General features: G+C 41.4%; 75 protein-coding genes. 23 read left to right on the top strand and 52 right to left on the bottom strand.

Going from position 1 to position 92,642, the window contains the following annotated elements:
- Positions 1 to 384: 384 nt before the first annotated feature.
- The 5 genes from I8752_RS02725 to I8752_RS02705 form a co-directional block, all read right to left on the bottom strand.
- On the bottom strand, positions 385 to 585 hold the full coding sequence (locus tag I8752_RS02725) for a hypothetical protein (RefSeq protein ID WP_214430798.1): 201 nt from the start codon (positions 583 to 585) through the stop codon (positions 385 to 387).
- Between the two features lie 9 nt (positions 586 to 594).
- Complete coding sequence (locus I8752_RS02720) at positions 595 to 780, bottom strand: hypothetical protein (protein WP_214430797.1); 186 nt, start codon at positions 778 to 780, stop codon at positions 595 to 597.
- 608 nt (positions 781 to 1,388) lie between these two features.
- On the bottom strand, positions 1,389 to 1,784 hold the full coding sequence (locus tag I8752_RS02715) for a type II toxin-antitoxin system death-on-curing family toxin (protein WP_214430796.1): 396 nt from the start codon (positions 1,782 to 1,784) through the stop codon (positions 1,389 to 1,391).
- Complete coding sequence (locus I8752_RS02710) at positions 1,777 to 2,292, bottom strand: hypothetical protein (protein WP_214430795.1); 516 nt, start codon at positions 2,290 to 2,292, stop codon at positions 1,777 to 1,779. The genes I8752_RS02715 and I8752_RS02710 overlap by 8 nt, the downstream gene beginning before the upstream one ends.
- Positions 2,293 to 2,485: 193 nt before the next feature.
- Positions 2,486 to 3,757 (bottom strand): tRNA nucleotidyltransferase/poly(A) polymerase family protein, encoded by a 1,272-nt coding sequence (locus I8752_RS02705; protein ID WP_214430794.1) that lies wholly within the window; start codon positions 3,755 to 3,757, stop codon positions 2,486 to 2,488.
- Positions 3,758 to 3,842: 85 nt separating this feature from the next.
- Between I8752_RS02705 and I8752_RS02700 the strand changes: the two genes are divergently transcribed.
- On the top strand, positions 3,843 to 4,091 hold the full coding sequence (locus tag I8752_RS02700) for a Ycf34 family protein (RefSeq protein WP_214430793.1): 249 nt from the start codon (positions 3,843 to 3,845) through the stop codon (positions 4,089 to 4,091).
- 136 nt (positions 4,092 to 4,227) lie between these two features.
- Entirely contained in the window at positions 4,228 to 4,884 is a 657-nt protein-coding gene (gene tsaB / locus I8752_RS02695; protein WP_214430792.1) for a tRNA (adenosine(37)-N6)-threonylcarbamoyltransferase complex dimerization subunit type 1 TsaB, read from the top strand.
- Positions 4,885 to 5,012: 128 nt separating this feature from the next.
- On the opposite strand, the gene I8752_RS02690 is transcribed toward tsaB, so the two are convergent.
- The gene (locus tag I8752_RS02690) at positions 5,013 to 5,225 is read right to left on the bottom strand and encodes a hypothetical protein (RefSeq protein WP_214430791.1); all 213 of its coding nucleotides are present in this window, start codon (positions 5,223 to 5,225) and stop codon (positions 5,013 to 5,015) included.
- 67 nt (positions 5,226 to 5,292) lie between these two features.
- A complete protein-coding gene (locus I8752_RS02685; protein ID WP_214430790.1) occupies positions 5,293 to 6,639 on the bottom strand; it encodes an NF038130 family PEP-CTERM protein in 1,347 nt (448 codons plus the stop codon).
- Positions 6,640 to 8,506: 1,867 nt separating this feature from the next.
- Between I8752_RS02685 and I8752_RS02680 the strand changes: the two genes are divergently transcribed.
- Positions 8,507 to 10,240 (top strand): fasciclin domain-containing protein, encoded by a 1,734-nt coding sequence (locus I8752_RS02680; protein WP_214430789.1) that lies wholly within the window; start codon positions 8,507 to 8,509, stop codon positions 10,238 to 10,240.
- A 256-nt stretch (positions 10,241 to 10,496) separates the two neighbouring features.
- Here the strand turns inward: I8752_RS02680 and I8752_RS02675 are convergent, their stop codons facing one another.
- From I8752_RS02675 to I8752_RS02560, 24 genes are all read right to left on the bottom strand, one after another.
- Complete coding sequence (locus I8752_RS02675) at positions 10,497 to 11,936, bottom strand: O-antigen ligase domain-containing protein (RefSeq protein WP_214430788.1); 1,440 nt, start codon at positions 11,934 to 11,936, stop codon at positions 10,497 to 10,499.
- 45 nt (positions 11,937 to 11,981) lie between these two features.
- Positions 11,982 to 12,947 (bottom strand): glycosyltransferase, encoded by a 966-nt coding sequence (locus I8752_RS02670; RefSeq protein WP_214430787.1) that lies wholly within the window; start codon positions 12,945 to 12,947, stop codon positions 11,982 to 11,984.
- Entirely contained in the window at positions 12,865 to 14,067 is a 1,203-nt protein-coding gene (locus I8752_RS02665; RefSeq protein ID WP_214430786.1) for a glycosyltransferase family 4 protein, read from the bottom strand. The genes I8752_RS02670 and I8752_RS02665 overlap by 83 nt, the downstream gene beginning before the upstream one ends.
- 140 nt (positions 14,068 to 14,207) lie before the next feature.
- Positions 14,208 to 15,200, bottom strand: a complete 993-nt coding sequence (locus I8752_RS02660; protein ID WP_214430785.1) for a glycosyltransferase family 2 protein — start codon at positions 15,198 to 15,200, stop codon at positions 14,208 to 14,210.
- Positions 15,201 to 15,261: 61 nt separating this feature from the next.
- Positions 15,262 to 16,263 (bottom strand): glycosyltransferase family 2 protein, encoded by a 1,002-nt coding sequence (locus I8752_RS02655; RefSeq protein ID WP_214430784.1) that lies wholly within the window; start codon positions 16,261 to 16,263, stop codon positions 15,262 to 15,264.
- Between the two features lie 166 nt (positions 16,264 to 16,429).
- A complete protein-coding gene (locus tag I8752_RS02650; RefSeq protein ID WP_214430783.1) occupies positions 16,430 to 17,566 on the bottom strand; it encodes a glycosyltransferase family 4 protein in 1,137 nt (378 codons plus the stop codon).
- 20 nt (positions 17,567 to 17,586) lie between these two features.
- Positions 17,587 to 18,426, bottom strand: coding sequence for a hypothetical protein (locus tag I8752_RS02645; protein WP_214430782.1), 840 nt, complete (start codon positions 18,424 to 18,426; stop codon positions 17,587 to 17,589).
- 110 nt (positions 18,427 to 18,536) lie between these two features.
- Positions 18,537 to 20,387 carry a heterocyst formation ABC transporter subunit HepA gene (gene hepA, locus I8752_RS02640; RefSeq protein WP_214430781.1) on the bottom strand — a complete coding sequence of 617 codons (1,851 nt, stop codon included), beginning with the start codon at positions 20,385 to 20,387 and terminating at the stop codon, positions 18,537 to 18,539.
- Positions 20,388 to 20,542: 155 nt separating this feature from the next.
- Positions 20,543 to 21,307, bottom strand: a complete 765-nt coding sequence (gene hepC, locus I8752_RS02635; protein ID WP_214430780.1) for a heterocyst development glycosyltransferase HepC — start codon at positions 21,305 to 21,307, stop codon at positions 20,543 to 20,545.
- Between the two features lie 979 nt (positions 21,308 to 22,286).
- A complete protein-coding gene (locus I8752_RS02630; protein WP_214430779.1) occupies positions 22,287 to 24,512 on the bottom strand; it encodes a GumC family protein in 2,226 nt (741 codons plus the stop codon).
- Between the two features lie 155 nt (positions 24,513 to 24,667).
- Positions 24,668 to 25,750 carry a glycosyltransferase gene (locus tag I8752_RS02625; RefSeq protein WP_214430778.1) on the bottom strand — a complete coding sequence of 361 codons (1,083 nt, stop codon included), beginning with the start codon at positions 25,748 to 25,750 and terminating at the stop codon, positions 24,668 to 24,670.
- Positions 25,751 to 26,003: 253 nt separating this feature from the next.
- Positions 26,004 to 27,317 carry an NAD(P)H-dependent oxidoreductase gene (locus tag I8752_RS02620; RefSeq protein ID WP_214430777.1) on the bottom strand — a complete coding sequence of 438 codons (1,314 nt, stop codon included), beginning with the start codon at positions 27,315 to 27,317 and terminating at the stop codon, positions 26,004 to 26,006.
- A gap of 126 nt (positions 27,318 to 27,443) precedes the next feature.
- Positions 27,444 to 28,013 carry a dTDP-4-dehydrorhamnose 3,5-epimerase gene (gene rfbC, locus I8752_RS02615; RefSeq protein WP_214430776.1) on the bottom strand — a complete coding sequence of 190 codons (570 nt, stop codon included), beginning with the start codon at positions 28,011 to 28,013 and terminating at the stop codon, positions 27,444 to 27,446.
- A gap of 72 nt (positions 28,014 to 28,085) precedes the next feature.
- Positions 28,086 to 28,907 (bottom strand): phytanoyl-CoA dioxygenase family protein, encoded by an 822-nt coding sequence (locus I8752_RS02610; RefSeq protein WP_214430775.1) that lies wholly within the window; start codon positions 28,905 to 28,907, stop codon positions 28,086 to 28,088.
- A gap of 21 nt (positions 28,908 to 28,928) precedes the next feature.
- On the bottom strand, positions 28,929 to 29,792 hold the full coding sequence (locus I8752_RS02605) for a phytanoyl-CoA dioxygenase family protein (protein WP_214430774.1): 864 nt from the start codon (positions 29,790 to 29,792) through the stop codon (positions 28,929 to 28,931).
- A gap of 21 nt (positions 29,793 to 29,813) precedes the next feature.
- Positions 29,814 to 30,842 carry a glycosyltransferase family 2 protein gene (locus I8752_RS02600; RefSeq protein WP_214430773.1) on the bottom strand — a complete coding sequence of 343 codons (1,029 nt, stop codon included), beginning with the start codon at positions 30,840 to 30,842 and terminating at the stop codon, positions 29,814 to 29,816.
- A 97-nt stretch (positions 30,843 to 30,939) separates the two neighbouring features.
- Positions 30,940 to 31,968, bottom strand: coding sequence for an NAD-dependent epimerase/dehydratase family protein (locus tag I8752_RS02595; RefSeq protein WP_214430772.1), 1,029 nt, complete (start codon positions 31,966 to 31,968; stop codon positions 30,940 to 30,942).
- A 100-nt stretch (positions 31,969 to 32,068) separates the two neighbouring features.
- Positions 32,069 to 32,770, bottom strand: a complete 702-nt coding sequence (locus tag I8752_RS02590; protein WP_214430771.1) for an acyltransferase — start codon at positions 32,768 to 32,770, stop codon at positions 32,069 to 32,071.
- 24 nt (positions 32,771 to 32,794) lie between these two features.
- Positions 32,795 to 34,009, bottom strand: coding sequence for an L-2-hydroxyglutarate oxidase (gene lhgO, locus I8752_RS02585; RefSeq protein WP_214430770.1), 1,215 nt, complete (start codon positions 34,007 to 34,009; stop codon positions 32,795 to 32,797).
- 168 nt (positions 34,010 to 34,177) lie between these two features.
- Entirely contained in the window at positions 34,178 to 34,951 is a 774-nt protein-coding gene (rfbF, locus tag I8752_RS02580; RefSeq protein WP_214430769.1) for a glucose-1-phosphate cytidylyltransferase, read from the bottom strand.
- Between the two features lie 724 nt (positions 34,952 to 35,675).
- Positions 35,676 to 35,912, bottom strand: a complete 237-nt coding sequence (locus I8752_RS02575; RefSeq protein ID WP_214430768.1) for a hypothetical protein — start codon at positions 35,910 to 35,912, stop codon at positions 35,676 to 35,678.
- Between the two features lie 74 nt (positions 35,913 to 35,986).
- Positions 35,987 to 38,182, bottom strand: coding sequence for a tetratricopeptide repeat protein (locus I8752_RS02570; RefSeq protein ID WP_214430767.1), 2,196 nt, complete (start codon positions 38,180 to 38,182; stop codon positions 35,987 to 35,989).
- 152 nt (positions 38,183 to 38,334) lie between these two features.
- A complete protein-coding gene (locus tag I8752_RS02565) occupies positions 38,335 to 39,117 on the bottom strand; it encodes a PP2C family serine/threonine-protein phosphatase (protein ID WP_214430766.1) in 783 nt (260 codons plus the stop codon).
- 49 nt (positions 39,118 to 39,166) lie between these two features.
- Entirely contained in the window at positions 39,167 to 39,841 is a 675-nt protein-coding gene (locus I8752_RS02560) for a vWA domain-containing protein (RefSeq protein WP_214430799.1), read from the bottom strand.
- A 571-nt stretch (positions 39,842 to 40,412) separates the two neighbouring features.
- Here I8752_RS02560 and I8752_RS02555 point away from each other — a divergent pair.
- The 4 genes from I8752_RS02555 to I8752_RS02545 all read left to right on the top strand — a co-directional run bounded on the left by I8752_RS02555 (position 40,413) and on the right by I8752_RS02545 (position 42,806).
- Positions 40,413 to 41,819, top strand: a complete 1,407-nt coding sequence (locus I8752_RS02555; protein WP_214430765.1) for a response regulator — start codon at positions 40,413 to 40,415, stop codon at positions 41,817 to 41,819.
- 123 nt (positions 41,820 to 41,942) lie between these two features.
- A complete protein-coding gene (locus I8752_RS37915; RefSeq protein ID WP_263985279.1) occupies positions 41,943 to 42,068 on the top strand; it encodes a hypothetical protein in 126 nt (41 codons plus the stop codon).
- Between the two features lie 136 nt (positions 42,069 to 42,204).
- Positions 42,205 to 42,405: a type II toxin-antitoxin system VapB family antitoxin gene (locus I8752_RS02550; protein ID WP_214430764.1), complete on the top strand. Its 201-nt coding sequence runs from the start codon at positions 42,205 to 42,207 to the stop codon at positions 42,403 to 42,405.
- Complete coding sequence (locus tag I8752_RS02545) at positions 42,402 to 42,806, top strand: PIN domain-containing protein (protein WP_214430763.1); 405 nt, start codon at positions 42,402 to 42,404, stop codon at positions 42,804 to 42,806. The genes I8752_RS02550 and I8752_RS02545 overlap by 4 nt, the downstream gene beginning before the upstream one ends.
- A 148-nt stretch (positions 42,807 to 42,954) precedes the next feature.
- Here I8752_RS02545 and I8752_RS02540 read toward each other — a convergent pair whose 3' ends face one another.
- From I8752_RS02540 to acnB, 4 genes are all read right to left on the bottom strand, one after another.
- Entirely contained in the window at positions 42,955 to 43,374 is a 420-nt protein-coding gene (locus tag I8752_RS02540) for an endonuclease domain-containing protein (RefSeq protein ID WP_214430762.1), read from the bottom strand.
- A gap of 338 nt (positions 43,375 to 43,712) precedes the next feature.
- Positions 43,713 to 44,426, bottom strand: coding sequence for an MAE_28990/MAE_18760 family HEPN-like nuclease (locus tag I8752_RS02535; protein WP_214430761.1), 714 nt, complete (start codon positions 44,424 to 44,426; stop codon positions 43,713 to 43,715).
- Positions 44,423 to 45,517: a DUF262 domain-containing protein gene (locus I8752_RS02530; RefSeq protein ID WP_214430760.1), complete on the bottom strand. Its 1,095-nt coding sequence runs from the start codon at positions 45,515 to 45,517 to the stop codon at positions 44,423 to 44,425. The genes I8752_RS02535 and I8752_RS02530 overlap by 4 nt, the downstream gene beginning before the upstream one ends.
- Positions 45,518 to 45,728: 211 nt before the next feature.
- On the bottom strand, positions 45,729 to 48,359 hold the full coding sequence (acnB, locus tag I8752_RS02525; RefSeq protein ID WP_214430759.1) for a bifunctional aconitate hydratase 2/2-methylisocitrate dehydratase: 2,631 nt from the start codon (positions 48,357 to 48,359) through the stop codon (positions 45,729 to 45,731).
- A gap of 477 nt (positions 48,360 to 48,836) precedes the next feature.
- Between acnB and I8752_RS02520 the strand changes: the two genes are divergently transcribed.
- The 6 genes from I8752_RS02520 (at position 48,837) to I8752_RS02495 (ending at position 53,655) form a co-directional block, all read left to right on the top strand.
- A complete protein-coding gene (locus tag I8752_RS02520) occupies positions 48,837 to 49,157 on the top strand; it encodes a 2Fe-2S iron-sulfur cluster-binding protein (RefSeq protein WP_214430758.1) in 321 nt (106 codons plus the stop codon).
- 94 nt (positions 49,158 to 49,251) lie between these two features.
- Positions 49,252 to 49,428 carry a hypothetical protein gene (locus I8752_RS02515; RefSeq protein ID WP_214430757.1) on the top strand — a complete coding sequence of 59 codons (177 nt, stop codon included), beginning with the start codon at positions 49,252 to 49,254 and terminating at the stop codon, positions 49,426 to 49,428.
- A gap of 185 nt (positions 49,429 to 49,613) precedes the next feature.
- Positions 49,614 to 50,681, top strand: coding sequence for a DUF3326 domain-containing protein (locus I8752_RS02510; protein WP_214430756.1), 1,068 nt, complete (start codon positions 49,614 to 49,616; stop codon positions 50,679 to 50,681).
- An 86-nt stretch (positions 50,682 to 50,767) separates the two neighbouring features.
- Positions 50,768 to 51,364 carry a CPBP family intramembrane glutamic endopeptidase gene (locus tag I8752_RS02505; protein ID WP_214430755.1) on the top strand — a complete coding sequence of 199 codons (597 nt, stop codon included), beginning with the start codon at positions 50,768 to 50,770 and terminating at the stop codon, positions 51,362 to 51,364.
- A gap of 159 nt (positions 51,365 to 51,523) precedes the next feature.
- Positions 51,524 to 52,477 (top strand): hormogonium polysaccharide biosynthesis glycosyltransferase HpsE, encoded by a 954-nt coding sequence (gene hpsE / locus I8752_RS02500; protein ID WP_214430754.1) that lies wholly within the window; start codon positions 51,524 to 51,526, stop codon positions 52,475 to 52,477.
- A 74-nt stretch (positions 52,478 to 52,551) separates the two neighbouring features.
- Positions 52,552 to 53,655, top strand: coding sequence for a glycosyltransferase (locus tag I8752_RS02495; RefSeq protein ID WP_214430753.1), 1,104 nt, complete (start codon positions 52,552 to 52,554; stop codon positions 53,653 to 53,655).
- 48 nt (positions 53,656 to 53,703) lie between these two features.
- Here the strand turns inward: I8752_RS02495 and I8752_RS02490 are convergent, their stop codons facing one another.
- The 5 genes from I8752_RS02490 to I8752_RS02470 form a co-directional block, all read right to left on the bottom strand.
- A complete protein-coding gene (locus I8752_RS02490; RefSeq protein ID WP_214430752.1) occupies positions 53,704 to 55,902 on the bottom strand; it encodes a tetratricopeptide repeat protein in 2,199 nt (732 codons plus the stop codon).
- A gap of 390 nt (positions 55,903 to 56,292) precedes the next feature.
- Positions 56,293 to 56,472: a photosystem II assembly protein Psb34 gene (psb34, locus tag I8752_RS02485; protein WP_214430751.1), complete on the bottom strand. Its 180-nt coding sequence runs from the start codon at positions 56,470 to 56,472 to the stop codon at positions 56,293 to 56,295.
- A gap of 136 nt (positions 56,473 to 56,608) precedes the next feature.
- Positions 56,609 to 58,681, bottom strand: coding sequence for a thiazole synthase (locus I8752_RS02480; RefSeq protein WP_214430750.1), 2,073 nt, complete (start codon positions 58,679 to 58,681; stop codon positions 56,609 to 56,611).
- An 83-nt stretch (positions 58,682 to 58,764) separates the two neighbouring features.
- On the bottom strand, positions 58,765 to 59,205 hold the full coding sequence (locus tag I8752_RS02475) for a hypothetical protein (RefSeq protein ID WP_214430749.1): 441 nt from the start codon (positions 59,203 to 59,205) through the stop codon (positions 58,765 to 58,767).
- A 36-nt stretch (positions 59,206 to 59,241) separates the two neighbouring features.
- Positions 59,242 to 59,565 (bottom strand): 2Fe-2S iron-sulfur cluster-binding protein, encoded by a 324-nt coding sequence (locus I8752_RS02470; protein WP_214430748.1) that lies wholly within the window; start codon positions 59,563 to 59,565, stop codon positions 59,242 to 59,244.
- A gap of 75 nt (positions 59,566 to 59,640) precedes the next feature.
- Between I8752_RS02470 and cimA the strand changes: the two genes are divergently transcribed.
- Positions 59,641 to 61,302 (top strand): citramalate synthase, encoded by a 1,662-nt coding sequence (cimA, locus tag I8752_RS02465; protein ID WP_214430747.1) that lies wholly within the window; start codon positions 59,641 to 59,643, stop codon positions 61,300 to 61,302.
- Between the two features lie 499 nt (positions 61,303 to 61,801).
- On the opposite strand, the gene I8752_RS02460 is transcribed toward cimA, so the two are convergent.
- Positions 61,802 to 62,035: a hypothetical protein gene (locus tag I8752_RS02460; RefSeq protein WP_214430746.1), complete on the bottom strand. Its 234-nt coding sequence runs from the start codon at positions 62,033 to 62,035 to the stop codon at positions 61,802 to 61,804.
- A gap of 160 nt (positions 62,036 to 62,195) precedes the next feature.
- Here I8752_RS02460 and I8752_RS02455 point away from each other — a divergent pair, with 160 nt between their 5' ends.
- A complete protein-coding gene (locus I8752_RS02455; protein WP_214430745.1) occupies positions 62,196 to 64,310 on the top strand; it encodes an NAD(P)/FAD-dependent oxidoreductase in 2,115 nt (704 codons plus the stop codon).
- Positions 64,311 to 64,332: 22 nt separating this feature from the next.
- On the opposite strand, the gene I8752_RS02450 is transcribed toward I8752_RS02455, so the two are convergent.
- From I8752_RS02450 to I8752_RS02440, 3 genes are all read right to left on the bottom strand, one after another.
- Positions 64,333 to 64,518 (bottom strand): hypothetical protein, encoded by a 186-nt coding sequence (locus tag I8752_RS02450; RefSeq protein WP_214430744.1) that lies wholly within the window; start codon positions 64,516 to 64,518, stop codon positions 64,333 to 64,335.
- A 13-nt stretch (positions 64,519 to 64,531) separates the two neighbouring features.
- Complete coding sequence (locus tag I8752_RS02445) at positions 64,532 to 65,512, bottom strand: aldo/keto reductase (RefSeq protein ID WP_214430743.1); 981 nt, start codon at positions 65,510 to 65,512, stop codon at positions 64,532 to 64,534.
- 224 nt (positions 65,513 to 65,736) lie between these two features.
- The gene (locus tag I8752_RS02440; protein ID WP_214430742.1) at positions 65,737 to 67,767 is read right to left on the bottom strand and encodes a tetratricopeptide repeat protein; all 2,031 of its coding nucleotides are present in this window, start codon (positions 67,765 to 67,767) and stop codon (positions 65,737 to 65,739) included.
- Between the two features lie 598 nt (positions 67,768 to 68,365).
- Between I8752_RS02440 and I8752_RS02435 the strand changes: the two genes are divergently transcribed.
- Positions 68,366 to 71,560, top strand: coding sequence for a GAF domain-containing sensor histidine kinase (locus tag I8752_RS02435; RefSeq protein ID WP_214430741.1), 3,195 nt, complete (start codon positions 68,366 to 68,368; stop codon positions 71,558 to 71,560).
- A 186-nt stretch (positions 71,561 to 71,746) separates the two neighbouring features.
- Here I8752_RS02435 and I8752_RS02430 read toward each other — a convergent pair whose 3' ends face one another.
- Together I8752_RS02430 and I8752_RS02425 are read right to left on the bottom strand one after the other, a co-directional pair.
- A complete protein-coding gene (locus I8752_RS02430) occupies positions 71,747 to 72,889 on the bottom strand; it encodes an AI-2E family transporter (RefSeq protein ID WP_214430740.1) in 1,143 nt (380 codons plus the stop codon).
- A 90-nt stretch (positions 72,890 to 72,979) separates the two neighbouring features.
- Complete coding sequence (locus I8752_RS02425; RefSeq protein ID WP_214430739.1) at positions 72,980 to 73,171, bottom strand: hypothetical protein; 192 nt, start codon at positions 73,169 to 73,171, stop codon at positions 72,980 to 72,982.
- A 193-nt stretch (positions 73,172 to 73,364) separates the two neighbouring features.
- Between I8752_RS02425 and ftsH the strand changes: the two genes are divergently transcribed.
- The 4 genes from ftsH to I8752_RS02405 all read left to right on the top strand — a co-directional run bounded on the left by ftsH (position 73,365) and on the right by I8752_RS02405 (position 79,262).
- Positions 73,365 to 75,299 (top strand): ATP-dependent zinc metalloprotease FtsH, encoded by a 1,935-nt coding sequence (gene ftsH, locus I8752_RS02420; protein ID WP_214430738.1) that lies wholly within the window; start codon positions 73,365 to 73,367, stop codon positions 75,297 to 75,299.
- A 455-nt stretch (positions 75,300 to 75,754) separates the two neighbouring features.
- Positions 75,755 to 78,190 carry a phenylalanine--tRNA ligase subunit beta gene (gene pheT / locus I8752_RS02415; protein WP_214430737.1) on the top strand — a complete coding sequence of 812 codons (2,436 nt, stop codon included), beginning with the start codon at positions 75,755 to 75,757 and terminating at the stop codon, positions 78,188 to 78,190.
- Positions 78,191 to 78,299: 109 nt separating this feature from the next.
- Positions 78,300 to 78,569, top strand: a complete 270-nt coding sequence (locus tag I8752_RS02410; protein ID WP_214430736.1) for a YciI family protein — start codon at positions 78,300 to 78,302, stop codon at positions 78,567 to 78,569.
- A 294-nt stretch (positions 78,570 to 78,863) separates the two neighbouring features.
- Positions 78,864 to 79,262 carry a hypothetical protein gene (locus I8752_RS02405; RefSeq protein WP_214430735.1) on the top strand — a complete coding sequence of 133 codons (399 nt, stop codon included), beginning with the start codon at positions 78,864 to 78,866 and terminating at the stop codon, positions 79,260 to 79,262.
- A 177-nt stretch (positions 79,263 to 79,439) separates the two neighbouring features.
- Here I8752_RS02405 and I8752_RS02400 read toward each other — a convergent pair whose 3' ends face one another.
- Positions 79,440 to 79,631, bottom strand: a complete 192-nt coding sequence (locus I8752_RS02400) for a hypothetical protein (protein ID WP_214430734.1) — start codon at positions 79,629 to 79,631, stop codon at positions 79,440 to 79,442.
- Between the two features lie 523 nt (positions 79,632 to 80,154).
- On the opposite strand from I8752_RS02400, the gene I8752_RS02395 reads away from it, so the two are divergent.
- Positions 80,155 to 82,683, top strand: a complete 2,529-nt coding sequence (locus I8752_RS02395; RefSeq protein WP_214430733.1) for a mannose-1-phosphate guanyltransferase — start codon at positions 80,155 to 80,157, stop codon at positions 82,681 to 82,683.
- A 214-nt stretch (positions 82,684 to 82,897) separates the two neighbouring features.
- Here the strand turns inward: I8752_RS02395 and I8752_RS02390 are convergent, their stop codons facing one another.
- The 5 genes from I8752_RS02390 to I8752_RS02370 all read right to left on the bottom strand — a co-directional run bounded on the left by I8752_RS02390 (position 82,898) and on the right by I8752_RS02370 (position 88,733).
- A complete protein-coding gene (locus I8752_RS02390) occupies positions 82,898 to 83,650 on the bottom strand; it encodes a DevA family ABC transporter ATP-binding protein (RefSeq protein ID WP_214430732.1) in 753 nt (250 codons plus the stop codon).
- Between the two features lie 211 nt (positions 83,651 to 83,861).
- Positions 83,862 to 85,022 carry an ABC transporter permease DevC gene (gene devC, locus I8752_RS02385; protein WP_214430731.1) on the bottom strand — a complete coding sequence of 387 codons (1,161 nt, stop codon included), beginning with the start codon at positions 85,020 to 85,022 and terminating at the stop codon, positions 83,862 to 83,864.
- A gap of 95 nt (positions 85,023 to 85,117) precedes the next feature.
- Positions 85,118 to 86,407 carry an ABC exporter membrane fusion protein gene (locus I8752_RS02380; protein ID WP_214430730.1) on the bottom strand — a complete coding sequence of 430 codons (1,290 nt, stop codon included), beginning with the start codon at positions 86,405 to 86,407 and terminating at the stop codon, positions 85,118 to 85,120.
- A 56-nt stretch (positions 86,408 to 86,463) separates the two neighbouring features.
- Positions 86,464 to 87,075, bottom strand: a complete 612-nt coding sequence (locus tag I8752_RS02375; RefSeq protein WP_214430729.1) for a TetR/AcrR family transcriptional regulator — start codon at positions 87,073 to 87,075, stop codon at positions 86,464 to 86,466.
- A 407-nt stretch (positions 87,076 to 87,482) separates the two neighbouring features.
- Positions 87,483 to 88,733 (bottom strand): bifunctional sterol desaturase/short chain dehydrogenase, encoded by a 1,251-nt coding sequence (locus I8752_RS02370; RefSeq protein ID WP_214430728.1) that lies wholly within the window; start codon positions 88,731 to 88,733, stop codon positions 87,483 to 87,485.
- A gap of 304 nt (positions 88,734 to 89,037) precedes the next feature.
- Between I8752_RS02370 and I8752_RS02365 the strand changes: the two genes are divergently transcribed.
- Together I8752_RS02365 and I8752_RS02360 are read left to right on the top strand one after the other, a co-directional pair.
- Positions 89,038 to 89,688 (top strand): sigma-70 family RNA polymerase sigma factor, encoded by a 651-nt coding sequence (locus tag I8752_RS02365; protein ID WP_214430727.1) that lies wholly within the window; start codon positions 89,038 to 89,040, stop codon positions 89,686 to 89,688.
- 151 nt (positions 89,689 to 89,839) lie between these two features.
- Positions 89,840 to 92,551, top strand: coding sequence for a CHAT domain-containing protein (locus I8752_RS02360; RefSeq protein WP_214430726.1), 2,712 nt, complete (start codon positions 89,840 to 89,842; stop codon positions 92,549 to 92,551).
- Positions 92,552 to 92,642: the final 91 nt, after the last annotated feature.

The following is a 92,642-nucleotide window of genomic DNA, read 5'->3' as shown; positions in this document are numbered from 1 at the left end:
CTGTTTCACCGTGGAAGCTCCCTATTAACGCCAGTGTCAATCCATAGCGATTGTCTGATTGCGTCCTGTTCCCAGCTTCACTCTGCAAGAATCGAGCTTGCTCGGTGTGGGCAGGTAAGGAGTCACGCCTGAACCTGGCGGGTAGGACTTTCACCTACATCTGGTTGAGAGTTCAACTCGTAAGAGTTGGTAAGTTTATTTACGGACTGGATACCGGGATTCACTTACAACGAATCGCACGGGGATTCACTTTACACAGGTTGCTGGGGACTGGGGACTGGGGATTGGCAATACCAGGTACAGCCAAACTCTGGGAATCTAGTCCTTGTAGATTAAGCATTTCAGACTTTTACTGCTAGTCTTTGTATAATTGGCGGTGAGTAACTAGTAACCTAACTCAGTTAGCCGCTGATACTCCTCATCAGTGAGTATCCCCAAATCTTGCTTGCTCCAAAGACACCTCAATTCTTCGGTGGCTTCTTCAAGTTCAACCCAGCCATCTCCGCCGCAAAGGTCGCACTTCTTGCGTTTGTGTAGACCTGTACCCTCACATTTGGGGCAATTAGTTATTTTTGGTTGATTCATTCTAGTAAGTTACTGGGGATTGGGGTATACCCGGATACTTTCAACCTCGTAAAAGCTTTCGCCAGGCGAGCGATCTACAATTCCTGTACCGCCGCACGAATGACATAACCCATAATCACGCTCTCCTTCGCCGTTGCACTCTGGGCAGTCTTCAACATCTTCTTCATGTGCATAAACCGTGTAATCTTCAGTCATTGGTCAAAATTCCCTTTTTGTCTCATCTCTGCAATGAGTAGTATTTGAGTAGTGCGATCGCCTCTCAAAGTGGCTGAAAATCTGTTCAAAAATAGTGCTTTTGAGTAGTAAGTGAGTAGTAAAGAAGGTTAAAAGGTTGAAAACCCTTGTTTTAATTAGAATCTTTAGACTTCCCAATAGTTATTCGGGTACTGTTCGCCAATGCCAAAGGGCTTCCAACTCGCCCAATGCTCAGGTGTCCAATTTTTTTTGGGTTTCGGCAACATGACTAAATAAACACAAATAAATTATTGTTTAGTAAAACTAATTTGCCATCTGGATGTACATAATATAGTTTTGTCTAGAAAATCTTTATTTTTTTTACTTCTCTCACTAAAAAGTATAGATGAAAACTAGTTTAATTTGGCTATATTAAAGTTAGAATTTGTGTCTTTCGCTATCTGTCCTAGAGTAGTGGGCAAAATCCAGATTTACTGGAAAATGAGAGAATCATGCGACTGCTTACTCAAAGAAAGAAGTGTGAATATTAGGTGTTTAATCGCTGAATTAATGCTAAAAGATGCTGAAACTTCAACTTTCGACTAATAATTTTTATATTTAGTGAGACTCTAAAAGAGTTCTACAATGTAGTTTTTCAGTATTGCAGTCAATTCTTCCTTTCTAACTTTGTGTTCGGCAACTTGTATTATTAATTCATAAGCTTCTGGTTGTGCCATAGCAAGGTCGTAATCATTCATATTCAAAAATGTTACCATGACATCAAAAGCAGTTCGCTTATTACCATCTACAAAAGCATGGTTGTTAGTGAGATGAAATAGGTATGCTGCTGCTTGTTCAAAGATTGTAGGATGTAAAAGCTGTCCCCCAAAAGTTGCTTTAGGTTGGGAAATAGCAGATTCTAGCAAGCCTTCGTCGCGTATACCTAATGAACCACCATATAGGTTAATCTGCTTCTTATGTATACTTAAAACATCTTGTTTTTCAATGAATTTAGGACTAAGCAAGATTTTTGTAAACCCAATCCCATTTTTGTGTAGATGCTAAAGAAGTCAGCATAGTTTCCGATTCTTGAGGAGTGATATCTCCTAAATTCAGTGCATTAACCTCTTGTTCAGATAATGCTTTAACTCGTAAACTAGCTTTGATAAGTGATAGTATTACATGTTTCAATGTTTCTAAAACAATGTAGCTATCATCTTTTTGAAAATTTTTTAGGTCAGTATTTTTTTTTATTTCCATGTAAAAATTTGTAGAAGTTACTGTTAGTCCTTTAAGGACTTCTTTACTATCTTCATCGAGAAAGAACTCCCAGTACTGGTCTACAATTTCCTTTAGGAGAAAATTTAATCTGACAAAAAGCAGAACTACTATTTCACCCTGTTCTACTTTTAGATTAAACTTATCAGCTAGCTCAGTAAGCTTATTAAACTTTTGCAAAAACTGTCTAAACTCTTCCCTAAGCTGACCGAGAGATATTTGCCTACTATTAGCCAACTCAAGTATCTTAGCCATTGCTTCATCTTGTATGTTAGCGTTATTCAGGCATTTCTCAAGTATTTCTAACCGCTCTTGAATACTTGAGATTGTTTGTTGTGGGAGTATGAAGCTGTGTAGCATCTTTTATCTACTTAACTTATTAAGTTATGTGTATCTCCTCAAATCACTTTAACCAAGAAATGCAAACTTTTATGTTATTAGCAGGAACTTAACCATCAAGTAGCTGATGTGCAAACTCTGTCGCCTCCGCTGGTGTCGAGACTTTTCCCTCAGCTTGTGCTACAGCAATCTCTGTCAGCAGTTCTCCTACCAGTGGCGAAGCCGGAATATTCAATGCTATCATTAATTCTTTACCACTCACTAATTGAGTGGGATGAGCGACCAGATCATCAGGGTTCAGGTAGCGGCGTATCAAAGGTGCGTAGACGCGTAGCGACTTGTTGCCAGACATCGCCTCTACCAGAGTATCATCTACCAAGGCTAACACTACTGTAGCCGCAAATACAATACCCACTTCTCGGAACAAAAAATACTGTTCTCGCAAAGACATATTGGTTAATTTTAGCTGCGAGAACAGTTTCAAAGCAGTGGTGACAGCACGAATTTCTGCACGGCTATAAGTAAGTTCTTGCAGTTCAATTTCTGCCACTTCTGGGTTTGAATGAACAAGACAAGCAAGTTTTGCAATACCTAACCAAGTAGTTTTGACTGTATCGCGTACATATTGTTCCAATTCCAACCCTAATTGCGGCCAATTTTCTGTAAGTAAGGTGGCTGCTGTGTCAACTAATGCCAATTTATTGAAGCTTTCGCATGTAGCGTTTTTGAAGTAAGGCGCAATTAAAGCATCTTCTCCAGCCTTTACTATCCAAGGAGTACCTTGAGGACTTGCTAGCAAATAGCCAATTTCTACCCGCACTCGTTCTGCGGCTACGTGAGTGATGTGTGATGCTAAAGAACGAATTGCACTTTGGGTAGCTGGCTCAATGGTAAAACCAAGTTGGGCGGCTTGGCGATAAGCTCGCATTAACCGTAAAGGGTCGTCTTTTAGGTTAGTTAACGATACCATTCGCAACAGACGCTGTTCTAAATCTGCATAGCCTTGTAGAGGATCGATAATTTCTTGGGTGTGAGGATTGTAAGCGATCGCATTTACTGTAAAATCTCGTCTGTGCAAGTCAGTTTCTAAGTTATTTCCTTCTTGTTGGGCAAAGTCCGCTGTAGCGTGGGGAAATACTACACGGGCGATTTTCCGTTCGGGATCGAGCAATACAAAACCAGCTTGGTAATGACGGGCGATCGCTCTTGCTACCTTGACAGCATCAGATGGTATCACAAAATCTAGATCCAGATATTCACGAGTTCTGCCAAGGAGCGCATCCCGCACCGCACCACCTACCATATAAGCTGGTTGCGGCAACCATTCTAAGCTAAAAGGCCAATTTTCGGGAGCTAAGGTAGAAGGAACTGAGCCATGCATTGTAATAAAAATCAACCTGTAGCTAGTGAATAAAGCTTGTGCTTAAGCTAGATTAACAATAAAGGTTCCTGGAGTTGGTTCTATTATGTGTATTTGCGTGAACTGCCACTATGTAGACCGCTGTGTAACCTATCACGCCGTAGAAACGCAGCATCAACAGCCCCATTTAACTGAAACCCCTAATTTCGATCCTAATGAACCTTCGATTAATGTTAACATCCGTACCCAAGAGGATGTCATTGAAATGGAATGGGATGTTGTTGGTTGTCTTAGCTTTAAGCGGGAAATGGGCAAGTGGTCGAACTTACGTCCTGGTGAATTAGTGCCGACCTGATAGCTTGTGGGTGCATTTTCAAGGCGACTACTGCCGTTTGATGTAGTAGTCGTAAATATTTTTGCGATTATAAGTTAAGTATTATGTGGTTAAATAAATCAACTCAACTCTAGAAAAATAAATATTTTAACTGACTTTGACAACTGAATTGGAATCTCTGGCAACTAAAAAATACGCTTTGTCACTACACACTACTACACCCGAATTAGGTTTAGCAATTAGTAATTTTGCAGGCGACACTCGCTCTGATGTTTGGAATTTAGGACGCGATTTATCTAGTTATGTACATCAATATTTAGTTGACTTCATCCAACCACAAACTTGGGCAGATTTAAGGTTTATTGCAGTAGCTAAAGGCCCTGGTGGTTTTACTGGAACTCGTATTGGTGTTGTCATCGCCCGTACTTTAGGGCAACAGTTAGATATTCCTGTATTTGCTATTTCCACTTTGGCAGCAGTAGCATGGGCGGAAGAAAGTAAAAGTAAAAAAGGACAAGCAATTGCCGTGGAAATGCCAGCACAAAGAGGTAAAGTTTTTGCTGCTATTTATCAGCCTCAGCCAGATGCCTCTAAAATTACAGTCTTATTACCGGATACTGTATTGACACCAGAAGTATGGCAAGAAACTTTAGCTAATTGGAATACCGATTATCAACTAGTTGAAGCAAAATCAAGTTTAGCAGCAACAGTGACAAGGATCTTAGAACTGGCTTATTTAGAATGGCAACAAGGTAAGCGTCCCAATTGGTCAGAGGCTTTGCCATACTATGGGCAACATCCAGTAGAAGTTTAATTATCTTCTGTCACTGTAGGAAGATAAAAATCCTATAAAGCATCTTAAATATATCACAATACTTGGCACGAATTATTAGACAGTATTTTTTCGGAAATTTCTATATATGTACTAAATATTGACAGTATTTAGAGATATAGCAAAGTGCTGAGTGCTGTAGACGCTTCTGCGGCTTCCCGCAGGGTGGAGCCACTGCGTTGGGCGGGTTCCCCGACAGTCACGCAAGTGGCGTTGCTGAGTAAAAACCTAGTTGCTGTAAGGCTTTGAGCAATCGCAATTGTTCTAAAGGGTGTGACTACGGCTATAACTAAGTTAAAAACATTAATCTTACAGAATAACAATCAAAATTTTGTCAAAAAAAAGGAGCATTACGCTCCTTTAGTTATTTTTTGGATGGAAACCGTAGTCTCAATTGGATACTTTTTTTAACTTGCGTTGTGTAACAACAATTCCAGCAACACCCAAAATTCCAAGTACTACAGAGGGTTCTGGTACTCTAGTTGAATATCCAGGTGTTTTCCAAGTGTAAATCGCACTGTAGGATACGCCGTCATCAGAAGCTGTAATACCAGATGCAGTGGGGTTAAAGCTGTAAGCGTAGTAAGTTTTACCGCCAGTAACTACCTTAGCAATTTCACTAGCACCTATTTCACCTTGGTATCCGTTTAATGTAGCTTGTAGGGTTAGTATGTCTTTAAAAGATGTAAGTTGAGTGATTTGGCCTGGCAGTTGAGTTTTAAGAGTGTTCGCTTGAGCAATTTGGTTTGTCAGTTGAGTTTTGAGAGCGGTCGCTTGAGTGATTTGGCCTGGCAGTTGAGTTTTAAGAGTGTTCGCTTGAGTAATTTGGCCTGTCAGTTGAGTTTTGAGAGCGGTCGCTTGATCGATTTGAGTTTGCAGTGTTTTCTTGTCTGCTGCGTTTGTAGTTATTGCTAGCTTTGCTTGCAGTGTTGTAATCTGTAAAGAAGTTGCTGTTAGCTGTGTTTGCAGTGTTGCAATCTGTCCAGGAATTGCTGCTAGTTGTGTTTGCAGTGTTACAATCTGTCCAGAAACTGTGTCCTGTTGTGTTTGCAGTGTTGTAATCTGTCCTGGTAGTGCTGCTAGTTGTGTTTGCATTTGTGGAATCAGAGTTTCCACTTGTGAAAGAGTTGGTGGAGTTGTCTGTGTGGGAAACAGTGATTTCATTCCATTCCAGGTGTCCGAAATCTGAGTAGAAATAGTACTGGACAGTTTGGCTTTTACATCCAAGTGACCGACTAATTGCAGTTCTACGCCTCCATTTTGACCGAATTGGAAGCCACCAATGTTAGGATCTCCCATTCCTAGTAAAGGAAAATAACTGGTTACTTGTGCTTTGGTGTTGTCGGAAAATCCGTTCCACACAGACTGAAATGGTGTGTAACTACTTAATAAATCACCTAGCCATTGCGAACCAAAACTATTCCAGTCGCTAGCCGTAACACTACTAACAGTTGCGCTGTCTTTTCCTTGTTTAGCAGTGAAGCCAACGTTAGAAGTAGGATTTTCGGTACTGTACCAAAGTTCGACGTTGGAACTAGCATTTTTATCCTTGAGGGCTTTGGCAGCAGCTGTTGCATCTCCACGAATAAATGTACCGTTTGAGCCACCTGTATAGGTATTGATTTCGTTGAGATTGTTAAAAGTAAAGTCTACTGCGCGTGCTGGGGCATTGGCGATCGCACTTACGCCAACAGCCATTGAAGCACCAATTACAAGTGTCTGGAAAGTTTTTTTCATTTAAAGTCTCCGCTATGGTTGAGGTAATTTCCTATACTGTGTTTGCTTCTAGAATTGGGTCGATCTGACTACAGGCTTGGGCTTGTTGAGAATGCAAGTGCTGAAAAGTGCAACCGACATTTTTAGCCATGTTTGGTATTTGCACATTACAAACCCAGTTTAAGAAAGGCGAAGCCGTAATTAGGTAAAGCTGCCGTAGATTATCAATGAAAAGATGACAAATATTTTGCTGTTTTTTCTAAGTATAATTACATGATTGGTTTTTAGCGTTTAGTAATTTAAATAACTTAAATTAAGATAGAAACACTGTATAAAAGACAAAGCTCATACAGCACACAGACAAAATACTATTTAAAACTTTTTAGCTTGAGGGTAAGATTGACTATGCCTTTAGTTTTGCAGCAGTAGATTTAAGCGATCGCAATAATACTATTGACAAAACATTTCACACTGGCACTGACTCCTAGACTCAGAGTTATACAACTGCGTTTGTACCAAAACCTTCTGCATTACTCGGTTTTACGGTTATCGGTGCTCTAGTTGTATGCAAGCTTATGAAAAACGTCACTTCTCAAGAATCACTGAAACGGCTGAAAGCATTACTCTGTTAGAGCTTTAGAAAATATCAAGACATCAAATTAACCTGCAAAATGATTAGTGTCTTTAATTTTCCGTATCAATGCCCATAGGTAAAGACTCAAGGCACTAAGCTAAAGCGCATTTAATTTTCAGAAATACTCATAGTGGTTGTTGAGAGTTGACTGTTAACTGTCAACAGTCAACTTTGGTCAATGTAGGCTTTAAAAACGTAGCAGCTTAACTGTTTTTTATAGCAAATCCAATTTCATTTGTGAAAAACATGGATGGTAACAGCTAATACGCAAATTTTCACAAATTATTTAATAACGCTATAGTTAGTGTTACTATATTACACCTTCGACAGTAATTTCTCAACTAAGAGCGACTTCAAGTCTTACGGTGACAACTACTTTCATTTATATTCGGATAACAAGCTTTTTAATAATATAAACTTTATTCTCTGTCGGGAGAATAAATAATATGTATTTCAATGAAAGTCTATCTTAAGTAAGATTGAAAAAATATTGCTATTTTACTGTAAAATAAATTTTGTTTTAGCGAATTCAACTGATATTTTAACCACTACTAGAAAATAGTAAACAAGGAGACTTATATTAATTAATAATGAATCAGACGAAGAGCAGAAAGAAGAGCTAATAGCAGGCGGTTTGCAACTAATCATGACCGCAGAAGTAAAGTCAGATTAATTGATTGCAAGGGTCGCTATTATAGCTGAGAAATTGGAAAACTTTGATTGAATATACTGGAAAAATTTAAGCGCGATCGCCAACTTATTGTATACTGATTTCAAAATTGTCATTACGGTCTTCTATCTAAAGGTTGAAAGTTTTTTTTGAAAACTTAACCTCTAGCTAGTTGCGCGACTGAGATGATAACCCGAAAATCTTAGCTAGTATATGACCGATCGATTCTTCTCTCAAGTACTACTAGATGTCATGCCGACCCAACTTGACGGTATCTGCCTTTTTCCACAGTTATGAAGAGAAGAATATCCAATACATATTTTTCTGCTAATGGCGCAAGTAGTGGAACCGCTCAACTTGTGTTGTATGCATTTTCCAGCTGTTGCACAGGACTATGCGATCGCAAGTGTTGATTTATAAGAAAAGGTCAACGTCTCACATGTATGCTTTTGATGTCAAGATGAAACAAAAAATATTTCTAAATTTTTTTCCTATTCAGCCTTGCATCATGCAGAGTTTGCCAATAGCTAATCAATCTACTCGTACTTGCTTAAATTGCTCTAACTTTTCAGGAGAATATTTTCATGCTTAATTTCTTTCGTTGGTCTTCAACAAGCACAACTTTATTAGTTTTAGGAATGGCAGCAGCTACAATTGCTCCCCTAACAGTTGCTACTATTGCCTCAGCGCAAACCACAGAACCAAGTACAACACCTACAGAACCAAGTACGACTCCAACTACAGAACCAAGCACAACTCCAACTACAGAACCAAGCACAACTCCATCGACAACTTCAACTTCTAATTTTACTGATGTTAGCTCAGATTACTGGGCGCTTCCGTTTATCCAAGCCTTAGCCCAAAGAGGTGTAATTACTGGCTTTCCTGATGGTACGTTTAAACCCGATCAATCTGTAACTCGCGCAGAATTTGCCGCATTAATTCAAAAAGCTTTTAACCAAAACCCAGTTCGGCAATTAAGTTCTAGTGGATTTAGAGATGTTCCTGCCAACTATTGGGCAGCAAGTGCAATTAAACAAGCCTATGAAACTGGATTTTTGACAGGTTATCCAGGAGATTTATTTCAGCCCAATCAGCAAATTCCTAAGGTTCAGGCGCTAGTTGCTTTGACTAGTGGTTTGGGTTTGAGTTCTAACGACAATGCATCAACTATTAACAGTACTTATTACACAGACGCATCAGCGATCCCGAACTACGCCGTTAATAATGTTGCAGCAGCCACACAAGCCCGGATTGTTGTCAACTACCCCAACGTAAATCAACTTAATCCACAAGTTTCGCTGACTCGTGCTGAAGCAGCAGCGATTTTGTATCAAGCTTTGGTTAAGCAAGGACAGTTACAGGCTCTTGGTAGCAATGTACCTGCTGCTACTTATATAGCAGGTGGAAATACTGGCGGTAACCAAACTTCCAGTGACATTGTTTCTCTTGCATCATCTAGCAATTCCTTTTCAACCCTGACTTCTTTATTAGAGACAGCAGGTCTAACAGATGTTCTCAAACAACCAGGGCCTTACACAGTTTTTGCTCCCACCAATGAAGCATTTGCTGCTTTGCCTGCTGCAACTTTACAGCAGTTACAACAGCCAGAGAATAGAGAAACTTTGATTAAGATTTTGAGATATCACGTAGTTCCTGCTGAACTAACTGCCAGTCAACTCTCCACAGGAGAAGTGAAGACGGCTGAAGACGCATCTGTGAACATTAAAGTTGATAGCGCCACTAATCAAGTTTCGGTAAACAATGCTCAAGTTCTACAACCTGGTGTGCAAGCCAGCAATGGTGTTATCTATCCAATCAACGCAGTCCTGATACCACCGAACCTTAACGTCAGTCAGCAGCCACAACCGGGAACTGGTAATGAGGTTACGCCAGGTAGAGCGACCCGTGGTGGCTCAAGCTATATTGGGGTTGCAGGCAACATTGGTTTGAGTGGTGGTGACACAGCTCTCGGTGACACTAACTTTTCAGTAATTAGCAAAATTGGATTGACACGCTCTATATCAGCGCGACCTTCGGCAGTTTTTGGTGACGGCACAGTAGTTCTGGTTCCCCTGACTTTCGATTTTAACCCACGCTCGGTAAATCCCACAGGTAACAGAACATTCCCGATATCTCCTTACTTAGGTGCTGGCGTAGCTATTAAAACTGATGACGGTGCTGATGTTGGATTCCTAGCAACTGGTGGTATAGATATTCCTTTAGGTTCTCGTTTTACAGCCACAGGTGCTGTAAACGCAGCTTTTTTGGATGATACTGATATCGGGCTGCAACTCGGAGTTGGCTTCAACTTCTAGTAAAGAATTCAAGCCTTAACCAGCATATATCTTGGTTAAGGGGAAATAGCACACTTGTAATTGATACAGAATCCCACCCATTCAACGGGTGGGATTCTTTATACAATTGAGTGAGATTAGATTCTATCGGCTGTTATACATTGCAGTTGAGAGTCTGGAGAGTGGAAAAGTTGTAGAGAAAAGCGATCGCCCATTATCATAATCTATAAATTAGGCATATCGAAACTAAATAGCGATCGCCTCTAGCCCTATCCAGTTATTTAGTAGTAATTCCTTGATGCTGATAATACTTATGCGCTGCCATAGCCATAGCTAAAAATCCCCAAAGAATCATACCCATCACACTCAGCATCCCACTACTAATAATTAATTGTGCACAAGAACTTATACCAATAGCGCGGGCTGCACTGACAAAACTATCAAAACGAGCTTCTGTATACTTGCATACGCTAAATACTATCAAGATTAATCCACCCATATAAGGAAGAGCTCCAAACCAGCCCAAGGTGAAAAACATATCTAAAATGCCGCTGTCAACTACAAAAACCTCGATTTTCCCAGTTTTTTCGTTGACCTTCCAAATGTTTCCTAAACCGTTACCAAGACCATTAGTTAAAGCTAAACTGAGGTTTCTGTCATAGTTTCCCGACCTATCTCTAAAACTACTATCCTCTTGCAGATTAGAAAAACTTTCCATTCGATCTGCTACAACCTCAGAAATAGGCTCGATAGTTGTTAATGGCACAACGCACATTGCCATTACCAAAATTATGCCTATCAAACGCATTTGAATACGTGCCTTGGCTGACACGAAAATCATAATCACTCCGAGTAACCAGCCTCCCCAGTTACTACGTGCTTGGGTAAGTAAAAATGACAAATAGCCAAACGCGGAAGCGGGAAAAGATAAAAATCCTTGGCGATCGGTGAACATTAACAATAGACCAGTTTGCAGCACAGTTGCATACGGCCCGACTGAGTGCATTGTACTCCACACGCGCATCCCAAAGGGTACGGGATTTCCAGAACTTGTAAATAGTTTTGATTCTATCAGCCAGTAACGATCCCACTCAGGAGCTACTACAAATTGATAGACACCATAAACTCCTGTAATCAACACGCACCAAAAAAATGTGCGCTGCATGTTTTGGCGATAGCTAGGATAATCTCGCCAGTTCATATATAAGTGAAAAGCAAAAACAATCGGACTCAGCCAATCCAATAAACCACGTGCAACAGGAAGCGGTTGATTAGAAATTATACCGACTAGAAAGCCATAGAATACTCCTAAAGCAGCCAAAATAAAAGGTAAGCCTCCCTGACGAGACGCACTAGGAAGGTATCGTAAAAAGGTGGCTATGCTTACAAAAGACACTAAATAAGGCGCTATAAGCATCTGACGGGTGGGGTCCCAGCCAACTCGATAGTCAACTAAACGCGCAACTAAAGGTGTGAGAAACCATACCCACCAATTAAAGCCAATGTAGAGGATAGGATGCCGCAAGTATAAAAACACGGCGACAATCAGGGCTGCTGCTGGATAAAGCAGGCGCAGCATGGCAGCAGCACCAGCGAAATAGCAAGCTACTGACAGGAATACTAAGCCGAGGATGACTATCCAACCTTGTTGCGATCGCTCTTTAGGAGAAAAATTTGCTTTTAAAAAACTATTAAAAAGTACTTGGTTAGAAATCATATAAATTCGTAATTAAGAAGGTTAGATTTAATAGTCTTATTTTGGTTATTGCGATCGCGATGCCAGCTTAAATTTGGAATTTTTAATTTTGGATTGTTGATATGTCTGCCATCCTTGCCAACGTCCGCGCCATGATGCCAAACACTTTTTAGTTGCTAGTTGGCCTTGACTGGGTAAAAATCTCACCCATTGTATGAAACCGAAACTATCTCTTGTGCCGACTAATATGGCCCAGAGCAAAAATACAACCCGACGTAGAGGTGGTAAATGCTCTAATAAAACGAGAGTTTCATTATGAACTAAATTAATAAAAGCAATTTCATTAAAATTATGACGCTGGTCTTCATCAAAACGTTGTGCTGGATAGTGATCTACCGCAACGCTAGGGTCGTAAATCATCTTCCAAGCAGCTCGTTTTAAAGCTAGAGTGAATGCCATTTCAAAGTGTACTTGTGCTCCTGTGCCGCGCATCCGCTCATCAAAGCGTAGTTGCTCAATTGCTTGGGTACGAAAACTCATGTTTACGCCCTTGAGAACATCAACTTCGCGGGGTTTTCCTATTCCTAAGTGATGATTGCCAATTACTCGTCCGAACCACTGCAACTTCCCAACTACTTGGCGGGAATCATCTTCAATTTTGGTATCGCGGTGTATGCGATCGCGTCCACCCACGCCAGCAATGCAACTATCAAAAATAAAGTGAGCGTTAATTCGTTCTAACCAATCAGGATGGGGTGCAGCATCATCATCAGTAATTGAAAGAATATCTCCTTCTACTGCTGCCAGTCCAGCGTTCAAGGCTGCTACTACTCCCGGTTGTGTCACCTTGACAGTATGCAATGGTAGATTTTGCGCTTTGAATTCTGAGAGGAATTGCCAAGTTTCATTATCCGTATCGCGAACAACTACTATGACGCGATCGACTGGTTTAGTTTGCATTTGTAGCGCCGAAAGGCAGCGTGATAGATCCAGAGGACGGCGATAAGTTGGTATGAGAACGGTGTTCCTCATTCTTGATTAACTCCTCAAATAAATCTACATAGGTTTGTGCCATAGTCGTCCAACTGTGTTGTTCTGCTACTGTACGCGCTGCTTTACCCATACGTTGCATTAGTGAAGGAGCGCTTGTTAAAGACAACAACGCCGCTGCTAAAGCATCAATGTTGTCTGTGTCGGGCAAAACGATGCCACACTCTGGTGTGACGATTTCAGCACCGCCGGTTGCCGTGGCAGTAATTACGGGCAATCCAGAAGCGAGGGCTTCTAACAATACCAACGTGCAAGCTTCGTATCGGGAAGGGAAAACAAATAAATCCACTACCCGCATAATTTCGGCGATGTCACGACGGTATCCGAGAAAATGCACTCGTTGAGTTAACCCTAGAGAGGCTGCTAGCTGTGGAAAGGGGCTACCTTTAATTGCACCCACGACCGCTAAATGTAAATCCGGAACTTTGGTTAAGGCGTGTAGCACTGTATCTAAGTTCTTCCTAGGTGTGCGGATATCTCCGGCAAATAGGGCTAAAGTTACGTCTTTGGGTAGACCTAATTGTTGTCTAGAAGCTGTGCCAGGGATAAACTCTTGTAAATCAACACCATTGACAATGACGCGAATGCGAGAACGAGGTACGCCAATGTTAACTAATTCCTGGGCGACTTTTTCAGAGACTGCGACAACAACTTTGGCTTTTTGGAATGCTTGTTTTTCCCAATGGGCATTCAAAGCTGTATATAACCACTGGTAAAAGCCGTAAAAATCGCGGCGGATGCGGGAAATGTGAGCAGGCGAGTTCAACCAAGAACTGTGGACAAAATGCACAGCGTTCACATCGGCAGCAGTTGTAGTAATTGCTCCGTTGACTTTTACTAAATCAAGTTCAGAGCGATGTCGATCTAACCAATCGCTACTTTTTTTTGCAAAGATGAAATTACGAATAAATTCTGTGGGGTAGCTTTCGACTGGGATAGAAATCCAGTTTACTTGAGGATTTTGTTCTAGTTCTGGTGCTATTTCGCTGGCTACTAATGTTAGTTGATGACCGCGACGAATGGCTTCTTGAGCAACTTCGTAGTTAACTCGTCCTTGACCATCGCCTTTTTTAAGTTTGTGGGTAACAATGCAAAGTTTCATTTATTTATAAAATTGTAGTGATATATCAGTCAGATATTTTTTGTGAAAAATACTTTGGATAAACGAACCGCAAAGGACACAAAGTAATAATTTTAGAAATAAACTCTCTGCGTCTGTGCATGAAGAATTTTTATTTCTTCTTATTTAGACACACCAAGTAATTGATTAGCTAAAGGTTGGGGAGTAAAACTAAGAGTAAGTGCTGCTAGAGTTCGCAAGTTAAACTTTTGCTGACTAAGTGCTTGCCAAAGATAGGGACGTGCTGCTGCTGTTTGTTGATTTCGTAGTAAGCCAATACCTAAAGTTGTATGAGCTTCTAACCATTTTTGTTGAAAGTATGGTTGAAATTCTTTTAGACGCTGGTCTTGACTAAATATTTTGTAGCAAAACATTTCGCTTTTAGCTTTGCGAATTTTGGCTTGAGCATCCTTCCCACCACTGAGAATAGTATCAGTTTGCTCGTGGGTGCGATATCGCGTCAATTTTTCAGGATAATAGTAGGCACTATAACCAGATATACAGCAAAGATAGGTTAAATATAAATCCCACATTCCACCAACTTCTGAAGGAATACTCTCCCAATCAATAATATTATTGCGAATCACACAAGCTGCGGCGGTGGGTATACTTTTATCTACTAAGCCAATTTTATAAAAAGATTGGTAAACTCCTGGTGCTAATTTGTCTCGCTTGTAAGCTTTTGTATTTTCTTCAGTTAAAGCGCGATCGATTTTGCCTTGGGCATCGATGATATATTGATCGCAAAAAGCAATAATTAATTCGGAATTTGCTTCGAGATGTGGTACTAGCTTTATTAAAAAGTCTTCGTTCCACATATCATCATCGTGGAGGCTAGCAAGGTATTTGCCTCGCGCTATTTTGCAGGCGTACACCTGATTAGCAAGCATCCCAATGTTTCGTTCTTGTCGCCAAAATTTGATCCGCGGATCGCCAAAAGATTCAACGATCGCTCTTGGATTTTCAGAGCTACAATTATCGGAAACAATTATTTCAATATTTTGATAAGTCTGTTGAACAGCGCTGGCGATGGCCTGCTGCAAATACTCTGGTCTATTATAGGTAGGAATAATAACGCTAACCAGCGGTTCGTTTAATTTACTACTCTCAAACATATTTTATTAATTATCACTGATATTCACTATATTTGCCAATGTTCTACTTAAAATTCAACTTCTAAATCAGTTTAAAATAGCTTAAAATTGCTCTGGTTTGAGCATATGATTTAGCACTAATATCCGCAATTAAATTCAATAATTTAGATTGTTTGGGAATTTTACAATTTGGGATATCAAGCATCACTTGTGATTTAGCATATTGACGACAAGCTTCCCAATCAAATTTCCAAATATCTTCCATCCAAAAGCGATGCAATCCGTATTTATGGAAGTAATGAAGAACTTCAAAATCGTAATAGTAATATTTTTGCTTGAGAATTGTATGCATATCAATTCCCTGTTCTTCCCAGCTTGTAAACCATTCATTGGGAGCAGTTTCGACATTACCAAGCTTCAAGTAATCCTGTTTTGAGGTATAACGAGACCTTCTACCAATGGTATTACCAACTTCCAATACATTCTCGATAACACTATACATGCGAATTTTTGAAGCATGTGCATCCAAACGAGTTAGAGCATAGTGCAGAATTTTAATATCATGAATATGCAACCTTGTAGCATATTCCGGCATGGGAATTCTGACGCTATGAATAGATTGTGGTTGATGTTCGGCTCCATCATCAACATAACCAAGAGGTGTCAGAATACCAGTTCTGATACATTGATGGGTTGTGATAAATAAATCTGGTTTTTCAAAAAATAATACTGTTCCTGGCTTGGCTTCAAGAATTTTTTGCCAGCTTTGGGTTTTGATGGCATTAGCAGCTAATATTTCATCAGCATCCAAAGCCAAGATTATTTTATGTTCTAATATTAACTCTCTTGCTGTCCGAATTAACAATAGCTGTCGTTCGGCTTCGTTGAATTTTTCTGATTTATTTTCTATTAAGATAACTTTTGGATATTTTTTACAAATAGCTTGACTGCCATCTGTGGAATTTTGGTCAGCGATAATGATGTAATCAGCAAATTGACTAGTAACAGATAAGAAGCGGTCTAAAATCCATGCTTCATTTTTGACAGGTGTAATAACTACAATTTTTGGTGTTTGGCTGTGCATTATTGATTTTTGTGTTTTAATAATTGACAAAAATAAAAGCTTGTATCTTCTCTTTATTTTCCTCTCTTCGCGCTCTTTACGGTTCGTTGAAAAAATATAGAGTAAGGAACCGCGAACTACACAAAGTACACAAAGAAAAGAATGATTAAGAAAAATTTTGTATCAGTTATTTCCTTGATTGAGCATGGAATTCAGCGATAGTTCTTTCGTAAATTTTTTCTAGCTGTTGAACGTGAACATCGATAGTAAATTCCTTTTGGAACCAAGCTTGACCTTCTTCACCCATATGTCGGCTTTTTTGATAGTTTGATGCTAGTTCGTTGATGGCAGCAGCTAATTGTTGAATATCATTTGGTGTTACAAGAATACCCGTTTCGCCATCTCGCATATGTTCTGGTATTCCACCAACTGCACTGGCAATTACAGCACGATAACGAGCGTAGCCTTCTAGAGTTACAAGACCGGCTGGTTCGGGCCAAACGCTAGGAAAAACCACGGCAAAGCACTGTTGATAAAGTGCTTCTAACTTGTCGCCATTACACCAGCCATGCCAAGTAATGCGATCGCTTAACCCCATCTGATGTGCTAATTTTTCCATAGCTGGCTTACCCCAACCATCACCAGCTATATCGAGATGAATTTGCGAATCGGTTTTTGCTAAAGCTTTAATTAGCCATTCAATGCCTTTGTAAGGAACGATGCGACCAGCAAACAAAATTCGCTGATTTTGATGAGTTTCCCAACTTAAAGGTGCAGTAGCACTCTTAGGTGACTGAACACCACAGCGGAGTGTGAACACTCGCTCAGGCGATAAACCACTCATAATGACTTGCTGTCGCACATAATCACTATTAGCAATTACAGGAATTTTGAGTTTTTTCAGTATTTCCAAAGGATGGTAAGCATTCCACCAGTCTTGAAGAATATTTTGCGGTCGGCGGCTACCACAAGCATCGATTAAATGTCCCCAAGTACATCCTAAAAAGTTCATAGGGCGATCGCAAAGTCTGCCGCGATCTGCTAAATATTTTGTACCGCTAGGACAGTAACTAGAGTGATTGTGCAGAGTAAATATTGCCGGACATTCCAGGCGCAAATCCATTAACATATCTGGATCGTGAACGTGCAGCAACTCAAACTGACTTTGATCGACATTTTTCAAGTCAGCGATTGTACGATGACTGATTCCAGGAATTTGAGAAAATACTAAAGAAGCTATATAAGTCTCAATACCACCGCCTCCTCTAATATCAGCTTGAGAGCAGTGACAAATCATTTTTCGGTCGAGTAGTTGATAATTCATATAAAATTTGTTTACTTAACTTAAAGACCTACATTCATCCAAAATTTATGTCTGACATCATTAACGTAATGTCTTAAAGCAATATTTTTACCAGCAAATCTATCTGGATAAATGAACTGATCTTCTACATTCAGTACATATTGCTCTGAACACAGAGGCTTACCCTGATTGTGATGCATTGTTAAATGCACTATTGTTTGTTCGGTAAAATAACTAGGTATTTCTTGAAGTTTTACTAAACGTTTAATAGCAAAACTCCAATCTAATTGATGCCTAAATATAATAAATCCTCCATTAACAGGATTTAATTTTTCGGTATCATCGTAAATAATTCGCTCGTCTACTGATAAAGAGCAATCAGGTAGATAAAAAGAGTATTTAGTATTGGAATTAGCTAACTTAATTAAGTCACTTCCGCCTGGGAAAAATAAAATATCTGAGTCTGTATAGATAGTTGTACCATTTACAGGAATCGACATTAAAGCCGCTAACTTTTTACCCATAGGATGAACTCTGGCATAATCAGAAACACATTGAGGCAAATCTGTTTTCAACAGTTTCTTTAAGGGAATTACTTCAACACAAGGATGGATGCGGCACAGTAAATTGCAGCTAGAGGCTGTGTAACTTCCATCAGAAATTACAGTGAATGTATCTGGAATACCAACATGGCGGATGAATGAGCGAATACTTGCTACTTGTTCTGGTAAATCTCGCTCGCATGAAAAAGTGTAAACATTAATTGGCACATTGCGAGTTGTTTGGATGGGGAAACTAGCTATCTGAGCTAGTGCTGCTTTATATAGTTGACGATTAACTCTTCCTTGAACTCTAGCAGAGTGGTAACTTACATTTACCATTGATTTTTACCTTGTAAAACTATTAGGAGGATGAGTAGACGCTCCCGACGCAGAGAATAACAACTGACCAATCTAGAGACGCGATTAATCGCGTCTCTACCTACTAATGATTAACTCGCTTGTCCCATTTCGTATTGCATTTTGTGATATTCCCAGAGCTTTCCTTGACAGTCGAGTAACTCTTGATATTTGCCCTGTTCTACTATGCGTCCTTGTTCTAGGACGACAACTTTATCTGCTTTGGCGATGGTAGAAAGACGGTGAGCGATCGCAATTACTGTTCGACCGACGGAAAGCTGTTCTAATGATTCCTGAATTAAGCGCTCGGTTACGGAATCTAAGGCGCTGGTAGCTTCATCCAAAATCAGAATTTCTGGGTCGCGTAGCAAAGCTCGTGCGATCGCAATTCGCTGGCGTTGACCTCCAGATAACCGCACGCCCCGATCCCCTAATTGGGTATTAAAACCTTCGGGCATTTCTTCAATAAATTGAAGTGCGTTTGCTAGTCGCGCAGCTTCTCGAATTTCTACTTCACGCGCTCCCCGCGTTCCATAAGCAATATTATTCGTGACGGAAGTGTTAAAAATAAATGTATCTTGACTGACAACGGCTATTCTGCGTCGCAGCGAATTGATGTCAAATTCTCGCACATCAACTCCATCAATCAACACACTACCTTCTGTGGGATCGTAAAATCGGGGAATTAAATCAATTAATGTACTTTTACCTGCACCAGTCGCCCCAACTAGCGCCGTTGTTTTGCCATTTTCAATGCTCAAGGTAACATTATTTAGCACTAAACTCTGAGGCTCGTAGCCGAAATCCACAGATACTATATCAATGGAATGCTTGAACCCATTAAATTTTAGTTTGCCATTTGCTAAATACGTTTTATTGTCAGTTCTTACCAGTTCTTTAATATTATCTGCTGATCCTTGTAGTGTACTTAAATGCGCTCTAGTACCGTTAATATCTTGGACGATTGGCACAACCCGAAAAAGTACAAAAAAGAATGTCAGCAAAGAAGCAACTTGTAAAGTTCCATTGACAACAAAAACAGTAAACGCAAAAATAATCATGCCAATGAGAATTGTACTAGCTATACTTTCAGCTAAAGGTCTGACAAGTGCCCAGGTTAATACAACTTTAGTTGAAGTATTGACTACTCCATCGCTAGCACTATAAAAACGTTGCCGCTCAAAATCTTGAGTGGCAAATGCTTTCACTGTGCGAATTCCGTTAATGAATTCTATTGCTATTGAGGTAAAGTGACCGTTAGCTATTGAAGTGCTAAAACTCGTTTCTCTGGCTCGTTTATTTAGTGTTGATAAGCCCACTCCCACAAGTGTAAATAGAAAGAAAGAAGTAATTGAAAGCTGCCACGATAGCCAAAACATAGAAATAAAGTAGACAAAGGCTGTCATGACTCTAGTCATCAAAAAGGCAGAACCACTGAATAACTGTTTTACTCTCTCAATTTCAGTTGTAATAGTATTAATTAACTCGCCAGAACGAGTTTTAGCAAAGTAACTTAATGGTAATCCTTGCAACTGTTCAAAAATTTGTTTACGCAAGCGATCGGCTAGGTGTAGTTGAGCCATTTCAGTGTACACCTGTGCTAAGTAATTGAAAGCAGCTCGCATCCAAGTACTCAACAAAATTAGAAAAGATATTCGATAAAGTCTATTAATAGCCGAAGTATTAGCAGCTAATATCCAGATATCAAACCAAGTAAACCCTGTGCGAATTGGTTCGGCGTTGGGAGTAGTTAAACTTTGTAAAAAGGAAAGTAAAAATCCAATACTAAACCCTTCAAATGTTGCCGCTAACAATGAAAATACTAAAGCAAGAATCGTAATTTTTTTGAAGTGTTGAAATTCTTGCAATATCAAGTAGTTTTTTTGCCAAAAGCGAGTAGCTTTGATTAAATTACTTAGTGGTTGAGGAAGTTGAACAATCATGAGTAATTTTGAACAAGATTTTAGCTAGCAATTCAGATAGGCAATACTAATTCGTAATTAATAAATTTAGATTCTATCTGTGGTTTTTGGGTTGAATTTGTAGGAACGCAATACCTTACGTCCCTACTAGTTAAATTAAATTGGTAGGCGGGAGATTATAATGTTTGGCTATCCAAATGCAACAATTCTGAATCTGTTTGTACTTCCCAAGAATTCTGAATTATGGGTAGTTTATTGAGCTGATGTTGTCCTTCTAAACTTAGCTGTATTGCATCTTCCAAAGTCCAACAACGAGAACTTGTCAAACTCATTTCACCTCGCAGCACATTCAATAACTGCGGTAGACCATCCAAACCATATTTACACATCCAATGTCCCAAGGGTGTAATGTTATGATTTGCGGTTGTGTGAAACTTGATAGCCTTAAAAAATTTACCCTGCTCTCCCACATACCATTCATAAGAAAACAGCGATTTTGGCGAGTAAACCTGCGTTAGTACAACTAATCCCAGCATTAACGGACTAACTAAGAGCAACAACACCAAAGCTATAATCCAGTCAATTGTGTGCTGCAACCACCCCAAAGGTTGGTTACTTTGTTTGAATAGTTGATTGGCTGAAGATGTACGGAGAAATGTTGGCTTATGAGCTTGTTCGCACGCCCTAGCCCAAAACCGCAGCGAAGCTTCACCAAGTTTTGGATCTATGCTTACCAATTTAACTGGAGAATGTTTTAAGCATTCAACTAATAATTCTTCGTTATATAGAGAAGGAAGATATGGTTGTTTTTCTTCAGCGCTAGACTTCACCCACAGTTGATTTTGTCGCCACTGGAGCATACAGTATGGAGAGCGATTATTGTGGTGTTGAGCGGTTGCGGTATAGTAATTCTGTAGAGGAGGAATTATTGCAATTGTCATATGTCTTTGGATTTACACAATAGTGAATTGCTGGGCTGACATCAAAGGTTATTAATGCCAAAGACTCGGAATTTAATTCTGTTTTGCTGACACAAGCTGTAGATAATTGCGTGCAAAAATATACAATTTTTAGTTGCTCTCTAGGTAAGTAGTCATCTTTGAAAATTATTTTGCCCAAAGATGTACAAACGACAAATATACGAAGTATATAGTTAGTAAAAAACCTAATATTTCAAGTTTTTTAAGATGGGGATTAGTGCTGGTAGGGAGATGCAGAGGAAAGTGGAAGTCATCCCGTTAATCTATTGCCCCATAACTCCGTACATACGTTTGATTGTGTTTACCTACCTATTGTTTGGATAAACCTGACAGAACTGGGTCACTCTTACCTTTTAGTTATTTGTAAGAAGTTTCAATATAAGAATTCAGGAGCCAGAATGCAGGAGTCAGAACAGTGGAAGAATCAGGAGTTAACTTTACTCATCAATGTGTTGTAATATCAAACCTTCTATCAATTCTGACTTCTGATTGCTGAATTCTTACGTTTCAATATTAAGGATATAAGACTCTGTAGAAATAACGATCCGATTGGACGATTCTTTATTTACTCTTTAAATAGCCAAGGCTTTTCTTAAAGATTATAAAGCTCTCATAAATATACTTACGTTATAGATGATAATAGCATGACTAAATTTTACTTTAAAATAGTTTAATAATTACAAATAATCGGAACTAGCTAATTAAAGCAAAGCGAGAAATTAAGTGTGAATATATATTTTATTGAACTCCAATTAATCAACTGTATAAACATAATTTTTTGTAGAATTGTTGTTTGGAAATATCCCAAAAAGGAGATGTGCGCTCGCCTCTTGAATACGTGCGATCGCACCATCCCCAAACTAACAAAAGCATGAAGTAACTAAAAAGGTTGCAAAACTTTCCTTTTGCCTTCTGCCTTCTGCCTCCTGCCTCCTGCTAATTATTTCTCCACTGCTTGCGGTAGGGCAAATCGATATTGTTTGGGATACTGTACATAGGTACTGCCAGACTTAGATACGCCATTTGCCACAACCCCAATGAGATTTAACTTACTGAGCATACTTGTAGCTTGAACAACCTGAGTGCGAGTCACTCTGCCAATGCTTGCTGCTAGTACCACGCTACGACAAGATGATGCTGTGAGCATGGCATCCACCAGCCCAAGAACTGGCGAAGCATCTATAAGTACCAAATCATAGTTCTCCTCAAATGCTGCCATCAATTGCGTCATTCGTGGCGAACTCAAAAGATTTGCTGGGTCAGCAGGCCTCGGCCCGGCAGTCAAAATATCAATATAAGCTGAACCTGAAGATTGAATACTAATCTGATTGGGCAGAGTAATATCACTAGCTAGTAGAGTTGAAAGTCCTTGTTCGTTAGGAAGATTCAGCTGTTCGTGCAGGCTAGGGTCGCGTAAGTTGGCATCAATCAGTAGTACTCGTTTGTGTAAACGAGCAGCACTCATTGCTAAACCCAATGCTAAAGCTGACTTACTCTCATCAGCCAACGCCGAAGTAATCATCAAAGATTTCAAGCTGGGAACAGAATTCATCAGCTCGATATTTTTATAAATCAGATCCAGCGATTCCCAACGTGGAGGAGATTGCAACACTTCAACTGTCCAAGGAGCCAAGACTTCTGGCTTCCCAAAAGGCAACTTGATGACTGATTCTCTGCTTCTGGCTGGGGGTAGCTTGGGAGTCGTGCCCAACAAAGGTAAAGGAACCTGCTTCTCTAACTCGGCAGTGGTATGAACAGAATCATCAGCAGCTTCCCGAATGAAGGCGGCAATGCCTCCCAACATCAACCCAACTACCGCACCCAACAAGAGGTTTTGCTTGAGATTAGGCCCTAACTGCGTACCTTTTTGAGGTTCTTCCACAACTTCCCAATTAAATCCACCTTTGGCAAGTTCTTGGCGCAATTGTTGTTCTGCGCGCAAAAGCTGCTCTAACCTTTCCCGGCTAAATTGTAACTGCGGTAGTATCCGATTGTAATAAGCCAACAAAGGCGGAAAGCGTTTGATTTCAGCACGCAGTTGATTTTCTTTTTGTGCCAAAGTTTGATCGCGGGCACTTAAAGCAACAAGAGATGTCTGCGTTTCTACTAACTGACTGGCAAGAGTGAGATCGATTTGACCGAACTGTCCTTGTTCGAGGAGAGGCTGTTTGGAACCGAATACATCAACAGATTCTACACCTAAAGTTCTGCCTACCTCTTGTTGTAATAATTCTTTTTGGCTTTGAAGTTGGTCTTTGAGCTTTTGCACGCTCGGAGTTGCATCCGTAAAGCGCAAGCGTTCTTGAGCTAGGGCTAGTTCTGTTTTTTGAATTTCGTTGAGTAAACCTTGGTAGCGAGTAGACTGACTCAGCCGCGAAGCTACTAAGGCATTTCGTGGAGAACGATTAAGTTGTTCTTCCAAAGATTTTTGGCGCGCCACACCTTCTTCATATTCAGAACGAGTTGCACGGCGATCCTGCTGAATTTTATTCAAAGCGTCTTCCAGCGCTTTTGCCTGTAACTCCGGATCGATTAAATTTTGGTTGCGGCGAAATCGTTGGAGGTTTGTTTCAGCTGCATTGACTTCATCACTGGCTTTGCTTAACTGTTCCCTAATAATTTGCAGACCTTTTTGTAAACGCGAATCTTGCTGTTGTTTGTTATATTCCACATAAACTTGCCGAATGGCGCTCAGAACTTTCTGTGTCTTGTCTGGGTCTGTATCGGTATAGTCTACATGGAAAATCTTCGTGGCAACATTATCTTCTTTTGTCCTTAATTGATCTAAGGCTAAAGCGTTTTTAATTTCGTCTACAGTGATGTTGGGATATTCAGAATGAAGTTTATCAACAGCTTTTTGGATGAGTCCCGAACTTTGCATCAGATTCAACTGAGTTGCAGTATCTATCTCAACATCGGGCTCTGTAAACTGGCTTTCTATCCCAGTTCCTTCTTTTTTACCTTGATAATTAGGTTCTACGAGCAACTGCATTGAGCTTTTATATGTAGGTTGCGTTCTAGCAGTTACGAAAGCTGCGATCGCTATTGAAGCAATAAATGCTGCTAAGAACCAAGGAAATCTGCGAATAAATACTGCAAATATTTGTCCATAACCAGCTTCTGGCTCAGAAACTGTATTTGGACTGGGATTTAGACTTTGAACCACGTTTATTATCCTTCTGGGCGAGACGCTGCGCGAACAGCAAAAGTTAAGTAGCTGACAAGTCTTATGTACATCAGCACTGATGAGGGGGCAGGGGAGCAGAGGGGCAGAGAGAGGGGAAAAATTACAATTGACAACTGACCACTGACAACTGACTCCTAATTACAAGTTTGATTAATAATTTTCTCAACCTTGGTAAAAAATACTTGCTCCGAAAAATTGTTCACTGCATGATTACGAATATTTTCATAATTCCAAGCTATTTGTCCGGACTCTAATAGTGCAGCTTGCAAAGATTCGGGTGTTTGTCTTTTAAAAAATACTCCTGTTTGGCCGTGTATTTGTGTATCTAATACGCCACCTGCTCCATAGGCAATAACTGGTGTTCCACTCGCATTTGCTTCTACCGGAACTAATCCATAGTCTTCTAAGGCTGCGACTATGACGGATTTAGCTTTAGAAAATAAGTCTTTGCGCGCTTTATCGCTAACATGTCCTAAGAATTCAATATTATTTAATGCTTTGGATTTTAAGCGTTCTTTTTCTGGCCCATCACCTGATATTAATAATCGCCAACCCAGCCAATTAAAAGCTTCGACTATTATATCCAGACGCTTATAGCTAATCATTCTGGCCGAGGCCAGATAATATTCGTCTTTTGTCTGGGAAAAAACAAAGTTACTGGTATCAATTGGATAGTTAACTACAATTGCTGGTTTACCATAAATACTTTGAATGCGACGAGCAACAACGCTGGAATTAGCAATGTAAAGGTCGGGTTCCTGTGCGTATTTCAGGTCTACCTTCCTCATCAGTTGAAAAATCTTTTCTATCAAAGGTGCAAAATATCTATAGTCTCCATACTCCCGTAAATATGTTGCTGTATCCCACAAAAAACGGGTAACGTTATGACAAAAACAAATGTGTTGTGCATCTGGGCGTTTTCGTACTGCTTTAGCAAAGCTGGTGCTACTGCTAACAATCAAATCGTAGTCTTGCAAATCCAAGGCGCGAAAGGCAGGAAAATAAAAAGGAGCCATTAATCTAAAATACTTAGCTGCACCAGGAATTTTTTGTAAGCAAGTCGTTTTGATTATCCGCTCGCCCATATCAATAGTTTTTTGCGGATCGTATAGAGAAGTAAAAATATCCGCTTGGGGGTAGCGCTTACAAAGCAATTCAAATACGCGCTCTGCTCCACCGCGCTGGGTCAAGTAATCATGGACTAGAGCAATTTTCATAGGCTCGATTTAATGTGCATCTGAATTTAGTTTGAACACTTCCCAGCAAGTTCCGATGAGAAACTTCAGTGTTTTGGAGTATAAATATTCTTTTTATAGAGATTATTTGAGCGCAATAATCCCTAGAAATATCTGTTGAGGGATGACGGATGGCTGAGTGGTTTGTTGTTTGTAGGGTAGGCATCATCAATGCCCACCCTATTTTTTCCCAAATCGAGAGAGTTATTAGTGCTGATTGAAAAAGTATTGGATACTACCCAACAGTTGCGAGAATTTTCTCTGGAGCAAAATAAGCATTTTGTTCGGCTCTCAGTTGGTCGCACAATCTGCCTTCAGGCAACTCTACATCATCGTAAGTGAGGACGCGATCGCGCTTAATATCTCTTTTCAGACGGCATCCTTCGGCTAAACCCATTGGTAAAAGTTTTTGCTCTTGGACAATGTTGGAATTTTCACACTGTCCATAGGTCATGTAGTAGCCGATGCCATCGAGAGTTTCTCCGGCTTTCAAGTCGATTTTGGCTGTGGTGACTACATCTACTAACGGGCCTGCTAGTGGAGACATAACTGCATCACCAAACAGTACAGCACGAGCAACAGATAGTGGGACTTCAAAATGACACAGATGATAGGGAGTATAGAAGCTGTAGAGGGGGCCTTCACCTAACTTGTATAAGTTGAGGTAATGGCGCTGTTTGGGGTCGTCGTGAGTGGCAAATACGAACACACCAGGGCCGGGTTTTGCACCAACTACATAATCGACAATACCACCTAGTTGCTTGAGTTGTTCCACGTCATACATTTGGGTCATCTCATCGACATGATCGGTGAAGTCATATCCCAACATTCCCCGCTTGGCAACTTTCATTCCTGTGGCATTGGCAACGATCGCTTGCTCGAAAGAAATTTTCGTTCCGTCAGCAAAGCTTGTCACCATGTGGGCCTTTTGACCCCAGCGTTTCGCAAATCCTTCCTGGGTAGTCGGATTGCGATAGGGGTCTTGGAGTCCTTTAATGTTACCGCACAATAGCGGAATCAGACCAATACTTTTGACAAATCGGTAAAGATTCATCTGTACCCCTGGCTGGTCGCCATCACAAGCGCTGAGAATCACTCCGGCTTTGTCGGCATAGACTTTGAGGATGGGGCCGATAGTGCCGTCGAGTTCGGCATTCATCATAATGACATGCTTGCCATGAGCGATCGCTTCCATGACAATATGAGCGCCAAATTCCACTGCGCCTGTAACTTCAATAATGGCTTCGATGCCTTCGGCGTTGCACAGCAATTTAGCATCTTCGGTGACTGCATACTTGCCTTGAGCGATCGCATCTTCTAGTTTGCTAGCAGTCGCTACAACTTGAATATCTTCAATTCCAGCTTCTATATAAGCTTGTTTAGCAGCATCAATTTGACGGTTAGAGATAGCAACCAACTCCATTCCTGGAACTGAATTAATAATCTGATTGGCAATACCTCGACCCATAAAACCAGCACCGATCATCCCCACTTTGATCGGATTTCCTGCTGCCGCACGTGCTTGTAAAGCCTTATCAACAATAATCATTATGTCTAAATTCCTCTGTTATTTATTTAATTCAATAGTCAGTTGTCAGTTGTCAGTTGTCAGTGGTTAGTTGTCATTTTCTCTCACTCCCGCACTTTCCCCATCTCCCTCTGCCCCTCTGCCTTCTTATATCGTTACTTCTATAGGATCTGGAGTGCCAATAGGAATAGTTTCTAACAACGGCCAATTTAAATCTTTCTCAGAAATTTCAGTTACTTCTATAGGCCATTCAATATTAAAGAAGGGGTCATCATAGCGAAGTCCCTGCTCATATCCTGGTGTGTAAAATTCACCAACTTGATAGACAACTTCAGTGTCATCTGTGAGTGCTTGATAACCGTGAGCAAACATTTCTGGCACATACAAAGCGCGACGATTTGCTGCTGTTAATTCCACACCAATATGTGATAAAAAGGTCGGAGATTCGGGGCGCATATCAATAATTACATCATAAATAGCGCCCTTAATGCAGCGAACTAATTTTGTTTCTGCCGCTGGACTTAGCTGATAATGCATTCCCCGCAATGTGCCTTTGATGTAGTTAAAAGACAGGTTACATTGAGCAACTACAGGCTTTAAACCATGTGCTTCAAATTCTTGAGCGCAGAAAGCACGAGCAAAAAAACCACGGCGATCGCGTTTTTCTTCTAAATCAATGATGAATGCATCTTGGAGTTCTGTGGAGGTAAAAATCATGGATACCTTTAATATGAATGTTGAGTAGAGAAAATACTTGATAACTGTTTAGCTTTTACAGTAGAAAACTTACTAAACAGGAACTTTAACTGCTTTTGGTCTGGCGAAAGTATCATCCCAATATTGCGTACAAAGTTCTGGTCGCTTGGGAGGGTTGGCGGTGTATACAAAAAATAGCGCCGACCGTTCTTGCGAACGTAGAGTGCCATGATGTAAAGCAGTTCTGGGGTCTGTAATAATCACTGTACCTGCTTTTCCCGGACAAGATTTCCAAGCTGATGCTGGAATAATTTCTTTTAGTTGTGCATCATTGATGCCTAAATATCCTGATTGCCATAGCTTGTAATCAATTCGATAAGAATTCAAAGCCGGGAAAGAAGTTAAAGATAGCGGAATGTATTCAAAAGGGCCGTGCTTTTCTTCAACATCAGTCAAATAAATGATGACTTTAACCATCTTGCGGTCTTCAGAATCTTTATGCCATAACAGCGTGCCAAACTGATGTTGATTGGAAAAATCTTTGCGGAGATGTACGCCTTGAAAAGCGACGGGAAGACCGATGTAATTTTCAACGATATCTAATAGCCTTTTTTCATTTCCCCAAGTAGCAAATTCTGGTAAATCTGTAACTGTATAAATTTGCGGCAGTTTTTGGGTTTGGTTGCTATCATTTGCTAACATTTCAGACATTTGCTTGTTAGCAGAATTGAGCAAGTTGGAGGTAGATGAAAATCCTAGTTCAGCGAGTGTTGTAACGTAAACTCCCTCCGTTTTGAGAGTATCAACAATTAGGCGATCGCCTTTTGTTAATGCAGGTAAATTTTTCCGATGCTGCCGCAGTGCTAATCTATAACCTAACTCAGATTTCAATGTCAATATTTTATCTTGTAACATCTTTCACACAGGATGACTGACTTATTTGGTTAAGGTAGTTAATGTACTTAATCTAGTTTCTTCAGATTTTAGATAAAACTCTGGTTTAGGATAAGAATCGTCCCAGAAATGAGTACAAAGTTGTGGTTGTTTAGGGGGGTTAGCAGTGTAAGCAAAAAATAGTGTTGACCGCTCTTGAGTGCGAAGAGTCCCATGATGTAAAAGTCGTCTTGTATCAGCAATAATGACTGTACCTGCTTTTCCAGGACAAGATTTCCAAGCTGATTTGGGAACAATTTGGTTTAGTGTTTCATCGTTGATTCCTCCAGAATTCTTAATCTTATTTTTAATTCGATAATAGTTAAGTGTATATTTGGAGGTCAGATGTGAGGGCACGTATTCAAAAGGCCCGTGCTTTTCTTCTACATCATTTAAGTAAACCATTATTTTGATAACTCGGCGGTCTTCTATATCTCTATGCCATAGCAATGTGGCAAACTGATTTTTGTTAGCAAAATCTTTGCGGAGATGTACGCCATGATAGGCAACAGGAAGACCAATATAATTTTCAATGATATTGAACAGCCTTTGTTCTTTTCCCCAGTTATAAAATTCTGGTAAATCTGTGACTATGCAAATTTCAGGCGGATTTTCGCCCGAATCATCATAGTTAGCTTTTCCCATGCTTGGTAATAAACTATGAGCAGCATCAAGCAATTCGGAGGTAGAAGTAAATCCTAATTCGGCAAGGTTTGTAATGTAAATACTTTTGCTTTTGAGAGAATCAAGAATTATGCGATCGCGTTCTTCTATTGGTGGTAAATTTTTCGTATGTTGCCACAGATTGACTCGATAATTCAACTCATAATTAAAGTATGAAACCTTATCTTTAATATTCATAATCATGCTATAACTACCTATTTTTGATTATAAATTGATTGAGCGATCGCTACCCTGACGAGAACGTATTTCTTGACTAGCTGGTTCGTTAACTTCAGCAATTTTCAACTCTTTGAAAGCCATAACATCAAAAGCAGAAATACTGACTAAAGCTAAAAAAGGAACTACTGTCTTGATAGCAGATACAGGCCATCTTCTCAAAGCACCTAAGAAAACTTTCCAGCTAACATCTTTGGAGTTTTGTAAAAGCATTCGTCTACAAAACTGCTTAGAATATCCACTTTCCTCAAGTTTTAAAATAACTTCAGGTATATGTTTGTATTGCATTAAAAGTGCAGATTTTGGCTCTTTCTGCCAATAACTCACACCTACAATACATTCTAAATAGGTTTCTTTAGTGACAATGACACTGCCATTAGCAGCACAATAACCAGCCAAGTATGCTAAAGATATCCAATTACTTGCAGCATCTAGCCAAATTTGCAAGGCACGTTTCACTAAGTCGGTACGGTAGACAGTAGCAGTGAGAAAAATTACTGCACCGACACTTTTAGAAAAACAATGTTCAAATATGGCTTTGCCATCACCACAAGCATCTTCACTGTCAGCATCAAACCAGCGGTTCCCAACTATTGTTGGTGGATGTACTGCTTCACCAGTAATTTTATTTTTTCCAGAAAAATTAAGAAATAATAATGATAAATCTTCATGTTGTTTAATTTTATCGATTACATAAGTGATAGCTCTATTCTGAATTGGATCGTCATCGCCAATTGTCCAGACATACTTTGTTGTGGCTGAATTTAGGCAGTACATAATATTTCGCATTACGCCTAAATTCTCCGGATTTTTGTTCACCTTAAAGGTAAAATCGCTCAGAATTTCTTGCCACTTTCTAATTACACACTGAGTATTATCGGTAGAACAATTATCAGAGATTAAAATTTCACACTCAGATTCAAATCCTTTGATGGCTTGAGCTAACCATGCTAACTGTTTATCTAGTAACTCAGCACGGTTATAAGTAGGAATGGCAATGGTCAGTAATTTGTTCATTGTTAAAAGCATCACTTTTGAGGTGCGATTATTCCGAATCAAATATATTTGATTCGGAATATAGAATATAGTTTGAGATGCTATTTAGATAGCCAACCTACTTTTTATTCCAAAAGAAATCTTGATTAATTTGCTGAGTACGAATCAAGTACTCTAGTTGTTTTAACCGCGTAAATCCTCTAAATAAGAAAGTATCTTCAGTCATGTCAATTTGACTGAATAAATCAAATAACTGTCGTGCCCCACGTTGGGCATTCCAATCACATTTGAATCCAGGGAGGACGGTGTTAATTTTCTCGAACGATACTCGGTAGCTGCGGTTATCTGCACCATTATCACCAAAGGACAATTTACAACCAGGAAAAATATCAGCAATAATTTCCGCAATTTCTTTAACGCGATAATTGTTAGTTGTATCTCCGACATTAAAGATTTGGTTGTGTACGATGTCGCGGGGTGCTTCTAAAGCACAGACAATTGCCTTACAAATATCTAGTGCATGAACTAGTGGCCGCCAAGGTGTACCATCGCTAGTCATTTTGATTTCTTTGCTAGTCCATGCCAAACCAGCCAAGTTGTTTAAGACAATATCAAACCGCATTCTAGGGGAAGCGCCAAAGGCAGTGGCATTCCGCATAAAAGTAGGAGAAAAATCATCGTCAGCTAATGGTTTGACATCTCTTTCTACGAGAGTTTTACATTCTGCGTAGGCTGTTTGAGGATTGATCGGAGAATCTTCTGTGACATCACCTTCGGTAGCAACACCATAGACACTACACGAAGACATATAGACGAAGCGGCGCACACCCATTGTTTTAGCTAAATTAGCCAAACGAACTGAACCTAGATGATTAATTTCGTAGGTGATATTAGGTGCTAATTGTCCGGTGGGGTCGTTGGATAGTTCCGCCATGTGAACTACTGCCTCGACACCTTGCAAATCTTCAGGGGTGATGTGACGAATATCTTTGTTAAGAGTCTTGGCTGTGACTTCAGTACCGTTGTACAACCAACCTACTTTATAGAAACCCGTATCTACGCCAATAACTTCATGTCCTCGTTCGATTAACAGAGGAGGTAATAAAGAACCTAGATAGCCTTCTGTTCCAGTTACCAATACTTTCATTGCAATCCAATCCTCTGTGTTTAAAAGTGCTGAGTATCGAGCAGAAAGATGCTCATGTGTTGTTACTTACAACAACACACGGTATGTTTTGCTGACTTAGTTAAATGCGATTTCTTTGAGCAATTACCTTAGCAGGTATGCCGACTGCTATTGAGTAAGGAGGAATATCTCTATTGACAACTGCTCCAGCTCCGATGACACTGCCACGACCGATAGTGACACCATCTATGACTGTGACTCCATGACCTAACCAACAGTCGTCCTCTATGACTATTCCTTTTCTGGTAACTCCTTGGTCGCCAATTGTCTGCGATGGATCTGCAAAAATATGGCTGTTACCATAGATGCCAGAATGGGCTGCGATTAGACAGTTTTTACCGATTTTGATGTTGCCATAACCAGTAATGCAGGTATACAAACCGATGTATGTTTTTTCACCAATTTCGATAAAAGAATTTTGTAGCGTACCAATATCAACGCCGCGTTCCAAAGTTACTTCAGAGCCAAGAGTAATCCGATTGTTTTCTGCGCCGAGGCTGTTAAGCCGAACGCCACTGCAAATTTTGACTTTATCTCCTAGCCGGATATTAGAAGTACCATAAAATTTCACATTGGTTTCGATGCAAATAAATCTGCCAAATTGACCAAAAATCTGAGAATACAATAGCTTTCGCAAGTGGACTCCTAAAGCAATTGTCGGCAGATTTCCTAATAGTATAGTTAATAAAACCTCTTTTAGGCGTGCCAATTTGGCAGGAGCGATCGCTGGGTTCAAACTCCCATTGCTTGCCAAGCTATTCATTGTCTATGTCTATAAGTAACTATGCTATGCAGTTACTACTGTCTCAAGATGTGAAAGTTGCGGAATTTGTGCAACGATCGCTTTCCCAATCTCCAGAGAAGAAGTGGCAGCTGGAGAAGGCGCATTGCAAACATGGATGGAATTTTCACCGGGAACGATTAAAAAGTCGTCCACTAGAGAACCATCGTTCATCAAAGCTTGGGCGCGGACTCCCGCATGGGTGGGGACTAAATCCTCGGCTTGGACTTCGGGAATTAGTTGTTGCAAACTTCTAGTAAAGGCGGCTTTACTAAAGGAACGAATGATTTCTTGAATGCCTTCGTCAGCATGTTTGGCTGCCAGTTTCCAAAAACCGGGGTAGGTGATGACTTCGGCAAAATCTTTCAAGTCAAAGTCGGTTTTGGTGTAACCTTCGCGTTTGAGGCTGAGGACTGCATTTGGCCCGGCGTGAACGCTGCCATCGATCATCCGAGTGAAGTGGACACCCAAGAAAGGAAAATCGGGATTGGGAACTGGGTAAATGAGAGTTTTAACCAGATAGCGTTTTTCTGGGGTGAGTTCGTAATATTCTCCCCGGAAGGGGACGATTTTCGCACTTGGTTCAACCCCACCTAATTTAGCAACGCGATCGCTGTGCAATCCGGCACAATTGATGACAAAGCGTGTTTCAAAGTTGCCTTTGTTGGTTTCTAGTACCTGATTGTTTCCACTGGGGGAGATTTTCAGGACTTTTGTATTCAGGCGTAAATCTCCCCCCTGCTGTTGAATTAATTCCGCGTATTTTAAACAAACTTGCTTGTAATTAACAATACCAGTTGAAAATACTTTAATTCCACCTACACAACTAACATGAGGTTCAATTTCTTTAACTTCTTCTGAGCTAATTTTTTGGACTTCTATGCCATTTTCTAAACCGCGTTTGTAGAGGTTTTCTAGGCGCGGTAGCTGTTGTTTGTCGGTTGCAACAATTACCTTACCGCAGATTTCATGCTCAATCCCATACTCTTGGCAGAACTCTACCATTGAGCGACTACCGTCACGACAGAATTTCGCTTTGAAACTCCCTGGCTTATAGTAAATGCCAGAGTGAATCACCCCACTATTATTGCCGGTTTGGTGGAATGCCCAGTTATTCTCTTTTTCTAATACTAAAATTCTGGCACTGGGATAGCGTTTACCTAAAGCCATCCCTGTAGACAGACCAACTATTCCCCCACCGACAATAGCAAAATCATACATTGGTATTATTGCACTCGAAACGACGACACAAAAGTTAGGAGTATAGACGTGATTAATCGCGTCTGTACAATATTTAAGAGACGCGATTAATCGCGTACAAGATTTAGAAGTTAGAAGTTAAATTCAAGTTATAACTCATTACTTACCACTTTTATAACTCATAACTTATTACCACACCTGCCAAGGAGCCTGACCGTTCTTCCACAGGTCTTCTAGATAGTTTTTATCTCTTAAGGTATCCATTGGTTGCCAAAAGCCATGATGCTTGAAAGCAGATAGCTGCTCCATATCGGCTAGCTTTTCTAATGGTTCTTTTTCCCAAACTGTAAAATCATCAGCAATTAAGTTGATTACTTCCGGTTCTAAGACAAAATAACCACCATTAATCCAAGCTCCATCACCTTCGGGTTTTTCCCGAAAGCTGCTGATTTTAGTTTGTTCTTGTCCTAGGGAAATTGCGCCAAAACGTCCTGCTGGTTGAACGGCTGTGAGAGTCGCCAAGCTTCTTTGTTCTTTATGAAAGTTAATTAGCTCTGTGATATTGATATCACTCACCCCATCACCATAGGTAAAGCAAAAAGTATCATTACCAATATGCTCGCAAACTCGCTTTAAGCGTCCGCCTGTCATTGTGTGGTCGCCCGTGTTTACTAAGGTGACACGCCAAGGTTCTGCATATCCAGAATGCACATTCATCTGGTTAAAGCGCATATCAAATGTGACATCTGACATGTGTAAGAAGTAGTTAGCAAAATACTCTTTAATGATGTAACCTTTATAGCCGCAACAGATGATGAAATCATTAATACCGTGGGCAGAGTAGGTTTTCATTATGTGCCAGAGAATTGGTTTACCACCAATTTCTACCATCGGCTTGGGTCTGATACTAGTTTCTTCACTGAGGCGCGTACCAAGCCCTCCAGCCAAAATCACCGCTTTCATTCAATTACCTCGGAGATTTGCAAGGAAATTATTATTTGGAAATTTTCGAGATGAGGAAAATGCACTTGGTAAAGAGAAAAATTTTTCTTGGATGTTGTTTTTCTCCGTACATAATTTAACTAAAATCTATCACCATAATGTAAAGAGCAGGTAAATAAAAATCTTTGATGTGTAAAAGGTTTATGAATATCTATGAAACAAAAATTGCCTAAGTTCAAATAAGTCAAAATAATACCTAATAACTAATTATATTTAGCTTCTATAACCCTTGCTATGCAGGAATTTAGGAGTTAGCTACAAAAATAATACTAGTAATAAATTGTGGCAAAATTTACTAACTTTGAGTTAAAGTAACTCCAATAAACTAATTATCTGGCTAAAAGGTGTTGACAGTCATCAGTCAACAATTACAATGGAGTATTTATTTATTGATTTCTCGTACTGTTTCACTTAAAAAATGATACAAATACAGACGTAAAGATGTATCAAGAGGATATTTGAAAAGGTGGGAGTATCGTAAAAAAACTCACAAGGCATATGCTGATAATTGTAGATACCAGCGCCGTGTGAGCAAATGACTAAGCTCGACTTTATCCAAATAAAAGAACGTAACTTTTGTTATTTGGCAAAAATTCTAGCTTTGTGGCAAAAACTTTTTCCTATATGGTTAGTTTTGATGAAATCGAAAAAGTCAAAACCTAAATTATAGCCGTCGCCAGTACTGTTAGGACATCAACAGACGAGCGAACCTAGACACAAAAAGACTTTTCACCCAGTCACCGAAGGGTGACGCTCCTGCGTCGCTACCGCTAGCGCTAACGCAGTCGCCTGATGCCACTTTGCTCAAGTCGAGCCACTGTCTTGCGGGGGTTCCCCCCGTTGTGGCAAGTGGCGTGGGAAACCCGCCCACACAAGTGGCTTCGGAGGGAAACCCTACCAAGAGCGCTGTCTCACCAGTCACCAGTCCCCAGCTATATATAAAGGTTTTAGCATATGCGTCGCTTTCTATGAAAATGGATAAAGTCGAGCTTAGTGTTATTTGAAATTATTCAACATACTAGAACCTTGGAATAAATTATTACATTTGTCTTCTTCTATGACGCAAAGACTGCTAAGTGCTTGTTGGTAATTTTCTGTATCTTCTTGTTCCATTGCCAATTTAGCAGCTGTGTTTAAATCTTGAATGGCTTGCTGATGATTTTGGTCTGATTCGCTACTAATATATTGTGCAAGTTCGTAGCGAACCATACCACGTTTGAGATAAACTTTCGCTAGTTTGTCATTAATTAGTAATGCTTGGTCGAAGTCAGCAAGGGCTTTTTGATATTCTTGACTGTAATCGCCACTATATTGAGCCATTTGATAGCGCACAGAGCCGCGCTGAAAATAAGCTTCTGCTTTGGATGGATTGAGGGCGATCGCTTCTGTAAAATCCGCAATTGCTTGTTTGAAATCTTCTATAGCTACACCGCTGTATTTAGCCATTTGCGAACGAACAACACCCCTTCTGAGATAAGCTTCGACTTCTCTAACGTTGAGTTGTAGAGCATGATTGTAATCGGCGATCGCTTGTCTGTACTCGCGATCGGGGTCGTTGCTGTATTCAGCAAGCATGTAACGAGCGTTACCTCGATTCACAAAACCCTTGACTTCACTGGGATTGATGTGTATGGCTTGGTTATAGTCTCCAAGCGCACCTTCGTAGTCTTTGAGATTGTAGCGAGCATTACCTCGGTTGACAAAAGCTCTAGCATAGGTAGGTTGCTGTTTGATCGCTTGGCTAAAATTTGCCACTGCTTGCTCGTAGTCTCGCGTTCGGTAAGCAGCATGACCTTGCTTGTAGTAATCGGTAAAGCTGAGAGTAGGATTGTTAGTTTTGGAACGAGTCATCAACGATTGTTGGCTGTATGCATTTTGGGATACAAATGGACGCGTAAATTTAATCATTACGTCCAGATATCCCAACATCCCAAAACCCAGCAAGCCAAAAATTACAGGATAAAACTTTGTCTTGCGGGAACGTTTGCGGGGAGAATAGGTTGCGGTGTTTGTTTGCTGCCAATAATTAAATTGGTGTAATGGTGTTACTGGCTGTGGTAAACCAGGAACTTGGGTGTAACGCCGCTTTGGTTGGATTCTCGGTTTGAGATGTTCTTTATTTTCTATTGCTCGATGTGATGGGAACGGATCGCGTCCGCCTAAGCGCAAAGCGCGATCGCACCAAGGACAGTTATGTAGGTGATTGTTGTAGCGATGCTGGGGATTGACGGTACAGGTAATCAGGCTATCTTCGGCTTCAGCTACTGCTGATAACCAATTTTGGGCATTGGGGCGTAATTGTGGGTCGTTGTGACCATCCTCAAAACAACGGAGAAATAGTTCTTGTAATTTGGGATGCAGAATGTCCCAAGCGGGTGCAATGGGTGTAGGCAGATAGGGAACTTGCCGCTTTTGACTGTAAGTAAAATGTCCAGCGGCAATGCGCGCTTCGTAGGGGGGTGGTTCGGAATTACCTTGGAAGATGCCAGAGAAGGGATGAGTGCCTTCCATTAAGAGTTGAAATATCAACACTGCCAAGCCAAATAAGTCATGGCTGACTTGGCGATCGTGTTGAGCAAAAATCTTATTCTGTAGTTCTGGTGGGGTAAACTCTGGTTTACCTACTGGACAACGGTAAACCACATTGCCTTCTGGGTCGCGCACTTGGAAGGAGTCGGTGTCTACCAAGGTGACTAATGCTGTGTCGCTGACGAGGATATTGGATTCATTCACATCGCCAACGCAATATCCACTGTTGTGCAAAGCGGCAAATGCTGCTGCTAAATTACGCGCAGTTCGCAGTAGGTACTGATAATTGAATAAAGGACAGTGTTCGCGACGAGTTCTAGGGTTGTAAAAGTCGATGATCGGACGCATCCCGCGAATCCGTGGCATTAAAAAGCCAATGATGCGATCGCCCTTGATTTTGTCATCGTCAGTGTCGTTGACTGGTGCTAGTAATAAATCCTCTGGCCAAGCGATGGAAATATGCCCTAAGTTAGCTGTGGGGTTTTCCGGTGGGTTAGCTAGCATCGCTTGGAGTTTGTTAGCGTGAGCTACTGTTGGCTTGTGATAAACCTTGGCTACTAAGTCACCATCAGACGGCACAGCATAGATACAAGCTTCACCGCCACGCCCTAGACTGACGCTGAGGTTGATAAGTTCTTTAGGAAGACAACGAAGTACCTGCATGATAAAGTTACAGTTAACGGGAGTTATTTAAGAGACTAGATTTGCAGAATCCCCAAAAAATTGCTGAGTGGTATGAGGATTCAATATCAGTGGCATCAGAGGAGCTATTGTTACTCAGCACTCAGCACTCAGCAATCAGTACTCCTAAAGGTTTATGTGTTGTTGAAGGCAGCAATAATTAGCGTCAAATCGTCATCGGTACGTTGCGTAATCCGTTCCGAATTTAAAAACTTCACCAACTGCTCTTTTGCGATTGTCCTGTCTTCGGTGTTCTTGACAAAATCGAATAAAGGAAAAAAGAACGGTTTGTGAGGTTCGCCAACAACCATATTTAAAGCCAGCATTTGCAGACCATCAGTGAGGGCAGCAACATTAACTATTGCTTCGCGCCACAATCTCATTTGGGCTGTATCGATGGCATCCAGTGAAGTCAAAAAAGTTGTTTCGTTGATGTATTCGCCATTGTTAGGTATAGTCAGTGCAATTAAGTTACCTTGACGATCCTTTACCACTGCCAAACCATCACCAATTTGGGCCGCTGCTGCCATGTCTGGTGTAGCGATCGTAATAATTAAGGTAGTTGCTAAATCTTGAGGCTGTTTGCTACAAGCCGCCGCCTCATCTTCCACTGCTTTTTTGGCTGCTAACAAAGCTTCATGTAACAGCGATTGAACGATCGCATCATCGCTAAGGGAGTCTGTGGTAATTTCTTGAATTGCTAAGTTTTCGATCGCTGCTTCCACAGCTACCATCGCTCCGATTTTTCCCTGACTGGCGGAACCCGCTCCATCGGCGGCGGCGGTCACTAACACATTACCCGGCAATACCTGCCAGTGGTGGGCATCCTGACACAGCTGCTTGTTTTTGATGTGGCTTGTGCCACAGACAGATGCGGCGACTACCCGCCAATGAGAAATCTGTTTTGATGTGTTCATAGATTATGTTCTGTCAGCTAGCTGTGTGAGTATGAGGCCGCGATCGCATTTAAATAGATCCCCAGCCTATCGGTGGTAGTGCTACCTGTTCGTCTACTTGCGAATGGGAAACCGCTGACATACTAGCCGATAACCAAACAAACATTTCAATAAAGTTTAGTCCTTTGAGTTTGAGAGGTGTACGCACAGCTATTTGATTTAAACGCCCCATATTAGCATTTTCCACACCCACGGAGAAAAAAGCTACGCGTTTATTAGCTTCATCTCCTTGTAAGCGCTGTGCCGCTTGTTCTACTACCTGCTCTAGTTCGCCCTGCGGCTCTCCATCAGTAATCATGAATACCCAAGGGCGGTAGTAAGCTATGCCGTTGGCACGATACAGGGATTTGCGCTCTTGAATCATATCTAAAGCTTTATGAATTCCCATACCCATAGTCGTTAATCCCTGGGCTGTCAGGATGGGCGGATTGAATTGATCGGCAGTCACAAAGTCTTGCACTACGTTCACATGACTATCAAACGTGACGATCGCCACCTCTACCCGTCTGGAAGCTAAGGAATTTTTCACTAATTCATCTTTTAAGGTCAGTAAGCCTTGATTTAAAGCTTCTATCGCTTCTCCTTGCATCGAGCCAGATGTGTCTAGCAACAATACACAAGGACAACGCGGTTCTGGGTTTTCAGCAAACTCTACTACTTCATCAAGTCTTAAGGTATCGTGCATAACTTCTTGTGTTATGTTATAGTCCAAAGCTTTATTTTCCTTTTTTCAAAGTATATAGTTTAGTTTCCGGAGCTTACGAGCCTAAAGGTAGATGTTTGGTCGTAGCTGTTGGAATCTTTATTAAAGAGATTTTTCTTAGCGATTTTTTTACAATATTGAAGCAATTCTTGACCATAATTTAGCTGAAACAGTATTTACCTGGAGTTAGCATCGTTTACATGAGTAAATCTACTAACCTATATATATAGAGTACACAGAACATAAATAAATGATAGGCAGATTTACGTATGCATAATGTTAAAGATTTTATGTAGAAAGTTTATTGTTTATATAAAACAAATTAATTGAAATCAACCATCTCAGGATGAAAAGTCTCAGGGCCTGGCTTTAAGAACTTGAGTCGAAAAAGAATATCCATAGCGCGCGATCGCTCTACACGCAACGAACTTTTTAATATATGTACATATTCTTCAAAAGAAAAATATTTTTTTTGAGGATAAAAATTACAACTAATAAGATACTGCATTGTCATACTTACCTTCTGTAACATTTCTCAAAATAACTTCAAAACATGAATAATTTTGGTACATTCACGGTACTACGTCCCCAGAGTTTGTTAGGCCAGTTATCTAGTTGTTCTGAAACTACTTGTTTGCAAGTTTTGAGCAACTCAGTTACCTGGTCTATTTACTTAGAGCAGGGGACAATAACTTATGCGACCCATTCAGTAGAACCCTTCGATCGACTCGAACGCCATCTGCGTCGCCTTAGCGATAAAATTCCTCGGCTGACTAGTGAAACTCGCGTCCAATTACGCTTGATGTTTGAAATCGACTCACAAAATCAGTTTACAGAAAATCGCACTGCTGAAATAAGTCAACCTTCTGAGTATCAAGCTATTCACTGGCTGATTAATGAAGGACATTTAGATACTACACAAGCCACAGTCCTGATTCAGGAATTGGTTAAAGAAGTGATGGAATCATTTCTATTAATCAAAACAGGTATTTTTTCATTAAGCAATTCGCAGCAGACAGTAGCAAAAATTTGCAGGCTAGATGTAGAAAAACTGATAGTTCACTGTCAAATGCAAATACAGCGTTGGCAGTCATTATCGCCTCACATTTCTTCTCCCTATCAGCGTCCGTACCTGTTGATTAGCAATGAGATACACAGCAAAAATTTTCCAGACATCCAGCCAAACTTAACTAGTTGGATGAAGGGTTTCAGCTTGCGCCATCTTGCTGCGATCATGAATCAAGATGAAATCCAACTGGCTAAAAATTTATACCCTTACATCATTCAAGGCGGGATTATATTGCACCAACCAGACCCCCCCTTTGATAAATTACCAAAGAATTTAGCTCAATTGTCATCATCTCCTAGATATACAACAGCATTACTTGATAGAGAATTAGTTGACACAGTAGTGTTAGAAAAAGATAATAATGCTGCCCCAGATTTTACAAATATTCCTATAGAAAATATAGCTAATGTTCGGGAGTTAGCAAAAATTTCTACTCCTCTAAAAGACAATATTCAGGAATTAACAATATCAAATAACATAAATCTTCCTCTTGAAAGAGTAACGGCTGCTACCGTACCTGCCAAACAAGTCTATAAAATTGTTTCTGTTGATGATAGCCCCACAATTCTCAAAGAAATTAGCCGTTTTTTAGAAAGTGAAAGTTTTTCTGTGGTTGCTATTGATGACCCATTAAAAGCGGTGATGTCGATTATTAGACACAAACCTGACTTAATTTTACTAGACCTAAATATGGCAGGAATTGATGGCTATGAATTATGTCGGCTGATACGAAATAACTCAATATTTCAGAAAACTCCTATTATTTTTGTCACAAGTCAGAAAGGCATTGTAGATAAAGTAAAAGCTAGATTAGTTGGGGCATCTGGGTATTTGACTAAACCTTTTACGCGGGCAGAATTATTAAAAATAGTCTTTATGTATTTGACTTGATAAAGTATTGGTTCCGATCGAGTCACCCGTGAATTACAAGCAGTTGAATTAGATTCTTGGCAAGAATATATTCTATGAAAAATAGATAACGATATCGAACTTGAACCAATTGTTGTATTAAAAATGACTTGTCAGAGTACAGGCTTTATCCATATCTTACGAGTTCCACCTGAAATGACATCGGCAAGAGAAGCTATTAGCTGGATCGATTGGGGAGTCGAACCGGATAATTTTAGCGTACAAACTTAAGTCCGATCTCGTTATTTTACTGTTTTCAAATTAATCAGGTAATATTCCCATACTGTAAATGTATCTTGGGCATAAACGTAGAGCGATGAGTCAGCACATATCGTTCGCTATGCACATTGTATGAGAAAATATTTTTATGAATACTAATCTCAAAGTTGTCGAAAACTTAATTCAAGAAGCCCTGGAACTTGGTGGTCAGACTTCTAAACGTGCCGTTATTGAAGAGGCACTACGAGAGTATGTGCAGCGTCGAAAGCAGTTGAAAATTTTAGAGCTATTCGGCACAATTGAATACGATGATAATTATGACTTTAAAGAACAGCGCCAAAGAATGTGAAAGTCATTGTTGATACATCAGTTTGGTTTTTAGCTCTCAGACACAATTCCAAAGTTGAGCATTCATCCCATGTTGTATTGTTTCGAGATTTAATTACAGATGGTCGAGTTGTTTTGCTGGGTGCTATTAGACAAGAAATACTTTCGGGAATTCGTCATACAGCTCAATATAATATACTGAAAAATTATCTCCATGCATTTCCGAATCTTGAGTTAGATATCGAAGACTACGAACTTGCTTCTGAGTTTTATTATGCTTGCGATCGCCAGAGCATTCTAAGTACAAACACTGATTTACTAATTTGTGCCGCAGCCGTTCGGAGAAATTATAAAATCCTAACCACAGACAAACATTTTGAGAATTTTAGTCAGTATATTCCGATAAAGTTAGTTCAATGCTAGTTATAGAAAGTGCTGAGGAGCCAGCACTTTGCACTTAAGGAATGGTAAGGGCGATCCGCATGGATTGACCTCTCCCCCAGCCCCTCTCCGCGTCGGAGAGGGGAGCTAAATTTCTCCCCCTTCCCTCGTAGGGAAGGGGGTTGGGGGGTTAGGTTTCTTTACAACAAGCCTGAGAAATAAGTATCAAAACCTTATCAAGTTCCTGTCTTACTTCTTCATTTTTAATCCGTAACAAACGCAGTCCGCATCCTGTCAAAACTTTGCCTCTTTCTACATCATATTCAGCTTGTTGTTCATGAATTTTTCCATCCACTTCTATCACTAATCTAGCCGCGTGACAGTAGAAATCTGCAATAAACCCATCAATGATTTGCTGACGACGAAAGTGTAAACCATGCAAGCGATTAGCACGAAGATGTTGCCAAAGTATTTTTTCTTCTGGTGTCATTTGGCGACGAAGTTCTTTTGCACGTTGTAGTTTAACTGGATTTACTTTTTGTCCAATAACAATGTTGCGATTTCCCTTCTCTTCCCGTGGCGAGGGTTGCTGTGATGTTGGATTGCTCATGTGTAAAGCATAAAGGCTTGTGTTGATTCATACATTATGGCTGACCTCTCCCCCAACCCCTCTCCGACGCGGAGAGGGGAGTCAGATTTCTCCCCCTTCCCTAGTAGGGAAGGGGGTTGTGGGGTTAAGTTTGTATGTAACTTTGGGAAGTACGATGCAAATTTAAATTGGTATTCAAAATAACTTATACTTTTAACATCAAGTTAATTATAAAATTTACTTATAGTTTTTGTTGATTTAGTAATTTTAGATTATACATTTTATTCAACTAGAACTTTTATGGAGGACTAACATAAAAGTTTCTAAATAACCATTTTTATTTATCTAACAAAGAATATTTAAAGAACAACCTTTAAATATTCTTTGTTAGATAAATACGTCTCTATATTCTCTAATATTTCTCTTAAATAGTATCTAACACTTTTTTGAATTTTCAATAACTCATCAGCAGTAGCGTTTCTGCCAACTTCCTCAAATGACTTAAAACCATGTGCTAAATCGTTTCTATTCGTTTTAATTGTTAATAAATCACTGCCATCTCTAGTTCTGATATTATTAGTTTGTGATGAAAATCCATAAAGTTTTGCTGTATTTCTTATTTCTCGTGCATCTACATTACCTGAAAATAGTCTTTTCTTATTCTCTTTCTTAACAAGAGCATCAAAGGTAACTGATATAATATCAACTGAAATATTTTGGAGACCTAGTAAAAGAGCATCTGTGGATTGTATATCTTTATCTCTAACATGATTAATAATAATTTTTCTTATTTCTTCTCTCACTTCATCAAAAGAAACTCTTTGAGTTATTAATTCATCAAAAATTGTTTCAATAGCATTACGCATTGTAGCTTCAACTAGGTTGTAGAGTAACAAATATCCTGTTGCTTTAAGAGTTTTTTCTAAATCATTGTTTATTGGTTTAGTTTTAATATTGTTAGCATTACCCATACTTAACAGAATTGAACCTTGCTCTAGGTTTTTCAAAAATAAAAAGTATTTACTAACTTCTTGAGCGAGTTCATCAAAATTTTGAAATAATATACTTCTCATGAATTACCTAAAAGCTGATCGCGAACATACTCAATACGATTAATAACTTTATTTTGCGAACTACTTGCATCAGATTTTGTTAATTTTTTAAATTCCTCAGAATCTAAAAAACTGGTAGATTTTAGTATTAATGTCGGATATTTTCTTAATGCTAGAGCAACTCCCACTGTAATAGATTCAAACTTAATTCTAGTTGTAGGTTCGTAGCGATTCTTGCTCTTTACGTAAGTATGCAAAGCATCTGGAAAATATTTTGTAACAAAATGCAGCATTGAAGAAAATTCATCTTTATACACATTAATATCTAATGTTTTTGATTCATTTTCTTGTTTTAAATAATCATCTAAAAACTTATGAATATTACTTTTACCAGGGTAGTTTCTATAATTATTTAAAAATGCAAAAAAGCGTAGAATAAATTCCTGTGGATCTCTCTTATTTATTTGAATTTCAGTAAAAGAGCATAAAGCACGAAATTGTTGTTCTTTTGACAATTCCTCAATTAAATCGAGAAACTTTCCTGGTTGAGATCCCCTTCGTTTCTCCATTTCATTCAATTCAACACTACCACTATTGATTCTCTCAAAAAGATCCCTTCTAATTTCTTCATCTGCTTCTTCTGTTAATTGAATCATTCTCATCGTGGTTCTATTAAAACGTCTTTGACGTGGTAACGGTAAATCTCGAAAAGTAAACCCATTCAGATTCTCCAATTTCTTAAGATTTTGTAATTTTAGCTCATTGTTAATAAAATTAGCTAAAGTCCGAATACGTTGGGTTCCATCTATAATTTCTAAACGTGCTAAATCGTCTGAACCTGATATATCAGCAACAAAAATAGAGGGGATTGGTAAACCTAACATTACAGATTCGATGAATTTTGATTGTCTATCTTCATCCCAAGCCATTTCTCGTTGATAGTCTGGAATAAATAATTCATTTTCGTCTTCATCTTTTCCATCTAAGTATTTTTGAACAATCACTTCTATGGGATATTCTAAGGTGTTGTAGTCAACACGCTTTGTTTTGTCACGAATTTCTGCTTCAGCGTTTTCTTTACGTTCATCTGTAATTTCTAATTGAGAACTCATAGTTGATAATTTACTTTTATTTATGTTTACAGATAGAAATGTTTCTACTACACCAAGTTAAAATGTATTCATATTATTACTCCTAGATTAAATTACAGTGTTTTAAGTATAAATTTTATCATGTAATAAAGTTCATAACTCATTTGAAATGCCGTAAATAAAATGTTACTTATACAGTAAAGGTGAGCCATCAAGACTCACCCTAATTAAACTACACTAACAACGCTTGATCCTCTTTAGAAATCACGCGCCCTTCATCCTCAAAACCAGCGATGCGATCAAAGTTCAAATACCGATACAAATCATCAGCAAAAGGATCGATCTTCTTCGCCACAATATCCATATATTCTTGCACCGTAGGAATGCGTCCTAACAATGCACAAACCGCTGCTAATTCTGCTGAACCGAGATACACTCGTGCATCTTTACCCATACGGTTGTTAAAGTTGCGTGTCGAGGTAGAAAACACTGTTGTGCCATCAGCAACTCGCGCCTGATTTCCCATACACAAACTGCATCCAGGCATTTCTGTCCTAGCACCCGCAGCACCAAAAATGCTATACACACCTTCTTCTTTGAGTTGGTGTTCGTCCATACGGGTTGGTGGTGCTATCCACAGGCGAGTTTTCACCTCCCCTGCACCTTCCAAAACTTTTGCTGTTGCCCGATAATGACCGATATTTGTCATACAAGAACCAACGAATACTTCTTGCACTGGGTCGTTAGCAACTGACGATAATAATTTCACATTATCGGGGTCATTGGGAGCAGCAACAATTGGTTCTTTGATTTCGTTCAAATCAATTTCAATGATTTCAGCATACTCCGCATCGGTATCTGCTTCCATTAATACGGGGTTTGCTAGCCATTCTTCCATTTTTGCCACACGGCGCAGGATGGTACGGGCATCGTGATAGCCTCTTGCTATCAAGTTCTTCAACAGCGCTACGTTGGAACGCAGATATTCAGAAACTGTTTCTACACTCAGTTTAATGGTAGAACCCGCACAGGAACGCTCGGCAGTAGCATCAGCAAGTTCAAAGGCTTGTTCCACTTTTAAATCGGGTAAGCCTTCAATTTCCATAATTCGTCCAGAGAAGACGTTTTTTTTATTCTGCTTCTCTACCGTCAGCAAACCTTTTTGAATTGCCACGTAGGGAATGGCATTCACGACATCCCGTAAAGTAATACCGGGTTGTAATTCACCTTTGAAGCGTACCAAAACTGACTCTGGCATATCCAAAGGCATGACACCCAAAGCACCCGCAAACGCAACTAACCCAGAACCAGCAGGGAAGGAAATGCCCAAGGGAAAGCGAGTGTGAGAGTCACCGCCTGTTCCTACGGTGTCGGGTAACAGCATCCGGTTCAACCAAGAATGAATAATACCATCACCAGGACGCAAGGCAACGCCACCACGTTGGGCAAAAAAGTCTGGGAGTTCGTGATGAGTTTTGATGTCAACTGGCTTGGGATAAGCGGCGGTGTGACAGAAACTTTGCATTACCAAGTCTGCACTGAAACCCAGACAAGCGAGTTCTTTCAACTCGTCGCGGGTCATGGGGCCTGTAGTATCCTGGGAACCAACTGTAGTCATAATAGGTTCGCAGGATGTACCGGGACGCACACCAGGTAAGCCACAAGCTTTACCTACCATCTTCTGTGCTAGGGTGTAGCCTTTGCCTGTATCGCTTGGTTGTTGAGGACGGATAAAGACGGTGCTAGGTTTTAAACCGAGTGCTTGGCGGGTTTTATCGGTGAGGGTACGCCCGATAAGTAGGGGGATGCGTCCACCCGCACGGACTTCATCGAGAATGGTATCGGGTTTGAGAGTGAAGGTGGAAATGACTTCGCCTGCTTCGTTGGTAATTTCACCTTTGTAGGGATAGATGGTTATCACCATCCCTGTTTCTAGCTTGGTGACATCGCATTGAATTGGCAAAGCACCAGCATCTTCAGCAGTGTTGAAGAAAATAGGCGCGATCGCACCACCTAAAATATACCCTCCAGCGCGTTTGTTGGGTACAAAGGGAATATCATTTCCCATGTGCCACAACACTGAGTTGATGGCAGATTTACGGGAAGAACCAGTACCAACTACATCCCCCACGTAAGCAACAGGATGTCCTTTCTTCTTCAACTCGGCAATAGTTTCTAAGCTTCCCGGTTGTCTTGACTCCAGCATTGCCAACGCATGTAAGGGAATGTCTGGGCGAGTCGTGGCTTGGGTGGCGGGGGATAAGTCATCGGTGTTGGTTTCGCCGGGGACTTTAAAAACGGTGACGTTAATATATTCTGGTAGCTGCGGACGAGTAGTAAACCACTCAGCTTCTGCCCAAGAGTCAATCACTTGCTTGGCGAAGGGGTTAGTTTTAGATAACTCCAAAACATCGTGAAAGGCATCATACACCAACAAAATTTTGCTTAAGGCAGTGGCGGCGTGTGCGGCTATTGGTTCTTTTCCTTGTCCGCCCATTACCAAAGGTGCATCGGCAGATTCTGATACAGATTTGGTGGGTAATTGCAGCAAGTCAATTAAAGCTTGGACGTTGTAGCCACCTACCATTGTTCCCAGTAATTCTACTGCTTCTATGGATGAAATCAAGGGACTGCTGATTTCCTTTTTGGCAATGGCGGTGAGAAATCCAGCTTTGACATAAGCAGCTTCATCAACACCAGGAGGAACGCGATCGCGCAATAAATGTAATAATGTACTTTCTTCACCAGCTGGCGGATTCTTCAATAGTTCGCACAGTTCTGATGTCTGCTTTGCATCTAAAGGTAAAGGAGGAATTCCTAGTGCTGCTCTTTGGGCAACGTGTTGACGATAAGATTCTAACATTCTACACTCCAAGATATTTAGCCAAACATTTGTTAAGTATTTATAATCACTTCCGAAGCTTTATGATAATTCAACTTCATAACTCTTGACGGTTGAATTAACAACGAAGTGAAGCTCATAACTTTAAGTTTTTCGTCTGGCTAGGACTTATAATTACACTGTAAAGCTACTTTTGCCGATAAAGCTATTTTAAATTGAAGAATTCAGGAGTCAGAATTAATTAGTGTGGGATTTAGACTTGCCACTAAATTTAAGAAGACTAAATCGAAGATTTAGTGTGGTATTTCACTGTTTATTCATACGCCACTTGTACTTAGGCAAATTCTGAATTCTGGACGGCAGTTGCTACAACGGAGGGAACCTCCGCAACGCACTGCCTCCTCCTGACTCCTGAATGCTGTATTGTAAAATTTGTTTTTGCATCTATCGATCGGATAAAATAATCCATTTGACTGTTGGCACACACCTTTTTTCTATATGTCCAAAATTTACACCGTAGAAATTAACCACCAAGGCAAAACTCATACTTTGCAAGTTCCTGAAAACGAAACTATCTTGTCGGTAGCTGATAGCGCTGGTCTAGATTTACCGAGTTCTTGTCATGCAGGTGTTTGTACAACTTGCGCCGGTCAAGTAATTGAGGGAACTGTCGATCAAACTGATGGTATGGGTGTGAGTCCAGATTTGCAAAAACAAGGTTATGTATTGCTTTGTGTTGCTTATCCCCGTTCGGATTTGAAAATTGATACCGAAAAGGAAGAAATAGTTTATCAGTTGCAATTTGGCAAAGACAAATGAAAGGTTTAAGGATGAAGCTAAATTAAACTCAAGTTTTTTACTTCATCCTTGATTCAGCTATTCTATAAATTACAAATCACAAGGATGTACCGTAATGACTACTCATTTTATTACCGCTGAAATTGACCTGCAAGAAACTCCTACAGAGTTACAAAAAGCAATTGAAGCAGAGTTGAAAAAACAAGGAGAACCCTTACGTTGGGCAATTACCTCTGTAGACGATACTCAACAAAAAGCTGTTGTAGAAGCCGTTGTGACTTCTGAGTGCTGAGTTCTGAGTTACCGAAGTTTGCTCAACGGGGGGAACCCCCGCACGCAACTTCTCGCTGAGTGCTGAGTGCTGAGTGCTGAGTTCTGCATAATTAGAAGTGCTAGAGGATTAGCAGCCTAGAACTTGAAGTTAGCGAATCAATCTGAAATCATTCTTAATGATTCCGACTCAGCACCAGACTTTTTATGAATCGACCTTACACTACTATTTTAATTATTCCTACTGGCGTTGGGGCAGCAATTGGAGGTTATGCCGGAGATGCACTCCCAGTTGCTAAAGTTTTAGCACAGGTTTGCGATCGCCTCATTACTCATCCCAATGTCCTCAATGGCGCAAGTTTGTACTGGAATATTCCCAATGCTTTCTATGTTGAAGGTTACGGACTTGACAAATTTGCCTCTGGATGCTGGGGTTTGCGTCCGGTTCGCAACAACAAAATAGGTTTACTTTTAGACCAAGGCATTGAGCCAGAATTGCGGTTGCGACATTTGCAAGCAGCCGACGCAGCGCGGGCAACACTAGGCTTAACTTTAACAGATTATGTGATTACTGATGCTCCCTTAAATGTAGAATTACGGTGTGCGCCATCGGGGGCGAGTTGGGGAACAATTGGCAACCCCGATAGTTTGCTTAGGGCAGCTGAGATATTAATTAAAAAAGCGGGGGCAGAAGCGATCGCAGTTGTGGCTCGTTTCCCCGATGATATGGATGAAGAAGCAGTGCAAAACTACCGTTACGGTCAAGGCGTAGATCCCCTAGCGGGTGCAGAAGCGGTAATTAGTCATTTAGTAGTACGAACCTTTCAAATTCCTTGCGCCCATTCTCCTGCCCTTGCAACCGCACCCCCAGATCCAAATTTATCGCCCCGTTCCGCTGCCGAAGAATTAGGTTATACTTTTTTACCGTGCGTACTTGTCGGCTTAAGTCGTGCCCCACAATTTATATTAGAGAAAGAACTAACGACATCTTTACAAGAAGATATTTGGGCAGATCGAGTAGATACTGCGATCGTACCTGCAAATGCTTGTGGCAGTAGTGCCTTACTGAGTTTAAGCCAGAAGCAATGCCAAATAATTACAGTGGAGGAAAATAAAACTTTAATACAAGTTCCTCCCCAACCCTTGGGGATCGAATCCATACAGGTAAACTCGTATTTAGAAGCAGTAGGTGTGTTAGTAGCACACAAAGCAGGTATTAATCCATCTGCTCTCCGTCCTAAATTATCCTCTTTGCAGTCAGTTGTCAGTTGTTAGAGACGCGATTAATCGCGTCTGTACAATGGTCAGTCAGTGGTTATTCTTCCCCTGCCTCCCCTGCTCCCTCATCTCCCTAAATACCCGTGGTAGAACAACAAAAACACGAACCAGAAATTCCCTACCTCACACGCATCCAAGTACTAGTAGCAATGGGAGCAACGGCAATTATCTTGTGGATAGTTGCCAAGCTGTGGTTGCACTTTGGTAATGTATCGCTGTTTAAGTGGTACTGGGATCAAAAGGATTTACTCTTGGGGCTGGCGTTGGGGTTAACAATTACAGCCTTGAGTGGTTTAGCCTATCGCTTTTGTCTTCCCTACCGGAAAAGTGCAGATTATTACCTGGAAGTAGTACTGAGTCCTTTAGCTTTGCCAGATTTAATTTGGTTGGGGTTGCTACCAGGGTTGAGCGAAGAATTATTATTTCGCGGTGTAATGCTACCAGCTTTAGGCTTAGATAGTGTGGCTGTCATTGTATCGAGTCTTTGCTTTGGTGTCTTGCACCTCAGCGGTTCCCAACAATGGCCTTATGTAATTTGGGCAACTATTATAGGTCTCATACTGGGATTTAGCACCCTCATTAGTGGCAACTTGTTAGTACCAATTGTTGCTCACATCACAACTAATTGGATTTCTAGCTATTTTTGGAAAATGTGGAAATTGTCGCAAATTAAAAATTAAAACAGGAGCAGAAGTAATAGGGAAAAGGTTAAAGGGCAAGAAATCTTTTTCCATTTTCCCTCTTTGTCTTCCATGCTCCCCCTGCTCCCTACCCCTTCATTGCTCTGAATCGAGCATAATCTAAGAAATCCAAATCTCGAAGCCATTACGGAGGTCTAGATGGACTTTACCGTTGCCATTTGTACTTATAACGGAGCTAAACGCATTCCAGAAGTTCTCGAATGTCTGTCCAAACAAGTCGATTTAGAAGGAATCAAATGGGAGGTGTTAGTTGTCGATAATAATAGCACTGATAACACAGGAGAAATTATTTCTAAATATGCTCAAAAATGGCGTTTAGATTGTCAGTTACGATGTGTATTTGAACCTATACAAGGATTAGCAGCAGCCCGTCAGCAAGCTATTGAAAGTGCCAAAAGCAATTTAATTGGTTTTTTAGACGATGACAATCTCCCTGTAGAAAATTGGGTATCTGAGGCTTATAGCTTCGGTCATAAAAATCCGAAAATAGGCGCTTATGGGAGCATTATTTATCCTAAATTAGATACACCAATTCCTGCCTATTTTAAACAAATTAATAGTCTTTTAGCAGTCAATAATCCTGGTGACAGCTCCTTTTGTTATGCACGAGATGCCAAACCTCGAAAAGTTCCGGCGGGCGCTGGATGTGTAGTTAGAAAGCAAGCATGGCTGGAGTGCGTTCCATCCAAATTGTCGCGTCAGGGTAGAGATGAAAATAAAAGCAAAATAGCCGGATGTGGCGAAGATACTGAAGCACTCTATCATATTCAAAATAGTCATTGGGAAATCTGGCACAATCCCCAAATGAAAATATATCACCACATTGAAGCCAGACGATTAGAAAGAGATTATCTTCTGAAACTATCTCGCGGTTTCGGACTAGCAAACTATACTTTTCGACTAACTCGACTTTATCCTTGGCAACGTCCTTTCATGGTTTTCTTAACTCCTTTTTATATAATCTCAGATGGTTATAAATTGATTTCCTACTATCTACGCTACCGCAACCAATTTGCTACAGATATTGGCAAAGCCTGTGAATATCAAGGTAGAATCGGACGCTTTATGAGTTCTTTTTCACTTTTGAAGTAAAAGGGATTGGGGATTGGGGATTGGGGATTGGGTTATAAAACGAACAATAACGATCTTTCTACCTTCTCGTAACTATGACAAACTCAAGACCTCAAATTGCTGTGTTCCTTCGCAGCCTTGCCAATGGCGGAGCCGAACGATTGATGGTAAATTTAGTAAACTATTTTGTTCAACAGCAATACAACGTTGATTTAGTACTAACTGGGATAGATGCAACTTACACCTCTTTAGTATCGCCCCATGTGCGAATTGTTGATTTGAAGTCTCCTAAGTTACCAATGAGTTTGCCCAAGCTGGTGCGTTATTTGCGACAGCAGCAACCTATCGCCCTCTTAACTGCACTGCACTATCCCTGCGAAATTGCCTTGTTGGCAAAGCAATTAGCTGGAGTTTCAACGCGGGTTGTGGTGTCGGAACATAATACTCTTTCTGTAGAAGCGAAAAATCTACCCCAACTGACAGCGCGTTTGAGTCCTGTCGCCGCACGCTTATTTTATCCTTGGGCGGATGCGATCGTTGCAGTTTCTCAAGGGGTGGCGCAAGACTTAGCTAATGTCACGCATTTGCCCTTGGAACGCATCCAAACTATTTACAATCCTGTTATTACTTCAGATTTATTAGAAAAAGCTAAAGAACCCATCAACCACCCTTGGTTTGCATCTGGAGAACCACCTGTCATACTTGGGGTTGGTAGATTAATAGCACAAAAAGATTTTCCTACTTTAATCCGCGCATTTGAGAAAGTGCAGCGCCAACAACCCTGTCGGTTAATGATTTTAGGAAATGGCAGAGAGAAGCAAAATTTATTGTCTTTAGTTCAAGAATTAGGCTTAAAGGATAAAGTTGCTTTACTTGGATTTATTAATAATCCCTATGCTTATATGGCTGCATCAGCTTTATTTGTTTTATCTTCCGCTTGGGAAGGTTTTGGTAATGTTTTAGTAGAAGCAATGGCAGTGGGAACTCCGGTAATTTCAACTGATTGTCCGAGCGGCCCGGCAGAAATTTTAGATAATGGCAAGTATGGCGAATTAGTTCCAGTTGGCGATCCTGAAGCAATAGCACAAGCAATTTTGAGAGTTTTGTCGGGTGAGATGAAATATGTCGAGCCAGTTTGGCTTGAGCATTTTACTTTAGAAGCGATCGCACAACAATATCTCGCTGTTTTAGGTGTTTAATATTAATAATTAGATTGAGTAATTGGGCAACGCCAGATATGTTTTAATTTATAACTTAGTGAGAATTTCTGGCAACAACTGACTAGGTACTTTAGATAAGGCAAGATTTTGTCCTTGGATGCCTAATTCGTTGTGGAAAGCCCGAATTGTTTTCACCACATAGGCAAAAGTTGTTTGATAAGCCTCTGGTTGTTTTCTCAATCCTTTTAAGGCTTGTAAATGATTGTTTAATGCTACTTCTAAATGTTGCGATCGCGTCGCTTTATCACCATTAAAAGCATTATCTGTTACTAGCTGATAATGAGCTAGTCCTAAATTATTGTGAGCAGCAAACACATCAAAACTTAAAGAGGCACTGTTTAGTGAATGAGCTAAAGCAATGGCTTCTTCGTAAGCGCTGATGCACAATTGTAGTAATTTTTGCCGCACATCTTTTGTTGTCTGAGACAAATTTGCGAGATGCCAGTATGCCGTACCAAGATTATTGTGAGTGGCGGCGCAGGCATTAGGAACATGAACGGGAGTTCGATATTTTAAAGCTTCGCGGTAGACATCGATAGCTGACTTGAGGTTTTCAGCTGGTTGTTCGTATTGAGCTAGGTTCCAGTAGGCAGTACCGATATTATTTTGAATCATGCCATACTTTAGCGGCTCCTGTTCTGGGTTGTAGCGAACCAGTGCTTCATTGTAAGATGCGATCGCTTGCTGCAAATGCACAATTGGTTGATTGTGTTGTGCGAGATGCCAGTAGGCAGTACCTAAATTATTCTGACAAGCAGCATACTTTAACGGATCGGTTTCGGCTGTTCGATAACGCAGTGCTTCGCTGTAAGCTGAAACTGCTTGCTGCCAATTCTCGGCTGGCTGAGAAAAACGAGCTAAATCACCGTAAGCTGTTCCCAAATTATTTTGCACCCGCGCGTAAGTTTCGGCATGTGTCTGTGGTGAAATTAACTTTAAAGCCAACTGATAAAATTCAATTCCCTGCTCAATGTAAGTTTGTCCCTCTTCGGAACTATGTGGTGTGCGATATAGCATCCAGTAAAGTGTACCTAAATCATTTAAAATATCTGGCAGTTGTGGTGAGGCTTCATCGTGAGCGATCGCTTCTTGATAAGCAAGAATTGCCACCATCAAATTTTCGATGCTTGACTGTCCTTGCTCAATCCGAAGGCGATATAAATTTCCTAACTGATGATAAGCTGCTGCTAGTGTTTCTTGGGAAGCTTGTTGTGAGTGTAATTCCTCTATTTCTAACAAAATTTGTTGTGGTTGCCAGTTCTCTTCTGTGTCTCGATCCTGCGGATTAATCGTTGCTGTGACTAACTCTACTAATTCCTGACTCACATAAGACAGTGATAAGCTCTGGTTTTCACTCGTACTAGCTGCATGTTCCTGCTGCTGTAGCTCATTGTTCAACAATTCTGAAGTTACAGGTGGAGTTTCTTGTACTTTACCTGCTCTTGTTGGTATTTCTGGCGACAAATTAAAATCATCCGCAAACTTGAGATTTTTTGCAGCTGCTTCTTTAAGTTCTGCTTCAATTGCTGATTCTTCTAAAACAGATCGCTCAAAATTTCCTAAGTCCAAACTTCTAGAACTAGAAAAACGTTCTGGATAATCTGAATTATGTGTCGTAGGTGTAGGTTCTCCAGCAAATATAAATACACCAGTACGCCAACGCCAAAACTGTGGAGCTGACTGCTGAATAGCAGATAACCAAGGACGCGATACCCACAACAGCAGGCTAGACTCAAGGAATCGGCTAGATTCTTGGCTAGAGAAATACTGTTCGCTTAAGCGCAAATTGTGTAAAAAGGAACGTTGTACTGCTACTGGCTGCTTAGTTAGCTGCTCTACCCCGACAATCTGAAATGTTGGTATTGGTAAAGGTCGTCCAGGTGTATCTTTTGATGCCCCAACAATCGGCGGTGGATAGTTAGTTAGCCATTGATTTATCTGAGCTATAGGGTGAGGTTCGCTTAAATTCAACCGCAAAGTCACTAATCGCGGGTAGGCTGGAGTACTAGTTGCCTGGCCATCTAATGGCTGATATAAAATTTGCCCAACTGGATAAGCCAAAGTGGAATGCAAACGAGCCGCCACTTGATTTCTTAAGTGTAAATCATCACATACCGCCAAAAATATTTGTCGCCGTAAGTCGAGACTGAGGGCGAGCTTTAGACGGTGATAAACTTGCCGATTCCAAGCGAAATTATCGGAGTGTGCAGTATCATTCACGCTCATGGCGGCTAAAGAGCCAAGACAAAGTTTACATCCCCTGATAGGGCGCATTCAAAATAAGCTAACAATCTCACTAAGCTAATGCACGCTAAAAAAGCATAACTACTCGTGGTGGTTGTTGACTGTTAACTGTTGACTGTCAACAGTCTAATCGAGCAAAGCAAGGATAGCTCCGCCTCCAGTCAATGTGCAATTTTTATGTGGAACAGCTCATGACTGTCATCAAGTAGATGTTATTCTACTTTGGATATATTAAGCTTTTCAGATTAGCCAAAAATAAAGTATATAATTATACTACAATATGATAATTCTCGCAAAAAATCAAAAATCAGGCTCCCACCATAATGGAAACCTGAAAAACGAAAAAATTAAATTTTATTAAAAACTTTTTGCTCAACTAAGATTGGAAACAGAGAAGGCGACAAAAATCAAACCACCTACCAAAGCTGTAGCAGCGACTCCTAAGTAAATATAAGTCCGCTTTTGCCCATCTGTGGGAGGTTGGGCTTGATAAATCTTTGGTTCCTTAGCAAAATTGTTTAGAAGACCGCCTTCTTCTTGTGTATAGGGCATGAACCAGTTCCTTATTTCCTTTGTTTATTTAATGTTACAGAAACATATATATTATGCTCTCATACTAGGGGACTAAATCGTTACATTTGTTAGTTGTCAGTTGTTTTGCTATTGACGACTGACAACTGACAACTGACTAACTAGTAATTGTGCCGGTGAGTGGCGAACTAGCACTTGCATAGTCTTTGAGAGGCATTCTGCCAGCAAGGTATGCTAAACGTCCGGCAACTGTGGCTAAATTCATCGCCTGAGCCATAACTGCTGGATTTTGGGAAAGAGCGATCGCACTATTAATTAATAAGGCATCTGCCCCTAATTCCATTGCCTGTGCTGCTTCTGATGGCGAACCAATACCAGCATCTACCACCACCGGCACATTAGCATTCTCAATGATAATTTGGATATTGGCAGTTGTCTTCAGCCCTTGTCCCGAACCAATGGGCGATGCTAAAGGCATGACTGTAGCACAGCCGACATCTTCTAAGCGCTTGGCTAACATCGGGTCAGCGTTGATGTAGGGCAATACCGCAAAACCTTCTTTCACTAGTTGTTCTGCGGCTTGTAATGTTCCAATCGGATCGGGAAGTAAATATTTCGGGTCGGGGATCACTTCTAACTTGACAAAATTGTTATCTTCCTGTCCTAATAGTTTGGCCATTTCTCGCCCCAAACGAGCAACGCGAATCGCTTCTTCTGCGGTTTGACAACCTGCTGTATTAGGCAACATCCAGATTTTTGTCCAATCTAGGGCTTCGGCTAAACCTTCGTGTCCCGGTGCTTTGGTTTGTACTCTTCGTACTGCTACAGTGACAATTTCGCAACCACTAGCAGCAATACTTTGTTGCATTTCCTCAATACTGCGATATTTGCCAGTTCCCGTCATCAAGCGAGATTGGAAAGTTTTGCCAGCGATAATAAGTGCTGAGTCGGGAGAGACGCGATTAATCGCGTCTGTACAATAGTAAGGAGTAGGGAGTGGGGCGGGGTGATGTCCGTTGGAGAAATTGCTGGAGTGAGTGAGCATGGAGGTAGATGGCTGGGTGTGGAAGCGGGAATAGTGGAAATTAGACAGTAGAGGATCTGATTTTTGTTCGCAAATTAAATCGGCAAGTAAAACTGCGGTTATCGGCGCAAGCAAAATGCCATTACGATAATGACCTGTGGCAAAGGTTAAATTTTGACAATGACTAGCACCAAGGATAGGCAATTCATCGGGGGTGGCTGGGCGAAATCCCCACCAAAATTGCTGGATAGGATAATCCTGTAATTGGGGATATAGGCGAATTGCTGATTGGAGTAAGCTTTGAATACCTGCGGGGGTGTTGTGTGGGATAAAACCGACATCTTCGCTAGTTGCACCAATAATGAGCGCTCGCTCGCCTCTTGGTACTATGTAAATGTCTTGACCAAATAAAATTCGCTTTAAAGGCAATTCTGGTAAAAATTCTGGGACGCGCAAGCTGAACATTTGCCCTTTGCGAGGGCGCACGGGTAACGGTAATAATTCATTTGACCAAGCACCTGTAGCTAAGACATAATGGGCAGCGCTAATGACTCCAGCACTAGTTTGCACGCCTATCACTTGTCCTTGTCGCTGTAAAAATGCTTCTACTGTAATGCCGTCTTTGAGTTCAACACCAACAGACTCAGCGGCTGTCCAAAGTATATTAGCTAACGCTCTATTATCAACTTGTCCATCTTCTGGATACCACCAACCACCAACAACTTCATTTCCCAATCCCGATTGATATTGATGAATGGCGGCTCGATCTAACCAGTAAGCAGGTGACTCACGGGCGTGAGGAGAAGATGAAGAGGACGGAGGGACATGGGGACGCGGGGACGCGGGGAAATTACTCTCCGCGTCCCTGCGTCTCCCAATCTCCGCGTCTTCTTCCTCTGCTTTCCTGCTTTCTTCATAAATGGGTGCTAAAATGCCACAGGGTCGATAACCAGTATTTAAACCAGTCAAATCTTCGAGTTTACGCGTCCAGTTTGGATATAAAGAACGCGATCGCCAACATAAAGAATACATTCCCTCATCTGGGATGTTTTCTGCATCTGGTGCTAACATGCCAGCGGCTGCATGAGTGGCAGCAGCTTGAAAATCACGGCAAAGCACGGTGACATGTGCCCCGCGCAGTTTGAGTTCAATGGCGATCGCCAAGCCAATAACGCCGCCACCGATAATTAAAATGTCGCTAGTCATTAGTTATTTATGATTTATCATCTGCTATTTCTTATTAGTACATAACTAATAACTCATAACATGTAACTAACGACTAGCGATCGTTACCATAAAGCTCGAATCGGTTCGTTATTTTGATTTGTCTCACTTGAGGTTGACGTGTCTGTTGATTGCACGTTGGTAGCGCTGCTATCTGGTGTGTTCTCAGATGATGACGATGAATCACTAGGAGCGTTGTTTTGAGCAACGCTAGTCCTGTTTTCGCTAGAGTTATTATTTTCTTCGGTAGAACTTGTCTTGTCTTCATTAGTGCTGAGTTCATCCGAGGCAACACTAGTCTTACCTTCAGTTGGCGTATTATTACTCCTATTCCTGCTGGGAGCAGAGCTATTAACATTAATATTAGCTGGCAGGACTTGTGATTTTCTGCCCGTAGGAGTATTACTGGCTGTTTGTTGCCCCATTGGAAAGTTGATGCCTAGCAATGTACCTAACAAAATTGCCAAGCCTCCAGCCATTAAAATTAACGGTGTCCATCTACCCATTTTGTTTTGCTCCTTTGTAACCTAACCTTTTGATTTCTATACCGTTTGAGAACCTTGACCCCAAAATCCGTCAAATTTTGTTACTGTCACATCGCCTAAAACCTGAGTTTGACAGGCTAAACGTAGGTTTCTTGTAGGAGAATGGGGAGGAAGCGAGCGTCGCGCTTTGTCACGCCAATTCGCCACAGAAACTTCACCCTCTACTTTGACAGCACAAGTACCACAACTGCCAATTCCTCGACAGTTTATTACCTTAGCACCGCCATTGTAGAGGTCAATGCCATTTTGCAGCATAATTTTTCGTAAGTTGGCTCCGCGATTGCACTCAATTGTTTTACCTTGAGCTAGTATCTTGGGCATTTTTCAATTACCAAACTGGCTTGTTGTAGTATCTTGGCACATTGCCATAAAAGTTGTCTCCAAAGTCCCTGTCTTATGACCACAAATCCCACACCTCAAATTTGGCTCTATGACACCACGTTACGGGATGGCACTCAGCGCGAAGGGTTATCAGTTTCTATAGAAGATAAGTTACGCATTGCTAAAAGACTCGACCAACTCGGAATTCCCTTCATTGAAGGTGGTTGGCCTGGGGCCAATCCTAAGGATGTTCAATTTTTCTGGCAACAGCAAGAAGATCCGCTCAAACAAGCAGAAATTGTTGCTTTTTGTTCAACTCGACGACCCAACACTAATGCTGCTGACGAGCCGATGCTGCAAGACATCCTCGCTGCGGGCACGCGTTGGGTAACAATATTTGGCAAATCTTGGGATTTACATGTCACAACAGGTCTAAAGACAACTTTAGAAGAAAATTTGGCAATGATCCGCGATACTGTCGAGTTTTTTCGCGCTCAAGGTCGGCGCGTCATCTACGATGCAGAACACTGGTTTGATGGTTATAAGCACAATCAAGATTATGCTTTACAGACATTAGAGGCAGCATTCAAAGCTGGTGCGGAATGGCTAGTCCTCTGCGATACGAATGGCGGCACTTTGCCCCACGAAGTCAGCCAAATTGTTGAAGCAGTCAATAGTCATTTGTCAGTAGTCAGTTGCCAAGAACAAATGACTACTGACAACGGACAACTGACGACTCCTCAAATCGGAATTCACACTCATAATGATTCGGATATGGCAGTAGCCAATGCTTTAGCTGCTGTAATGGCAGGGGCAAGGATGGTACAAGGGACAATCAACGGTTATGGCGAACGTTGTGGTAATGCTAACCTCTGTTCGTTAATACCCAATTTACAACTGAAGCTAGGTTACAGTTGTATCGGAGAACACCAGCTAAATCAGCTTACAGAAGCTAGTCGCTTTGTCAGCGAAGTGGTGAACCTCGCTCCTGACGAACATGCTCCCTTTGTAGGACGTTCGGCTTTTGCTCATAAAGGTGGTATTCATGTCTCAGCAGTAGAACGCAATCCCCTGACTTACGAACACATTCAACCAGAACAAGTCGGTAATCGCCGCCGCATCGTAATTTCCGAACAGGCTGGACTGAGTAATGTTTTAGCGAAAGCCCGTACTTTTGGCATTGAACTGGATAAACAAACACCCCAAGCTCGGCAGATTCTCCAACGCCTCAAAGATTTGGAGAATGAAGGATATCAATTTGAAGCCGCAGAGGCGAGTTTTGCCTTGTTGATGTATGAGGCATTGGGCGGTCGCCAGCAATTTTTTGAAATCAGAGGTTTTCAAGTTCACTGTGATTTGATTGAGGAGAAAGAAGCTAGCAATGCCCTAGCGACAGTGAAAGTAGCTGTCAGTGGCAAGAATATTTTAGAGGCCGCAGAAGGTAACGGCCCGGTTGCAGCTTTAGATGCAGCCTTACGCAAGGCTTTGGTTAACTTTTATCCCCAAATTGCCACTTTTGAGTTGACAGACTACAAAGTGCGAATTCTTGACGGACATACAGGTACAGCAGCAAAAACCCGCGTGCTGGCAGAATCAGGCAATGGTTATCAACGCTGGACAACTGTAGGGGTTTCCACCAACATTCTGGCAGCTTCTTATCAAGCAGTGGTAGAAGGATTAGAATATGGTTTGTTGTTACATTCCCAAGCTGAAGCGGCGTTGAAAGCTTCGAGTTGAGGAGTTAGGAAAGATGAGGAGAGAAGTCGCAAGGAGGAGCCACTGCTTTGGACGGGTTTCCCGGCTTGAAGCAAGTGGCGTGGTCTCCCTCCGGGCGAACTTCGGAGGGATAAGGGAGGGTAAGCAGCAAAAGGGAAAGGAATTCCTTTGTTCGTTTTCAGTGCTACTCCCCCTTTTCTAGACAATATTGATTGGGAGGCTGTAAATCCAGAAACAGTAGCTCAATTGACAATCCCAGACAAATAAGCTGTTACGCTTTTAAATCGCACATTGACCAAAGTTGACGACTGTTGACAGTCAACAGTCAGCCGTCAACAACCACTATGAGTATTTCTGAAAATTAAATGCGCTTTAGCTTAGTTTTTATCGATTCCCACACCTAAGAAAGCGATGTCTCACGACAAACTGTTTTGCATCTACACAATTTGAGCCAAAATTTCCAAACATTAATACAGTCACACAGCAGAAGTCACTAAAACCCTTCTGCTTCCTGCCTTCTTTATGGAAGACTTTCCCAAGCTTGGCTGACCAATTTACTCAGCCAGCGTCTTTGCTGTCGATCTAACACTGTATCATCGGCTAGTACTTGAGCGGTTAATTCTTCCAAGGATTGACCCTGAGAGCGAACAATTTTAATCACACCAGCGATCGCTGAGGCGACTAATTCTTCATCAATCGGCTTTTGTTGTAGGTCAAAAATTTCTTGGGGACTATCTGGGATGGGATAATTCATGGCGTGGGTTTACAGAAATTCAAAATGAACAACAAATTTGAGAAACTATTAAAAATTCTTTACTGAATCTTTACTTAACTAATAGGGCGGAGTCTATCGTAATTTCTGTCTTTTTAAAATCTGTCTTAATGAATAGATTAATCGGAGATATGAGTAAAACATGAAAGAAATACTGTATTTAGAAGTTCCAATTTCAGATATCGCGGCTGTACGCAGCTGGTTGCAAACAGATTTTGAACCAGGAAATGGTGAAAAAGTGCTGACTCCAGATGGCTTTCGCCTCAGAATAACTACTGAGACTACAACTGCTGGTGCAGCTATTTCCGAAAAATTACCGATAGAACTTTCTGTATTTGTCTGGTCGGTGCAGCGCACCACATATTTGAAAGTTTTTCGTTGGGCAGACCGACCGTTTCCTCAGGAAAGGCAAATCCTGCAACGCTTGAGCGCTGAAATCAGAAAGCGCTTTGGGCATAATTACCCGGAACCACCAAAGATTGATTCTAAACAATCAATTTTTGAGGCGCTAGCCCCTTATTACCCTCTGACAGTCAAATATTTTCAGCAAATGCCCAATGGGGAATACGACCTCAAGCGTGCCTACTGGTGGGAGCAAAGATGGCGCGAAGGAGTACGGAATCCTCAGCAGCCTAGGCAGGTGGTTTTTAAAGGAGATGGGGGAGATGGGGGAGATGAGGGAGCAAAATCCTCTTCATCCGCCACTTACGACCTGATCTACATCGGTGGGGCATTGGGTGTTATCCATGCGGCAGTTATGGCCAAACTGGGATATAAAGTGCTACTGGTGGAGCGAATGCCTTTTGGGCGGATGAATCGAGAATGGAATATTTCTCGTGATGAAATTCAAAGTTTGATTAATCTGGGTTTGGTGACATCTGCCGAGTTAGAAACTGTAATTGCGAGAGAATATAAAGATGGATTTAATAAATTTTTTGATGGCAATAATCCAGCTAAACTGCGATCGCCTGTTTTGCACACACCCACAGTTTTGAATGTAGCTTTAGACTCTGACAAATGGCTGCAAATGTGCGGTCAAAAGCTACGAGCAGCAGGTGGGGAAATTTGGGACGAGACAGAATTTATTCGTGCCGATATCAGTGAAGCACAAGTTGTTATTACAGTCAAGCATTTACCCAGTGAAAAAGAGCAACAAGTGAGTGGGCGACTGTTAGTCGATGCGATGGGAACCGCCTCCCCTATTGCTTGGCAATTAAATGGCGGTCGTGCCTTTGATAGTGTTTGTCCAACGGTGGGAGCAGTAATTGAGCGCGGGTTTGCGCCAGAAGTTTGGGATTCTCAGTATGGAGATGTGCTTTACAGCCACGGAGATATTTCGCGGGGAAGGCAGTTGATTTGGGAATTGTTTCCGGGAGTGGGTGAGGAAATGACGATTTATTTATTTCACTACCACGAAGTTAATCCGCAAAATCCCGGTTCTCTGCTGGAGATGTACGAAGACTTTTTCACGATTTTGCCAGAGTATCGCCGCTGCGATGTAGACAAGTTGGTGTGGAAAAAGCCGACATTTGGCTATATTCCGGGTCATTTTAGTGTCGGGAGTAGCGATCGCAAGGTTGCCTTTGATAGATTGATTGCGATCGGTGATGCTGCATCTCTCCAGTCTCCCCTTGTCTTCACGGGTTTTGGTTCTCTGGTTCGCAACTTAGAACGGTTAACAACCCTATTAGATACCGCCCTTAAGCATGATTTGCTCGCTTTTCGTCACTTAAACCGCATTCGCGCTTACCAAAGTAACGTTTCCGTAACTTGGTTATTTTCCAAAGGCATGATGGTTCCGACGGGGAAATTTTTACCACCCCAGCGGATTAATTCTATGCTCAATACCTTTTTTGGGCTGTTGGCTGACGAACCCCCAGAAGTAGCAGATAATTTTATCAAAGATCGGTGCGATTGGTTAACTTTTAACCGCCTAGCACTCAAAGCAGCTCGCAAAAATCCCGCCTTGTTGTTGTGGATTTGGCAACTCGCCGGGCCAAAAGATTTAATGCGCTGGCTTGGTAATTATTTTAATTTCGGTCGTCATGCTTTAGTCAATGCTTTGCTGAGTAAATGGTTCCCGCACTTCCTGATACAGATTCAACCTTGGCTCGAACCTCGCTATCCCGCTTTGTGGTTGCGGTGCTTGGCTATTGGCTACGCGATCACAACTGGTAGGCCGCGATCGCGTCATCAATTAACAACAGTCAATTCAGAAACCAGAATTCAAAACTCTGAAGCTAGAATACTCAATTAGATTATTAGTCAGCGAGCGGTTGTCACGAAGAGGGTGTAGGGAGTAGCGCAACGGGTGTAGGGAAAACGGCATTGGTCGGGGCGAGGATGCCCCACCAATGCCATCGTCTTGAAAAGCTTAGGATTGTGTCAATAGCGGTTGTTGGGGCTATTTCTTCCCCCACACCCCACACCCCGCCCCAACGCAGGGCTGTTTCATTCCCGCTCATCTTTATAAGTAGTTTAACGATTAACTGTACTCATGTCCGGGTAGCGATCGCCTGCGGTAATACCTTTTGGTGCAACTGCTTCAATTCGCCTGAGATCGTCTGGAGTCAATACAATCTCAGTCGCTGCAATGTTTTCCTCTAAATAAGTGCGCCGCTTTGTACCAGGAATGGGGACAATATCTTCACCTTGCGCCAATAACCATGCTAAAGCAAGTTGACTAGGTGTTACTTGCTTTTCATCAGCGATTTCCTTGACTTTTTGCACTAGTTGCAGATTTTTATTGAAATTCTCACCCTGAAAACGTGGATTATTTCTCCGGTAATCGTCTGCGGCGAGGTCTTCAGGACGGGCGATCGCTCCCGATAAAAACCCACGACCAAGCGGACTGTAAGCTACAAAACCAATTCCTAGTTCCCGTATAGTAGGTAAAATTTCATCTTCTGGGTCGCGACTCCACAGTGAATACTCTGTTTGTAGTGCGGTAATTGGGTGAATTGCAACTGCTCGGCGAATTGTCGCGGGAGCAGCTTCCGAAAGCCCTAGATAGCGCACTTTTCCAAGTTTTACTAACTCTGCCATTGCTCCTACAGTATCCTCAATTGGCACGTTTGGATCGACGCGATGTTGATAGTACAAATCGATCGCGTCCACTCCCAAACGCTTGAGTGAAGCATCGCAAGCTTGACGAACATATTCAGGGCTGCCATTAACTCCTTTCCAGCCACCATCTTCAGTACGAACATTGCCAAACTTGGTTGCTAGTACTACTCGATCCCGACGATCCTTAATTGCTTTGCCTACTAGTTGTTCATTGGTAAACGGCCCGTACATATCAGCCGTATCGAGAAAATTTAACCCAAGGTCTAAAGCACGATGAATGGTGGCGATCGCTTCTGACTCGTCACGACCGCTGTAAAACTCAGACATTCCCATGCAACCAAGTCCCAGTTGAGAAACTTCAAGTCCTTGTTTGCCCAGCTTTCTAGTTTTCATCGAACAGTCTCCTGGTCAGTAATTAATAAGAAAAAATAACGCACTTGAGCATTATCCCTCTGGCTCTGGCCAAGTCATCTATTCTTAGGAGTATTTTTTTAATATGAAGAATAATTTAGGAGTCAGAATAGTTGAAGAATCAGGCGAAGATTTGATACATGAATATCTTACTGGATACTAGAGTCTCGATAAATTCTGACTTCTGACTCCTGGGTGCTGAATTCTTACTTATCAACTAAACTTTTGAAAAGTTGATGTTCTCGGATTCCATCAAAATCACTGTCAGTTTTGGCAAGTTTTTGAAATCTTTTCGGTTCGAGTTTGATTGCTTTTTCTAAGTTTTGAGTTGCCAGGGTTACATTATTTAGTAATGCATAACAACAGGCTTGATTGTACCAATAATCAGCATATTGTGGCTGAATTTCAATGGCTTTTTCGTAGATAATCAAAGCCTCTTGATATCTTTTTAATTTTGTTAAAGCCAAGCCTTTGTAATTCCAAGCAGCGGTATTATCTGAATTGAGAGAAATAACTTTGTCATAAGCGGCGATCGCTTGTTCGTACTGGTGTAAATAATAGAGTGCATTTCCTCGATCCAACCAAAAACCGTAAAAGTCAGAATAGATAGTAATTGCTTTGTCATAAGAGTATATAGCTGCTTTATAGTCTTGGTTTGCTGCTAAAGCTTGTCCTCGCAACCACCAAGTATTACTATCGTCAGGTCTAATTTCAAGCACTCGATCGTAAGCTGCGATCGCTTCTGCATAACGCTGTAATTGAGTTAAAATTACACCTTTGCTATACCAAGCTTGGTGGAAATCTACCGACAAAGCGATCGCTTTATCGTATGCTTCTAAAGCTTGTTCCTCTCTTTGTAGTTTTTCTAAAGTCAAACCTCGGTAATACCAAAGGTTAATAGATTCTGGTTCAATTTTCAGTCTCTGGTCATAGATATTCAGAACTTGTTCGTACTTTTGTAATTTTTCTAGCAATTGAACTTGGTTAATCCCAGCTTGAGAGTCGGGTTTTAGTTGTATTCCTTGGTTATAAGCAATAAGCGCTGCTTTATTTTGTTGTAACTTTTCTAAAGCTATACCTTTTTCAATCCATGCTTCTGCATATTCTGCTTGGAATTGAATTGCTTTGTCATAAGAAGCAATCGCTTCTTCGTAGCGTCCTAAATCTTTCAGAACAATCCCGTGGTAATACCAAATTTCTGGGTCGTCAGATTTAATTTCTAGTGCTTTTTCGTAAGCAGCAAGCGCCTCTACATATCTTTGTAATGAATAAAGTGAATAACCACGCAAAAACCAAGCTTCAGTGTAGTCTGGTTGAATCTGAATAGCTCGGTCGTATGAGGCGATCGCTTCTTCATATTTCTTCAATGAATAAAACGCATAGCCTCGCCAGTACCACGCATCAGCATTTTTGGGTTGATTTTTGAGTGCTTTGTCATAGGATGCGATCGCCTGCTCGTATTGTTGCGAAGAAATTAATTTATTGGCTTGTTGCTGTAAGGTTTGATTCTTGTCTCTAAATATCCATAAAAGCAAAACTAATCCGATAACTAAATATTGGGAGTTTTGTCTAAATATTCCACTACCTAATATAGTTAGATGCAGCGGAACTTTTAAGAATTCACCTATATAAGCAGTTAAATCCCATAAAAATTGATTAAAAGGTCGAGCAAACCATAATAGACCAATCAGTACCCAAATACCATATTTAGCAACTTTGTTGAATTGCTGTCGAATTGGTTGTGGCAACCACGGCTCAATAATCCCGTAACCATCTAGCGCCGGAATGGGTAATAAATTAATTAAAACAACATAAATATTTAGGGAAATTATATAAGCTAATGAAACTACAAAAGGGAATAAAATCGAATTTTGATTTTCTAGGTCTAGGAAATACCAACCCAACATAAAAGGCAGAGATAGCAAACAAGCTAAAATCAGATCCGCCATCGGCCCAGCAGCGGAAACAGCACTTTTCCATAAGCGATTGCGTAATCGACTATGGTTAATGTAAACTGCACCTCCAGGTAGAGCAACACCACCTATTAGAAGAAAAAACAGCGGCATTAATAAACTCAAATTTGGCTCAGTATACTTGAGTGGGTTTAAAGTCAAATATCCCTTATCTTTAACAGAAGTATCTCCACCCCAATATGCCACTAATGCATGACCAAATTCATGCAAGCATAAAGACAAAACCCAACCCAAACAAATAAAAACTACTACTAGCCACATCATAAAATTTAATAAAAAAATTTATATTGCTAAATGAAGAAATGAAAGTTTTCACGTCAGCTAACTGCTTTTCTAAAAATAGCAGGTAAGAAATGGGTAATTCCTGTCAAATAGTGATTCCGTCAACTACTAAGCTGCTACGCTTTTAAATTGTACATTGACCAAAGTTGACAGTTAACAGTCAGCGGTCAACAACCACTATGAGTATTTCTGAAAATTAAATGCGCTTTAGCAGATATCTGCTTTGGCTTGAGCGTTAGCACAATCTTGGGTGGCACATCAGTTAAATAATTCGGCGTTGCATAATTGGAATATCAATTTTAGCGATCGCTACCTCTATCAAAAGTATGATTTTTTGTATTAGTTTCAAATTACATTGTATTACAAAATCTGCTAGTGGGTACAATCTTTGCTCTCCAAGCTATTAAATTCTCGCAATCAGAAACTTCCCTAGCTTTCTCTCAAATCTCAGAGTTTATTCGTAGTCGATTTTGCTAAAAATATCACATAAAACAAACTCAGTTTTTGTTTTTACTATGCGATCTAAAAAATAAATCAGGGAACACTAAAACTAGATATTTAACTTTCTTTACACTGAACTATGACAATAACAAACGGTTATGAAACATCAAACCTCTTAGACCTACAAGAATGTCACAAGCAGCTACAGCTTGCCGTTCAGTACCAAAAAATCCTGGGGAGAATTCTGGCTAAGATTCGTGCATCTGTAAACTTAGAATCCTTATGTTCGACTTCTTGTCAAGATATTTGTCGGCAATTGAAGATTGAGCGGGTAGCAATCTACCGCTTTAACACAGATTGGAGTGGTAGTTTTATCAATCGTTTTGGCTTTGCAGAGTCTCCTTGGGATGCACTAACTGCCTTTGGACAGGACTTAGTGTGGCAAGATTCGCACTTGCAAGAAACCCAAGGAGGACGATATCGCAAAAATGAGCCGTTTGCTGTGGCTGATATCTACGATGCAGGGCACGCTCGTTGTCATGTTGAGGTGTTAGAACAGTTTCAGATTCGGGCGTATGCGATCGCGCCTATTTTCGTGGGGGCAAAACTGTGGGGAATGCTTGCAGCTTATCAACACTCCGCACCCCGGCAATGGTATCCTCACGAAGTTGAATTCTTCGCCCAAGCCGCCAGCCATATCGGTGTGGCAATGCAGCAGATAGAAACTCTAGAACAAACCAAACAACGGACAGCAGAACTGCAAGATGCGATCGCTCGCCAACGTGCCTTAACGGAAGTAGTGGGGAATATTCGCTCGTCTGTCAACACCGAAATTATTCTAGACACCGCTTGTCAGGAACTCTGCAAACTTCTGAAGTTGGAGCGGGCGGCAATTTATCGCTTCAATGAAGACTGGAGCGGTGAATTTGTCAGCCAATTCGGCATGGTAGAGGCGCAGTGGGATAGAATCCATCCATTTGGCAAAAATTTGGTTTGGCAAGATACCCACCTCCAAGACACCAAAGGAGGACGCTACCGCAATAACGAAAGTTTTGCTGTCAACGATATTTATCAAGTTGCTCACTCGCGCTGTCACATCGATATTCTGGAGCAATTCAAGATTCGGGCGTATGCTTTAGCGCCCATCTTCATTGGGCCGAAACTATGGGGATTGATCGCAGCCTACCAACACTCCGGGCCGCGCCAATGGGCAAATTATGAAGTTGAGTTCCTCGGACAGGTGGGGGCACAATTGGGAGTTGCCATTCAGCAAGCCGAAAATTTAACTCAGTCGAAACAACAAGCGATGGCTCTACAAGATGCGATCGCTCGGCAACGGGCGCTGACAGAAGTGGTTGGGAAAATTCGCTCCTCCCTAAATATTGATTTGATTCTCAAAACCACTTGCCAGGAAGTATGTAAATTGCTGCGAGTTGAGCGAGTCGGCGTTTATCGCTTTAATCCCGACTGGAGTGGCGAATTTGTCAGTCATTTTGGCATGGTTGAGGCACAGTGGGACAGTATCAACCCGTTTGGTAAAAATCTCGTTTGGGAGGATACTCACCTCCAAGAAACCAAAGGCGGACGCTACCGCAACAACGAAACTTTTGCTGTTAACGACATTTATCAAGCCGGACACTCGCGCTGTCACCTAGATATTTTGGAGCAGTTCAAGATTCGCGCCTATGTCCTAACTCCAATTTTTGTGGGACGAAATCTTTGGGGATTGCTAGCTGCCTACCAACATTCTGCACCGCGCCAGTGGGATAGTGTGGAAGTGGAATTTTTGGGACAGGTTGCTAGCCAACTAGGAGTGGCGATGCAAAGTTCAGAAATGGTGACGCAAATCCAAACTCGCGCTGATGAACTGCACCAATCGGCTGAACAACGGCGGATATTATTCGATTTGGTCGTCAAAATTCGGGAATCGTTAGATTTAGAGACAATTTTAAAGACCACAGTACAGGAAGTGCGGCGATCGCTCAACGCAGATCGCGTCGGCATCTTTCGCTTTGATTCTGATGTCGGTTTTTGCAGTGGTGAATTTATCGCTGAAGATGTCCTACCCAAGTTTGATTCTACCCTCGCTGTGAAGGTGCAAGACTATTGCTTTGGCGACCAGTATGCACCGCAATACCGCCAAGGCAAACTGCAAGTGATGTCTGATGTCAACAGCGTTGGCTCGAAAGTGCCGCATCTAGATGTGATTGAAAGATTCCAAGTCAAAGCCCAGATTATTGTGCCGCTGATGGAAGGTGATGAACTGTGGGGGTTATTGTGCATTCACCAATGCACCCATGCCCGCGATTGGGAAGAACCGGAATTGGAATTTGTCAGCCAGGTAGCGGCTCAACTGAGTGTAGCACTACGTCAAGCCAACTTATTCCAGCAATCGAGTTTGCTGGGTCAAACCCGTGAAGAAGCAAATCAACTCGCCCAAGCATTAAATGAACTGCGTACTGCCCAACTGCAAATTATTCACTCTGAAAAAATGGCTAGTTTAGGGCAACTAGTTGCGGGGGTTGCCCATGAAATTAATAACCCAGTGAATTTTATTCACGGCAATTTAGAACACGCCCATCAATATACGCAAGAGTTACTGCGCTGTGTGGAGCTTTACCAACATTATCATCCCGATGCCGGCCCAGAAATCAAAGAGTTTTTAAAGAAAGCTGAAATCGAGTTTTTGTTCGACGACTTACCGAAATTATTTCAGTCTATGAAGGTGGGCACTGAGCGCATTCGTGAAATTGTCAGTTCGCTGCGGAACTTCTCGCGTCTAGATGAAGCCGACTTCAAAACCGCAAATATTCATGAAGGCATCGACAGTACATTAATGATTTTGCAAAACCGCTTGAAGCCTTCAGGCGATAGCCCCACGATTCATGTAAGTAAAGATTATGATACTTTACCTTTAATAGAATGCTATCCCGGTCAGTTGAATCAAGTATTTATGAATTTGCTGTCTAATGCCATTGATGCATTAGAAGAGCGAAACGCCCAAACTAGTGCCGAAGCCGCCAGCCCTGGCAAAATCAGAATTTCTACCTCTGTACTCAATAAAGATTGGATTGATATTCGGATTGCCGACAACGGACTCGGTATGAGTCAAGAGGTACTCTCGCGGCTGTTCGATCCATTTTTTACTACCAAGGGTGTGGGCAAAGGCACAGGGCTGGGACTTTCTATCAGTTATCAGATTGTTACAGAAAAACATAACGGTAAAATTTACTGCCAATCTGAACTCGGCAAAGGCACAGAGTTTGTGGTTGAGTTGCCAATTCGTCAAGCGACATCAGGCAAACCAGTAGCGAAAGCTAAGGTGTCAGATTAGTGGTCTGCCAACTCAAAAATGTTAGGTGGAGGTTGGGTTTAAAAGTAAAAGGGTAAGGATAAAAAACTTTTCCCCTTTCCCACGCCTCTTTAAAGCGCCAAGTTGCCTTGGCGTACTACTAGGAATCAGGTGAAAAAGGTAGGGGAAGGCTTCGCTGACTGCTGAACCTCCTACCTTTGTTGGTAACTACTCTTCTGGTGAAAAAGCATCATCAGTAGGTCGCTCTTTATGAATTGGAGTTTCTACTGTGTAATCGCCTTCTCCAGGAGAATCAGCAATTATTACCAACTCAGTCTCTTTTTCATGATTATGCCCCCATTCATCCAAAATATCTTTTATCAATACTTCTTGCAGCCAAATCTTGGCAACAACAGTCAGGGGTAGCGCCAAAAATAATCCTAAAAAGCCGAAGAAAGTTACAAAAAATAGTTGGGCAATTAAAGTCACGGCTGGTAGTAATGAAACTTGATGCGCCATGACAATAGGTGTGATGAAATTGCTTTCAGCTTGTTGAATAATAAAATAGAGAATCAAGACAGCAACAGCTTTCCAAGGGGCATCTAATAGAGCGATCGCCATTGCTGGTACTACACTCATTGTTGGCCCTAGATTGGGAATTAAGTTCAAAAATCCTGCCAAAACTCCTAACGCTAGCGCTGCTTTGACACGCAAAATTGATAAGCCGATTACACTCATCAACCCCACTACACCCATAGCAATCACAGCGCCTATTACCCAGCCTCCCAATGAGACTTCGCATTGATTTAAAATTCCATCTACTCGCCGTCGATAAAATGAAGGAAAAATTCGGATAAATACTTTACGGTAGGCCAGGGGGTTGGCTAAAGTCATTCCTGTCAAAACTAGTACCAGTAAAATTTTGAGCAGCACTTCCAAAGAGCCAGATACAAAGGCAAAAGAGCTTCCCAATGCCCGATTGATGAATGGCTGTGCTTGTTGGATGAGGCTATTGAGATCGGGAATGTAAGGAACTAACTGGCTAGGAATGCGAGTTCTGAGTTGGTCAAGCCAATCATTAAAGCGCTCAAACCCTTGGGGAACCCGATAAGTTAATTCGTGAAACTGTTGGGCAAAAGGCGGGACAATCAGCCAGAAAAAACCGACGATCCCAGCAAAAAAGATAGCTACCGACAACAAGACGGCGAATCCCCGCTTCATACCTGAGCGTTGAAAGCGTCGCGCTAGCCGATTTAAGGTAGTAGCTAATACAACAGCGGCAAACACGAGTAAAAGCACTTCTCGAATTTGCCACAATACATATAAACAAAGAAAAATGGCGATTAAGCCGATCCATTGACCAAGTTTCACAAATTAACTCCCAGTGGTTGGCGTGCTGCAATTTACCTAACGTGCAAGTAGGTTAGCTGATTTTAGCAACTTCCGCCTTGATGATTTTAGTTAATTTTGTTTCTGTGTTTGCAATCGCCACAACAGAGCGATCGCCAAGATCGCATTCGGCAACAAAACTATAATTAGAGCATTAGTTGCTGTTGCTGGAATCGCTAAAATCGGCCCCACCTGTTGAATTAAAAGCGATAACACAGCTGAAAGTAAAAGCAATTTCAGAACCAATCCTAACTGATTTTCCATAAAAGTACGGCAATACGCATTTTCTTGTAGGGTATGCACTCATTCGGGCTATTGCCTCTAGTTTCTAGAATAGACCTACAGATACAAACCTTTACAAATATATTTTGTAAATATATCAACTGTTAGTTGTCATTTGTTTTTTTTTCTGATGACCACTGACTACTGACAAATTCTATTTGAGGGTACATCAAAAATGCCTGTTGAAACTAATAACAAAAGACAAATCAAACCGCCGAGAGTACGGCAGTTTGGCGGTAGTTTACTGATTTTGCTAACTCTTCTATTACTGCTTAACTTTATTGTTCCTAGTTTTTTTGGGCCGCGGCTATCCCAAGTTCCCTATAGCGAATTTATTGCTCAAGTCCAAGCAGGTAAAGTCGATAAAGCAATTGTGGGTGGCGATCGCATCCAATATGCCATTAAAACCGAAACTCCAGATGGCAAACCTAGCGAACAGGTATTTGCCACGACACCAGTAGCACTCGATTTGGATTTACCAAAGATTCTCCGCGAACATAATGTTGAGTTTGCTGCACCACCACCAGACCAAAATGGCTGGATTGGCACTTTACTTAGTTGGGTTGCTCCGCCGATCATTTTCTTTGCTGTTTGGGGCTTTTTAATGAATCGTCAGGGTGGCCCGGCTGCACTCACAGTAGGTAAAAGCAAGGCTCGGATCTACTCTGAAGGCAGTACGGGTGTCAAATTCACAGATGTGGCTGGTGTAGATGAAGCCAAAGCCGAACTAGAAGAGATTGTGGATTTTCTCAAAAATGCGTCTAAATATACGGCATTAGGGGCAAAAATTCCCAAAGGTGCTTTATTGGTAGGCCCTCCCGGAACAGGTAAAACGCTGTTGGCAAAAGCGATCGCAGGTGAAGCTGCCGTTCCTTTTTTCAGCATCTCTGGTTCGGAATTTATCGAACTGTTCGTGGGTGTAGGTGCTGCACGAGTCCGCGATTTGTTTGAACAAGCCAAACAACAAGCACCCTGTATTGTCTTTATCGATGAGTTAGACGCACTGGGTAAATCTCGCGGCGGTGCTGGCGGGTTCGTTGGTGGTAATGACGAACGCGAACAAACTCTCAACCAGTTACTCACTGAAATGGATGGCTTTGATGCCAACACAGGGGTAATTATTATCGCTGCTACCAACCGTCCCGAAGTTCTCGACCCAGCTTTACGCCGTCCCGGCCGATTTGACCGCCAAGTTGTAGTCGATCGCCCTGATAAAATCGGTCGCGAAGCGATTCTTAAAGTTCACGCCAGAAACGTCAAATTGGCTGATGATGTCGATTTAGGTGCTATTGCCATCAGAACTCCAGGCTTTGCTGGTGCAGATTTAGCCAACTTGGTGAATGAAGCTGCATTGTTGGCTGCGCGGCAAAATAGTCAAGCTGTAACGACAGCAGATTTTAACGAAGCGATCGAGCGTTTGGTGGCTGGTTTAGAAAAACGCTCTCGCGTACTCAATGAAACCGAGAAAAAGACCGTCGCTTATCACGAAGTCGGTCACGCCATCATCGGGGCGTTAATGCCTGGTGCTGGTAAAGTCGAAAAAATCTCCGTTGTGCCTCGTGGTGTCGGTGCTTTAGGTTACACAATTCAGATGCCTGAAGAAGACCGCTTCTTAATGATTGAAGATGAAATTCGCGGTCGGATTGCTACCTTATTGGGCGGACGTTCCGCCGAGGAAATCGTCTTTGGTAAGGTTTCCACTGGTGCTGCTGACGACATTCAAAAAGCTACAGATTTGGCAGAACGCTATATTACGCTGTACGGAATGAGCGATAAACTCGGGCCAGTAGCATTTGAGAAAATTCAACAGCAATTTATCGAAGGTTACGGCAACCCGCGCCGTTCTATCAGCCCGAAAGTAGCTGAAGAAATTGACCGGGAAGTGAAGCAGATAGTAGATAACGCTCATCATATCGCTTTGAGCATTCTGCAAACTAACCGCGACTTGTTAGAGGAAACCGCACAAACACTGTTAGAAAAAGAAATTCTCGAAGGTTCGCAACTGCGCGATCGCCTCATAAAAGCGAGAGTTCCAGAGGAACTAGCAGAATGGTTGCGATCTGGTAAGTTATCAGAAGATAAACCATTGTTGCAATCTGTTCTAAACTAACAATTTGAGATTGAAGTGAAAAGCGATCGCTCTAAAATTGGGCGATCGCTTTTTTATCTGTATTAGGACTTATGCAAGATGTAGGTTGGGTTGAGGGACGAAACCCAACACCTCAAAGTCTTGTAACTGTTGGGTTGAACGCGGTTCAACCAACCTACGCATTTGAGGGTTAACAGTCAACACGAAAAAATGTAATCGCCAGGAAAAATAGTTAATATATAGGCAAAAATAACTGAAATGCTTGTAGGATAAGGATTGTTTGAGAATTAAAGTACTATTTGGAGTAAATTTTGAGATAGACAGATAAAAAATGAACATTATTTGAGCGTGTTGACTGAATCTTACTGAGTATATAAACATGCTCATAATGGCTCTAAAACACAGAAAATTACTCTTTTGAGCATTAACCGAGTATTTCAAATTAGTCAGCTACAAGTATTGATTTTAGGTTGTTTATGCGTATTTCTCTAAATTGGCTGCGAGAACTAGTAGAGATAAAACTAAAGCCGGAAGAATTAGCCGAAACCTTGACAATGGCAGGGTTTGAAGTCGAAGATATTGAAGACCGTCGCACTTGGGCAAATGGCGTTGTTGTGGGAAGAGTGCTTGAGCGTCAACCCCACCCTAATGCAGATAAGTTAAGTGTTTGCCAAGTAGATATCGGTGCAACTGAGACTTTAAATATTGTTTGCGGTGCTGCTAATGTCCGTGCAGATATCTATGTCCCAGTGGCAACTACGGGCACTTATTTACCCAACATTGATTTAAAGATTAAACCTGCAAAACTGCGTGGCGTTCCATCTCAAGGGATGATTTGTTCTTTGAAGGAACTCGGTTTGCCCACTGATGTCGATGGTATTCATATTTTTACTCAAGACAATCTGCCGTTGGGTAGCGATGTGCGTCCGTTGTTGGGTTTGGATGATGCGATCTTAGATGTTACTGCCACAGCCAATCGTGCGGATGCCTTGAGTATGGTGGGCATAGCACGAGAAGTAGCAGCTTTGACTGGTGGGAAATTAAGCATTCCCGAACCTGGGGAAGTTGCCATTAGCAATGGAGGTGGAAATCTTGCCTTAAAAATTGCCGATAAGCAAGCCTGTCCTGCATACATTGGTACAGTAATCGAACAAGTCAAAATTGCCCCATCCCCAGATTGGTTGCAACAACGCTTGCGGGCGGCAGGAGTTCGACCAATTAGTAATGTGGTAGATATTACTAACTATGTTTTGTTGGAATGGGGACAACCACTACACGCCTTTGACAAAGACCGCTTAGAATCTGTTGCAGAAAATGGAAATTTAACCATCGGCGTGCGTTTTGCTAATTCTGGGGAAACCCTCAAAACCCTAGACGGGCAAACTCGCAACTTGACAACTCAAAATTTGTTAATCACTGCTAACGAAAGACCCGTTGCCTTGGCGGGAGTCATGGGTGGAGAAGAAACGGAAGTTCATAACGGTAGCCAAAGCTTAGTTTTAGAAGCAGCGTTGTTTGATTCTGTGGCAATTCGGCGTTCTTCTCGCAGTGTGGGATTAAGAAGTGAGGCTTCTGGGAGATACGAACGCGGCGTTAACCGTGCTGAATTGGAATTAGCTACTCGTCGCGCTTTATCGCTGATTAGTGAATTAGCCGAGGGAGTAATTATCCAGCAAGAAATTGCCGACACTCGTCCAGATCCATCGACTTGGAGTCGTTCCATTGCCTTGCGTTTAGAACGAGTCAATCAGGTGCTAGGGCCAATCGATTTGGGTGAAGACACCGGAGAACTCGCCGCAAAAGATGTTGAGCGGATTTTGACTGCACTGGGATGTCAGGTAACTTCTTCAGGAGAAGATACTTGGAATGTTTCTGTACCACCTTATCGTTACCGCGATTTAGAACGGGAAATTGACTTAATTGAAGAAATTGCCCGTCTCTATGGTTATGACAATTTTTGCGATACCTTGCCAGACAAAGCAGAAGCTGGCTACCTACCTTTAGATCGAGAACTCATCCGCAAGTTGCGTGCTTCCTTGCGGGCAGAAGGTTTGACAGAATTAATTCACTATTCTTTGGTAAAACCAGGGGAAGACAGACAAGTAGTATTGAGTAATCCGTTGTTTGTAGAATATTCAGCTCTGCGAACCGATTTGATCTCTGGATTGATTGATGCTTTTCAGTACAACCTAGAACAAGGAAATGGTTCGCTGAACGGTTTTGACATGGGGCGGATTTTCTGGCAAGAAGAAGACGGTTTGCAAGAGGCAGAAGCGATCGCCGGGATAATGGGAGGCGATATTACCTCAAGTAAGTGGTCAAAAGGCGGTCGTGAGGAACCAATCAGCTGGTTTGAAGCCAAAGGCATTTTAGAAAGCGTATTTCGGCAACTTGGCTTGCAGGTAGAATATCAACCCGATCGCCAAGATGAACGCTTGCATCCAGGACGCACTGCATCTCTGTGGGTGAGAGGTAACAAACTAGGTATTTTTGGGCAAGTTCATCCCCAACTGCGGCGAGAAAAAGGCTTACCAGATTCAGTCTACGTTTTTCAACTAGATGTAGATGTGCTTTTGGATTCTCTAGATCAAGATGAACTACTGACCCCAGCATTCCAGCCTTATTCTACCTATCCCGCAAGCGATCGCGACATTGCCTTCTTCGCACCTGTAAAAGTTACAGTCGCCGAACTTGAAAAAGCAATTAACAAAGCTGGCAAAGACTTACTAGAATCTGTGGAATTGTTTGATGAATATCGCGGTGAAAACGTACCCGAAGGACAGCGAAGTTTAGCATTTCGCTTAATTTATCGCGCCAGCGATCGTACCCTCACCGACACAGAAGTAGAACCCGTACACAATAAAGTCCGCGAAGCCTTAGTGGAAAAATTCGGTGTTAATTTAAGAAGTTAGCAGTAGAGACGCGATTCATCGCGTCTGTGCAAAAGTTAGAGTAGAGACGCGATTCATCGCGTCTGTAATATATTTGATATTTGCAATTTTTCGTTTTTAATTAATTGCCATGCCTAAATACATCATCTGGGGAACATACTGCGAAGACGTTCTCGAAAAACGTGCCCCTTACCGTCAAGCTCATTTAGACGGATTAGCAAAACAGAAAGAATCTGGTGTGCTGATTACTATCGGCCCTACCAAAGATATCACAAAAGTTTTTGGTATTTACGAAGCTGAAGATGAAGCCACTGTACGTCAATTAATTGAAGATGACCCCTACTGGAAAAATGGCATTTGGACTGAATATTCTGTTAAAGAGTGGATTCAAGCTATTTAAATAATAATCAATAGTCGGATTTCCACACTGTACAATTTGGATTTTAGTTTCATTTTTGCTTAATTTTGTACATGTGCCAGTTCCATAATCGTCTACCAAATCAACAAAAATGGTTGAACCCAAGAAAGCAAATTCTAGCTTTTAGCAGATGAAATTGAGGTTTTACTCGTGCGAATATCAGAATATTCTCATGCAAAGAACAGTTGCTGTTGTCTAGACTAGAAATATAATTCTTCCCAACTGCAACAACCTTAATTTATCTTTAGCCGTTTGATTTTTTCACAAAGTGCTACCATGAAACAATTACTAAAACGCACATTTCTACCCAGTGTTATGGCTGCTAGTTTAGCAGGTGTCACCTTATTGCCTGCTCAACCTGCTGCTGCTGATAAGCGAGTATTAGAAGATGCAGCTATTGGCGCAGGTGCTGGGGTGGTAACTGGAGCTGTCACAAGATGTGGTTCTGCATTCGATAATGCCATTAGGGGTGGTCTTAGTGGTGCTGCTGTCAATGGTGCTAATGGTCTAAGAAGAAATACGAGAAACCGTAGCTTAGGTCAGGATGTTGGAGTCGGTGCAGGTGCTAACATATTAGCAGGCACATTTACTGGCGGTTGCAGAAATACCCTCAAAAAAGGTGCTAGTGGCGCAGTCGGTGGTGCAGCCATCCACATCCTTCGCAACAGAAGATAGTTTGCGATCGCAGGTGATTACGAATTATCAATTGTGAATCCGATTTGTAACTACCTTGTTTCTGTCAGGGATAGCTAACAGCAAAATTCCTCACACACGTTAAATAATATTAAGCCTGCTACAAAGCAGGCTTAATATTAGGCAAGGATATAATGACTTGAAACTTAATAGTAACTTCTAACCCTTTAACGCCTTTCTAAAGTTGCGACGATAGGATTGATTTGTAATAAACAAAGCTGGCCAAAGTAAAGACAAACCAATACGATTGGACAAAGACCGAGAAAAGTTAGTCCGCTCGAACCCAGACCAGAACTTCCAAACACCACCTACATAAACAACGATCGCGGCAAAAACAAGCAAGTTACCCATTGCCATTAACTCCGTTAGCGACTGACAGAACAGAACTTAAGTAAAGTATTCCTACCCTACACTGAGAATATATGCTCGATCTACTCAGTCTTCACATCTGAGTTACTAGATGATACAGTCTCATACTCCAGTGTAAAATAGCTGATTGCATCGTAGCTAGTCACTAGTTAGCAAAAAACACCTATTGCCAAAATAGAACATAAGCACAAGAAAGACAAATTAAAACATAAAAGGCAAAAAGATTGTCCATATTACTTTTTCCTCTTTGTCTGTAATGTTTCCAGGAGCTACCGTAAGTGACTTTCGGCACTGGAAACAATTTTTACTTATGGATGTTTCACTTTTATAGATTGTCTCCGGACAAATAAGCGATTGTGTTGAGTAAATATGCTTATTCTTTAGCAGATGTCTCTTGCGGAAGTTCCTTAAATATCAATATCCGTAAGAAACTAAAGGAAGAAAAACACAATATACAATCGCCGATTAGGAAGTTACAAATGCTACGAATATTTAAGGAGGATTTATGCGTGCAGTACTGATGGCAGGTGGTTCGGGAACGCGGCTTCGTCCGTTAACCTGCGATCTACCCAAACCAATGGTGCCCATCTTAAATAGACCAATTGCCGAACATATTATTAATCTTCTCAAAAGACATCAGATCGCGGAAGTGATTGCAACATTACATTATTTACCTGATGTACTGCGGGACTATTTTCAAGATGGCAGTGATTTTGGCGTACAAATGACCTACGCCGTTGAAGAAGACCAGCCTCTGGGTACGGCAGGCTGCGTGAAAAATATTGCCGAACTCTTGGATGAAACTTTTTTAGTCATTAGCGGCGATAGTATCACAGATTTTGACTTGAGTGCAGCGATCGCTTTTCACAAACAAAAAAAGTCAAAAGCTACTTTGATTTTAACCAGAGTTCCCAACCCAGTTGAATTTGGGGTGGTAATTACCGATGAAGAATCACGTATTAACCGCTTTTTAGAAAAACCTTCTACAAGTGAAATTTTTTCTGATACCGTCAACACAGGTACTTATATTCTCGAACCAGAAGTTTTAGAATATCTCCCAGATAACACTGAGTCCGATTTTTCCAAAGACTTATTTCCCTTACTACTAGCCAAGGGCGAACCAATGTATGGTTACATTGCTCAAGGTTATTGGTGTGATGTCGGTCACTTAGATGCCTATCGGGAAGCTCAGTACGATGCATTAGACCGCAAGGTAAAACTTGACTTTGCTTACAGAGAAGTTTCCGATGGGTTGTGGGTTGGTCAAAATACTTTTATCGACTCCACAGCTACGATTGAAAGCCCCGCAGTAATTGGTGACAATTGCCGCATTGGTGCAAGGGTGCAGATAGAAGGCGGAACCGTAATTGGCGATAATGTTACCATCGGCGCTGATGCTAACCTGAAGCGTCCCATTGTTTGGAATGGGGCGATTGTTGGAGATGAAGCGCAACTGAGTGCTTGTGTGATTGCTCGCGGTACTCGTGTAGACCGTCGCGCCCATGTTTTAGAAGCATCTGTGGTCGGTTCGCTGTCCACTGTAGGGGAAGAAGCTCAAATTAGCCCCAGTGTCCGGGTTTGGCCGAGTAAAAAAATTGAATCAGGCGCAATCTTAAACATTAACTTAATTTGGGGTAACATCGCCCAACGAAATTTATTTGGGCAACGTGGCGTGCAAGGATTAGCGAATATTGACATCACCCCAGAGTTTGCCGTGAAGTTAGGAGCTGCTTATGGTTCTACTTTAAAACCCGGTTCTAAAATAACGGTTTCCCGCGACCAGCGCAATATCTCTCGCATGGTGACGCGATCGCTGATTGCTGGTTTGATGTCAGTAGGGATTGATATTCAAAACCTTGATGCCACAGCTATCCCCATCGCCCGTACAGTTATACCCACAATGTCGGTAGCCGGCGGTATTCATGTGCGGGTACACCCAGATCGCCCGAACTACATCCTGATTGAATTTATGGATGCTAAGGGAATAAATATTACCAAAGCTGTGGAAAAGAAAATTGAAGGGGCTTACTTTAAGGAAGATATGCGGCGGGCGCTAATCCAAGAAATTGGTGATGTCGCTTATCCCAGCCAAGTAATCGACCGTTACTGTACTGCCTTTGAGAAGCTGTTACACGTTGAAACCCTCCGCAACAGTCGGGCAAAAGTCGTAATTGACTATGTTTATGCTGTATCTGGGGCTGTTTTGCCGCAAATGTTAGATAACTTTGGTGCTGATGCGGTAGTACTAAATGCCAGTGTGAATAAAACGGCCATGTCAGTAACCGATCGCGAAGGACTACTGACTCAGTTAGGTCATGTGGTGGAAGCATTGAAAGCTAACTTTGGCGTTCAGGTATCGGCTAACGGAGAACAGCTAATTTTAGTTGATGAATCAGGTTTCTCAATTCGCGGGGAAACTTTAACAGCTTTGATGGTAGACACGATCTTAACCTCTAACCCCAGAGGCACGGTAGTAGTGCCGGTTCATGCTTCCAGTGCTGTAGAACAAGTCGCCCGCCGCCATGATGGTAGAGTAATTCGCACCAAAGCTAATCCTACAGCTTTGATGGAGGCATGTCAGAAAAATTCAAATGTCGTCTTAGGAGGTAGCGGAGATACTGGTTTTATTTTCCCGCAACTGCATCCGGGATTTGATTCCATGTTCTGCATTGCCAAGCTAATTGAGATGTTGACTATCCAAGAGCGATCGCTGGCGACTGTGCGATCGGAATTGCCCCGTGTAATTCACAAAACTCATACAATCCGCTGCCCTTGGACAGCCAAAGGGGCACTGATGCGTTATTTGGTCGAAACTCACCCAGCCCAAAATCTAGAACTGATCGATGGCGTGAAAATTTGTCAACCCTACGATGACAGTTGGCTATTAGTTTTACCAGATGCTAGCGAACCATTAGTACATTTGTATGCAAACAGTAACGATCGCGATTGGGTAGATGAAACTTCCAGAAACTACCGCGCTCGCGTCCAGGCATTTATAGAAAGACAACAAGAACAGCATCCTGCGGAAGTGTAATTAGTCAGTTGTTAGTTGTTAGTTGTTAGTTGTGAGGCAATACTTCTCGGTTAAAGGGGAAAGCTTTAAATTCATCCTTGACCTTTTCTCAGACAATAGCAGAGGTGAAGAGTCCTTATCTGAGAAGTATCGCCTGACTACTGACCAAGCCCCGACCAATGCCGTCTTCACTACACCCAACACCCGTTGCGCCACACCCTGTTTTTGACCGCTTTTAATGCATTCTGGCAGTAATATCTACCTCATCACTCTTGAGCTGACCATCTTCCATATAAATAATGCGATCGGCAATGTCTAAAATGCGGTTGTCGTGAGTCACTAACAAAATCGTACAGCCTTGCTCTTTAGCTAGCTTCTGCATTAATTCCACAACATCGCGTCCAGATTTTTTGTCAAGTGCGGCAGTGGGTTCATCTGCTAAGACAATTTTAGGATGACTGACTAAGGCACGAGCGATCGCAACCCGTTGTTTTTGTCCTCCTGATAGATTTTCTGGATAGTAATTAACACGATCTGCTAAACCGACAGTTTCTAACATCGACAACGCTTTCGCATCAATATTTTGATTGAGAAATTCTTCATGCAATTCTAAAGACATTCGCACATTTTCTTTGGCTGTGAGAAAAGTCATTAAGTTATGCGCCTGGAAAATATAGCCAATTTGGCGGCGAAGCTTGGTTAATTGCTGCTTGCTGGCTCCACAAATTTCTTGTCCTAAGATTTTTAAACTACCTTCTTGAGCAGAACGTAAGCCACCCATGAGAGTCAACAAAGTAGTTTTTCCTGAGCCAGAAGGGCCAGTCATAATTACAATGTCACCAGCGTTAATCTCTAAATTAATATTGAATAAAACTTGCTTGCGAAGCGTACCACTACCAAAGTAGTGATTGAGATAATGGATAGAAATTACTGGTTCGACAGCAGAGATTGTTGAACTAGAAGCTGTTGGTGCGGATTCTTGCAACATATAGCACAGATGAGGGGGATGAGGGGGATGAGGGGGATGAGGAAGATGAGGGAGACAAGATAAAGTCAAAAGTCAAAAGGTAAAAGGTAAAAGAGAACTGATGAAATTTTGAGATTCAATTCTTAATTATTTTGTTTTTACTTTTTACTTTTACCTTTTGACTTACTCCAGCAAAGCTGCCTCCTAACAACTGACAACTGACAACTGACAACTAAAAAACATCGGCGGGGTCGGCAGCCCGGAGTTTTCGCATGGCGATCGCCCCGGAAAAACTACACATAATCACAGTTAAAATCCAAACACGAATTGCCCGATCTACCTTCATAAAAATCGGCAGCATTGTGGCAGCATAAGTAACCTGATACAACCCAAAGGAAAGGATGAATCCAGGCAGAAAACCTAAGACAGCTAAGAATAATGCTTCTTGAAGCAGGACTCCTAAAAGATAGCGATCGGTGTAGCCCATCGCTTTGAGCGTGGCGTATTCTGGTAAGTGGTCGGAGACATCGGAGTAAAGGATCTGGTAAACAATCACAATGCCGACAATAAACCCGACTGCTGTACCCAAACCAAAAATGAAACCAATACCAGTACCAGTTTCCCAGTAATGTCTCTCGACTGCGGCAAATCCTTCTGGAGTCAAGACTCTGACATCTTTAGGCAATCCGGCACTCAGTTGCGATCGCACTTTTTCGGGATCGGCATTTGGTTTGAGAGTTATTAACCCAACTTCGATGCGATCGGATTGACGCTCTGGGAATAGTTGTAAAAAAGTAGAGTCACTGGTAATCACATTACCATCGGCAGCAAAGGAAGCACCATCAGTAAACAAGCCCTTAACTTTAATGCCAATGCTATTCAGTTCCGTCTCAAAGTTGCCTGTTTTATTGAAAATGTCGGCAACTGTCCCATATTCCGGACGACCCGCCTGGTCAAACATAACTTGATACAACTGTTTGAGTTGATGCTGATTTTGTTTGGTTTCAGGCGATTTGAATGTCGGTTTTGCCGGATCGATACCCCAAACCAAAATAGCACGCTCTAACCGCGTTTCGGGGTTTCGCCATTGTCCAGTGCCAATGTAAACAGAATTCACTGACTGAACGCCGTCATAGGCTAATGCTTGGTAAAGCCGTTCTCTAGAAAAGCTTTTGACTGAAAATAGAGTTTGAAATTGAGGACTAATCAAAACTAAATCAGCTTCTAAATTACGATGAGGTTTCACCGCTGCATCAAACAGCGCGCTTTCAAACCCTAACTGAATGAACATCAGCATGTCTGCAAAGGTAATACCTGCAACTGCAACTGCCAGACGCGTTTTTTCTTTCATTAACTGCCGCCATGCTAGCGGTGTTTTGCGAAATAGTTTCATATTGGATGTTAGTCAATAGTCAGTTGTCAGTCGTCAAAAGGCGAGAGGCAAGAGTCAGCAATGATTCTCCGCGTCCTTGCGTCCTCTCCCAGTGTTTACAATTCAATCGCTGTCTGTACTTGCAAATTGGTGAAACCTGCAACTCGTTGACTATCTTCAGGATTTAAGCGAATTTTCACTTCAACGACTCGACTATCGAGGTTTTCGCCTGGCTGGTTGCTAAAAACGTTTTGCCGATTCACTTGTAAGCCAATATGGAAAACACTTCCTCGCAGTTCGCCAGGAAATGCCTGACTAGTAATCACAGTCTGCTGTCCGAGTTTGACTTTACCGACATCAGTTTGATAAACTTCCGCTACTACCATCATCTCCTCGGTTTGGGCTAAGTCTGCAATCCCGCTACTACTAATCTTTTCTCCAACTCTTGTATGAATTTTGAGAATCTGACCTGCCATTGGGGCTTTGATGTAAACTGCTTCTAAGTCAGTTTCGGCGCGTTTTAGGGAAGCGATCGCATTTTCCACTTCACTTTGTGCCGCTTGCACATCTACTGGTCTGATTTCGGCAATACTAGTAAGTGTGGCTTTGGCTTCGCTGACTTGCTTATTACCAGTAGCGTTAATGCGGTTGAGCGCTACTTTAGCTTCGGCTAGTTGTCTTTGAGCAGTAGAATTAATTCGGTTGAGAATTGCTTTAGCTTCGTCGAGTTGCTGTTGTGCAGTGTCAAGACTTAAGCGCTTGCTATCAAATGAAGAGTTAGAAATTGCTCCTTGGGAATATAGCTGTTGATAGCGTTGATATTCGGCTTGAGCATTTTTGAGTTCTGCTTCCAGCTTTTTGATTGTTGCTTGTTGAGCTGTTCTGTCTCCTTGCCACTGTGCTTCTAATCGAGCAATGGTTTCTTGTTGAGCTGTTTTGTCTCCTTGTGACTGGGCCTGGAAGCGTTCAACGCTGGCCTGCTGCGCTTGAATATCTCCAGCTTTAGCACCAGCTTTCACTTGCGCGAGTTTTGCTTGAGTGACTCTAACTTGTTTTTCGGCTTGCAGCACCGCAGTTTGCAAACGAGCTCGTGAGTCTAAAATTGCTACTACCTGTCCGGCTTTGACAGTATCCCCCTCTTTGACTAGGATTTTAGCAACGCGATCGCCATCCAAAACCAATGGCGCAGATAAGCTAATTACCTCTGCTTCTGGTTCTAGTCTGCCTAAGGCTGTCACTTTTGGCGTGACTGGTGTGGTTTCTACTGGTTCAGATGAAGCTTTTTCACCAATTTGCCCAAACTGTGAAATTCCATAAATAACAATTCCACCTGTAATCGCAGTAGCCGCAATTACTAATGCAATTAATCCTTTATTTACAGGTTTTAATAGCAGTCTTTCACCCATTTTTTTATCCTTTATATAATGGTAATTTTTCTGAGAAAATCAATGCCATTTAGTAACTAATTAGCTGAATATGATTTAGTTTTAGAACTCTCATTAGATGGATATTGCTGCAAATATGCTGTCAGCATTTTACCTAAGAGATTACACTGTTCGATAAAAGAAATCCTTTCATTTCCCAACAGCCTTTCGAGAATTAAGCCGTCGATTAAAAGCAATACAAAAGATATCAAATCTGAATCTTCAATGCCCAAAACATCCCTCACAGCTTGCTGACAACGCTCATCAACTCGCTGAAAAATTCCACTACCCCACATCTCTTTAGAGTCTTGATGTTGACAAAAATCAACTAAAATGTAATGCAATTTAATGTAATAATCTTCGTTTTTAGCAAGATATTTTCCCAATGCTTCCATCGTTTCTTGGAGTGTTTCCCTTCCTTCTAACTCAGCCATTGCTGTGAGTATTTCTTGCTGATTGATCTCCTCCACCAATTGTTCAAATAAAGCTTGTTTACTAGGAAAATAGTGATACAGCGTACCCGTAGAAACATTTAATCCTTGAGCAATTTGGCGCATGGTGATGGAACCATAGCCTTTTTGGGCAAATAAATCAAAGCAATTGGCGAGCAATTCTTTACGGTATTGGTCGCGGTCGACAATTTTAGGCATGATTTGGATTTATATCGAACGCTCGTTATTCAATAATTAGTATCTTTGCTACTCAGTTGTCAAGCTCTGACAAATTATTGTAACACTTATACTACAAAAAAGTTTTTTGCAACTTATGTATCAATAGCAACTGATAACTGGTTGTTTGCGTAATAATCTTGATGAATGCTATGAGACTGCTTATCGGAATTATAAGTTTAACTTACTACATATTTCTTAATGTATGCCGGGTTGGTAATCCTGTCAAGGTAAGCTTGAAGACTTCAATAGTTGAGTAAATTAGTGGTGCATATTATCTATGAGGTTAAGAGCCATCAAGATGAAAAATATTGTCATGCGCTGAGTAAAGGATACAGCGCGATCGCTTTTCAGCCATCTTCTTGATGAAAGACTCTTAACCTGTAAAATTACTGACTCGTTGTAGCTTTACTGAAAATTCGATAATACAGCCAAGTACTAGCTTCCTTCAAGGGAAAAAGCACATAGGTGAGAGGATTTATCGTCACAATAATATTGCGGTAGTCTCGTTGCGCTAAAAATAGAATGCCACGAGCTACTTGCTGTGCTGACATAACTCCGTAAGGATTGAGTTGGCTCTTAAACGGCCCGAGAATTAACTTGCGAATTACACAATCCCCATCCAACCGTTTGAGGGTGATAATATTTCCCAAAGCCCTTTTGCTGAGTTCATATAGCGGACTGAGAGCGGGGGAAACCTCAGCCTCAGAAGTATTGACCCAAATTTCCTTAGTTGCCTTAGCTTGTGGCCCCGTTACAGTTGTTAAAAATACATCCATCAACCGTAACGCTGAAAAAGCATTGACTTCATAAGAAGAATTAATTGCCTGCTGTGTACGGCTAGCATAGACATTAATTCCGTGGTTGATAATCAAAATATCGATTTTTTCTAAACTATCCTTCAGTTGAGCTTCATTACCCAACTCCCAGGAGACTACTTTTAATCCAGTCTGCGGTGCTAATTTTTCTGGGTTAGTAGTTAATGCTACTACCTTCGCGTTATGTTTGAGGAGTTCGGCAGCCAATGCTTGTCCTAAAGTTCCCGAAGCACCAGTTAAAGCAATGGTTTTACCTTTGAGGGACAGTCCCGTACCGAGTATTTTATCTACCAACGGAAATACACCACTATAGTAAGCATTGACATCATCAAAATGATGTCGCCAATGATAAGACCGATTCACCCACCAAACGGATGGAATTGTTTCTAAAGGGCCGGGTAGATGGTTGTAGTCTGTATCAATTGTCCCTTGGAAATAGCGCAGGGATGCACCAAACAAGAAACTAAAAGCATAGGCTACTCCTAACCATAACCCTAGTTGGTGGACAACCAAAGCAACTACTGTCAAAACTGCCAGCAATAGACTCGACTCTAAAATGTCGTGGTAAAGCTGAGAATCTTGATAGGCTTTGAGGGAAACAACTGATAAATCGCGACGATATGCCATATGATGCTTGTTGTGCCACTTAGCCAGCCAACTGACTTGGTGACACAAAGCATGGTAGCTGTCTCTTAATATTTCAGCGAGTAAAACAGAGAACAATCCCCAAATTGCAAATTGCAAGCAGGCATTTACTAAAATCCAATCTATGTGTAGCTTTGCCCCAATTTCAGTCAAGCTTTGAGCTAGCATCTTAATCATCTTATTTTACACACCACTTTTCTTAATCATTCTTTATATTCTGCCAAGAATGGATTAAGGTCGAGTTACACAGCAAAATCTTAAGACCAAAGAGACGCGATTAATCGCGTCTGTACAAGAGTAAAGATATTTTTCCTCCCTAGCTCCCCCTGCTCTCTTCTCCCCTCCGCTTCTACTATCTGTTGATATAAATTTTTGGCTGGAGAATTTAAAAAAGAGGTACTATCACGACACGGGGTAATTTTCTAAAGCTTATTTATACGCAATACTATAATATTCTTGCTTTTTTTGCTAAAAATTTGACATGGCTGAATTTGATGAACAGCTACGCTGCTTAGTTGCTCAAGCCTGTGGACACTCACCTGGAAGCCCTCAGCGTCAGAAGCTGCTCACGCAAATCATACGCTTGAGTTCTAGGAGACTTTGGAGGGAAAGTACTCCCTACTATCAAGATGCCCTACAACAAACTTGGTTGTATTTCTGTCGCAATGTTTGTGAAGGCTTGACAGGTCAAATCTACGATCCCACTCATGGCAGTGTTATCACTTGGTTGAATGCTTACTTAAAACGCAGATTACAAGACTTTTATCTGAACCAGTACCGGGAACAAGCCGTAACAGTTCCTCACAAAGTTTGGCAGTCAGGGTCGGGTAGAAATAGTGAAATCAGCGACCCTATAGACAATTTACCAGCTACTCCCCAAGCACCCCCAATTCTAGAAAACTTAGAGATATGGGTGAAGACAGATGCGAATGGAGAACTACGTAATACTCACATTAAAGGGCATCCGGAAGTGAATTGTCAGGTGTTAATTCTCAAACGCCTACCCCCAGAAGTTAGCTGGAAAGAATTATCTGAGACATTTGGACTGCCAATTCCGACTTTAAGCAGTTTTTATCAGCGTCAGTGCCTGCCACGCTTGCGAAAATTTGCTGAATTGGAGGGCTTGTTATGAAGATGAAAAGAAGTCAGTTGTCAGTTGTCGTAGAGACGCAATTAATCCTTGTCTGTACAAGAGTTAGAAGGCAATAGGTAATAGGCAAGAGTCAGTAGTTATTTCTCTCTGACTCCCCCTGCTCCCTTGCTCCCTGCCTTTTGCCATATTCATGACTAAAATAACTAAGATTTATTACCAAAATTTTCTAAAAAACAGAAGGCCAAAAGCGAAAGTTTTGACTTTATTACATTTGCCTTTGTATTTTCTGATAGCTTTGCTGTGCATCGTCGGCTCACCAGTGCTGGCAAAAGTTCCTGATGCAATTAACTTGTCATCTCAACTAGCAAATACAACTATTACTAATAATGTCTCTGTTTCGCCTTTAGAACAAGGCAAAATGTTATATGATGTCGGACGTTTTGCCGAAGCAGTACAAGTATTGCAGCAGGCAGCAGAGAAATATCAGCAACAAGAAGATAACCTGAGATTGGCTATCACTTTGAGTAATTTATCTTTGGCTTATCAACAACTAGGTGCATGGAATGAAGCAAAGCAGGCAATTACAGATAGCTTGAATCTGCTAAAAACAAGTAATAAAAATCAAAATTTGCAAGTATTAGCTCAATCATTAGATATTCAAGGTCGTTTGCAACTAGCAATGGGACAAGCAGAAGAAGCTTTAACAACTTGGCAGCAAACAGCAGAAATTTACAAGCAAGCAAAAAATTTTAATGGGGAAGTGCGATCGCAAATCAATCAAGCACAAGCATGGCGAACTCAAGGATTTTACACTCGTGCCGTCAAAATTCTTAAAGAAGTAGATCGGCAATTACAATCTCAACCGGACTCAATAGAAAAAGCAGTGGCGTTGCGATCGCTTGGTGATGCCCAGTTGGTAGCAGGGAATCTAGAAGAGTGTCACAATGCTTTAAATAGAAGTTTGGCGATCGCTCAAAACCTGCAATCTCATGCCAATATTGCAGCAAGTCTTTTCAGTTTGGGAAACTACGCCCGCATCAAGCAGGAAAAAGAAAACGCGATTACCTACTATCAACAAACAATTCAAATATCTACCTCACCCTTAGTAAAAGTTCAGGCACAGCTCAATCTTCTCAGCCTGCTGATCCCAGATCGACCATTGGCAACACAATTATTGCCATTAATTCAATCCCAACTCCAACAACTTCCTCCCAGTCGTGCTGCTATCTATGCTCAGATTAACTTTGCCCAAAGCTTAATGAAATTAAGTATTGGCGATCGGGAATCGGGGATCGGGGATCGGGGATCTGCGATTGAGAAAGAAAGTCTTCTCAATTCCCAGTCCCCAGTCCCCAGCCCCGAAAAAATTGCTCAACTTTTAGAAACTAGCGTCCAGCAATCCCGCAGTTTAGGCGATAAACGAGCAGAAGCTTATGCGCTTTTGAGTTTGGGTAATTTGTACGAGAAGACTCAACAATTATCAAAAGCCCAAAGTCTCACTGAGCAAGGATTAGTTTTAGCTCAGACAAGTAACGCCCAAGATATTGCCTATCGGTTAGAGTGGCAGTTAGGTAGATTGCTGCGAAGACAAAATGATATTAAAGGAGCGATCGCAGCTTATGATACTGCGGTAGAAAGTCTAAAATCTCTCCGCAATGACTTAGTAGCAGTTAATCAAGATGTGCAATTTAACTTTCGAGATAGTGTTGAACCAGTATATCGAGAGTCCGTAGAGTTACTGATGCAATCTCCATACGCAAACCAAGATCGAATTTTAGATAAAGCCCGTCAGCGAATTGAAGCATTGCAGTTGGCAGAATTAGATAACTTCTTCCAAGAAGCTTGCTTGCAAGGCGAAAGTGTAACACTCGATCGAGTCGTAGACCAAGAAAATCCGACTGCCGCCATCCTTTACCCAATTATTCTGCCCGAAGAACTCCAGGTAATTGTTAAAATTCCCAGACAACAACTACAGCATTACAGTACCAAAATTTCCCCAACAGAAGTAGAAGAAGCGATCGCCCAACTGCAAGAAACCCTTGTCAATCCTGCTGCTATTAACGTCCTCAAAAATCAGTCGCGGCAAGTTTACAACTGGCTGATTAAACCGATTGAAAAACAATTAGCCAAGAGTAAAGTAGATACCTTAGTATTTGTGCTGGATGGAGCGTTACGTAATTTACCAATGGCAGCGCTCTATGATGGCGAGAAATACTTAGTGCAAAAATATGCGATCGCTCTGAGCGTTGGTCTGCAACTCCAAAATCCCAAACGATTGAGGAGAAAACAACTTAGAGCATTAACTGCTGGGCTAACTCAGCCCCCACCAGGATATTCTAACTTTGGGTCATTACCTGCCATCAAGTCTGAAATCAACCTCATCGCTAGCGCTGGAATATCCACAACTAGTCTGCTAGATAAAGATTTCACCCGTAAGGCACTAGAAAACAAAGTCAGTACAGTTCCATTCAATATAGTGCATTTAGCAACTCACGGTCAGTTTAGTTCTAATGCTGAAAACACCTTTATTTTGGCTGCCAGCGGCCCGATCAAAGTCAAGGATTTCAACATTCTTCTCCGCAATCGAGATGAAAGCCGTTCGGGAGCATTAGAACTGTTATTTTTAAGTGCTTGTCAGACAGCTGTTGGAGATAACCGTGCAACCCTTGGTCTTGCAGGAGCAGCAGTACGAGCAGGGGCAGGCAGCACCTTAGCGTCTCTATGGCAAATTGAGGATGAACCCACAGCCTTATTTGTTGGTGAATTCTACCGACAACTTCGGGGCAAAGAAATCACCAAAGCCCAAGCTCTTCGTTGTGCCCAATTAAAATTGCTGGGACATCCCAACTACAACGCACCCAGCTTTTGGTCTGCCTATGTGTTAGTTGGTAATTGGTTGTGATGTAGGGACTGGGGATCGGGGATTAGGGAACTCCAAGAAATAAACTATCCAATTTTTGTCTGTAACATTATTATCTGGTTCTTCTCCCCCA

It is taken from the genome of Dendronalium phyllosphericum CENA369, assembly GCF_016056275.1.
GTDB lineage: Bacteria > Cyanobacteriota > Cyanobacteriia > Cyanobacteriales > Nostocaceae > Dendronalium > Dendronalium phyllosphericum.
The sequence above is the reverse complement of the archived record's forward strand: the minus strand, read 5'-3'. Positions and strand labels throughout refer to the sequence as shown.

Excerpts from the sequence above, each read along its gene's own strand:
- I8752_RS02660 (WP_214430785.1), bottom strand. The coding sequence starts at position 15,200 with ATGTTTGAGAGTAGTAAATTAAACGAACCGCTGGTTAGCGTTATTATT.
- I8752_RS02520 (WP_214430758.1), top strand. The coding sequence starts at position 48,837 with ATGTCCAAAATTTACACCGTAGAAATTAACCACCAAGGCAAAACTCAT.
- I8752_RS02540 (WP_214430762.1), bottom strand. The coding sequence starts at position 43,374 with ATGAGCAATCCAACATCACAGCAACCCTCGCCACGGGAAGAGAAGGGA.
- I8752_RS02670 (WP_214430787.1), bottom strand. The coding sequence starts at position 12,947 with ATGAGGAACACCGTTCTCATACCAACTTATCGCCGTCCTCTGGATCTA.
- I8752_RS02565 (WP_214430766.1), bottom strand. The coding sequence starts at position 39,117 with ATGAACACATCAAAACAGATTTCTCATTGGCGGGTAGTCGCCGCATCT.
- hpsE (WP_214430754.1), top strand. The coding sequence starts at position 51,524 with ATGGACTTTACCGTTGCCATTTGTACTTATAACGGAGCTAAACGCATT.
- I8752_RS02360 (WP_214430726.1), top strand. The coding sequence starts at position 89,840 with ATGACTAAAATAACTAAGATTTATTACCAAAATTTTCTAAAAAACAGA.
- I8752_RS02515 (WP_214430757.1), top strand. The coding sequence starts at position 49,252 with ATGACTACTCATTTTATTACCGCTGAAATTGACCTGCAAGAAACTCCT.
- I8752_RS02550 (WP_214430764.1), top strand. The coding sequence starts at position 42,205 with ATGAATACTAATCTCAAAGTTGTCGAAAACTTAATTCAAGAAGCCCTG.
- rfbC (WP_214430776.1), bottom strand. The coding sequence starts at position 28,013 with ATGATTTTTACCTCCACAGAACTCCAAGATGCATTCATCATTGATTTA.
- cimA (WP_214430747.1), top strand. The coding sequence starts at position 59,641 with ATGACCACAAATCCCACACCTCAAATTTGGCTCTATGACACCACGTTA.
- I8752_RS02600 (WP_214430773.1), bottom strand. The coding sequence starts at position 30,842 with ATGAACAAATTACTGACCATTGCCATTCCTACTTATAACCGTGCTGAG.
- devC (WP_214430731.1), bottom strand. The coding sequence starts at position 85,022 with ATGAAACTATTTCGCAAAACACCGCTAGCATGGCGGCAGTTAATGAAA.
- I8752_RS02625 (WP_214430778.1), bottom strand. The coding sequence starts at position 25,750 with ATGAAAATTGCTCTAGTCCATGATTACTTGACCCAGCGCGGTGGAGCA.
- I8752_RS02440 (WP_214430742.1), bottom strand. The coding sequence starts at position 67,767 with ATGATGTGGCTAGTAGTAGTTTTTATTTGTTTGGGTTGGGTTTTGTCT.
- I8752_RS02390 (WP_214430732.1), bottom strand. The coding sequence starts at position 83,650 with ATGTTGCAAGAATCCGCACCAACAGCTTCTAGTTCAACAATCTCTGCT.
- I8752_RS02480 (WP_214430750.1), bottom strand. The coding sequence starts at position 58,681 with ATGACTAGCGACATTTTAATTATCGGTGGCGGCGTTATTGGCTTGGCG.
- I8752_RS02720 (WP_214430797.1), bottom strand. The coding sequence starts at position 780 with ATGACTGAAGATTACACGGTTTATGCACATGAAGAAGATGTTGAAGAC.
- I8752_RS02620 (WP_214430777.1), bottom strand. The coding sequence starts at position 27,317 with ATGATTATTGTTGATAAGGCTTTACAAGCACGTGCGGCAGCAGGAAAT.
- I8752_RS02460 (WP_214430746.1), bottom strand. The coding sequence starts at position 62,035 with ATGAATTATCCCATCCCAGATAGTCCCCAAGAAATTTTTGACCTACAA.
- I8752_RS02435 (WP_214430741.1), top strand. The coding sequence starts at position 68,366 with ATGACAATAACAAACGGTTATGAAACATCAAACCTCTTAGACCTACAA.
- ftsH (WP_214430738.1), top strand. The coding sequence starts at position 73,365 with ATGCCTGTTGAAACTAATAACAAAAGACAAATCAAACCGCCGAGAGTA.
- hepC (WP_214430780.1), bottom strand. The coding sequence starts at position 21,307 with ATGACAATTGCAATAATTCCTCCTCTACAGAATTACTATACCGCAACC.
- I8752_RS02405 (WP_214430735.1), top strand. The coding sequence starts at position 78,864 with ATGAAACAATTACTAAAACGCACATTTCTACCCAGTGTTATGGCTGCT.
- I8752_RS02450 (WP_214430744.1), bottom strand. The coding sequence starts at position 64,518 with ATGAGCGGGAATGAAACAGCCCTGCGTTGGGGCGGGGTGTGGGGTGTG.
- I8752_RS02700 (WP_214430793.1), top strand. The coding sequence starts at position 3,843 with ATGTGTATTTGCGTGAACTGCCACTATGTAGACCGCTGTGTAACCTAT.
- I8752_RS02595 (WP_214430772.1), bottom strand. The coding sequence starts at position 31,968 with ATGAAAGTATTGGTAACTGGAACAGAAGGCTATCTAGGTTCTTTATTA.
- I8752_RS02380 (WP_214430730.1), bottom strand. The coding sequence starts at position 86,407 with ATGGGTGAAAGACTGCTATTAAAACCTGTAAATAAAGGATTAATTGCA.
- I8752_RS02425 (WP_214430739.1), bottom strand. The coding sequence starts at position 73,171 with ATGGAAAATCAGTTAGGATTGGTTCTGAAATTGCTTTTACTTTCAGCT.
- I8752_RS02645 (WP_214430782.1), bottom strand. The coding sequence starts at position 18,426 with ATGGTAAATGTAAGTTACCACTCTGCTAGAGTTCAAGGAAGAGTTAAT.
- lhgO (WP_214430770.1), bottom strand. The coding sequence starts at position 34,009 with ATGTATGATTTTGCTATTGTCGGTGGGGGAATAGTTGGTCTGTCTACA.
- I8752_RS02705 (WP_214430794.1), bottom strand. The coding sequence starts at position 3,757 with ATGCATGGCTCAGTTCCTTCTACCTTAGCTCCCGAAAATTGGCCTTTT.
- I8752_RS02590 (WP_214430771.1), bottom strand. The coding sequence starts at position 32,770 with ATGAATAGCTTGGCAAGCAATGGGAGTTTGAACCCAGCGATCGCTCCT.
- I8752_RS02410 (WP_214430736.1), top strand. The coding sequence starts at position 78,300 with ATGCCTAAATACATCATCTGGGGAACATACTGCGAAGACGTTCTCGAA.
- I8752_RS02370 (WP_214430728.1), bottom strand. The coding sequence starts at position 88,733 with ATGATTAAGATGCTAGCTCAAAGCTTGACTGAAATTGGGGCAAAGCTA.
- I8752_RS02495 (WP_214430753.1), top strand. The coding sequence starts at position 52,552 with ATGACAAACTCAAGACCTCAAATTGCTGTGTTCCTTCGCAGCCTTGCC.
- I8752_RS02555 (WP_214430765.1), top strand. The coding sequence starts at position 40,413 with ATGAATAATTTTGGTACATTCACGGTACTACGTCCCCAGAGTTTGTTA.
- I8752_RS02395 (WP_214430733.1), top strand. The coding sequence starts at position 80,155 with ATGCGTGCAGTACTGATGGCAGGTGGTTCGGGAACGCGGCTTCGTCCG.
- I8752_RS02665 (WP_214430786.1), bottom strand. The coding sequence starts at position 14,067 with ATGAAACTTTGCATTGTTACCCACAAACTTAAAAAAGGCGATGGTCAA.
- I8752_RS02400 (WP_214430734.1), bottom strand. The coding sequence starts at position 79,631 with ATGGGTAACTTGCTTGTTTTTGCCGCGATCGTTGTTTATGTAGGTGGT.
- I8752_RS02470 (WP_214430748.1), bottom strand. The coding sequence starts at position 59,565 with ATGCCCAAGATACTAGCTCAAGGTAAAACAATTGAGTGCAATCGCGGA.
- I8752_RS02560 (WP_214430799.1), bottom strand. The coding sequence starts at position 39,841 with ATGCACGATACCTTAAGACTTGATGAAGTAGTAGAGTTTGCTGAAAAC.
- hepA (WP_214430781.1), bottom strand. The coding sequence starts at position 20,387 with ATGATTGTTCAACTTCCTCAACCACTAAGTAATTTAATCAAAGCTACT.
- I8752_RS02510 (WP_214430756.1), top strand. The coding sequence starts at position 49,614 with ATGAATCGACCTTACACTACTATTTTAATTATTCCTACTGGCGTTGGG.
- I8752_RS02680 (WP_214430789.1), top strand. The coding sequence starts at position 8,507 with ATGCTTAATTTCTTTCGTTGGTCTTCAACAAGCACAACTTTATTAGTT.
- I8752_RS02605 (WP_214430774.1), bottom strand. The coding sequence starts at position 29,792 with ATGATTATGAATATTAAAGATAAGGTTTCATACTTTAATTATGAGTTG.
- I8752_RS02725 (WP_214430798.1), bottom strand. The coding sequence starts at position 585 with ATGAATCAACCAAAAATAACTAATTGCCCCAAATGTGAGGGTACAGGT.
- I8752_RS02675 (WP_214430788.1), bottom strand. The coding sequence starts at position 11,936 with ATGATTTCTAACCAAGTACTTTTTAATAGTTTTTTAAAAGCAAATTTT.
- I8752_RS02375 (WP_214430729.1), bottom strand. The coding sequence starts at position 87,075 with ATGCCTAAAATTGTCGACCGCGACCAATACCGTAAAGAATTGCTCGCC.
- I8752_RS02570 (WP_214430767.1), bottom strand. The coding sequence starts at position 38,182 with ATGCAGGTACTTCGTTGTCTTCCTAAAGAACTTATCAACCTCAGCGTC.
- I8752_RS37915 (WP_263985279.1), top strand. The coding sequence starts at position 41,943 with ATGACTTGTCAGAGTACAGGCTTTATCCATATCTTACGAGTTCCACCT.
- I8752_RS02475 (WP_214430749.1), bottom strand. The coding sequence starts at position 59,205 with ATGGGTAGATGGACACCGTTAATTTTAATGGCTGGAGGCTTGGCAATT.
- I8752_RS02650 (WP_214430783.1), bottom strand. The coding sequence starts at position 17,566 with ATGAATTATCAACTACTCGACCGAAAAATGATTTGTCACTGCTCTCAA.
- I8752_RS02535 (WP_214430761.1), bottom strand. The coding sequence starts at position 44,426 with ATGAGAAGTATATTATTTCAAAATTTTGATGAACTCGCTCAAGAAGTT.
- I8752_RS02655 (WP_214430784.1), bottom strand. The coding sequence starts at position 16,263 with ATGCACAGCCAAACACCAAAAATTGTAGTTATTACACCTGTCAAAAAT.
- I8752_RS02365 (WP_214430727.1), top strand. The coding sequence starts at position 89,038 with ATGGCTGAATTTGATGAACAGCTACGCTGCTTAGTTGCTCAAGCCTGT.
- rfbF (WP_214430769.1), bottom strand. The coding sequence starts at position 34,951 with ATGAAAGCGGTGATTTTGGCTGGAGGGCTTGGTACGCGCCTCAGTGAA.
- I8752_RS02455 (WP_214430745.1), top strand. The coding sequence starts at position 62,196 with ATGAAAGAAATACTGTATTTAGAAGTTCCAATTTCAGATATCGCGGCT.
- I8752_RS02710 (WP_214430795.1), bottom strand. The coding sequence starts at position 2,292 with ATGGCTAAGATACTTGAGTTGGCTAATAGTAGGCAAATATCTCTCGGT.
- I8752_RS02530 (WP_214430760.1), bottom strand. The coding sequence starts at position 45,517 with ATGAGTTCTCAATTAGAAATTACAGATGAACGTAAAGAAAACGCTGAA.
- I8752_RS02685 (WP_214430790.1), bottom strand. The coding sequence starts at position 6,639 with ATGAAAAAAACTTTCCAGACACTTGTAATTGGTGCTTCAATGGCTGTT.
- I8752_RS02445 (WP_214430743.1), bottom strand. The coding sequence starts at position 65,512 with ATGAAAACTAGAAAGCTGGGCAAACAAGGACTTGAAGTTTCTCAACTG.
- I8752_RS02610 (WP_214430775.1), bottom strand. The coding sequence starts at position 28,907 with ATGTTACAAGATAAAATATTGACATTGAAATCTGAGTTAGGTTATAGA.
- pheT (WP_214430737.1), top strand. The coding sequence starts at position 75,755 with ATGCGTATTTCTCTAAATTGGCTGCGAGAACTAGTAGAGATAAAACTA.
- psb34 (WP_214430751.1), bottom strand. The coding sequence starts at position 56,472 with ATGCCCTATACACAAGAAGAAGGCGGTCTTCTAAACAATTTTGCTAAG.
- I8752_RS02490 (WP_214430752.1), bottom strand. The coding sequence starts at position 55,902 with ATGAGCGTGAATGATACTGCACACTCCGATAATTTCGCTTGGAATCGG.
- acnB (WP_214430759.1), bottom strand. The coding sequence starts at position 48,359 with ATGTTAGAATCTTATCGTCAACACGTTGCCCAAAGAGCAGCACTAGGA.